General features: G+C 70.8%; 105 protein-coding genes and 1 tRNA gene (1 of these 106 only partly in view). 40 read left to right on the top strand and 66 right to left on the bottom strand.

Annotated features, from left to right (window positions below; all coding sequences use genetic code 11):
• A protein-coding gene (locus D0Y53_RS03855) for a hypothetical protein (RefSeq protein WP_117201889.1) crosses the window boundary here: on the bottom strand, positions 1-416 show its 5' portion. 58 nt of this gene lie to the left of the window's left edge; only the first 416 of its 474 coding nucleotides appear in the window; it begins with the start codon at positions 414-416; its stop codon lies off the left edge, out of view.
• A gap of 190 nt (positions 417-606) precedes the next feature.
• On the bottom strand, positions 607-1,038 hold the full coding sequence (locus D0Y53_RS03850; protein ID WP_117201888.1) for a hypothetical protein: 432 nt from the start codon (positions 1,036-1,038) through the stop codon (positions 607-609).
• A gap of 239 nt (positions 1,039-1,277) precedes the next feature.
• Here D0Y53_RS03850 and D0Y53_RS03845 point away from each other — a divergent pair, with 239 nt between their 5' ends.
• Complete coding sequence (locus D0Y53_RS03845; protein ID WP_117201887.1) at positions 1,278-1,679, top strand: nuclear transport factor 2 family protein; 402 nt, start codon at positions 1,278-1,280, stop codon at positions 1,677-1,679.
• Between the two features lie 9 nt (positions 1,680-1,688).
• Here the strand turns inward: D0Y53_RS03845 and D0Y53_RS03840 are convergent, their stop codons facing one another.
• From D0Y53_RS03840 to recC, 5 genes are all read right to left on the bottom strand, one after another.
• Positions 1,689-2,237 carry a YdeI/OmpD-associated family protein gene (locus D0Y53_RS03840; RefSeq protein ID WP_117201886.1) on the bottom strand — a complete coding sequence of 183 codons (549 nt, stop codon included), beginning with the start codon at positions 2,235-2,237 and terminating at the stop codon, positions 1,689-1,691.
• 29 nt (positions 2,238-2,266) lie between these two features.
• A complete protein-coding gene (locus D0Y53_RS03835) occupies positions 2,267-3,976 on the bottom strand; it encodes a deoxycytidylate deaminase (protein ID WP_117202057.1) in 1,710 nt (569 codons plus the stop codon).
• Between the two features lie 217 nt (positions 3,977-4,193).
• Positions 4,194-6,038 carry an exodeoxyribonuclease V subunit alpha gene (recD, locus tag D0Y53_RS03830; RefSeq protein WP_117201885.1) on the bottom strand — a complete coding sequence of 615 codons (1,845 nt, stop codon included), beginning with the start codon at positions 6,036-6,038 and terminating at the stop codon, positions 4,194-4,196.
• Positions 6,035-9,826: a UvrD-helicase domain-containing protein gene (locus tag D0Y53_RS03825; protein WP_117201884.1), complete on the bottom strand. Its 3,792-nt coding sequence runs from the start codon at positions 9,824-9,826 to the stop codon at positions 6,035-6,037. The genes recD and D0Y53_RS03825 overlap by 4 nt, the downstream gene beginning before the upstream one ends.
• Positions 9,823-13,266: an exodeoxyribonuclease V subunit gamma gene (gene recC, locus D0Y53_RS03820; protein ID WP_117201883.1), complete on the bottom strand. Its 3,444-nt coding sequence runs from the start codon at positions 13,264-13,266 to the stop codon at positions 9,823-9,825. Before recC ends, D0Y53_RS03825 begins: the two co-directional genes overlap by 4 nt.
• A 164-nt stretch (positions 13,267-13,430) precedes the next feature.
• Here recC and D0Y53_RS03815 point away from each other — a divergent pair, with 164 nt between their 5' ends.
• The 6 genes from D0Y53_RS03815 (at position 13,431) to D0Y53_RS03790 (ending at position 17,748) form a co-directional block, all read left to right on the top strand.
• The gene (locus D0Y53_RS03815; protein WP_117201882.1) at positions 13,431-14,216 is read left to right on the top strand and encodes an ABC transporter ATP-binding protein; all 786 of its coding nucleotides are present in this window, start codon (positions 13,431-13,433) and stop codon (positions 14,214-14,216) included.
• Entirely contained in the window at positions 14,216-14,968 is a 753-nt protein-coding gene (locus tag D0Y53_RS03810) for an MlaE family lipid ABC transporter permease subunit (RefSeq protein ID WP_117201881.1), read from the top strand. Before D0Y53_RS03815 ends, D0Y53_RS03810 begins: the two co-directional genes overlap by 1 nt.
• A gap of 63 nt (positions 14,969-15,031) precedes the next feature.
• On the top strand, positions 15,032-15,553 hold the full coding sequence (mlaD, locus tag D0Y53_RS03805; protein WP_117201880.1) for an outer membrane lipid asymmetry maintenance protein MlaD: 522 nt from the start codon (positions 15,032-15,034) through the stop codon (positions 15,551-15,553).
• A gap of 56 nt (positions 15,554-15,609) precedes the next feature.
• Positions 15,610-16,257: an MlaC/ttg2D family ABC transporter substrate-binding protein gene (locus tag D0Y53_RS03800; protein WP_233511649.1), complete on the top strand. Its 648-nt coding sequence runs from the start codon at positions 15,610-15,612 to the stop codon at positions 16,255-16,257.
• The gene (locus D0Y53_RS03795) at positions 16,244-16,534 is read left to right on the top strand and encodes an STAS domain-containing protein (RefSeq protein WP_117201878.1); all 291 of its coding nucleotides are present in this window, start codon (positions 16,244-16,246) and stop codon (positions 16,532-16,534) included. The genes D0Y53_RS03800 and D0Y53_RS03795 overlap by 14 nt, the downstream gene beginning before the upstream one ends.
• 56 nt (positions 16,535-16,590) lie before the next feature.
• Positions 16,591-17,748: an MlaA family lipoprotein gene (locus D0Y53_RS03790; protein WP_233511635.1), complete on the top strand. Its 1,158-nt coding sequence runs from the start codon at positions 16,591-16,593 to the stop codon at positions 17,746-17,748.
• Between the two features lie 882 nt (positions 17,749-18,630).
• On the opposite strand, the gene D0Y53_RS03785 is transcribed toward D0Y53_RS03790, so the two are convergent.
• The gene (locus D0Y53_RS03785) at positions 18,631-19,986 is read right to left on the bottom strand and encodes a DNA recombination protein RmuC (RefSeq protein WP_117202054.1); all 1,356 of its coding nucleotides are present in this window, start codon (positions 19,984-19,986) and stop codon (positions 18,631-18,633) included.
• 127 nt (positions 19,987-20,113) lie between these two features.
• Between D0Y53_RS03785 and D0Y53_RS03780 the strand changes: the two genes are divergently transcribed.
• Positions 20,114-20,434: a hypothetical protein gene (locus D0Y53_RS03780; protein ID WP_233511634.1), complete on the top strand. Its 321-nt coding sequence runs from the start codon at positions 20,114-20,116 to the stop codon at positions 20,432-20,434.
• On the opposite strand, the gene D0Y53_RS03775 is transcribed toward D0Y53_RS03780, so the two are convergent.
• Positions 20,398-21,582, bottom strand: coding sequence for a class I SAM-dependent rRNA methyltransferase (locus tag D0Y53_RS03775; RefSeq protein WP_117201877.1), 1,185 nt, complete (start codon positions 21,580-21,582; stop codon positions 20,398-20,400). The two genes, D0Y53_RS03780 and D0Y53_RS03775, sit on opposite strands and share 37 nt — an antisense overlap.
• A 208-nt stretch (positions 21,583-21,790) precedes the next feature.
• On the opposite strand from D0Y53_RS03775, the gene D0Y53_RS03770 reads away from it, so the two are divergent.
• Together D0Y53_RS03770 and D0Y53_RS03765 are read left to right on the top strand one after the other, a co-directional pair.
• Positions 21,791-22,783 (top strand): TerC family protein, encoded by a 993-nt coding sequence (locus D0Y53_RS03770; protein ID WP_117201876.1) that lies wholly within the window; start codon positions 21,791-21,793, stop codon positions 22,781-22,783.
• 84 nt (positions 22,784-22,867) lie between these two features.
• Positions 22,868-23,662, top strand: a complete 795-nt coding sequence (locus D0Y53_RS03765; protein ID WP_117201875.1) for a rhomboid family intramembrane serine protease — start codon at positions 22,868-22,870, stop codon at positions 23,660-23,662.
• A 109-nt stretch (positions 23,663-23,771) separates the two neighbouring features.
• On the opposite strand, the gene D0Y53_RS03760 is transcribed toward D0Y53_RS03765, so the two are convergent.
• Entirely contained in the window at positions 23,772-26,144 is a 2,373-nt protein-coding gene (locus tag D0Y53_RS03760; protein ID WP_233511633.1) for a TonB-dependent receptor, read from the bottom strand.
• A gap of 242 nt (positions 26,145-26,386) precedes the next feature.
• On the opposite strand from D0Y53_RS03760, the gene D0Y53_RS03755 reads away from it, so the two are divergent.
• A complete protein-coding gene (locus tag D0Y53_RS03755) occupies positions 26,387-28,066 on the top strand; it encodes a M28 family peptidase (protein WP_158550565.1) in 1,680 nt (559 codons plus the stop codon).
• Between the two features lie 189 nt (positions 28,067-28,255).
• Here the strand turns inward: D0Y53_RS03755 and D0Y53_RS03750 are convergent, their stop codons facing one another.
• Positions 28,256-28,732 (bottom strand): Lrp/AsnC family transcriptional regulator, encoded by a 477-nt coding sequence (locus D0Y53_RS03750; RefSeq protein WP_117201873.1) that lies wholly within the window; start codon positions 28,730-28,732, stop codon positions 28,256-28,258.
• 122 nt (positions 28,733-28,854) lie between these two features.
• On the opposite strand from D0Y53_RS03750, the gene phhA reads away from it, so the two are divergent.
• Both phhA and D0Y53_RS03740 read left to right on the top strand, forming a co-directional pair.
• On the top strand, positions 28,855-29,742 hold the full coding sequence (gene phhA, locus D0Y53_RS03745) for a phenylalanine 4-monooxygenase (protein ID WP_117201872.1): 888 nt from the start codon (positions 28,855-28,857) through the stop codon (positions 29,740-29,742).
• A 159-nt stretch (positions 29,743-29,901) separates the two neighbouring features.
• Positions 29,902-30,942 carry a class 1 fructose-bisphosphatase gene (locus tag D0Y53_RS03740; protein WP_117201871.1) on the top strand — a complete coding sequence of 347 codons (1,041 nt, stop codon included), beginning with the start codon at positions 29,902-29,904 and terminating at the stop codon, positions 30,940-30,942.
• Between the two features lie 943 nt (positions 30,943-31,885).
• Here the strand turns inward: D0Y53_RS03740 and D0Y53_RS03735 are convergent.
• The gene (locus D0Y53_RS03735; protein WP_117201870.1) at positions 31,886-32,326 is read right to left on the bottom strand and encodes a response regulator; all 441 of its coding nucleotides are present in this window, start codon (positions 32,324-32,326) and stop codon (positions 31,886-31,888) included.
• Positions 32,323-33,408 (bottom strand): sensor histidine kinase, encoded by a 1,086-nt coding sequence (locus tag D0Y53_RS03730; protein ID WP_158550564.1) that lies wholly within the window; start codon positions 33,406-33,408, stop codon positions 32,323-32,325. Before D0Y53_RS03730 ends, D0Y53_RS03735 begins: the two co-directional genes overlap by 4 nt.
• A 137-nt stretch (positions 33,409-33,545) precedes the next feature.
• On the opposite strand from D0Y53_RS03730, the gene D0Y53_RS03725 reads away from it, so the two are divergent.
• Positions 33,546-35,387, top strand: a complete 1,842-nt coding sequence (locus D0Y53_RS03725) for an SLC13 family permease (protein ID WP_233511632.1) — start codon at positions 33,546-33,548, stop codon at positions 35,385-35,387.
• A 114-nt stretch (positions 35,388-35,501) separates the two neighbouring features.
• Here D0Y53_RS03725 and D0Y53_RS03720 read toward each other — a convergent pair whose 3' ends face one another.
• Positions 35,502-36,620: a PA0069 family radical SAM protein gene (locus D0Y53_RS03720; RefSeq protein ID WP_117201868.1), complete on the bottom strand. Its 1,119-nt coding sequence runs from the start codon at positions 36,618-36,620 to the stop codon at positions 35,502-35,504.
• A 54-nt stretch (positions 36,621-36,674) separates the two neighbouring features.
• On the opposite strand from D0Y53_RS03720, the gene cls reads away from it, so the two are divergent.
• The 3 genes from cls (at position 36,675) to D0Y53_RS03705 (ending at position 39,271) form a co-directional block, all read left to right on the top strand.
• Positions 36,675-38,120, top strand: coding sequence for a cardiolipin synthase (cls, locus tag D0Y53_RS03715; protein WP_117201867.1), 1,446 nt, complete (start codon positions 36,675-36,677; stop codon positions 38,118-38,120).
• Positions 38,121-38,231: 111 nt separating this feature from the next.
• Positions 38,232-38,504 carry a hypothetical protein gene (locus tag D0Y53_RS03710; RefSeq protein ID WP_117201866.1) on the top strand — a complete coding sequence of 91 codons (273 nt, stop codon included), beginning with the start codon at positions 38,232-38,234 and terminating at the stop codon, positions 38,502-38,504.
• Positions 38,505-38,521: 17 nt separating this feature from the next.
• The gene (locus tag D0Y53_RS03705; RefSeq protein WP_117201865.1) at positions 38,522-39,271 is read left to right on the top strand and encodes a pyridoxine 5'-phosphate synthase; all 750 of its coding nucleotides are present in this window, start codon (positions 38,522-38,524) and stop codon (positions 39,269-39,271) included.
• 1,164 nt (positions 39,272-40,435) lie between these two features.
• Here the strand turns inward: D0Y53_RS03705 and D0Y53_RS03700 are convergent.
• The 10 genes from D0Y53_RS03700 to dnaA form a co-directional block, all read right to left on the bottom strand.
• Entirely contained in the window at positions 40,436-40,849 is a 414-nt protein-coding gene (locus tag D0Y53_RS03700) for an ExbD/TolR family protein (protein WP_117201864.1), read from the bottom strand.
• A 13-nt stretch (positions 40,850-40,862) separates the two neighbouring features.
• Positions 40,863-41,288 carry an ExbD/TolR family protein gene (locus D0Y53_RS03695; RefSeq protein ID WP_117201863.1) on the bottom strand — a complete coding sequence of 142 codons (426 nt, stop codon included), beginning with the start codon at positions 41,286-41,288 and terminating at the stop codon, positions 40,863-40,865.
• Positions 41,289-41,326: 38 nt separating this feature from the next.
• Entirely contained in the window at positions 41,327-42,100 is a 774-nt protein-coding gene (locus D0Y53_RS03690; protein ID WP_117201862.1) for a MotA/TolQ/ExbB proton channel family protein, read from the bottom strand.
• 90 nt (positions 42,101-42,190) lie between these two features.
• Entirely contained in the window at positions 42,191-42,865 is a 675-nt protein-coding gene (locus D0Y53_RS13180) for an energy transducer TonB (protein WP_117201861.1), read from the bottom strand.
• Positions 42,866-42,998: 133 nt separating this feature from the next.
• Positions 42,999-44,138, bottom strand: coding sequence for a tetratricopeptide repeat protein (locus D0Y53_RS03680; RefSeq protein ID WP_117201860.1), 1,140 nt, complete (start codon positions 44,136-44,138; stop codon positions 42,999-43,001).
• 127 nt (positions 44,139-44,265) lie between these two features.
• Positions 44,266-45,075, bottom strand: a complete 810-nt coding sequence (locus D0Y53_RS03675) for a M48 family metallopeptidase (protein ID WP_117202050.1) — start codon at positions 45,073-45,075, stop codon at positions 44,266-44,268.
• 90 nt (positions 45,076-45,165) lie between these two features.
• Entirely contained in the window at positions 45,166-47,628 is a 2,463-nt protein-coding gene (gyrB, locus tag D0Y53_RS03670; protein ID WP_117201859.1) for a DNA topoisomerase (ATP-hydrolyzing) subunit B, read from the bottom strand.
• A gap of 108 nt (positions 47,629-47,736) precedes the next feature.
• Entirely contained in the window at positions 47,737-48,840 is a 1,104-nt protein-coding gene (gene recF, locus D0Y53_RS03665) for a DNA replication/repair protein RecF (protein ID WP_117201858.1), read from the bottom strand.
• 151 nt (positions 48,841-48,991) lie between these two features.
• Positions 48,992-50,092, bottom strand: a complete 1,101-nt coding sequence (dnaN, locus tag D0Y53_RS03660; RefSeq protein WP_117201857.1) for a DNA polymerase III subunit beta — start codon at positions 50,090-50,092, stop codon at positions 48,992-48,994.
• 296 nt (positions 50,093-50,388) lie between these two features.
• Entirely contained in the window at positions 50,389-51,732 is a 1,344-nt protein-coding gene (gene dnaA, locus D0Y53_RS03655; protein WP_117201856.1) for a chromosomal replication initiator protein DnaA, read from the bottom strand.
• Positions 51,733-51,964: 232 nt separating this feature from the next.
• On the opposite strand from dnaA, the gene rpmH reads away from it, so the two are divergent.
• The 5 genes from rpmH to D0Y53_RS13175 all read left to right on the top strand — a co-directional run bounded on the left by rpmH (position 51,965) and on the right by D0Y53_RS13175 (position 56,843).
• Entirely contained in the window at positions 51,965-52,105 is a 141-nt protein-coding gene (gene rpmH, locus D0Y53_RS03650) for a 50S ribosomal protein L34 (protein WP_024868391.1), read from the top strand.
• 118 nt (positions 52,106-52,223) lie between these two features.
• Positions 52,224-52,622 (top strand): ribonuclease P protein component, encoded by a 399-nt coding sequence (rnpA, locus tag D0Y53_RS03645; RefSeq protein ID WP_233511630.1) that lies wholly within the window; start codon positions 52,224-52,226, stop codon positions 52,620-52,622.
• 37 nt (positions 52,623-52,659) lie between these two features.
• On the top strand, positions 52,660-54,381 hold the full coding sequence (yidC, locus tag D0Y53_RS03640; protein ID WP_117201855.1) for a membrane protein insertase YidC: 1,722 nt from the start codon (positions 52,660-52,662) through the stop codon (positions 54,379-54,381).
• A 17-nt stretch (positions 54,382-54,398) separates the two neighbouring features.
• On the top strand, positions 54,399-55,739 hold the full coding sequence (gene mnmE / locus D0Y53_RS03635) for a tRNA uridine-5-carboxymethylaminomethyl(34) synthesis GTPase MnmE (protein WP_117202047.1): 1,341 nt from the start codon (positions 54,399-54,401) through the stop codon (positions 55,737-55,739).
• 102 nt (positions 55,740-55,841) lie between these two features.
• Positions 55,842-56,843, top strand: coding sequence for an energy transducer TonB (locus D0Y53_RS13175; protein WP_117201854.1), 1,002 nt, complete (start codon positions 55,842-55,844; stop codon positions 56,841-56,843).
• 946 nt (positions 56,844-57,789) lie between these two features.
• On the opposite strand, the gene D0Y53_RS03625 is transcribed toward D0Y53_RS13175, so the two are convergent.
• The 7 genes from D0Y53_RS03625 to D0Y53_RS03595 form a co-directional block, all read right to left on the bottom strand.
• Positions 57,790-58,959: an ABC transporter permease gene (locus D0Y53_RS03625; protein WP_117201853.1), complete on the bottom strand. Its 1,170-nt coding sequence runs from the start codon at positions 58,957-58,959 to the stop codon at positions 57,790-57,792.
• The gene (locus D0Y53_RS03620; RefSeq protein ID WP_117201852.1) at positions 58,956-59,711 is read right to left on the bottom strand and encodes an ABC transporter ATP-binding protein; all 756 of its coding nucleotides are present in this window, start codon (positions 59,709-59,711) and stop codon (positions 58,956-58,958) included. The genes D0Y53_RS03625 and D0Y53_RS03620 overlap by 4 nt, the downstream gene beginning before the upstream one ends.
• A 34-nt stretch (positions 59,712-59,745) precedes the next feature.
• Entirely contained in the window at positions 59,746-61,305 is a 1,560-nt protein-coding gene (locus D0Y53_RS03615; protein ID WP_117201851.1) for an alpha/beta hydrolase, read from the bottom strand.
• A 69-nt stretch (positions 61,306-61,374) separates the two neighbouring features.
• Positions 61,375-61,560, bottom strand: a complete 186-nt coding sequence (locus D0Y53_RS03610; RefSeq protein ID WP_117201850.1) for an MFS transporter — start codon at positions 61,558-61,560, stop codon at positions 61,375-61,377.
• A gap of 32 nt (positions 61,561-61,592) precedes the next feature.
• Complete coding sequence (locus D0Y53_RS03605) at positions 61,593-61,787, bottom strand: helix-turn-helix transcriptional regulator (protein ID WP_117201849.1); 195 nt, start codon at positions 61,785-61,787, stop codon at positions 61,593-61,595.
• 3 nt (positions 61,788-61,790) lie between these two features.
• Positions 61,791-62,363: a hypothetical protein gene (locus D0Y53_RS03600; RefSeq protein ID WP_117201848.1), complete on the bottom strand. Its 573-nt coding sequence runs from the start codon at positions 62,361-62,363 to the stop codon at positions 61,791-61,793.
• Positions 62,364-62,465: 102 nt separating this feature from the next.
• A complete protein-coding gene (locus tag D0Y53_RS03595) occupies positions 62,466-63,221 on the bottom strand; it encodes an FAD-binding oxidoreductase (RefSeq protein ID WP_267896045.1) in 756 nt (251 codons plus the stop codon).
• A gap of 89 nt (positions 63,222-63,310) precedes the next feature.
• Between D0Y53_RS03595 and D0Y53_RS03590 the strand changes: the two genes are divergently transcribed.
• From D0Y53_RS03590 to D0Y53_RS03580, 3 genes are read left to right on the top strand one after another with little or no spacing between them, the layout of a single operon-like run.
• Positions 63,311-64,312: an ABC transporter ATP-binding protein gene (locus D0Y53_RS03590; protein WP_117201847.1), complete on the top strand. Its 1,002-nt coding sequence runs from the start codon at positions 63,311-63,313 to the stop codon at positions 64,310-64,312.
• Positions 64,309-65,115 (top strand): ABC transporter permease, encoded by an 807-nt coding sequence (locus tag D0Y53_RS03585; RefSeq protein WP_117201846.1) that lies wholly within the window; start codon positions 64,309-64,311, stop codon positions 65,113-65,115. The genes D0Y53_RS03590 and D0Y53_RS03585 overlap by 4 nt, the downstream gene beginning before the upstream one ends.
• A 56-nt stretch (positions 65,116-65,171) precedes the next feature.
• Entirely contained in the window at positions 65,172-65,648 is a 477-nt protein-coding gene (locus D0Y53_RS03580; RefSeq protein ID WP_117201845.1) for a hypothetical protein, read from the top strand.
• Between the two features lie 65 nt (positions 65,649-65,713).
• Here the strand turns inward: D0Y53_RS03580 and D0Y53_RS03575 are convergent, their stop codons facing one another.
• Entirely contained in the window at positions 65,714-66,526 is an 813-nt protein-coding gene (locus D0Y53_RS03575; RefSeq protein ID WP_117201844.1) for a TatD family hydrolase, read from the bottom strand.
• Positions 66,527-66,743: 217 nt separating this feature from the next.
• On the opposite strand from D0Y53_RS03575, the gene hrpB reads away from it, so the two are divergent.
• Together hrpB and D0Y53_RS03565 are read left to right on the top strand one after the other, a co-directional pair.
• Entirely contained in the window at positions 66,744-69,347 is a 2,604-nt protein-coding gene (gene hrpB / locus D0Y53_RS03570) for an ATP-dependent helicase HrpB (RefSeq protein WP_233511629.1), read from the top strand.
• A gap of 103 nt (positions 69,348-69,450) precedes the next feature.
• Positions 69,451-69,831 carry a hypothetical protein gene (locus D0Y53_RS03565; RefSeq protein ID WP_117201842.1) on the top strand — a complete coding sequence of 127 codons (381 nt, stop codon included), beginning with the start codon at positions 69,451-69,453 and terminating at the stop codon, positions 69,829-69,831.
• Positions 69,832-69,844: 13 nt separating this feature from the next.
• Here D0Y53_RS03565 and D0Y53_RS03560 read toward each other — a convergent pair whose 3' ends face one another.
• The 3 genes from D0Y53_RS03560 to D0Y53_RS03550 form a co-directional block, all read right to left on the bottom strand.
• Positions 69,845-70,921 carry a hybrid sensor histidine kinase/response regulator gene (locus D0Y53_RS03560; RefSeq protein WP_233511628.1) on the bottom strand — a complete coding sequence of 359 codons (1,077 nt, stop codon included), beginning with the start codon at positions 70,919-70,921 and terminating at the stop codon, positions 69,845-69,847.
• A gap of 134 nt (positions 70,922-71,055) precedes the next feature.
• Entirely contained in the window at positions 71,056-71,589 is a 534-nt protein-coding gene (locus tag D0Y53_RS03555) for a pseudouridine synthase (RefSeq protein WP_117201840.1), read from the bottom strand.
• Positions 71,589-72,476 (bottom strand): LysR substrate-binding domain-containing protein, encoded by an 888-nt coding sequence (locus tag D0Y53_RS03550; RefSeq protein ID WP_117201839.1) that lies wholly within the window; start codon positions 72,474-72,476, stop codon positions 71,589-71,591. The genes D0Y53_RS03555 and D0Y53_RS03550 overlap by 1 nt, the downstream gene beginning before the upstream one ends.
• 116 nt (positions 72,477-72,592) lie before the next feature.
• On the opposite strand from D0Y53_RS03550, the gene D0Y53_RS03545 reads away from it, so the two are divergent.
• Entirely contained in the window at positions 72,593-72,814 is a 222-nt protein-coding gene (locus D0Y53_RS03545; RefSeq protein WP_117201838.1) for a hypothetical protein, read from the top strand.
• A gap of 109 nt (positions 72,815-72,923) precedes the next feature.
• On the top strand, positions 72,924-73,100 hold the full coding sequence (locus D0Y53_RS12825; protein ID WP_158550563.1) for a hypothetical protein: 177 nt from the start codon (positions 72,924-72,926) through the stop codon (positions 73,098-73,100).
• Here the strand turns inward: D0Y53_RS12825 and D0Y53_RS03540 are convergent.
• The 8 genes from D0Y53_RS03540 to D0Y53_RS03505 form a co-directional block, all read right to left on the bottom strand.
• The gene (locus D0Y53_RS03540) at positions 73,075-75,300 is read right to left on the bottom strand and encodes an NADP-dependent isocitrate dehydrogenase (protein WP_117201837.1); all 2,226 of its coding nucleotides are present in this window, start codon (positions 75,298-75,300) and stop codon (positions 73,075-73,077) included. The two genes, D0Y53_RS12825 and D0Y53_RS03540, sit on opposite strands and share 26 nt — an antisense overlap.
• A gap of 1,109 nt (positions 75,301-76,409) precedes the next feature.
• Positions 76,410-76,904: a hypothetical protein gene (locus D0Y53_RS03535; protein ID WP_117201836.1), complete on the bottom strand. Its 495-nt coding sequence runs from the start codon at positions 76,902-76,904 to the stop codon at positions 76,410-76,412.
• Positions 76,905-76,945: 41 nt separating this feature from the next.
• On the bottom strand, positions 76,946-77,323 hold the full coding sequence (locus tag D0Y53_RS03530; protein WP_117201835.1) for a LysM peptidoglycan-binding domain-containing protein: 378 nt from the start codon (positions 77,321-77,323) through the stop codon (positions 76,946-76,948).
• Positions 77,324-77,415: 92 nt separating this feature from the next.
• Positions 77,416-78,234 carry an NADPH-dependent 7-cyano-7-deazaguanine reductase QueF gene (gene queF, locus D0Y53_RS03525; RefSeq protein WP_117201834.1) on the bottom strand — a complete coding sequence of 273 codons (819 nt, stop codon included), beginning with the start codon at positions 78,232-78,234 and terminating at the stop codon, positions 77,416-77,418.
• 28 nt (positions 78,235-78,262) lie between these two features.
• On the bottom strand, positions 78,263-79,453 hold the full coding sequence (zapE, locus tag D0Y53_RS03520; protein WP_117201833.1) for a cell division protein ZapE: 1,191 nt from the start codon (positions 79,451-79,453) through the stop codon (positions 78,263-78,265).
• The gene (locus D0Y53_RS03515; protein ID WP_117201832.1) at positions 79,446-80,141 is read right to left on the bottom strand and encodes an alpha/beta hydrolase; all 696 of its coding nucleotides are present in this window, start codon (positions 80,139-80,141) and stop codon (positions 79,446-79,448) included. Before D0Y53_RS03515 ends, zapE begins: the two co-directional genes overlap by 8 nt.
• A 225-nt stretch (positions 80,142-80,366) precedes the next feature.
• Complete coding sequence (locus D0Y53_RS03510) at positions 80,367-80,882, bottom strand: c-type cytochrome (protein WP_117201831.1); 516 nt, start codon at positions 80,880-80,882, stop codon at positions 80,367-80,369.
• Positions 80,883-80,957: 75 nt separating this feature from the next.
• A tRNA-Arg gene (locus D0Y53_RS03505) sits at positions 80,958-81,034 on the bottom strand.
• Between the two features lie 109 nt (positions 81,035-81,143).
• Here D0Y53_RS03505 and ubiA point away from each other — a divergent pair.
• Complete coding sequence (gene ubiA, locus D0Y53_RS03500; RefSeq protein ID WP_117201830.1) at positions 81,144-82,055, top strand: 4-hydroxybenzoate octaprenyltransferase; 912 nt, start codon at positions 81,144-81,146, stop codon at positions 82,053-82,055.
• Positions 82,052-83,488, top strand: a complete 1,437-nt coding sequence (locus D0Y53_RS03495; RefSeq protein ID WP_233511627.1) for a short-chain fatty acid transporter — start codon at positions 82,052-82,054, stop codon at positions 83,486-83,488. Before ubiA ends, D0Y53_RS03495 begins: the two co-directional genes overlap by 4 nt.
• 15 nt (positions 83,489-83,503) lie before the next feature.
• Here the strand turns inward: D0Y53_RS03495 and D0Y53_RS03490 are convergent, their stop codons facing one another.
• Both D0Y53_RS03490 and D0Y53_RS03485 read right to left on the bottom strand, forming a co-directional pair.
• The gene (locus D0Y53_RS03490) at positions 83,504-84,052 is read right to left on the bottom strand and encodes an HdeD family acid-resistance protein (RefSeq protein WP_117201829.1); all 549 of its coding nucleotides are present in this window, start codon (positions 84,050-84,052) and stop codon (positions 83,504-83,506) included.
• A gap of 231 nt (positions 84,053-84,283) precedes the next feature.
• Positions 84,284-85,015 carry a ComF family protein gene (locus D0Y53_RS03485; RefSeq protein ID WP_117201828.1) on the bottom strand — a complete coding sequence of 244 codons (732 nt, stop codon included), beginning with the start codon at positions 85,013-85,015 and terminating at the stop codon, positions 84,284-84,286.
• Positions 85,016-85,064: 49 nt separating this feature from the next.
• Between D0Y53_RS03485 and bioB the strand changes: the two genes are divergently transcribed.
• The 5 genes from bioB to bioC are packed head-to-tail and all read left to right on the top strand — an operon-like array spanning position 85,065 to position 90,086.
• Positions 85,065-86,159 (top strand): biotin synthase BioB, encoded by a 1,095-nt coding sequence (bioB, locus tag D0Y53_RS03480; protein ID WP_117201827.1) that lies wholly within the window; start codon positions 85,065-85,067, stop codon positions 86,157-86,159.
• A gap of 3 nt (positions 86,160-86,162) precedes the next feature.
• Entirely contained in the window at positions 86,163-87,389 is a 1,227-nt protein-coding gene (gene bioF, locus D0Y53_RS03475) for an 8-amino-7-oxononanoate synthase (RefSeq protein ID WP_117201826.1), read from the top strand.
• Complete coding sequence (locus D0Y53_RS03470) at positions 87,386-88,405, top strand: multidrug resistance efflux transporter family protein (protein ID WP_117201825.1); 1,020 nt, start codon at positions 87,386-87,388, stop codon at positions 88,403-88,405. Before bioF ends, D0Y53_RS03470 begins: the two co-directional genes overlap by 4 nt.
• An 8-nt stretch (positions 88,406-88,413) precedes the next feature.
• A complete protein-coding gene (gene bioH, locus D0Y53_RS03465; protein ID WP_117202043.1) occupies positions 88,414-89,178 on the top strand; it encodes a pimeloyl-ACP methyl ester esterase BioH in 765 nt (254 codons plus the stop codon).
• A complete protein-coding gene (gene bioC / locus D0Y53_RS03460; protein ID WP_117201824.1) occupies positions 89,175-90,086 on the top strand; it encodes a malonyl-ACP O-methyltransferase BioC in 912 nt (303 codons plus the stop codon). Before bioH ends, bioC begins: the two co-directional genes overlap by 4 nt.
• Positions 90,087-90,104: 18 nt before the next feature.
• Here the strand turns inward: bioC and D0Y53_RS03455 are convergent, their stop codons facing one another.
• From D0Y53_RS03455 to D0Y53_RS03445, 3 genes are all read right to left on the bottom strand, one after another.
• On the bottom strand, positions 90,105-91,613 hold the full coding sequence (locus D0Y53_RS03455) for an ArnT family glycosyltransferase (protein ID WP_117201823.1): 1,509 nt from the start codon (positions 91,611-91,613) through the stop codon (positions 90,105-90,107).
• Positions 91,614-91,709: 96 nt separating this feature from the next.
• Positions 91,710-92,249 carry a cytochrome b gene (locus D0Y53_RS03450; protein WP_117201822.1) on the bottom strand — a complete coding sequence of 180 codons (540 nt, stop codon included), beginning with the start codon at positions 92,247-92,249 and terminating at the stop codon, positions 91,710-91,712.
• A 124-nt stretch (positions 92,250-92,373) separates the two neighbouring features.
• Entirely contained in the window at positions 92,374-93,354 is a 981-nt protein-coding gene (locus tag D0Y53_RS03445; RefSeq protein WP_117201821.1) for a pyridoxal-phosphate dependent enzyme, read from the bottom strand.
• Between the two features lie 209 nt (positions 93,355-93,563).
• Here D0Y53_RS03445 and D0Y53_RS03440 point away from each other — a divergent pair, with 209 nt between their 5' ends.
• From D0Y53_RS03440 to D0Y53_RS03430, 3 genes are all read left to right on the top strand, one after another.
• Positions 93,564-94,076, top strand: a complete 513-nt coding sequence (locus D0Y53_RS03440; protein WP_199491996.1) for a hypothetical protein — start codon at positions 93,564-93,566, stop codon at positions 94,074-94,076.
• Between the two features lie 1,365 nt (positions 94,077-95,441).
• Positions 95,442-97,331, top strand: a complete 1,890-nt coding sequence (gene mnmG / locus D0Y53_RS03435) for a tRNA uridine-5-carboxymethylaminomethyl(34) synthesis enzyme MnmG (RefSeq protein ID WP_117201820.1) — start codon at positions 95,442-95,444, stop codon at positions 97,329-97,331.
• A 137-nt stretch (positions 97,332-97,468) separates the two neighbouring features.
• The gene (locus D0Y53_RS03430) at positions 97,469-98,746 is read left to right on the top strand and encodes a sialidase family protein (RefSeq protein WP_117201819.1); all 1,278 of its coding nucleotides are present in this window, start codon (positions 97,469-97,471) and stop codon (positions 98,744-98,746) included.
• A gap of 47 nt (positions 98,747-98,793) precedes the next feature.
• On the opposite strand, the gene D0Y53_RS03425 is transcribed toward D0Y53_RS03430, so the two are convergent.
• The 5 genes from D0Y53_RS03425 to D0Y53_RS12555 form a co-directional block, all read right to left on the bottom strand.
• Positions 98,794-99,279: a carboxymuconolactone decarboxylase family protein gene (locus tag D0Y53_RS03425; protein ID WP_117202042.1), complete on the bottom strand. Its 486-nt coding sequence runs from the start codon at positions 99,277-99,279 to the stop codon at positions 98,794-98,796.
• A gap of 179 nt (positions 99,280-99,458) precedes the next feature.
• Entirely contained in the window at positions 99,459-99,689 is a 231-nt protein-coding gene (locus tag D0Y53_RS03420) for a hexameric tyrosine-coordinated heme protein (protein WP_117201818.1), read from the bottom strand.
• Between the two features lie 267 nt (positions 99,690-99,956).
• Positions 99,957-100,352 (bottom strand): DUF4260 domain-containing protein, encoded by a 396-nt coding sequence (locus D0Y53_RS03415; protein ID WP_233511626.1) that lies wholly within the window; start codon positions 100,350-100,352, stop codon positions 99,957-99,959.
• Between the two features lie 179 nt (positions 100,353-100,531).
• Positions 100,532-100,912 carry a VOC family protein gene (locus D0Y53_RS03410; protein ID WP_117201816.1) on the bottom strand — a complete coding sequence of 127 codons (381 nt, stop codon included), beginning with the start codon at positions 100,910-100,912 and terminating at the stop codon, positions 100,532-100,534.
• A gap of 137 nt (positions 100,913-101,049) precedes the next feature.
• Positions 101,050-101,439 (bottom strand): Rap1a/Tai family immunity protein, encoded by a 390-nt coding sequence (locus D0Y53_RS12555; protein ID WP_147318997.1) that lies wholly within the window; start codon positions 101,437-101,439, stop codon positions 101,050-101,052.
• Positions 101,440-101,623: 184 nt separating this feature from the next.
• Between D0Y53_RS12555 and D0Y53_RS13170 the strand changes: the two genes are divergently transcribed.
• Complete coding sequence (locus tag D0Y53_RS13170) at positions 101,624-102,166, top strand: transposase (RefSeq protein ID WP_267896047.1); 543 nt, start codon at positions 101,624-101,626, stop codon at positions 102,164-102,166.
• Between the two features lie 399 nt (positions 102,167-102,565).
• Here D0Y53_RS13170 and D0Y53_RS12550 read toward each other — a convergent pair whose 3' ends face one another.
• The 13 genes from D0Y53_RS12550 to D0Y53_RS13005 form a co-directional block, all read right to left on the bottom strand.
• On the bottom strand, positions 102,566-102,949 hold the full coding sequence (locus D0Y53_RS12550) for a hypothetical protein (protein WP_147318996.1): 384 nt from the start codon (positions 102,947-102,949) through the stop codon (positions 102,566-102,568).
• A gap of 60 nt (positions 102,950-103,009) precedes the next feature.
• Positions 103,010-103,471 (bottom strand): DUF4304 domain-containing protein, encoded by a 462-nt coding sequence (locus D0Y53_RS13240; protein ID WP_425477028.1) that lies wholly within the window; start codon positions 103,469-103,471, stop codon positions 103,010-103,012.
• Between the two features lie 91 nt (positions 103,472-103,562).
• Entirely contained in the window at positions 103,563-103,829 is a 267-nt protein-coding gene (locus tag D0Y53_RS12545) for a hypothetical protein (protein ID WP_147318995.1), read from the bottom strand.
• 65 nt (positions 103,830-103,894) lie between these two features.
• Entirely contained in the window at positions 103,895-104,275 is a 381-nt protein-coding gene (locus tag D0Y53_RS12540) for a hypothetical protein (protein ID WP_147318994.1), read from the bottom strand.
• A gap of 79 nt (positions 104,276-104,354) precedes the next feature.
• Complete coding sequence (locus D0Y53_RS12535) at positions 104,355-104,630, bottom strand: hypothetical protein (RefSeq protein ID WP_147318993.1); 276 nt, start codon at positions 104,628-104,630, stop codon at positions 104,355-104,357.
• A 410-nt stretch (positions 104,631-105,040) separates the two neighbouring features.
• Positions 105,041-105,445 (bottom strand): hypothetical protein, encoded by a 405-nt coding sequence (locus D0Y53_RS12530; RefSeq protein WP_147318992.1) that lies wholly within the window; start codon positions 105,443-105,445, stop codon positions 105,041-105,043.
• Between the two features lie 69 nt (positions 105,446-105,514).
• A complete protein-coding gene (locus D0Y53_RS12525; RefSeq protein ID WP_147318991.1) occupies positions 105,515-105,880 on the bottom strand; it encodes a hypothetical protein in 366 nt (121 codons plus the stop codon).
• Between the two features lie 81 nt (positions 105,881-105,961).
• Positions 105,962-106,357: a hypothetical protein gene (locus D0Y53_RS12520; RefSeq protein WP_147318990.1), complete on the bottom strand. Its 396-nt coding sequence runs from the start codon at positions 106,355-106,357 to the stop codon at positions 105,962-105,964.
• Between the two features lie 815 nt (positions 106,358-107,172).
• A complete protein-coding gene (locus D0Y53_RS03395) occupies positions 107,173-107,574 on the bottom strand; it encodes a hypothetical protein (protein ID WP_147318989.1) in 402 nt (133 codons plus the stop codon).
• Between the two features lie 32 nt (positions 107,575-107,606).
• Positions 107,607-108,026: a hypothetical protein gene (locus D0Y53_RS03390; protein WP_117201812.1), complete on the bottom strand. Its 420-nt coding sequence runs from the start codon at positions 108,024-108,026 to the stop codon at positions 107,607-107,609.
• Positions 108,027-108,399: 373 nt separating this feature from the next.
• On the bottom strand, positions 108,400-108,852 hold the full coding sequence (locus D0Y53_RS12515) for a hypothetical protein (RefSeq protein WP_147318988.1): 453 nt from the start codon (positions 108,850-108,852) through the stop codon (positions 108,400-108,402).
• Between the two features lie 122 nt (positions 108,853-108,974).
• The gene (locus D0Y53_RS12510) at positions 108,975-109,667 is read right to left on the bottom strand and encodes a hypothetical protein (RefSeq protein ID WP_147318987.1); all 693 of its coding nucleotides are present in this window, start codon (positions 109,665-109,667) and stop codon (positions 108,975-108,977) included.
• Between the two features lie 451 nt (positions 109,668-110,118).
• Complete coding sequence (locus D0Y53_RS13005; RefSeq protein ID WP_147318986.1) at positions 110,119-110,322, bottom strand: hypothetical protein; 204 nt, start codon at positions 110,320-110,322, stop codon at positions 110,119-110,121.
• Positions 110,323-110,670: the final 348 nt, after the last annotated feature.

Raw genomic sequence — 110,670 nt, 5'->3', positions numbered from 1 at the left:
CAGGCGTGCGCCACCGCCGGCCGTGCCTGCTGCCAGTGCAGCCGCGAGCCGAACCGCGCCGCCGCTTCCCAGTCGCCCTGCAGCTGCGACTCCACCGCCTCCAGCGGCTGCCCGCGGTGCGCGGCCCAGGTGTCCAGGCCGTAGCGGTAGGCGGGCTTGTAGTCGTGCCAGTCGTGGCCGGCGACGTAGTACGGCATGGTGCGGAAGATCTGCTGGAAATGGCCCAGGTCGCGGCGCGGATCCGCCGCTTCCGAAGCGCGGTTGCCGGCCACCGCCCCCAGCACGCCACCCACCGCCGTACCCACGGCCAGCCCGGCCGCGCCCGCCAGCACCGCACCGAGCGCGGCGCCCACGCTGCCGCCCAGCAGCGCGGCGCTGCCGGCGCCGAGGACGTGGTTCTTCTTGAGCGTGCTCATGGCGGACTCCTGCAGGCAGCGTGACGACGCTACGGACGCCCGCGTGCAGTGCCGGTGAATCCGCGACCGGGCGCGCGAAGGTCGCCATGCCGCACCCGCGTGGCGCCGCGCCGGTGCAACCGTCGCCGTGCACCGCCGGCGCCGCTGTCGGCCATATCCGGGCCGCGCGCCGGGGCGCCGCACCCGCGGCTCAGCGATAGGCGCGATCGGCGTCCCCCGGCAATGCGCGCTGCAGGCGGTGCCAGCCGTCGCGCACCGCGTCGCGGGCCTCGGCCCAGGCCAGGCGCGAACGTGCGCGGGCGTGCGCCCAGTCGCGCTCCAGCTGCGCCTCGACATCCTCGAAGCGCTGCCCGCGGTACTGGCCGTAGGTGTCGTAGCCGTACTGGTAGGCCGGCTGGTAGTCGCTCCAGTCGCGGCCGCTGGAGTAGTACGGCTGGCTGCGGTAGTTGGCCTGGAAGTACTGGCTGTAGTCGTTGGGGCCGATCGCGGCCGCCGCGGCCTCGCCGGCGACCGTGCCGACCACCGTGCCCGGCTCGGCGACCGAGCCGACCACCGCGCCCGTCACCGCGACGGCGTCCGCGCCGACGCCCTCGCCAGTGTCGTGGCCCTGCTTGTTGCTCATGGTGCTGCTCTCCTGGTCTGGTGTCGCCGGCGCGCGCACTGCGCATGCGCCGGCGCTGTCATCGTCGCCACGCACGGGTATCGCGAGAGTGAAATGCGCCCGCGTTCAGCCCTCACGCATGGACAACAACCGTTCCGCGTGCGCGCGCGCCGCGGGACCTCGCGATGCGGCCATCCGCTTCATCGCGCGGCAACGCCGCGCGTGGATGATCGGACGCCCCGCCCGCACGGAGCCCCGCCATGCCCACGTCCGCACGCCATACCGAAATCGAGCGCCTCGAGCGCGCCTTCTGGCAGTCGATGGTGGACCGCGACCCGTCGGTGGCCACCGGCATGATCACCGAGCCCGCGCTGATGGTCAGCGGCCACGGCCCGATGACTTTCGACCGCGCCGGCTACACCCGCATGGCCAACGACGAGCAGCACCGCCTGCTGGACTACACGCTGTCCGACATGGACGTGCTGTTCCCGACCGAGAACGTCGCCATCGCCACCTACCGCGCCCACCAGAAGGTGGCGATGGACGGCCAGCCGCTGGAGTTCGACTCGATCGACTCCTCGACCTGGGTGAAGGTGGGCAACGCGTGGCAGTGCGCCGCGCACACCGAGAGCGAGGCCAAGCCGATGCCGGCGCGGCCGTAAGCGCGCGGCTTACGCCGCCGCCTGCGGCGCGCCGAAGCCCTTGCCGTAGATCCCGGAACGGTCGAAGCAGCACGCGCGGCGCTGGCCCGACGCGAGCTTGTCGATGGCCACCGCCAGGCGCTTGCCGCGCGTCTGCGCCTGCTTGCCCGACGTGATCCAGGCGATCCAGTCGCGCCGCGCCCGCGGCGTGATGTCGGCCCAGGTCGCCCCGGCGGCCGGATCGGCCGCAAGCGCCTGGCGCAGGTCGGCGGGCACCTTGGGTTCGGGTTCCTGCCCGACCGGCGCGATCGTAAGCGTCACGCTGTCGCCGACTGCGGCGCCGGCCGCCTCGCGCAGGGCCCTGGGCACCTTGAGCCAGTGACTGGCCTGGCCATCGGGTTCCAGCGTGGCTTGGAAGGGATGACCGTTGAGGGTGCCTTCGACGCTCGTCATGGAGCGCGTCGGCAGCTTGGTGCTGGCGCTTGCGGGCAGCACGAGGAAGGTCCAGGTCGCGCTTTTGGGACTCGCCGGGCGCGACAGGTTTGCCTTGAAGCGGATCTTGTCGGCGGTCTTGGTCATGGCGACACCTGTTCGACATCCCCCAAAGCTCACAAAAGAGTAGGTGCCGGATCGTCTGCGAGTCGGGCCATATATTCGTCTTTAATAGGCAGCATGGGTTCATAAAGCCGATGATAGGCATTCCCAACGGCGCCACTGAAGAGTCGCAAGATTGGTCTATTTTCTTCTGGACCCGATTTGAGGACGTGAGTCGTTGATATTCCCGGGTAGGGGTCAACGTAGACAATCTCCCTAATGCCCAGCTGAAAAGCTTTTTTGGAGCACAGTTCACAGGGGCTAGCAGTGGTATAGAGAAAGCCCCCCTCAATCCCGCTGTTGCCATACTTTGCTAATTGAAGAAAAGCATTTTCCTCTGCATGCAGTGACCTTGTGTGAACCTGATTCTCCTTGTCTGTAACAGTGTTATATGCATCCTTGAAGCAAAAGGGGCAAGGCAAGCCAAGCGCTGTCTTTAAGGGCCCTGCGTGTTCGAACTTCTTGGACAAATGTCTCCGAAACTCAACATTGGTGGTCTCGTATTCACTGAAAGCCAAAGCATCGTGACTGTTTAGCAGGGTTCCAACATCCCTTAGCAGGCAAGGTACCTGACCTTTAGGTACATCATTCCAACCGACTGCCTTGATCGACGAGTGCGCATCAGAGACTGCTGCTCCAACCTGCCGGGAAATGCATCCGCTATTGAGTTTTGCGACAAATGCGAGCTGCATGCAACGTTCATCGGGAGTCGGAGTAACCAAACCCGGCCGAAGCATTAGAGCAACGTAACGAACAATCTGCCGATACAGAATCAACCGCGTCCTAGCGAACGCGTCCGGCTTACCGGGATTCCTGAAGAATAGGTCAGCTTTTTGGATGCATTCCTGCAAGTTCTGAGAGACAAAATTTCCATAATTGCCGAGCGATTTCTTGGAGTATTCGCGCACGTCTAGAGCGTCAACATCCCGCTTTGGAATACTCAAATTAGCTAACCTGGCTTTGCGGTCTTCGTCATCCGATGTCACCGCGATTGCAAAAAAAGCGGCGAATTGGTCCCGCAGATATACGAGTTCCAGAGGGTTTCTAACCGCATCAATCACTACTCTAGTGCTCTTTGTGCCGTTTGCGCGATCCCACAATCCCGCGGCTTTGACAATTCGCTTAACTCTTGTAATAAGAGCGAAGACTTTTGACGGATTGACGACCGAAGATATCGCCGATCCGCTCAGTCGAATATTGTCTCCCAACGTTTGAAATAGAGGCGCATATTTGTTCCCGAGGGCGGCTCTAATTCTATCTGCAGAGTCCTTAAGGGGTTTTTCATAAAACTGCCAAGCTAAAACCGATCCTGCCCGGTCATGTTTCACAGACAGCTGTTCAAATGCAGGGAAGGTGGGTTCTGCGTGAAGCAGTTGGTATTCGCTTTTGATTGCTGCAATGCTAGCTTCAAGTTTTTGCTTCTTGAAAAAATCTTCAATTTGACCCCATTCTTCAAGGATCAAAAAGCTAAAAATCACAGTGGAAACGGAAATTGCCTTGAACGGTACCCACTGCGCGCGCAGGAAGTTATGACAAATATTAAACTTCCTTAGTTCTGCGCCTGCTAGTCCGTCCGTGGAAACGGGCAGGTCTGAAATTGACCGAGTCATCGCCTCGGCCGTGGTACTGCAGCCGCTCCCGGTGCGGCCGGTCAGGGCCACCACCAAAAAATCAAGCCGCTCTGCATAGACTTCTTCTATGCCTAAAGTAAGGTCGCGTCCCATGCTCGCCCCCCGTGATCCTCGCGCGAATTTATCACGCCCTTGACAAGCGCATACGCGTGTGTGACCGGATCGCCGTGCCGCAGTCACCCTTTCCCAATCACGTCACAATCAAATAGCCCGCGACTGGTGCGGGCTCTTGGGTCACGCGATAACGCCTTGAATTGCTTTAGTCACCGTTAGTGACCTAGCAGAGATCAAACCTCCGACACGAGGATTTTCAATCCCCGTCGAGAACAACATGGGATTCGCCCAACCGCCACCCCAACCCCGACCACCGGCTCGCGTGCCGCCCCAGCGCGGCGGCGATGACCTCCGCGCTCCCCGCCACATGCAGCTCGCGCCGCGCGCGGGTGATCGCGGTGTAGACCAGCTCGCGCGAGAGCACGCGGCTGTCGTGCGCGGGCAGCAGCAGCCAGACCTCGTCGAACTCCGAGCCCTGGGCCTTGTGCACGGTCATGGCGAAGGCGCTGTCGTGCGCGGGCAGCGCGGCGGGGTGGAAGGCGCGCGGGGCGTCGGGCGTGTCGCCGGGGAACCAGGCCATGACGCTGCCGTCGGCGTCGCGGAAGCAGATGCCGATGTCGCCGTTGAACAGGCGGTGGCGGTAGCTGTTTTCGGTGATCAGCAGCAGGCGGCCGTGGAAATGCGGGCTGGCGGCCGGGCCGTAGCCGGCGCCGCGGCGCGGGCCGTGGCTGCCGCTCTGGGCGAGCAGGGTTTCGATGCGGGCGTTGAGGGTGCGCGCGCCCTGCGGGCCGTCGCGCACGGCGGTGAGCAGGCGCAGGTGCGCGGCCAGCGCCAGCGCCTGCGCCGGGCTGTCGGCAGCGGCCAGCGCGCGCCAGTGCGCGAGCAGGCGCTCGCGGTGGGGCTGCGGGCCGCGACCCTGCAAGGGGTCGGCCAGCCCCGGGTGGAAGTGGACGCTGGAGAGCGTGCCGCCGCGCAGCAGCGCCAGTGCCGCGGCGCTGTCGCCGTCGCGCACGGCGGCGGCGAGCGGCGCGAGCTGCAGCGCGTCGTGCTGGCGCCAGCCGCGTTGCAGGTGGACGCGGCGGCCGGGGAAGGCGTCCGCGCCCGCGGCGCGGAGGATGCCGCTGAGGACGTCGCCGGCTTCCACCGAGGGCAGCTGGTCGGGGTCGCCGAGCAGCACCAGGCGCGCGCCGTCGGGCACGGCTTCGACCAGCTTGGCCATCAGCGGCAGGTCGATCATCGAGGCTTCGTCGACCACCACCACGTCGTGCGGCAGCGGGTTGTCGGCGTCGTGGCGGAAGCGCGGGCTGTCGGGGATGGTGCCGAGCAGGCGGTGCAGGGTGGTGCCGGTGGTGGGCAGGGCGCCGACGAGGGTCGCGTCGATGCCTTGCGCGGGCAGCGCTTGCAGGGCGTTGCGCACGCTTTCGGCCATGCGCTCGGCGGCGCGGCCGGTGGGCGCGGCCAGCGCGATGCGCGGCGCGGCGCGTCCGGCCTGGCGCGCCTGCGCGGCCAGCAGGACCAGCAGGCGCGCGATGGTGGTGGTCTTGCCGGTGCCCGGGCCGCCGGTGACGAGCAGCAGCGCATGGCGCAGGGCGAGGGCGGCCGCGGCGGCCTGGCGGTCCTCGCCGTCCGCGGCCTGCGGGAACAGTCGGGCGGTCAGTGGAGCGAGCGCGTCGCTGCCGGCGGCCGCGGGCGGGTGCGCGCCGATGCGCCGCAGGCCGGCGGCGAGGCGGCGCTCGTACTCACGGTAGCGGCGCAGGTACAGCAGGCCGGGCGCGCCTTCCCACACCAGCGGGCGGCCGGCGTCGGAGGTTTCCGCGGCGTCGCCGGGCGTGGCGACCCAGCGCGAGGCGGCGAGTTGCCGTTGCCAGGCGTCGGCGGCGGGCCAGGGCAGGTCGCGGGGGTTGTCGACGAGCCCCTGCGGCGACGCCGGATCGAAGCCGGCGTGGCCCTGGGCAACGGCGAGCGAGGCCAGCGCGGCGGCGGCGAGCACGGCATCGGGCGTGTCGGGGTCGAGCCGGCGCAGGCTTTGCGCCAGCGCGTGATCGAGCGTGCGCAAGGCGCCGGCGTGCCACAGGGCGTCGAGCAGCGGCGTGGCGGTCATGCCGGTGCCTCCGCGCGCTTCCGCATGCCGGCGTCGCGATCGCGCGGCCGGGGGCCGGGTTCGCCGGCGAACAACGCGTCGAGGGCATGGATCAGCTCCGGCGCGAAGCGCTGCGCATGCACACCGGGCGCGGGCGCGGCGGCGTGCAGGTCCAGCCCGCGGCAGAACAGGTAGCGGATGCCGCCGAAATCGCGGGCGTAGTCGTAGCCGCCGCCGGCGCCGGCGTCGCCCAGGCGGAAGCGCAGCCAGCGGTGCAACGCGAGGGTGTAGATCAGCGCCTGCAGGTCGTACTCGCTGTGCGCCATCGCCTCGTCCAGCGCGGCGGCGTCGTAGCGCGGCAGGCGGTTGGACTTGTAGTCGAGCACGTACCACTTGCCGGCGTGCACGTAAGTGAGGTCGATCAGGCCGGTCATCAGCCCTTCCAGCCGCTGCCGCAGGCCGAAGCCGCGGCGCTCGCGCAGCACGCCGTGCGCGTGCAGCAGTTGCAGCAGGGCGTCGACGCGGGTGGGCTGCAGGGCGAACTGGAATTCGATTTCGGGGCGGCGCGCATCGGGAGGCAGCTCGCACAACCGCACGCCTTCCGGCAGCGCGACGCGCAGGGTGTGGCCGACCAGCTGCGTGACCAGGGCGCTGCCGGCGTCGAGCACGTCGGCGGCGTAGCCTTCCGCGCGCAGCGCGGCGGCGATGGTGCGGGCTTCGCCGGCCGGCGCGTCCTCGCCCGGTTGCCAACCGCGCCAGGCGGCGAAATCGGCGTGCTCCAGCGCGGCGTGCAGGGCGACGCCGAAGCGCGGGCCAGCAAAGCGCGGGTCGAAGGCGGCGTCGGTCGCCGCGGCAGCGGAGATGTCGCGGACGTCGTCGGCCGCACCATCGTCGGGCGCGGCCAGTTCGTCGCGGCCGCCGGGTGCGGGCAGCGTGGCGGCCGCGGACGGATCGTCGCCGGCCTCGGCGCTGGACAGCTGGGTAAAGCTGTAGACCCACCAGTCGTGCGCCAGCGCGCGCGCGGCGACGCGCGCCGGCGGCACCGCGGCGTCGGACTCGGGCGGCAGCCGCGGCAGGTCGGCGGGCGGCGCGACGGCGTCGAGGACGATGCCCGGCACCGCGGCGAGCGCGTCGCGGTCGCGCAGCAGCGGCGCCAGCGCCGCCTTGTCGTGGTTGAAGAACGGGCCGCTGGCGATCCACAGCGCGTGCCGGGCGCGGGTCATGCCCACGTACAGCAGGCGCGCGTCTTCGGCATGCTGCTCGATCTTCCACGCTGCTTTCGCGTTTTCCCATTCCGCTTCGGGCAGGGGGATGTTCCAGTGCAGGCGGCGCACATTGGCTTCGTGGTGGGCCACGCAATGCCGGCCCGGCGTCGGCTCGTTGCGGCCGATGCCGGCGAACGGCAGGAACACCAGCGGATATTCCAGGCCCTTGCTCTTGTGCAGGGTGACGATCTGCACGCGGCGCGCGTCGGATTCCAGGCGCAGCAGCTGGGTTTCGTCGTCGGGATCGGCCTGCGCGATGCGCCGGCCCAGCCAGTCGACCAGGCCGTGCAGGCCCAACGCCTGCGCCTGCGCTACCTGCAGCGCCTCGGCCAGCTGCAGGTAGTTGCTGACCCGGCGCTCGCCGTCGACCAGGCCGAGCAGGCGCGGCGCGTGCGCGGCGCACAGCTCGCCGACCAGCGCCAGCGGACCGCCGCGCAGCAGGCGTTCACGCCAGGCCAGCGCCTTGCGCTGCCACTCGCGGTGCGCCTCGCCGCCCGACAGGTCGCCGGGTCGGTCCAGCGCGTCGATGGCGGCGGCATCCTCGCCGACCAGCACGGTGGCCAGCGCCGCGCGCAGGCGGCCGTCGTCGCCGCCTTGCAGCAGGGCCAGCAGCAGCGTGTGCAGTTCGCGCGCCTCGCCGGTGGCGAACAGGCTCAGCTTGCCGGCCGCGACTGCGGGGATGCCGACCTCGGCCAGCGCCTGCTGGATGCGGGATGCCTCGTGATGCGTGCGCACCAGTACCGCGATGTCGCCCGGCTGCACCGGGGCGCCGTCGAGGCGGGCGCGGCCGTCGCGCGCCGCGCGCAGCACGCCGTGGATCGCGGCCACGCAGGCGGTGGTGGCGAGCGCGCGCGACTCGTCGGCGCTCCAGGGCTTGGCGTGGCCCTTCGCATCCCGCTGGTTCGGTGCCGGCGCCTGCCACAGCGTGAGCGCGGGCGCCGGCGCGCCGTCGCGCAGGAAGTCCGCATCGCTGCGCTTGCCGCCGGCGACCACCGGATGGAACTCGATGCGCGGATCCACGAACGCGGCCTCGCCGGCCTGCGCGTACAGCGCTTCGATGGCGGCCAGCAGCGACGGCCGCGAACGGAAGTTGTGCGACAGCGCCGGCGCGTGCGCCGCAAGGCGGCCCGCGGCGAGATAGGCGTGCACGTCGCCGCCGCGGAAGCCGTAGATCGCCTGCTTGGGGTCGCCGATCAGGGCGAGAAAGCGCGTTCGCGAGCCATCGGTGCGTGCGCTTTCCAGCGCCGGTGGGCTGGGCCCCTCGGCCGGTCCGTCAGGATCGCTGCCATGCTGCGGCGCCGCCGCTCCGAACACGCGATCGAAGATCTTCCACTGGCGCGCGTCGGTGTCCTGGAACTCGTCGACCAGGGCGGCCGCGTACTGCTTGCGCAGGCCGCGCGCGAGCGCATCGCCGCGCGGGCCGTCGAGCGCGTCGGCGACGCCGTCGATCAGGTCGTCGTAGGTCTGCACCCGGCGCTGGCGCTTGAGCGCGGCCAGGCGCACGCGGGCGTCGTCGCGGATGCGGTGCAGCAGAGCCACGCGGCGGCGGGCCTGGTACGCCTGCACGGCATCGTCGGCCGCGCACCAGGCCGCGAACGCTTCGAACAGCGGCGACGAGGGCACCTGGTCGCGCTTGTCGTCGTGGCAGAAGGTTTGCAGGCGCACGGGGTGCAGCTTGTCCAGGTGGAGCTTGTCGCCCCGCGGCCAGTGGCGGGCCTCGCACCCCGCCTGCAACTCCGCGAAAGCCTTGTCGAAACTGGGGCGCCTGACCCGGCCGCCATGCAGGATCTTGCGGTCGAACGCCTGCGCGATCAGGGCCTGTGCGTCGGCGGCGTGGACGTCGATCGCGGCAATCAGCTTGTCGGCGGCAGCCGAGAGCGCGGGCGCCGGGTCCGCCGGCAGCGGCGCGTCCGGCGGCAGCAGCCGCGGCTCGTGCAGCAGCGCGCGCAGGTCGTCGGCCAGCGCGGCCGGGCCGGTCTTCCACAGCGCGGCGAGGTCGTCGGCGCCGGCCGCGTCGCGGCCGTGCGCGCGCCACAGGTCGGCGGCCAGTTCCGCGCGCAGGTCGCGGTCGTTGGCCAGCAGGGTCGGCGGGTCGAATCCCTGCCCGCTCTCCAGCGCGTGCTCGCGCAGCACGCGCGCGCAGAAGCCGTGGATGGTGAAGATCGCGGCGAGGTCGACTTCCAGCGCGGCCTGCCGCAGCCGGCGCCGCAACGCAGCCTCGCTTTCGCCGCTGCGGGCGCGGTGCGCGTGCAGGATCGCGCGCGTCAGCGCGACCTCGGCGCTGTCGTCGTCGCTCGCCGGCGCATCGACCAGCTCCAGCGCCAGCAGCAGGCGCTCGCGGATGCGCTTGCGCAATTCCTGCGTGGCCGCCTCGGTGAAGGTCACGGCGAGCACCTGGCCCACGCGCAGGCCGCGCTCGACCACCAGCCGCACGACCAGCGTGGCCAGGGTGAAGGTCTTGCCGGTGCCGGCGGAGGCTTCGATCAGGCGCACGCCGTCCAGCGGCAGCTCCAGGTAAGGATCGCGAACGGGCGCGGCGTTCATGCGGCGTCCTCCGCGGCGTCGGCTGCGGGCGGCGCGAGGCCGTCGGGCGCGGTGGCGGGCTGGCCGTGCAGCACCGTGCCGTAGACGGCGAATGCGATCGCGGCGAAGGCCTGCAGCGAGGCGGCATCGGCGAACGGATCGCGGCCGCGCAGCGCCAGCCGCAGCGCGTCGCCGTCGCCCTCGGCCCAGCTGCGCGCACTGCCGCGCCAGCGCGCGGCGGCGGCGCGCGCACCGCGCACGGGGTCGTCGGCCTGGAACAGTTCCCACGCGCTGTACGGCGCGAACGCCAGCGGCCGGCGCAGGCCGTCGGCACGCAGCGCCAGCAGCGCGCGCAATGCGTCGATCGCGGCGTCGGGCGCCAGGAGAGGGCGCGGATACGGACCGATGCCGAGATCCTTGTCGTCGTGGAATTCGACCAGCGGCCTCGCCGCATCCGCCGCGCTGGCCAGCAGCCAGTCCAGCCCATGCCGGATCGCCGACGGCCCGTTGCGCTCGCCGAAGCGCAGCCGCGCGAGGCCCTGCGGCCAGGCGTCGGCGAGGCGGCCGTGCAGGCGCAGCCCGTCGATCTCCACTTCCAGCGGCAACGACTGCGACGGCGCGGCGCCGCGCCACTGCGCGAACCGCTGCGCATACGGCTGCACCTCGGCCAGCACGTCCGCCAGCGCGCGTCGGCCCAGCGGGCCGGACGGCAGCAGGCCGCGTGCGCGCAGCGCGGGATGCAGCGCGGCCGCGTCGTCACCGGCGAGCAGCGCGTCGAACACCGCGCGCTGCAGCTGGTGGCGTTCCAGGCCACGGCCGGGCGCCTGCAGCGGCTCGACGTCTTCGCCCGCCGCGTCCAGCTGCGGCAGGCGCAGGCCCAGGCGCTGGCGCAGGAACTGCTCGGCCGGCGCCAGCAGGAAGCGGCGCAAGGCGTCGAGCGACAGTTCGGTTTCGGCCGCGGGCGGCGGCGCCAGCGCCGCGGTCGCGTCCATCCACGGCGCCAGCGGCGTGCGCGCGCCCGACAGCCGGCCCGCGGCCGGATGCCAGTGCTGGCGGTAGCTGAACTGGCGCGGATCCTCGCTGCCGAACGCGGCCGGCGCGAACGGCTGCAGCGGATGCCGCAGCACCAGCGCCTCGGCGATCGCCGCTTTGTGCTCCGCCCGCTGCGGATCCTCGGCCGCGACGTGGTAGTCCGCCGCCGCCGCGAGCAGTTCCGCCACCACCGCCGAGGGTTCGCGCGCGCTGCCGTCGCGCGGGTCGGCGCCGAGCCAGCTGACGTAGAACACGTCCTGCGCGGCGCCGAACAGCTGCAAGAACAGGTAGCGGTCGTCGTCGCGGGTGGAGCGGTCGCCGGGGCGGCGGCGGTCGGTGCCCAATTCCGCGGTCAGGCGGTTGAGGCCGGCGGCGGGATCGCGACGCGGGAAGTCGCCGTCGTTCATGCCCAGCAGGCAGATGGCGCGGAACGGCAGCAGCCGCAGCGGCACCATGCGCGCGAAGCTGACGCCGCCGGTGAGCAGCGGCGCGCGGGTGTCGGCCGCGCCCAGCGCCGCGGCGAAGTGCGCGCGCACGACTTCGCCCGGCACCGGCGTATCGAACCCCGCACGCGCCGCATCGGCCGCGAAAGCATCGATCAGCGCGCGCAGCCGGTCGAGCGCGCGCTCCGCGTGTTTCGTCGCCGGCGGCCGCGGCAGCAGCGCGTCGAGCAGGCCGAGCAGGCGTTCGCGCCAGCGCGCCGGCGGCAGCGCCTCGCCCAGCGCGCGCTGGGAGCGGGCCAGCACGCGCAGCAAGCGCAGCAGCACGTCGAGCGCGTCCAGCGCGCTGCCTTCCAGCTCCGGCCACGGCGCGACGTGCTGCGCGGTGCCGGCGATTTCGGCGGCGTCGCCGCTGGCGTGGCCGAGCAGCAGCCGGTCCAGCGCGAACTGCCAGGTGTAGGCGTCGTCCTCCGGCGCGCCCCGGCGCGCGCGGTGCGCGGCATCCAGGCCCCAACGCGCGCCGGCCGCGTGCAGCCAGCCGTGCAGGCGCTCGAAGGCAGCGGCGTCCAGGCCCGCCGCTTCCGCCAGCGGCGGACTGGCGAGCAGGTCCAGGGTTTCCTCCAGCCCGAAGCGCGATACCGGCAACGCCAGCAGGCGCAGGAACGCGGCGGCCAGCGGTTCGCCGGCCAGCGGACTGGCGTCGGCCACCGCCCAGGGGATGGTCGGTCCGGAGGCGCCCTCGCCGCGGCCGTGGCCGCCGAACACCGCGTCCAGGTACGGCACGTAGGGATCGATGTCCGGCGCCAGCACCGCGATCTCGCGCGGCTGCAGCGACGGGTCGAAACGGTCGTCTTCCAGCAGGGCGCGCAGGCGGTCGTGCAGCACCTGCAGCTCGCGCAGGCGGGTGTGGCAGGCATGGAACTGCAGGCTGGGGTCGTTGCCGTCGACTTCGCCGCGCGGCGCGCCGGACGGCTGCGCACGGCGGTGGAACAGGTCGGCCTGCAGCCGGTGCAGCAGGCTGTCGCGCAGGCCGCCGGCGGCGAGCGCCGCGCCGGTCGCGGCCTCGGGATCGGCGTAGGCGGGAATGTCGCCGGCGGGATGCACGACCTCGTAGCTGCCCAGCAGGGCCATGAAGTCGCGCCCAGCCGCGCCCCAGTCGCGCAGCAGCGGGTTTTCGGCGGCGGCGGCGCCGGCCGGATCGTCGCCGGCAGCGACGCCCGCGCGCAGGCGCGCGCCCGGCGACTGCAGGTCGCCCCAGTATTCCTGCGTCGGCGTGGGCAGGTAGAAATGCAGCGTGCCGGCGCGGGCCTGGGTGGCCAGCACCCGCAGCACGTCGGGCGAGACGTTGAGGGTGGCGAACACGAACAGCCGCGGCGGCAGCCCGACCGGCACCGCGCCGGCGGGATCGTCGAAGCGCGCGAGATAGTCCTGGATGCGGCGCGCGCGGTGGTCGCGGCCGGCGGCGACGGCGCGCCACAGGATCGCCTGCGGGTCGTCGGGGTCGGCGCCGGCTTCCCAGCGCAGCAGCCAGTCGCGGCGCCAGGCCTGGTACTTGCCGAACACACCGGCTAGTTCGCCGGCCAGCGTCCAGGGCTTCAGCGGGTCCGCGCCGTCGAGGTAGGCGGCCAGTTGCGCCAGCGCCGGGCGCGCGCGCAGCGCCGGATCCCGCAGTGCGGCGTACAGGCGCCAGTGCAGGCTGTCGGCGTCGAGTTCCTCGCCCGCCGGATCCGCACCCGGGGCGGGATTGGCGGCCAGCGCGCGGGCGACGAATTCGCCGGGGGGGAGGAACTCGAGATTGGCGGCGATGCCGTGGCGCGCGGCCAGGGTGGCCTGCAACCAACGCCGCATCGCCGCCTGCGGGATCACGATGGTGTCGGGCGCCAGCAGCGGCCGCCCCGGCACCGGCGTGCGCAGGGTTTCGGCCAGCAGCCCGGCCAGCACGTCCAATGCATTGGAGTGGTAGAGGCGGAAGTCCGGCGGCGCAGGCATCGCGTCATCTTGCCGCAGCGCGGTCGCAGCCGCTGGGATTGCGCTGCGGCCGCCGCACGCGCCGGCGCGGCGAAGCTGCGACAATGGCGGCCGCACTCGGTTGCCATTCAGGCGCCGGCCGCCAAGCTGCGCCGCTTCCGCCCCCCCGTATCGCCCGCTTCCCCATGACTGCCGTCGCCCCCATCGTCCAGCTTGCCGGCCTGCGCCTGGACCGCGGCGGCCGCACCGTGCTCGAGGGCATCGACCTGGTCGTGCCGCGCGGCAGCATCACCGCGGTGCTGGGGCCCTCGGGCAGCGGCAAGTCGACGCTGCTGGCGGCGCTGACCGGCGAGCTGGCGCCGGCCGCGGGCACGGTCGAGGTCCTCGGCGCGCCGCTGCCGCGCTCCCAGCGCGCGCTGCTGGAGCGGCGCAAGGGCATCGGCGTGTTGCTGCAGGGCAACGGCCTGCTCACCGATCTCACCGCGGCCGAGAACATCGCGCTGCCGTTGCGCGCGCACACGCGCCTGCCGCCGCCGGTGATCCGCCGGCTGGTGGGGATGAAACTGCACGCGGTCGGCCTGCGCACCGCCGCCGACCTGTATCCGCGCGAGCTCTCCGGCGGCATGGCCCGGCGCGTGGCGCTGGCGCGCGCGCTGGCGCTGGACCCGCCGCTGATGCTCTACGACGAGCCGCTGACCGGGCTGGACCCGATCGCCGCGGGCGTGATCATGAGCCTGATCGCGCGGCTCAACGCCAGCCTCGGGCTGACCAGCCTGATCGTCAGCCACCACGTGCGCGAAACCCTGCCGGTGGCCGACCGCGCGCTGGTGATCGCCAACGGCCGCATCGTCTTCAGCGGCACCCCGGACGCGTTGCAGGCCTCGCCCGACCCGCTGCTGCGGCAGTTCCTGCGCGGCGAGCCGGACGGGCCGATCGCGTTCGACGCGGCGGCGCGGACGGAGGCGGCCTGATGCCTTTCGTCGCCGCCACCCGCTCGCTCGGCCGCGCCGGCCTGTTCTCGCTGTCGGTGCTGCGCGCCTCGCGCCCGACCCGTGATTTCTTCGCCGAACTGGTGCGCGAGATCTACAAGATCGGCGCGCGCTCGCTGCCGATCATCGCCGTCGGCGGCGCCTTCGTCGGCCTGTCGGTGACGCTGCTGGGCTACCGCGCGCTGGAGACCTACGGCGCCGCCAACCAGATCAGCGCGCTGGTGGGCCTGGGCCTGTACCGCGAGCTGGCGCCGGTGCTGACCGCGCTGCTGTTCGTCGGCCGCGCCGGCTCCTCGATCGCCGCCGAGCTGGGGCTGATGCGCGCCACCGACCAGATCACCGCGCTCGGGCTGATGGCGATCGACCCGGTGGCCAAGGCGGTGGCGCCGCGCTTCTGGGCAGCGCTGCTGTGCGTGCCGCTGCTGACCGCGTTCTTCTGCTCGCTGGCGATCAGCGCCAGCTACTTCGAAGCGGTGCACGTGATCGGAATCGAGGCCGGCGCGTTCTGGCAGGTGCTCAGGGACGCGGTCGATTTCCGCGACGACTTCCTGGTCGCCTTCGTCAAGGCGGCGGTGTTCGGCGGCACCGCGGCGCTGGTCGCAGCCTATGTCGGCTACCACGCCGAGCCGACCATCGAGGGCACCTCGGTGGCGACCACGCGCGCGGTGGTCAACGCCTCGCTACTGGTGCTGATGTTCAATTTCGTGCTGTCGGCCTTCCTGTTCCAGGGTTGACCCGAAGGGTCGAGTTGATCGCGGCTTGCGCCGCTCCTACGCAATGGCTTTCGAGGTGCTTTCATGAGCGTTCGCGGTCCCCGTCTCGAATTCGCGGTCGGCGCCTTCCTGCTGCTGGCGCTGGCCTCGCTGCTGGTGCTAGCGCTGGCCTCGACCAACGGCCGCTTCGGCTTCGGCCAGGCGACCTATCCGCTGACCGCGCGCTTTACCAACCTCGGCCAGCTGCGGCCGCAGGCGCCGGTCAAGATCGGCGGCGTCACCATCGGCAATGTGGCCGACATTCAGCTGGATCCGGTCAAATTGGACGCGGTCGTGACCCTGGCCATCGATGCCCGTTACCGGGACCTGCCCGCCGACACCGCGGCCGGCATCCTCACCGGCGGCCTGCTCGGCGAGAGCTACGTCGGACTGCAGCCCGGCGGCGACGTGGAAACCCTGAAACCCGGCGAGGAAATCGCATTCACCACGCCGGCGGTCGACCTGATCCAGCTGGTCGGCAAGTACATGTTCGGCGGCGGCCAGGCCGCGGCCGAGGCCGGCGGCGACGCCGCCGGCAGCACCGCCAATCCGCCCCCCACGGAATGATCCTTATGTCCAACGACCACTGCTTCTCCGTTCCCGTCCGCACGCGCCTGCGCGGCGTGCGCGCCACGCTGCCGCTGGCGCTGGCCGCGGCGCTGCTGGTCGCCGCGCCCGCCGCCGTGCTGGCGCAGCCGCCGGCGGCCACCGCGCCCGCGGCCGCCTCGCCCAGCAAGCTGGTGCTGGACAACAGCACCCGCATCCTGGCGACGCTGGAGCAGCGCCGCGCCGAGTTCGCCGGCAACCGCGCCGCGCTGGAGCGCTTCGTCTCGACCGAGTTCAACAGCATCTTCGACCGCGACTACGCCGCGCGCCAGGTGCTCGGCCGCCACGCCCGCGGCGCGTCGGACGCCGACGTCCAGCTGTTCGCCGACGCCCTGGCCGACAACCTGATGCGCCGCTACGGATCCTCGCTGCTGGACTTCAACACCCGGCTGCGGGTGCGGATCAAGTCCGAGACCGCGTTGCCGCGCGGGCTCGGGGTGAAAGTGGCCAGCGAGCTGCTGCGCAGCGGCGGCGAGCCGATTCCGGTCGACTACCTGATGCGCCGCTCCGGCGGCAACTGGAAGGTGTTCGACGTGATGGTGGAGGGGGTGTCGTTCGTGCAGACCTTCCGCCAGCAGTTCGACAACGCGCTCACCCACAAGTCCATCCGCCAGGTCGCGGCGGACCTGCGCAGCGGCAAGGTGCAGGCCGATGCCGGGCGCTGAGGCGGCCACGGTCGAGCGCAGCGGCGCAACGCTGCGTTTCGCCGGGGCGCTGCTGCGCGCGGACGTCGCCGCGCTGTGGCGGCACGCGCTGCCGCAGTTGCCCGGCGTCAGCGGCTTCGATCTGGGCGCCGTCGCGCGCGTGGACAGCGCCGGGGTGGCGCTGCTGGCCGAACTCGCCGCCCGCGCCGACGGCGCGATCGCCGTCGTCGGCAGTCCCGCCGGGCTGGACGAACTGCGCGCCGCGTACCGGCTGACGCCGGCGCTGGCGTTCGCCTGAGCGGCGCCGGGGCCGCGTCGCCGCCGGGCAAGGATTAAACTGCCGCCCCCATGCGCATGCCGATCCCCGTTGCGGTGCTGTTGCTGTCGCTGATGCTGGCGTGCATGCCGGCGCGGGCGCAGGACGCGCCGACCGTGCAGCCCGCCGAGGTCGCGACCTGTCCCGTGGTCGCGGCTCAGTCCGCCGATGCCGCGGCTGCCTGCTCCGACACCGCAGACGCCGCCGCGAGCGGGCCGCCGGAGGCGACGCCGGCGCCGGTCGCGCCCCTCGCCGCCAGCCCCGCCGCGGCACCGGTCGAGCCGGTCGAGCCGGTCGAGCCGGTCGAGCCGGTCGAACCTGTCGAGTCCGCCGAGTCCGCCGCAGCTAGCGCGACGGCAGAGGCCGCAGCTCCCGCGGAGCCGCCCGCGGCCGACACGCCGACCCAGGCCGAACTCGATTACGCCGCGCTGTACGGCGACCAGCACTACGATCCGGTCGCCGATCCGGCGCTGCCGGCGCCGGTCGAACTGCCCGCCAGCTACGACCCGTGGGAAGGGCTCAACCGCAAGGTGCACCGCTTCAACAATGCGGTCGACCGCAGCGTGGCCAAGCCGCTGGCCAACGCCTACGTGGCGGTGGTGCCGCGGCCGCTGCGGCTGGGCGTGGGCAATTTCTTCGGCAACCTCGGCCAGCCGGTCAGCGCGCTCAACGCGCTGCTGCAGGGCAAGCCGAAACAGGCGGCGCAGGCGTTGGGGCGGTTCGTGCTCAACGCCACGCTAGGCATCGGCGGCCTGTTCGATCCCGCCTCCGACGCGAACCTGCCCTATCACAGCGAGGATTTTGGCCAGACCCTGGGTACCTGGGGCTGGCAGCGCTCGCGCTACGTCGAGCTGCCGCTGTTCGGCCCGCGCACGCTGCGCGACGTGTTCGGCCTGGCCGGCGACGCGCCGCTGGCGCCGATCCGGCGGATCGAGAACGATCCGACCCGGGTGTTCCTGCAGGGCCTGCAGCTGGTCGACGTGCGCACCCAGCTGTTCGCGGTCGACCGCATGCGCGAGGGCGCCACCGACGATTACGCGCTGGTGCGCGATGCCTGGCTGCAGCGGCGCAAGTACCAGATCTCCGGCGACCGGCAGCAGCACGACGACGAGCTACCCGACTACCTGCGCGACGACACCACCAACCCCAGCGTCCCCGCCGACGCGATGCCGGTGATGCCCAACAACGGCTACTAGGCGCGCAAACCCGAAGCCGGAACGTGGCCGCACCGGAAGGCGCCGCCACCGGGCGAGCGGGCGGTTTTACGCCTTCCTACGATCTCCTGTCTTCAAGTCGGGGCGCAGACCATCCATGGCCTGATCTTCAAGTCATGGCCTGCACTTGGGAGATCGGCTTCGGAAGGACTCGCCGCCCGGCGGGCTGGGGGTGCTGCGCCCTCCTGACGACCTCCTGTCTTCAAGTCGGGCCGCGGGCTATGCCTGGCCTGACGTCGCGTTATGGCCTGCAATCGGGAGATCGGCTTCGGAGGGAGTCGCCGCCCGGCGGGCTGGGGGTGCTGCGCCCTCCTGACGACCTCCTGTCTTTAAGTCGGGTCGTGGACCCTCCATGGTCCACTCTCCGCACCCCCAGCCCGCCGGGCGGCGACTGCGCGAGATTGGAGTCCGTCGCTTCGGGCTGGTTTTCTCTACAAACGCCGACTCACTGGGCAGAAGCCGGTGGCCCGGCCTGTGCGGGACCGTCGGCGGCATGGGTCCGGCGCATTGCGCCGGACGGGTGGACCAGGGATGGTCCACCCCGGTCTTGCCGCCTGCGCAGGAGTGCGCAGGCGAGCAAGCCGCCGAGGAGCCTACAGGGACGTATTCACGGCGTGTCCCGTACAGGTCGGGCCACCGGCTTCCCCCACGGAAGCTTCCGCGCTTGAAGGAAAGTCTTCAGGCACCCCTGCACAGGCTGGGCTACCGACTTCCCTCGCAGGGATTCCCGCAACAGCGACACAAGCCGCGAACGCTGCAGGAGCGGGTGGCGACGACGGACTCCCGGCGCATCCCTCGCAGCTTGTGCGCTCCTACGGTCGGAACACCGATAGGCGACAGTGCCTCGCCGGGGGTGGGCCGCGTCTACGAATCGGCACCGAGCAGCTTGGCGGCTTCCTCGCCGGGCAGCGACTCGACCTCGCGCAGCTGGCGCTGGATCGCGCGCGTGCGCACACCGGTCTGCTCGATCTTGTTGCTGGCTTCCTGCAGCTTCTTGTGCACCCCGTCGAGCACCTCGCCGAACTTGCCGAACTCGGTCTTGACCGCGCCCAGCGTGCGCCAGACTTCGCTGGAGCGCTGCTCGATGGCGAGCGTGCGAAAGCCCATCTGGAAGCTGGTCATCAGCGCCAGCAACGTGGTCGGGCCGGCGACGGCGATGCGGCGGTCGCGCTGCAGCGCCTCCACCAGCCCGGGGCGGCGCAGCACTTCCGCGTACAGGCCTTCGGTGGGCAGGAACAGGATCGCGAACTCGGTGGTGTGCGGCGCGGCCACGTACTTGTCGCAGATGCGCTGGGCTTCCAGCCGCACCCGCCGCTCCAGCGCCTCGCCGGCGGCGCGGGCCGCGTCCTGGTCGGCGTTCTCCTGCGCGTCGAGCAGGCGCTCGTAGTCCTCGCGCGGGAACTTGGCGTCGATCGGCAGCCACACCGGAGCGTCGCCATTGGAGCCGGGGAAGCGCACCGCGAACTCGACCCGCTCGCTGCTGCCGGGGACCGTCGCGACATTGGCGGCGTACTGGTCGGGCGCGAACACCTGCTCCAGCAGGCCCGCCAGTTGCACCTCGCCGAACACGCCGCGCGACTTGACGTTGGTCAACACCCGCTTGAGGTCGCCGACGCCGGTCGCCAGCTGCCGCATCTCGCCGAGACCGCGCTGCACGTGCTCCAGGCGTTCGGACACCAGCCGGAAGGATTCGCCCAGCCGCGTCTCCAGGGTGGACTGCAGCTTCTCGTCGACGGTGGCGCGCATCTGCTCCAGCCTGGCCTCGTTGCCGGCCTGCAGCTCGCGCAGCGACTGCTCCAGGGTCGCGCGCATCTCGCCGATGCGCTGCTCGTTGCGCTGGGTAAGCTCCTGCAAGCGCTGGCCGAGCGCTTCGGCAAAGCGCTGCTGCGCCTGCGCGCCTTCTTCCCGCGCCTTGCGCGCGTCCTCGCCCAGCGCCTCGCGCAGCACGTCCAGGCGCTGGTCGGTGCGTGCAGTGAAGTCGTTCAGGCGCAGGCCGAAACCCTCGATCCGCTGCTGCTGCTGCGCCGCGAGGCTGTCGAGCTGCTGGCGCAGCTCGCCGCGGCCCTCGCGCTGCTCCGCGCGCAGGGCCTGCTCCAGTTGCGCGCCCAGCTGCTGGCCCAGGCGCGGATCGGGCTTGCGCAGCAGCAGCGCCAGCAGCAGCACGAGCGCGGCCGCGACCGCGGCCAGCAGCACGCCGAGAAGCAGGGTAGTGACAGGCATGCGGCCAGTGTAGCGGCGCCGGTCGCAGGCGGTGCGACCGGCCCCCGCGGCCACGCCGACCCGCGGTCCGCGGCGCACGGCGCGGTCCATCATCCGGCGCACACCGGCTGCCGCCTAGGATCGGGGCATGGACCGCATGCAGGCCCTGACGCTGCCGCCGTTCCGCCCCTATGCCAACCTGAGCGGGCATTCCGGCGTGGCCGCCTTCAGCCTGCTGCCGGGGGCGATCGCGGTGCGCTTCGTCGACGGCGCGGTCCATCTGTACGACCACGACTGCCCCGGCCCCGGCCACGTCGCGCGGATGCAGGCGCTGGCGCGCGCCGGCCGCGGGCTGGACCGCTACATCCGCCGCCGCGTCGGCCGGCGCTTCAGCGCCCGCCTGGCACCGGCGGACGCGGATGCGACGCGGCCTCAGTCGAGAGCGCGGCAGAACACCGCCTTGAGGTAGCGCGACTCGGGCACCTGCGCCAGCCACGGGTGGTCGGCCCCGGCGCCGGCCACCTTGAGCACCTGCAGCGTGCGCCCGGCGTAGAACGCGGCGCGGCGCAGCATGTCGAGGAACTGCTCCTCGCTGACCAGGCCGGTGCAGGAGAACGTCGCGAACAAGCCGCCGGGGCGCAGCACGCCCAGCGCCAGCTTGTTCATGTCCAGGTATTTCTTCAGCGCCGGGATCACCTGCTCGCGGTCGCGGGTCATCTTGGCCGGATCCAGCACCACCACGTCGAAGCGCTCGCCGTTGGCCGCGGCGTCGCGCAGCCACGGGAACAGGTCGGCCTGCACGAAGCGCGGCTTGACGCCGCTGCGGAACGGCGCGTTGAGGTGCGCGTTCTCCCGGGCGATGTCGAGCACCGCGGGATCGATGTCGATGCCGATCACTTCGCTGGCGCCGCGCACGGCAGCGTACACCGCGAAGCCGCCGGTGTTGCAGCACAAATCCAGCACGCGCTTGCCCGCGCAGCGCTGCGACAGCCACTGGCGGTTCTCGCGCTGGTCGGCGAAAAAGCCGGTCTTGTGCGCGCCGGCCGGGTCGGCGCGGAAGCGGATGCCGTATTCGCTGATGGTGGCCGGCGCGGTGCCCAGGGTGTCCTTGTAGTCGAAGCTTTCCTGTTTCTGCACGTGCTCGTCGGCGAAGCTGTGGAAGCGGCAGCCCGGGAACAGCGTGCGCAGCGCATCGAAGATCCATTCGCGGTGGCGCCACGCGCCGGCGCTGAAGAAGCCGACCACCAGCAGGTCGTCGTAGCGGTCGACCACCAGCCCGCTGATGCCGTCGCCCTCGCTGTGGAACACGCGCCAGGCGTTGCTCGCCTCGTCCAGCTGCAGGACTTCGCGGCGCAGGCGCACCGCTTCGGCGAGCTTGCGCAGGAACCAGGACGCGTCCACCGCCACGTCGGGATCGTTTTCCAGCATCCGCAGCGCGATCCGCGAATGGCCGTTGTAGAAGCCGCGGCCGACGAACACGCCGTCGACGCCGACCACCTCCACCAGGCTGCCGGGCTTGGGCCGCTGCGCGGGTTTTTCCACCAGGCGCTGGAAAATCCACGGGTGGGTGGAGTTCCAGGCGTTCCTGAGGCGGACGACGGGCAGCGGCTCGGCCATGGCGGCGATCACACGGTTGTCACGGAAAACCGGTATTGTCGCCCAGGAAGGGGAGTAACTCCGTACACGGTCGTCGTCATGACGGGCTCAGGCCCCGGCGCCGTGGCAGGCCAGCGGCCTGTGGGTGAGACCTTCGCCGAACGGCGAAGCGTGCTCCTTCCCTGCCTCCTGCAGAGACACGTCCGCCGCTCGCATCCCTGGAGCCGGCATGCAGACGATCGCTTCCCCCTTCCTGTGGCTGGTCTTCGGCGGCGTGGTGCTCGCCGCGCTGGCGATCGACCTGGTGCTGATGCGGCACGGGGGGCCGCACAAGGTCACGTTCCGGGAAGCCGCCTGGTGGAGCCTGGGCTGGGTGGCGCTGGCGCTGGCGTTCAACGCCTGGCTGTGGTGGCAGACCGGGCAGCAGTTCGGGGCCGCGGCCGGGCAGCGCATCGGCATGGAGTTCCTGACCGGCTACCTGGTGGAAAAAGCGCTGGCGATCGACAACATCTTCGTGTTCCTGATGCTGTTCGGCTACTTCGCGGTGCCCGAGGCGCAGCGCCAGCGGGTGCTGGTGATCGGCATCCTCGGCGCCATCGTGCTGCGCGCGATCCTGATCTTCATCGGCGCGGCGCTGCTGGCCCGGTTCCACTGGATCCTGTATCTGTTCGGCGCCTTCCTGCTGCTGACCGGGGTGAAGATGTGGCGCGCGGCGGGCGCGCCGCCGGATCTGGAGCGCAATCCGGTGCTGCGCTGGGTGACCGCGCGGCTGCCGTTCCTGCGCCGCTATTACGGCAGCGCGCTGTGGATCGGCCGCGGCGCGCGGCGCAAGTTCACGCCGCTGTTCATCGTGCTGGTGATGATCGCGGTCACCGACGTGATCTTCGCGGTGGATTCGATCCCGGCGATCTTCGCCATCACCGCCGACCCGTTCATCGTGCTGACCTCCAACGTGTTCGCGGTGCTGGGGCTGCGCGCGATGTTCTTCCTGCTGCAGGGCATGGCCGACCGTTTCCACCTGCTGCCTTACGGGCTGGCGCTGGTGCTGGCCTTCATCGGCGCGAAGATGCTGCTGGCCGATCTCTACAAGTTGCCGGTCCTGCTGTCGCTGGCGGTGGTGGCGGGGATCGTCGGCAGCACGATCGCGCTGAGCCTGCTGCGGCCGGCCCGCACGCCGGTCCCGGCGCGGCGGCCCGCGCGTCCGCCGCCCGCCCGCCGCTGAGCCTGCAGCCGCCCGTGCGCACCGGCTGCCCGCGCCTGCCCCGGCCGGGCTTGCATCGGCGCGATCCGCCGCCATCCTCGTGGCATGCAGTTGCCCGCCCCCGCCCCCGCGCCGGATCCGCAGGCGCAGCGCGCGCACGACCGTCGCCGGCTGCGGCGCGCGCTCAGCGCCAGCCTGGCGTTCGTGTTGCTGCTGCTGCTGGCGTTCGGCGCGCAGCAGACGCTGGACTGGCGTGCGCTGGCGATCGCGCCGCAGTCGCCGCACGGCCTGCTCGGGCTGCTGACCGCGCCGCTGCTGCACGGCTCGCCCGGGCACCTCGCCGCCAACGCGGTCGCGCTGCTGCTGCTGGGCACCCTGGCCGGCACCGTCTACCCGCGGGCGACGCTGCGCGCGCTGCCGCTGCTGTGGCTGGGCTCGGGGCTGGGCGCCTGGCTGCTGGGCGCCGTCGGCAGCCACCATCTGGGCGCCAGCGGCCTGAGCCACGGCCTGCTGTTCCTGGTGTTCGCGCTCGGCCTGCTGCGCCGCGACCGCGCCGCGGTCGCCGCGGCGATGATCGCCTTCATGTTCTACGGCGGGATGCTGCTGACGGTGCTGCCGCGCGAGCCGGGCGTGTCCTGGCAGGCGCACCTGGGCGGCGCCGTCGCGGGGCTGCTGGCGGCCTGGCTGCTGCGGCGCAGCGATCCGCTGCCGCCGCGCCAGCGCTACAGCTGGGAACTCGAGGAAGAGCGCGCCGCACAGACCGCCGCCGCGGCCACGGCCGAGCGCGACCAGTTCGAACCGGCGTCGCCGGCGGACGTGCCGGTGCTGTGGCAACGCCCGCAGCGCGAACGCGGCGGCACGGTGCTGCCGTTCCCGCCGCGCCGCGGCGACACGCCCTGAACCGCAGGCCCTGAACGGCACGCCCTGAGCGGCAGGCCCCGAACACCCGGCCCCTGAACACCAGGGCGCCCGGCCTGTGCCGGGCGCCGCCGGGCCGCTGTCGCGGGACTCAGAACTTGGCGCTGAACTGCAGGCCCCAGGTACGCGGCTCGTTGAGCATGCCGGTGAGGTTGTTGAAATCGATGCCCGACACCGCCGTCATCTCGTCGGTGATGTTGCGGCCGAACAGCGCGACCTCGTAATCGCCGTCGGCCCAGTTGTAGCCCAGGCGCAGGCCGCCTTCGGTCGAGGGCTGGCTGCGGAAGGAGACCGAATCGTAGAGGAAGAAGCTGGCCTCGCTGCGGTAGGCCCAGTCGGTGTAGGCGAACAGCTCGCCGTCGCCCAGCGGGATGCCGTAGCGCGCGGTGAAGTTGTAGACGTGCCTGGGCGCCTGCGGCAGCGGATTGCCGTCGATCAGCACGGTGCCCGGGCGGGCGCTGCTCTCCGGGTCGCGCACGCCGCAGAAGCTGAAGCCCACGTCGAGCGCGCACGGGAACACCGACAGGTCGGGATCGTCGATCTCGGTGTCGTTGTAGCTGGCGCCCAGGGTCACCAGCAGGTTCGGCGTCAGGTAGGCCTCCAGGTCGAGCTCCGCGCCCTGGCCGACGACCTTGTCGGCGTTGACCAGGCGCGCGACGTTGGCGTCGCCGCCGACCGCGGTCAGCTGCTGGTCGTCGACCGTGTAGCGGAACAGCGCGAAGCCGATCCGCATGCGGTTGTCCCACAGCTGCGACTTGATCCCGGCTTCCCACGACAGCACGGTTTCGGTCTGGCCGACGGTGACCAGTTCGTCCGCCGGCAGCGCGGCGTTGGCGAACATCAGCCGGCCCTGCACGCTGGGGGCGCGGAAGCCCTTGGCCACGCGCGCGTAGACGTTGGTGGCGTCGCTGAGCTTGTAGATCGCGCTCAGGTCCCAGCTGACGTCGTCGTCGCTGGGGCTGACCGCGATCGGTGCGATCGGGCCGGACCCGAACGGCCCCTGCACGCGCTCGGCGACGAAGTCCTTCTCGTCCTTGGTGTAGCGCAGGCCGCCGCGCAGGCTCAGGCGCTCGCTGAGGTCGTAGTCGCCGGAGGCGAACACCGCCCACGCGGTGTTGTCCTGGTGCTGTTTGGCGTAGCCGTTCTGCGCGCCGCCGAAGCCGTCGTAGGAGAAGCTGTCGATGTCGATCTTCTCGTCGAACCAGAACAGGCCCGCCTGCCAGTCGAAGCGACCCCATTCGTTGGATTCCAGGCGGAACTCCTGGCTCAGCTGGCGGTGCGAGGGCAGGCCGTCGGCGGATTCGGCCGGGAACAGCGCCTCGCCCGGCTCGTTGGGCGGGAACTGGTCGTAGATCGAGCCGCCGTCGATGTCGCCGCGGCTGTAGTAGTCGGTGACGCTCTCGTAGCCGGTGATCGAATGCAGTGTGGTGCGACCCAGGTCCCAGCGCATGCGCAGGCTGCCGCCGACCTGGCGCAGGGTCTGCTCGTTGCCGGCGTCGATGCTGACCTTGTCGCGCTCGATGCCGTCGGCGATGTCGTTGGAGCCGGGGCGGATGGCGCCGGCGCGGAACACGCGCGCGGTGCCGTCGAGCCTGCGCATGTGCACGTTGGCCAGCGCCTCGAACGTGTCCGACGGGCTGAACAGGAACTGCAGCCGCGCGGCGGTGTCGCGATAGCCCTCGAGGTCGTCGCCGGGGCCGTTGTTGACGTTGTCGACCCAGTCGTCGCGGCGCTGGTGCAGCAGCGAGACGCGCGCCGAGACCGTCGACGACAGCGCGCCGGTCAGCGCGCCCTCGACGTTGGCGGTGCCGTAGCTGCCGTAGGAAACGCGGCCGTAGCCGCCGAATTCCTGCTGCGGCCGCGCCGAGGAGAAGCGGATCACGCCGGCCGGCGAGTTGCGCCCGAACAGGGTGCCCTGCGGGCCGCGGTACATCTCGACGCTGTCCATGTCGAACATCGGAAAGCCCTTGAGGATCGGGTTTTCCTGCACCACGTCGTCGTACACCAGCGATACCGGCTGCGAGGCGTTGAGGTCGAAGTCGGAATTACCGAGGCCGCGCACGTAGAAGCGCGGGAACGAGCGCCCGTAGGAGGACTCGATGTTGAGGCTGGGCAGGCGCCCGGACAGCAGGCGGATGTCGTCGCCGCCGGAGGTCAGCACCTGCAGCTTCTCGCCGTCGACGGTGGTGATCGCCATCGGCACGTCCTGGATGTCCTGCACCCGGCGCTCGGCGGTGACCCGCACCGCGCCGAGCGTGACCGGCTCGGCCGCGGCGGGCTGCTGGCTTGTCGCCTGCGGGCTTTCCGCCTGCGGGTTTTCCGCCGGTTGGGGCTCGGCCTGCTGCGCCGGCGGCGCCGCGGCGGCGGCTGGCGCGGCGTCGGACTGTGCGAATGCGGTGCAAGGCAGCAACGCGGCGATGGCAAGGGCCAGCAACCGCGGCGACGGTCGACGGATCATGGTCATGGGTTCCCCGAGAGTTGGCGCAGGCGCGCCCCCGCCCGTGATGGTGCTACAGCGCAGCCGCTGCGGCAATGCGCGGGTGGCGAATGCCCCGGCATCCGACGCGCAGGGCGCGCGCGGCGGAATCGCAGCGGAACGTGCGCACGCAGGCCCTGGCAGGCGATGCGCGGGCGGGAAGTCCGCCGCGAGCCTGGCCGCGGACGGCGGCCGCTGTGCTAGCGTCGCCGCCACTTCCGGAGTCGCCCATGTCCTGCAAGCCGGTCTGCCGTCGCGCGTTCTTCCTGCTGGCGCCGTTGCTGCTGGCGGCGGCGGCCTGCGACCGCAGCCCGGCGCCGGCCGCGGCGCAGGCGGCCGCGCCCGCCGCCGCCGAGCGGATCCGTGCCGACGTCGCCGCCCTGGCCGACGACCGCATGCAGGGACGGCGCTTCGGCACGCCCGGGTTCGAGCGCGCCGCCGAGCACGTCGCCGCACGCATGCGCGCCGCCGGCCTGGCGCCGGCGGGCGATGCCGGCAGCTATTTCCAGCGGGTGCCGCTGCTGGCCGCCACCCGCGTGGCGCAGGGCGCGCGGCTGGAAGTGCTGCGGCGCGACCGCCGCATCGTGCTGCGCTTCGGCAAGCAGTACCTGCCGGCGCCGGCGTTCGACGGCGACGCGCGCAGCGTGCAGGCGCCGGCGCTGTTCGTCGGCCAGGGCATCGCCGCGCCGGCCCTGGGGCACGACGATTTCGCCGGACTCGACCTGCACGGCAAGATCGCGGTGCTGTTCGCCGGCGCGCCGGAGACCTTCCCCGAGGACCAGCGCGCGCTGCACGCCGAGCGCGCGGAGAAGCTGCGCGCGCTGGTGGCGCGCGGCGCGGTCGGCGCGGTGTTCCTGGACCGCGCCGAGGACGAGGCGCGGACGCCGTGGGCGCGCCAGGCGGCGGCGTGGGCGCAGCCGCAGTGGCGCCTGCGCGACGCCGATGGCAGCGCGCTGGAGGATTTCCCGCAGTTGCGGGTGATCGCCACCGTCAGCGCGGCGGCCGCCGACCTGCTGCTGGACGGCAGCGGCCACACCGCCGCGGCGCTGGCCGCCGCCGCACGCAGCGGCCAGGCACCGCGGTTCCCGCTGCCGGCACCGCTGGCGCTGGCCGCGCGCAGCGAGGTCACGTCCGTGGACAGCCGCAACGTGGTCGGCGCGCGGCCCGGCACCGATCCGCGGCGGGCGCAGGAAGCGGTGGTGCTGAGCGCGCATCTGGACCACCTGGGCAGCCTGCCGGCGCCGGGCGGCGACGGCATCTTCAACGGCGCGCTCGACAACGCGCTCGGGGTCGCGATCGCGCTGGAAGCCGCGCGCGCGGCGCCCGCGTCCGCCCGCACCCTGGTGCTGCTGGCCAGCACTGCCGAGGAGCCGGGCCTGCTGGGCGCGCGCTGGCACGCGCGGCACCCGTACCGGCGCCCGGTGGCCGCGATCAACCTGGACATGCCGATGCTGCTGGCGCCGACCCGCGACGCGGTCGCGATCGGCGCCGGCTACTCCAGCCTGCAGGCCACGCTGGCGCGGGTGGCGGGCCGGCTGCGGATGCCGCTGTCGCCCGATCCGTTCCCCGAGGAGACGATGTTCACCCGCAGCGACCAGTACGCCTTCGTCCGCGCCGGCGTCCCGGCGCTGTACCTGGACGGCGGCACCCTGGCAGCCGCAAGCAGCGCCGGCCGGCCCGCCGACGCGCGCACCGCGCCGCTGCTGGCGCAACGCGAGTTCCTGCGCCGCTGCTACCACCGGCCCTGCGACGACCTGCACCAGCCGATCCAGTACGCCGACGCCGCGCGCCTGGCGCAACTGGCGGCGGGGCTGTGGACGGCGGTCGGCAACGCCGCGCAGGCGCCGCGCTGGACCCCCAGCAACGCCTTCGGCGAGCGCTTCGGCAGCGACCCGGACGCCGCGCCCTGAGCCGGCGCCGCGGCGCGCAGCGCAGACGCTTGCACGTGGCCGCGCGCCGCCAACACCGGCATTGCGTGCGCGCGGCGGCGAAGCGGCGTGCCGGCGCGTGCGCCCCGCCCGCAGCGCGCACGTGCCGCAGACGGCGGCTCGCGTCGCCTGTCCTTGCGCTGCGCGCTGCGGGCGACGGCGCAGCCGCGCCTACGCGTCCGGCAGCGGCGGCCCGTGCAGCACCTTGACCGTGCGCAGCACGAAACTGGAATTGACGTCGGCGACGCCGGCCTGGTTGAGCAGGCGGTCGAGCAGGAAACGCGAGAAGTGCTCCAGATCGCGCACCGCGACCTGCAACAGATAGTCCATGTCCCCGGTCAGCGCGTGGCAGGCGACCACCTCGTCCCAGGCGTTGACGAAGCGGGCGAAGGCGGCGACCGTGGCGGTGTCGTGCTGCCGCAGTTGCACCCGCACGAAGGCCTGCAGGCCCAGGCCCAGCCGCTCCGGGTCGATCTCGGCACGGTAGCCGGCGATCACCCCGTCGCGCTCCAGCCGCTGCACCCGGCGCAGGCAGGCCGAGGCCGACAGGTGCACGCGCTCGGCCAGCTCGGCGTTGGTCAGGCGGGCGTTGCGCTGGAGTTCGGCAAGCAGCAACAAATCGGTGCGGTCCAGCGTCGATCCGGCCATTTCACCCGTCCTGCATTGACTGGACGCAATAATATTGCACTGCCGCCGCCGTATGGCGCAATTACGCAAGCCTGTTGCGTCCGCCGCCAGTTACAGTCTGGGCATCTGCCAGGAGGGGCCGCATGAGCCAGCCGCGCCGCGTCGAGAACCTGCATACCGACAAGGGCAAGGTCCCGATCTACGCCACCGGCGTGGTCGCGCAGCCGTGGGCCGACTATGGTGCCGGCGACCATGCGGTCTGGCGCGAACTCTACGAGCGCCAGCGCCGGCTGCTGGTCGGCCGCGCCTGCGACGCCTTCCTCGCCGCGCAGGACGCGATGGGGATGACGCCGGAGCGGATCCCGAAGTTCGCCGAGCTCAACCCGCTGCTGCGCGCGGCCACCGGCTGGGAACTGGTCGGGGTCGAGGGGCTGCTGCCGGAACTGGATTTCTTCGAGCACCTCGCCCACCGCCGCTTCCCGGTGACCTGGTGGATCCGCCGTCCCGACCAGGTCGACTACATCGAGGAGCCGGACCTGTTCCACGACCTGTTCGGGCACGTGCCGCTGCTGATGGATCCGATGTTCGCCGACTACATGCAGGCCTACGGCCGCGGCGGGGTCAAGGCGCACGCGATCGGCGCCGACGCGCTGGTCAACCTGACCCGGCTGTACTGGTACACGGTGGAGTTCGGCCTGATCCGCCAGGCCGACGGCCTGCGCATCTACGGCAGCGGCATCGTCTCCTCCAGCGGCGAGTCGATCCACAGTCTGGAATCGCCCGCGCCCAACCGCATCGGCTTCGACATGGAGCGGATCATGCGCACCCGCTACCGCATCGACAGCTACCAGAAGACCTACTTCGTGATCGACAGCTTCGAGCAGCTGATGGAGGCCACGCGCCCGGACTTCACCCCGCTGTACGCGCGCCTGGCCACGCAGGACTCGTACCCGGCCGGCGCCGTGCTCGCCGGCGACCGGGTGCTGCAGCGCGGCAGCGGCGCGGGCTGGGCCAGCGACGGCGACGTGTAGCGGGCAGGCGGATGCGACGCGCCCGCTCGGCAGGTATGCGGCCGGGCGAGCGCCCGCATCCGGACGTTCCGGCGCGCATGACGCGTTGCGGCCCGCGGCCGCCTGCATTTCCCCGCGCCACGGGCGACAATGGCGGCCCCGTCGCCACCTGCCCTCGCCATGTCCCCAGCCACCTCCGATCCGATCTCGCTGACCCGCTTCCTGATCGAGGAAAAACGCGCCGGCCGGATCAACCCGGAGCTGCGGCTGCTGATCGAGGTCGTGGCTCGTGCCTGCAAGCGCATTTCCGTGGCCGTCGGCAAGGGCGCGCTGGGCGGCGTGCTCGGCGACGCCGGCAGCCCCGGCGCGGCCAGCATCAACATCCAGGGCGAGGCGCAGAAAAAGCTCGATGTGCTCAGCAACGAGATCCTGCTGGAAGCCAACGCCTGGGGCGGCCACCTCGCCGCGCTGGCGTCGGAGGAGATGGACCACAGCCAGCCGATCCCGGACGTGCATCCGCGCGGCAACTACCTGTTGCTGTTCGATCCGCTGGACGGTTCGTCCAACATCGACGTCAACGTCTCGGTCGGCACCATCTTTTCGGTGCTGCGCTGCCCGGAGGGCGTGACCACGCCGGCTGACGAGCACTTCCTGCAGCCCGGCACCGCGCAGGTCGCCGCCGGCTACTGCGTGTACGGCCCGCAGACCACGCTGGTGCTGACCGTCGGCCACGGGACCCACGCCTTCACCCTGGACCGCGAGGTCGGCAGCTTCATGCTGACCGTGCGCGACATGCGCATCCCGGAGGACACCCGGGAATTCGCCGTCAACGCCTCCAACCAGCGCTTCTGGGAGCCGCCGATGCAGGCCTACGTCGGCGATCTGCTGGCCGGCAAGGACGGCCCGCGCGGCAAGGACTTCAACATGCGCTGGATCGCCTCGATGGTGGCCGACGTGCACCGCATCCTCACCCGCGGCGGCATCTTCAGCTATCCGCTGGACAGCAAGTGCGCGTCCAAGGGCGGCAAGCTGCGCCTGATGTACGAGGCCAACCCGATGAGCTTCCTGGTCGAGCAGGCCGGCGGCGCCGCCAGCACCGGCCGCCAGCGCCTGCTGGAGGTGCAACCCACCGGCTTGCACCAGCGGGTGCCGGTGTTCCTGGGCTCGAAGCGGGAAGTCGAAGTGGCGGTCCGCTATCACCTGGCGCACGCGGTGGCCTAGGACCGGCCCCCCGGCGCACCGCAAACAGCCCGTGCCATACCGGGCGCGGAATCACCCGCTGGGAAGCCGGTGACCCGACCCGTGCGGGGCACACCGGGAATCCATGTTTCCAACGCGGAAGCTTCTGCGAGGGAAGCCGGCAGCCCGACCCTCGCAGGACACGCCGCGAATACACGCTTCAAGTGCGGAAGCTTTGCGGGGGAAGCCACCGGCTCGACCCCTTGCAGGACGCCCGCGAATACACGCTTCAAGTGCGGAAGTCTTTGCGGGGGAAGCCGGTGGCCCGACCTGTACGGGACGCGCGGTGATACACCCCTCAAGCGCGGAAACCTCTGCGGGGGAAGCCGGTGGCCCGGCCTGTGCGGGACACGCCGTGAATACGTCCCTGTAGGCTCCTCGGCGGCATCCATGCCGCCGACGGTCCCGCACAGGCCGGGCCACCGGCTTCTGCACAGTGAGTCGGCGCTTGTAGAAAAAGCCACCCGAAGCGACAGACTCCACGCTCGCCAAGTCGCCGCCCGGCGGGCTGGGGGTGCGGAGAGTGGACCATGGATGGTCCACGACCCGACTTAAAGACAGGAGGTCGTCAGGAGGGCGCAGCACCCCCAGCCCGCCGGGCGGCGACTCCGTCCGAAGCCGATCTCCCAAGATCAGGCCATGAATGGTCTGCGGTCCGACTTGAAGACAGGACGTCGTCAGGAGGGCGCAGCACCGCCGGCCTGCCGGGCGGCGACTCTTTCCATGACTTGCAGTCAGGCCAGGCATACCCCGCGACTCGACTCGAAGACACGAGGTCCCCAGGAGCACGCAGCACCCCCGGCCCGTCGGCGGCCACTCCGTCCGAAGCCGGGAATGTCCGAACAACCCGGCTTTTTATTCGCCATTCCCGTGAAAGCAGGGTGCGCGCATCGCACCACCTCGCGACGCAATGCGCTGGCGATCGTTACGTGCCGTCGCGCGGGTGGTTGAGCACCAGCCAGTACAACCCCACCTGCTGCACCGCCCACACGAAGCGCTCGAAATCGACCGGCTTCTGGATATAGCTGTTGACCCCCAGCGCGTAGCTGGCCTCCACGTCGAACGGCTCGGCGCTGGTGGTCAGCACCACCACCGGCAGGCTGCGGGTCTTTTCGTTTTCGCGGATCGCCTGCAGCACCTCGCGGCCGTCGACCTTGGGCAGGTTGAGGTCCAGCAGCACGATCGACGGCAGCTCGTCCGGGTTGCGGCCAGCATAGGCGCCGCGCGCGAACAGGTAGTCCAGCGCCTCGGCGCCGTCGCGCGTCACCACCAGACCGTTGGCGACCTTGGCTTCGCGGAAGGCGATCCGGGTCAGCTCGACGTCGTCGGGATTGTCCTCGACCAGCAGGATGTCCTTGTGGCTCATGCAGGCGACTCGTCGGTGGCGGGGGCGGCGGGCAGTTCGAAGTGGAAGGTGCTGCCGGCGCCGGGGTCGGACTCGGCCCACAGGCGGCCGCCGTGACGCTCGACCACGCGCCGGGCGATCGCCAGGCCGATGCCGTGGCCGCTGCCCTGCTCGGATCCGTGCAGGCGCTGGAACGGCTCGAACAGCTTGTCGGCGTAGCGCATGTCGAAGCCGCAGCCGTGGTCGCGCACCGCGACCCGCAGGGTGTCGCCGACGCGTTCGCCGTCGACCTCGATCCGGACCTGCTCGCAGGCGCCGGAGAAGCGCCAGGCATTGCGCAGCAGCTGCGTCAGCAGCATCCGCAACTGGCGCTCGTCGCCGTGCGCGAACAGGCCCGGCGCGACCGTGAGCGCAACCGCGCGCCCGGACTCGGCGTCCTGCAGGTCGGCCACCGCCAGCTCCGCCAGCAGGCTCAGGTCGACCACCGCCGGCACCAGCGCGGCGCGCTCCACGCGCGAGAGGTCCAGCAGCGCCTCGATCAGCCCGCCCATGCGCGCAGCGGCGGCGCGGATACGCTGCAGGTGGTCGCGGCCGTCGGCGTCCAGCGCCGTGGCCTGGCGCTGCAGCAGCGCGGAAAACGTCTCGACCGCCCGCAGCGGCGCGCGCAGGTCGTGGGAAATGCCGTAGGCGAACACCTCCTGCTGCCGCAGCAGGGCCTGCTCGCGGGCTTCGGCGGCGGCCAGCGCCTGTCGCAGCGCCGGTTCGGCGGCGGGCGCGGCAGCACCCGGCGGCTCGGCCGCGCCATATAGCCGCAGCGCCAGCACGCACGGCACGCCGGCGGCATCGCGCACCAGCGTCGCCGCCAGCGTCAGCGCGGCGCCGTCGGCGCGCGCGCGGACACGCGGTGCGGTCGCCGGCACCGCGGTCCCGGCGGCCACGGCCGCCAGGTATGCATGCAGCGCGGCCGCAGCGTCGGGATCGAAGACCTGCGCCGCCGGCTGCCCGTGCAGCGCCTGCGGCTCGACCCCGAACCGCTGCGCCAGCGCCGGCTCCAGCTGCAGCCAGCGCTGCTGCAGGTCGAGGATCGCGGTGCCCAAGGCCACGTCCGGCGCCGCCGGGGGATCCGGCGCGCGCTCCGGGACGGGAGGGCGGGGGGCGGGCATGGCGCGGGCTGCGTGCGACACCCGTGCAGTATGCCCCGGGTGGCGCGGGCGGAGGGTGCACGGCAGGTGAAAGCGCGATGCCGCACAATGCCGGCGATGCGCGTGCCGAGGCCCCGATGGCCTATCCACAGATCCTGTTCCTGCTGATCCTCGCCGGGGGCCTGTACCTGTTCGTCAGCGAACGGCTGCGGGTCGACGTGACCGCGATGCTGCTGCTGCTGGCGCTGGTGCTTACCGGCCTGCTCGACCCGGAGCAGGCGCTGTCGGGCTTCGCCAGCGAGCCGGCGATCATCGTCGCGGCGGTATTCGTGCTTTCCGGCGCCCTCGCCGCGACCGGCATCACCGAGCGCATCGGCCAGTGGATCGGGCGCGCCGCCGGCCGCAGCGAGGCGCGCGCGATCGCGGTGGTGATGCCGGCGGTGGCGGCGCTGGCGGCGTTCACCCACCACGTGATGGTGACCGCGATGATGCTGCCGATCCTGCTGCGCTACGCGCGCGAGCGGCGGCTGCCGGCCTCGCGGCTGCTGATGCCGATGTCGCTGGCGGCCTCGCTCGGCACCACCCTGACCCTGGTCAGCGCGCCGGCGTTCCTGCTCGCCAGCGACCTGCTGCAACGCAGCGGCAGCCCCGGCCTGGGGATCTTCTCCATCACCCCGATCGGCGTGACCCTGGTGGCGGTCGGGATCGTCTACATGCAGCTGGCGCGCTGGCTGCTGCCGCGGCGCAGCGGCGCCCACGGCGAGGAGGACTACCTGCGCCTGGAGCGCTACCACACCGAATTGCTGGTGGTGGAAGGCTCGCGCTGGTCGACGCGGCCGCTGGCGGAACTGCAGAAGGCGCTCGGCGCCCGGTTCCACCTGCACGGCTGGCTGCGCGACGGCCGCCGCCGCGACGATCTCGGCCCCGCCAGCCCGCTGCTGGCCGGCGACGTGCTGCTGGTGCAGGCCGCAGCCGACGAGCTGATGTCGCTGCACGACGATCCGGGCCTGGACCTCAACGCGATCTCGCGCTACGGCGGCAAGCTCGGCGACGGCAACCAGCTGCAGCTGGTGCAGGCGGTGGTGGCGCCGGGCTCGGAGTTTCTCGGCCGCTCGATCCGCGAGCTGGACTTCTCGCGCCAGTTCGACGCGGTGATCGTCGGCCTGTGGCGGCGCGAGGGCGACCTCGCGCAGCGCCTGTCCGACGCTCGCCTGCGCGAGGGCGACGTGCTGGTGCTGTGGGGGCAGCCGGCGCACTTCAGCGACCTGGCTGCGCACCACGGCTTCCTGATGCTGGTGCCGTTCGCCGGCGAGGCCAAGCACCGGCCGCGCGCGCCGCTGGCGCTGGTCATCCTCGGCCTGACCATCCTCGCGGCCGCCAGCGACTGGCTGCCGGCGGCGCTGGCGTTCCTGCTGGGCGCGGTGGCGATGGTCGTCAGCCGCTGCGTCGACATCGGCCGCGCCTACCGCGAGATCGACGTGCGCATCTTCGTGATGATCGCCGGGGTGATCCCGCTCGGGATCGCGATGGAGCAGACCGGTACCGCCGACCTGCTGGCGCGGGGGCTGCTGCGGGTGGTGGCCGACTGGCCCACGCTGGGGGTGCTGCTGGTGCTGTTTTCCGCCGCCGCGCTGCTGACCCAGATCCTGTCGGACTCGGCGACCACGGTGCTGCTGGGGCCGATCGCGGTGTCGCTGGCGGCCTCGCTCGGACTGCCGCCGACGCCGTTCGTGGTGGTCACCGCGCTGGGCGCGGTGGTCGCCTTCCTGACCCCGATCGGCCACCACGGCAACCTGCTGATCCTGGGGCCGGGGCAATACCGCTTCGGCGATTTCCTGCGCATCGGCCTGCCGCTGACCGTGCTGATCGCGCTGGTCAGTGCGTGGCTGGCGCAGTGGCTGTGGCTGGGCGGCGCGCTGCTGCCGGCGTTCGCCGGTTAGGGCCGGGAGCCGCCGCAAACCGCAGCCGCAAGTGTCGGGCGCCGTGCGCGGCCGTCGGCCGGGGCGCGGCTTTGCCCGGCGCACCGGCGCCGGTGGCCATCGGCACGCCGCAGCTCAGAACAGGCTGCCCTGCGGCGAGGGCGGCCGCGGCGCCGTGAACTGCGACCCGTCCAGCGGCGGCAGCCGCCCGTAGCCCAAGCGCGTGTGCGCGCGGGCGAAGCGCTGCGCCAGCAGCTGCGCGAACGGCCCTTCGCCGCGCATGCGCGTGCCGAAGGCGCTGTCGTAATCCTTGCCGCCGCGCATCTGCTGCAGCAGGCTCATCACGTGCGCCGCGCGCTCGGGATAGTGCAGCTGCAGCCATTCGCGCCAGATCTGCTTGAGTTCGTGCGGCAGGCGCAGCAGCACGTAGCCGGCGGCGCGCGCGCCGTGCGCGTGCGCGGCCTCGAGGATGCGCTCGAGCTCGCCGTCGGTAAGCCCCGGCACCACCGGCGCCACCATCACCCCGACCGGCACGCCGGCATCGGCCAGCGCCCGCATCGCGCGCAGCTTGCCGTGGGGCGCGGTCGCGCGCGGCTCCATCGCCGCCGCCAGGCGGTTGTCGAGGGTGGTGATGGAAAACTGCACCGTGACCAGGCGCGCCCGTGCCATCGGCACCAGCAGGTCCAGGTCGCGCGTGACCAGCGCGCTCTTGGTGATCAGGCTGACCGGATGCCGGCACTGCGCCAGCACTTCCAGCAGCTGCCGGGTGATGCGGTAACGGCGTTCGATCGGCTGGTAGGCATCGGTGTTGATGCCCAGCGCGATCGGCGCCGGCACGTAGCCGGGCCGGGCGAGCTCGTGACGCAGGCGCTCGGCGGCGTTGGTCTTGGCGTACAGCCGGGTCTCGAAGTCGAGCCCCGGGGACAGGTCGAGGTAGGCGTGCGAGGGCCGCGCGAAGCAGTAGACGCAGCCGTGCTCGCAGCCGCGGTAGGGATTGACCGACTGGCCGAAGCCGACGTCGGGCGAGTCGTTGCGGCTGACGATGCGGCGCGCGCGCTCCTCGGTGACCTGCGTGCGCGGCGGCGGCGAGAGCGTGGCGCTGCCGTCGTCGGCGGCATGCTCGTAGACCGATCCCCAACCGTCGTCCTCGCCCTGGACGACGGTCCGGGCGAAGCGGCCCGCCACGGGCGACGCCGCGCCGCGGCCCTTGATCGGGGCCTGCAGGCGGCGCGCGTCGACGGGTGCATCTGACATCGGTACAGCCTACGCTTGGCCGGTCGCAGTGCCCGCGACGTCGCTGAATCGCGCATGCCCGACCTCCTGCACGACTTCTGGCAGTGGCTGCTGGCGGTACCGCACCTGGGCCTGTACCTGAGCGTCGGCTGGGTCGTCTACCTGATCCTCCTCGGCGGCTGGATCGTGTTGCAGGAGCGCGCGCCGGCGGCGACCCTGAGCTGGCTGCTGGGCCTGGCCGCCCTGCCCTATCTTGGCTTCCTGGTCTACCTGGTGTTCGGGCCGCAGCGGATCCGGCGCCACCGATTGCGGCGCTCGCGCGCGCGGGTCGCGCTGCCGGCGACCGCAACCGCCGGTGCCGGCGGCGAGGCGGCCGAGCTCGCGCGCCTGGGCCAGGCCACCACCGGCCTGCCGATCACCTCCGCGAGCGCGGTGCAGCTGCTGGTCGACGGCGCCGCCACCTACGACGCGCTGCTGCAGGCGGTGGCGCAGGCGCGCGAGCACGTCCATCTGGAGTACTACATCTACGCCGCCGACCGCAGCGGCACCGCGTTGCGCGACGCCCTGGTCGAGCGCGCCCGCGCCGGGGTCGCGGTGCGGGTGCTGCTGGACGCGGTCGGTTCGGCCGCTTGTCCGCGGCGTTTCTTCGCGCCGTTGCTGGCGGCGGGCGGCGAGCTGGCGTGGTTCCATCCGATGCGTTTCGGCCGCATCTGGCGCCGCACCTGGCTCAATCTGCGCTCGCACCGCAAGATCGTGGTGATCGACGGCCGCGTCGGCTTCACCGGCGGCATCAACATCACCGACGAGCAGAACGAGCGCCTGCGCGCCGACGCCTACCGCGACCTGCACCTGCGCCTGGAGGGCGACGCGGTGCGTTCGCTGCAGGTGCTGTTCGTGGAGGACTGGGCCTACGCCACCGGCCAGCGCGACTTCATCGCCGCGGTCGCGCGGGCGATGCCGCCGCCGTGCCCCGGGCCGATCGCCGCGCAGATCCTGAGTTCGGGGCCGGATTCGCCGTGGGAGGCCATCCACCGCCTGCACGTGGGCGCGATCCACGCCGCAACCCGGCGGGTATGGCTGGTGACGCCGTACTTCGTGCCCGACGAGGCGGCGATGATGGCGCTGACCTCGGCCGCGCTCGCCGGCTTGGACGTGCGCGTGCTGGTGCCCCGGCGCAGCGACTCGCGGCTGGTGACCTGGGCGGCGCGTTCCTACTTCGACGACCTGCTCGCCGCCGGCGCGCGGATCTACGAATACGGACCACGCATGCTGCACACCAAGGCGCTGCTGGTGGACGAGGAGCTGGCGATCGTCGGCAGCGCCAATTTCGATCCGCGCAGCTTCCGGCTCAATTTCGAGGTTTGCGTGCTGCTGCGCGATACCGAGTTCGCCGCGGCGCTGGCGCGGCTGATCGAGGGCGAGTTCGCGTCGGCGCCGCGAGTCCGCGGCGACCGCCCGCGGCCGCTGTGGACGGTACGCCTGCCCGAGGCGCTGGCGCGGCTGCTGTCGCCGCTGCTGTAGCCGCATTGCGCACGCGCAGACGCAGTTGCGGCCTGCCCGGCAACCGCCGCGCGGTGGCGTCCGCGGCGCGCGGATCGCGTTAGACTGCCGCCCTCACGAGGAGTCGCCGCGATGCCCTGGGTCTTCCTGCTGCTGGCACTGGCCGCGATGGCGGTCGCCTTCCAGACCACCTCGCTGGCGCTGGCGGCGCTGTGCCTGCTGGCCGCCCTGGGGTTGCTGCTGGCCTTCGCCCTGGGCCTGCTGGCGCGCCGCGTCGGCAGCCGCAGCCGCGACCAAGCGCTGCTGCTGGATCCGCAGGAATTGCGCCGTCTGCGCGAGCAGGCCGAAGCCCGCCGCGCCGCGGCCGCGGCGGACACGCCGCCGGGCTCCGGCGAGCGCCCCTGAGCGCGCGCACGCCGCGGATGACGGTCCTCAGCGTCAACGTCAACAAGATCGCGGTGCTGCGCAACGCGCGCGGCGGGCGCACCCCGGACGTCGTGCGTGCGGCGACCGTGTGCCTGGACGCGGGCGCCCACGGCATCACCGTGCACCCGCGGCCCGATGCCCGCCACATCCGCGCCGACGACGTGCTGGCGCTGGCCGCGCTGTGCCGTGGGCGCGGGGTCGAGTTCAACCTCGAAGGCAATCCGTTCGCGCCGCCGCGGCCGGGCTATCCCGGCTTCCACGCCCTGTGCGCGCAGGCGCGGCCGGCGCAGGCGACGCTGGTGCCCGATGCCGACAGCCAGCTCACCTCCGACCACGGCTTCGACTTCGCCCGCGACAGCGCGCGCCTGCGCCCGCACGTCGCCGCACTGCGGCAGCTCGGCTGCCGGGTCAGCCTGTTCGTGGACGCCGGCGGCGATGTCGGCGCGGCCGCCGGCGTCGGCGCGGACCGGATCGAGCTGTACACCGGCCCCTACGCCGCCGCTTACGCCGCGGGGGCAGCGGAAACCGCGCTTGCCGCCTGCACCGACAGCGCACGTCGCGCGGCCGCCGCAGGGCTCGGGGTCAACGCCGGACACGACCTCAGCCAGGACAACCTCGCTGCCTTCCTGTCCGCCGTGCCCGGCGTGCTCGAGGTCTCGATCGGCCACGCGTTGATCGACGAGGCGCTGTACGCGGGCCTGGACGCGACCGTGCGCGGCTACCTGCGGCTGCTGGCCGCGACCTGACTCTCTGTCGCGGACCAGCCATCCATTCCCGGGAACTGGACTCGGAAAGAGGCGCCGCCGGGTCGGCTACGTCCTGTCTTCGGGTGGGCTAAGTCCTGTCTTCAAGTCGGGCGCAGGCTATCCAGGATCTGCACTCCACGAAATCGGCTTCGGACGGAGTCGCGGCCCGGCAGGCTGGGCGCTGCACCTTCCCGACGACGTCCTGTCATTGAAGTTGGGCGCAGCTCATCTTTGGCCTGATCTCGAGTCATGGCCTGGCTTCGGGAGATCGGCTTCGGAGGGAGTCGCCGCCCGGTGGGCTGGGGCTGCTGCACCTTCCTGACGACCTCCTGTCTTAAAGCCGGGGCGCAAGCCATCCCTGACCTGACATGCCGTCACGCCTGCAATCGGCAGATCGGCTTCGGAGGGAGTCGCCGCCCGGCGAGCTGGGGGTGCTGCGCCCTCCTGACGACCTCCTGTCCTCAAGTCGGGGCATGGCCTGACCTCGGGAGATCGGCTTCGGACGGAGTCGCCGCCCGGCGGGCTGGGGGTGCTGCGCCCTCCTGACGACCTCCTGTCTTTAAGTCGGGTCGTGGGCCATCCATGGCCCACTCTTCGCACCCCCAGCCCGCCGGGCGGCGACTGCGCGAGATTGGAGTCCGTCGCTTCGGGCTGGTTTCTCTACAAGCGCCGACTCACTTGCCAGAAGCCGGTGGCCCGGCCTGTGCGGGACCGTCGGCGGCATGGATGCCGCCGAGGAGCCTACAGGGACGTATTCACGGCGTGTCCCGCACAGGCCGGGCCACCGGCTTCCCTCCGCGGGGGTTCCCGCGCTGGGAGAGAACTCTGACCGTCCCACACGGGATGCGATGTCCGCGTAGTTGTCGAGGGCAAATGGATGCCAGGGGAGATCGTGGTTGGAGGAATTCCGCTGCCGGCCGCAGGGGCGAAGCGATGCGTTCGCGGAGTACCGCTTCGCGCACCGCCGAGCGCCTGGGGGCTGCGCCGCAGGGCCGCGCCCGCGCAGCGAGGATTCACGGCGTGTCCCGCACAGGTCGGGCCGCAGCTTCCTCGGCACAATCCGTACCCGGGAGTGGGACCAAAAAAACGCCGCCCTGGAAGGGGCGGCGCAATGAAGGTAGGTAAGCGTCGCGGCGCGCGGGCGCGCCGGTGGAGCGTGTGGCGTTACTTCTTGACGAAGCCGATCTTCTGCATCTGCGCGTTGCGCGCAGCTGCCAGGACCTTGGCCAGGATGCCGTAGTCGGCATCCTCGTCGGTATCGATCTGCAGCGTCGGCTGGTTGTTGGGGTCGCGTTCGACCTCGGCCTCCATCATGTTCTGCAGGGCCGTAACCGGCGCCGGGCTGTCGTTCCAGTACACCTGCCCGGCGGCATCGATGCGCAGGTCGATCGGCTCCGGCGGATTCTTCTGTTCCGGCGGCGGCGTCAGCGACCGCTGCGGCAGGTCGATGTCGATCGGGTACGACGGCGTCGGCGCAGTCACCATGAAGATGATGAGCAGCACCAACAGCACGTCGGCCAGCGGGATGATGTTCATGTCCACCAGCAGTCCTTCGCCGGTGCTGTTGCTGATATCCATGTCTGGACTCCGGTCAGTGGCGCTTGTCGCGCTCGGAGACGAACCCGACCTTGCGGATGCCCTGGGCCTGGGCGGTGTTGACCACCTGCGCGATCGACCGATACTTGGTGGTCGCGTCGCCGCGGATGTTGACCGCGGGCTGCGGGGTCTTCTGCGCCTCGACCGAGAGCTGGCTCTCGAGCATGGCGGGGGTCACCGGCTGGTCGTTCCAGAACAGCTGGCCACCGGCGGTCACGGTAACCGTGACCGGCGGCGCCGGCGGCACCTTGTCGTCCCTCTGCTCCAGGGTGGCCTTGGGCAGCTCGACCACGACCTTGTGGGTCATCAGCGGTGCGGTCACCATGAAGATGATGAGCAGCACCAGCAACACGTCGATCAACGGCACGACGTTGATGGCCGAGGTTTCCTTGATGTCGCCTGCGTTAATGCTGAATGCCATGTCGGGACTCCGTCAGTCGCCTCGCTGTGCGGTCCGTCTCAGGCCTTGTGCGCCGTTTCGCCCACCCGTGCACCGGTGGCGAAGAAGTCGTGCAGGTCGTGTGCGAAGGTGTCGAACTGATTGTAGGTGACGCGGTTCTGGCGCACGAAGAAGTTGTACGCGAGCACCGCCGGGATCGCCGTGAACAGGCCGAGCGCGGTCATGATCAGCGCCTCGCCGACCGGGCCGGCGACCGCGTCGATCGACGCCTGGCCGGTGGCGCCGATGCGGATCAGGGCGCTGTAGATGCCCCACACCGTACCCAGCAGACCGACGAACGGGGCGGTCGAACCGACCGTCGCCAGCACCGTCAGGCCCGATTCCAGGCGCATCGACTCGCGGGTCACGCCCTGGCGCAGGGCGCGGTCGACGAACTCGGAGCGGTTCAGCGACTCGACCAGGCGCGAGCCTTCCTGGCGGTGGTGGTGGGCGGCGGCCTGGGCGGCGTCGAGCGCGATCTTGGAGAACGGCTCGGTCTTGCGCTGCTCTTCCATGTAGCGGATCGCGTCCTGCGCGTTGGTGGTTTCCCAGAACGTGCTGATGACGCGGTCCGCGTTGCGGCGCAGGCTGATGTTCTTGAACGCGTTGATCACGATCCAGTAGACCGACATGGCCGACATGATCAACAGCGTGATCAGCACGACCCAGGACACCGCATAGGCGCCGGGGTTGTTGATCATTTCCGTGAGCAGATGGTCCACGCCCATCTGCGTCAGGGCGGAAGCGGCGTTGCCTCCGGTCGCAGCGGCGGCTTGAGTGGTTTCCTGCAGCATGACGCTTACCTTTGGATGTTGTGGTTTGGGGGTATTAGGGCCTTGGCGGCCACGATCACTGAATCAAGCAAAACGCAGTAAAACAGGGTGTTAGCGAGGCATCATGAAATTGACATCGACCGTAGCTTCACCACCCACTTTCTGGCCTCTCCGCATACCCGGATTGACCTTCCAGCGCTTGACGCCCGCGACTGCAGCACGATCCAGATCACGGTTGCCGCTACTCTTGTAGACGCTTGCGGACGTCACATTACCTTGGGCATCGAACGAGATCTTCACGACGACCAAGCCCTCAACGCCCCTCCGCTGCGCCTCGCGCGGATACTGGATTGGATACTGCGACCGCGTACTCGCATCGACAGTACCGCCTGCGATGTCCGGGGTGGCGGCCGGCGGCGCCGGCGGGGCCGGCGGCGGCGCCTGGATGTCCATCGCCGTGGGCTCGTCGAACACCACCGGCGGCTCTTCCGGCGGCGGCGGGATCGGCGAAGGCTGCGGCGGCGCCAGCTGCTTGATCTCCTGCGGCTTGGGCGGTTCCGGCGGCGGCGGCGGCGGCGGCGGCGGCGGCGGCGGCGGCTCGATGATCACCACCCGGGTCACGTCCTCGTCCTGCTTGTCCTGCCCCGGAGGCGCGACCGGCGCCAGCAGCAGCAGCAACGCCGCCGCATGGACCGCGATCACAAAGGAGAGGCCGGTGATGCGGGGCCAATTCAGGCCACCATCGCGATCGTCGTGCTTGTCGCTCGTCGGCAAGGGTTGCGTCATGCGGGGGGAACTCGGGTGTGGCCGGGCGCCACGGCGCCACGGGAAAAATTGAGCCGCGGCCGTTTCCGGCCGCGGGAATTTCCAAGCTTATACCAATCTGCCGAACGGATACCAATGCCCCGTTCGCAGAAAATCACTTCCCTGCAGGGCCCAGCAGGCGCTTGGCGGCTGCCGTGTCCTTGACGCCCTTGTCGAGCGCCTGCTGCGCGGCGGCCCTGGCTTCGGCGGCGTGGCCGGCCTCCGCCTGGATCTTGGCCAGGTTCAACGCCGCTTCGCCGTCGGCCGCCATCGGTGCCGCCCGCTTGTACATCTCGATCGCGGTCGGCAGGTTGTCGGCGTAGTACGCCCTTTGCCCGAGCACCATGTAGTCCCGGGCCAGATCCGGCCCGGGCTTGATCACGCCCTTGGCTATGCCGTCCTCGATCACCGCCCGTGCCTGCGCGTCCTTGTCGGCATTGATGTAGCTCACGTACAGCGCGCGGTACTCGTTGGCTTCGGTCAGCTGGCCCTTGGCCAGCGCGGAGGCGAGCAGCGCCACGGCCTTGTCCGGCTGGTTGGACTGCTGGTAGGCGGCGACCGCGTTCACCCGCAGGGTCCGGTCGTCCGGGTGCGCCGCCAGCAGCCGGCCATAGAGCTCGCCGGCGTCGGCGTAGCGCTCCAGCGCCATCAGGATGCCGCCGCGCAGGCTCTGCGCCTCGAGCTTGTCGGACTTGGTCTCGGCGAGGAAGCGGTCCAGGGTCTGCAGCGCCTGCGCGTTCTGCCCGAGCCCGTACTGCGTCACCGCCAGGTTGAACATCACCGTGTAGTGGTTGTTGTTGTCGAGGCCATCGGCAGCGAGCGCCTTGCCGAAATAGACCGCGGCGGCAGCATCGTCACCGGCGGCGGCGGCGGCGCTGCCCGCGAGCTGGTAGGCGAACGCCTGCTCGTAGGCATTGGCGTCGGCGCCGGCGGCAATCGCATCAGCCTTGGCGATGACACCGGCGTAGTCCTGTGCCTCGTACTTCTCCTGCGCGTCCTGCAACGCCTTGAGGGTGTGTTTGGTCGCCTTCGCCTCGGGCTCTTGTCGGGTCGCCTGCGGGTATTGCGCCGCGACCGGCTCGGTTGCCTTGGCCTCCTGCGCGGCCTTGGCGCGCGCGGCGTCGCGTTTCTGCCGCAAGCTCTGCTGGCCGACGCCGTATTCCTGGGCCCAGGCCGGCGCAAGCATGGCCAGCGACAGCAGGGCGGCGCCCAGAACCGCGAACAGCGGCGTGGATCGGGGGGAATGGGTGTTCATGCAAGCACCTCGTCGTTCATGTTCCGTCGGCCACGGCTTCGCATGACCGGATTGCAGCCGGACACGCTAGCAGAAAACACCGGCGCCCCGCAGCCCGTCGCACGGGGGATGTGACGGCGGTCGGATTTTATCCGCTGCAAGCCGGACGCTTGCCGGCTGTCCGCGCCTGCGCATAGGTGGCGGCCAGGCCGGCGGCGCGGGCGCGCAATTCCCCGATCCGACTCTGCGGATCCGGGTGCGTGGACAGCCATTGCGGCGGCCGGCTGCCGCCGGCGGCGAGCATGTTCTGCCACAGTGCGACCGCTGCCTGCGGGTCGAAGCCCGCCTGCGCCATCAGTTGCTGGCCGACGACATCGGCTTCGGATTCCTGCGCGCGCGAGCCGGGCAGCAGGAATCCGGTCTGCGCCAGGAGGCTGCCGCCCTGCACCGCGGCGTTGGCGGCGCCGCTGCCGTAGCGCGAGCCCAGCAACGCGCCGACGATCTGCAACGCACCGGAGGCGCCGGCCTGGCGGGTGATGCGCTCGTCGTGGTGGCGCGAGACGACGTGGCCGATCTCGTGCGCGATCACCGCCGCCAGCTGGTCCTGGTTGCGGGCGACCTTGAAGATCCCGGTGTAGATGCCGACCTTGCCGCCCGGCAATGCGAATGCGTTGGGATCATCGTCGGCGAACACCGCGACCTCCCAGCCGCCCTGCCGCCACGGCTGCGGCAGGACCGCCACCAGGTCGTCGACCACGCAGCGCACGTAAGCCAGCTGTCGCGGGTCCTGGCTCAGCGGTTTCTGCTGCTTCTGCTCGGCGAAGGCGCGGGTCCCGAGCAGGTTGAGCTCCTGCTGCGACACCGCGCCGACGTATTGCGTGCGCCCGGTCGGCGAGACGGTCGTGGCGCAGGCCGCCGCCAGCGCGGCGATCGCGAGGGACAGCAGCAAGGACTTCATGGGCGGCTCCATTCAGCGAAGGCTGCCGTTGTAACGGCGCAATCCTGAAGGTCGCGTCAACCCGCGCACAAGGGGCGCCGTCCGCGCCCGCTACACGTCGAGGTTGGCGACCTTGAGCGCGTTGTCCTCGATGAACTCGCGCCGCGGCTCGACCACGTCGCCCATCAGGGTGCCGAAGATCTGGTCGGCGGCGACCGCGTCCTCGATCCGCACCCGCAGCAGGCGCCGGGTGTCCGGATTGACCGTGGTCTCCCACAGCTGCTCCGGATTCATCTCGCCCAGGCCCTTGAAACGCTGGATCTGGCGGCCCTTCTTGGCTTCCTCCAGCAGCCACGCCTGCGCCTGGGCGAAATCGGCCACCGCCTGAGTGCGGTTGCCGCGCACGATCTGCGCACCCTCGCGCACCAGCCCGTGCAGCAGCAGCGCGGCCTCGCGCAGCGCACGCAGTTCGCCGCTCTCGAACACCGCCAGCGGCAGCACCTGCAGCAGCTCCTCGCCCATGTGCCGGCGCTTGACCAGCAAGGCGGCCTGGTGCGTCGCGGTGGCCGGCTGCAGGGCCAGCGCATAGCGCGGCTTGCCCGCGCCGACGCGATTCAGGCGCGCTTCCAGCGCATCCAGCTCGTGGCGCTCGTCGATGTTCTGCACCAGGTGCGCGGCGTCCAGCGGGGTGAAGTCGATCAGCGCCGCGAGTACGTTGGGGTCGTAGCGGTGGGCGTTGCGTGCGATCGCCTCGCGCGCGGCGGCGTAAGCCAACAACAGCTTCTCCAGCGCCGCGCCGGTGATCGGCGGCTCGCCGGCGGCGGGGACCAGCGCCGCGCCCTCCACCGCGTTGCTGGCGAGGTAGGCGTCCAGCGCCGCGTCGTCCTTCAGGTACAGCTCGGTCTTGCCCTGCTTGACCTTGTACAGCGGCGGCAGGCCGATGTAGATGTGGCCGCGCTCGATCAGTTCCGGCATCTGCCGGTAGAAGAACGTCAGCAGCAGGGTGCGGATGTGGGCGCCGTCGACGTCGGCGTCGGTCATGATGATGATGCGGTGGTAACGCAGCTTGTCCGGGTTGTACTCGTCGCGGCCGATGCCGGTGCCCAGCGCGGTGATCAGCGTGCCGACCTGTTCGGACGACAGCATGCGGTCGAAGCGCGCGCGCTCGACATTGAGGATCTTGCCGCGCAACGGCAGCACCGCCTGGTTCTTGCGATTGCGGCCCTGCTTGGCCGAGCCGCCGGCCGAGTCGCCCTCGACGATGAACAGCTCGCTCAGCGCCGGATCCTTCTCCTGGCAGTCGGCGAGCTTGCCGGGCAGGCCGGCGATGTCCAGCGCGCCCTTGCGCCGGGTCAGGTCGCGGGCCTTGCGCGCGGCTTCGCGCGCGCGCGCGGCGTCGACGATCTTGCCGGCGATGGCCTTGGCCTCGACCGGGTGCTCCTGCAGGAATTCCTCCAGGCGCGCGCCGAAGGTGCTTTCGACCACCGGCCTGACGTCGGAGCTGACCAGCTTTTCCTTGGTCTGGCTGGAGAAGCTCGGATCCGGCACCTTGACCGACAGCACCGCGATCAGGCCTTCGCGCATGTCGTCGCCGGACAGGTTGACCTTGGCCTGCCTGGCGATTCCGTTCTGCTCGATGTAGTTGCTCAGCGTGCGCGTCAGCGCCGCGCGGAATCCCTGCAGGTGGGTGCCGCCGTCCTTCTGCGGGATGTTGTTGGTGAAGCAGAACATCGTCTCCTGATAGGAGTCGGTCCACTGCAGGGCGACGTCCACGACGATGCCGTTCTGCTCGCCGGTCACCGAGATCACGTTCGGGTGCAGCGGCGTCTTCAGTTGCGCCAGGTGCTCGACGAAGGAGCGGATGCCGCCCTGGTAGTGGAACACGTCGCGCTTGCCCTCGCCGCGTTCGTCGTTCAGGGCGATGCCGACGCCGGAATTGAGGAACGACAGCTCGCGCAGGCGGCGGGCCAGGATCTCGTAGCGGAATTCGACGTCGCTGAAGATGTCGGCCGCCGGTCGGAAACGCAGCAGGGTGCCGCGCTTTGTGGACGCCTCGAGTTGCTGCAGCGGGTACAGCGGTTCGCCCAGCGCGTATTCCTGGCGGTAGTGGAAGCCGTCGCGCCAGATGTCGAGCCACAGGTGCTCGCTCAGCGCGTTGACCACCGACACGCCGACGCCGTGCAGGCCGCCGGACACCTTGTAGCTGTTGTCGTCGAATTTTCCGCCGGCGTGCAGCACGGTCATGATGACCTCGGCCGCGGACACGCCCTCTTCCTTGTGGATGTCCACCGGGATGCCGCGGCCGTTGTCGGACACCGAGACCGAACCATCCTCGTGCAGCGTCACCGCGACCTCGTCGGCGTGGCCGGCAAGGGCTTCGTCGATCGAGTTGTCGACGACCTCGAACACCATGTGGTGCAGGCCGGTGCCGTCGTGCACGTCGCCGATGTACATGCCCGGACGCTTGCGCACGGCCTCCAGCCCGCGCAGGACGGTGATCTTGCTGGAATCGTAGGTTTGCGAGTCCGCTGGCGACGGGGTCGCGGTGGTGGCCGTTTCGTGTGGTTGCGACATGCGGTGACAGGCTCCCGTGACGCGGTCGGCAAAAGCCGGCGGCGCATCGAAGACACATTAGCTATGGATGCGTGAAGTATAGCAATCCGGGCCTGGGCCGCTGCGGTTTCAGGGTGCGGCCGCGGCCGGCCCTTCCGCCAGGATCCGGCCTTGTTCCACGTGGAACACCTGCGGGACGAGGTCCCGCGCCAGTCCCGCCGGAGGCTCGGTTCCGGTGATCAAGACCTGCGCGCCGTAACCGTGCAGGCGCTGCAGCACCAGCGCCTGATGGGCCCGGTCCAGTTCCGAGGCCAGGTCGTCCAGTGCCACCACCGGCCACTCGCCGCGCACCGCGGCCTGGTGCTCGGCCTGGGCCAGCAAGACGGCCAGTGCCGTCAGCTTGGCCTGCCCGCGCGACAGGGCTTCGCGGCCGGGGATCGTCGCGTGGTCGATGCGCCAGTCGGCGCGGTGCGGTCCCACGGAGGTGAACCCGGCGGCGAGGTCGCGTTCGCGCGCCAGCAGCAGGGCGTCGGCCAGCGGCAACTCCTCCCGCCGCCAGCCGGGCAGGAAACGCAGCTGCGAACCGCCCGCTCCAGGCAGCAGGGCCTGGGTGGTCGCGGCCAGATAGGGCTGCAATTGCTCCAGGTAGCGCTCGCGGTAGCGGGTCAGGACGGTCCCGGCCTGGTCGAGCTCGCGCTCCCAGGCCTCGAGCTGGCCGTCGCCGCGGCGTGTCTTGAGCAGGCTGTTGCGCTGCTTCAGGGCGCGGACATAGCGACGCCACAGCGGCAGGAAAGCCGGTTCCACGTGGAACAACCCCCAATTCAGGAACCGCCGGCGCGGCTCGGCCGATCCCATCACCAAGGCATGGCTGCCGGGCTCGAAGGTGACCACCGCCAGTGCGGCGCACAGATCCCCGAGCTGGGCCAGTGGGGTGCCGTCCAGACGTCCTTCCCAGGATTGGCCGGTGTGCCGCAAGCCGGCGCGACGGCTGCGACCGGAGACGCTCTCCCGCCACTCGACGAAAACCGCCACCGACTCGGCCCCGGCACGGACCAAGCCATCGCGCACCCGTCCGCGGAAGCTGCGGCCGTAGGCCATCAGGTGCAGGGCTTCCAACACGCTGGTCTTGCCGCTGCCGTTGGCGCCCAGGAGCAGGTTGAGGCCCGGAGCCGGAGCCAGGCTCGCGCTGTCGAAACAGCGCAAACCGCTGAATTCGAGCCGGGTTACCCGCATGCCGCCTCCCATCGACCGGGCGATCGGCAACAAACGAAACGCCCGGAGGGGACCGGGCGTTCGCGTTTCACGTGGAACCGCCGGGAGAGAGCCAGAGCCTCCGGCTGGTGCTGGCAGCCTGGATCCGGCAACCGGCGACGGCGCATCGGGCTCAGAGCCGCAGCGGCATCACCACGTGCCGGCATTTTTCGCTGCCGGCCTCGCGCACCAGCGCCGAGGAATTGGCATCGCGCAGCTGCAGAACCACGTGCTCTTCGCGCAGCGCCGAGAGGGCGTCGAGCAGGTAGTTGACGTTGAAGCCGATCGCCAGCGCATCGACCTTGGTCTCGGCTTCGACCTCTTCCTGCGCCTCTTCCTGTTCCGGATTGTGGGCGCTGATCTTCAGTTGCCCGGGCGAGACTTCGACCCGGACGCCGCGGTACTTCTCGTTGGACAGGATCGCGGCGCGCTGCAGGGCCGCGCGCAGGACCTCGCGATCGATCCGCACCTCGCGGTCGGCACCGATCGGGATCACCGCCTCGTAGTCGGGGAAGCGGCCGTCGATCAGCTTGCTGGTGAAGGTGACATCGTCGCGCTTGACCCGGATGTGGCTGCGGCCGACTTCCAGCTCCAGCTCGCGGTCGCCGCCCTCGAGCAGCCGCTGCAGCTCGGTCACGCCCTTGCGCGGCACGATGATCTGGCGCTTGGCGCTGGCCCCGGGCTCCAGTGCGGCCTCGCACAGGGCCAGCCGGTGGCCGTCGGTGGCCACGCAGCGCAGGGCCTGGTCGCGCAGGTCGAACAACAGGCCGTTGAGGTAATAGCGCACGTCCTGCTGTGCCATGGCGAAGGCGGTGCGCTCGATCAGTTCCTTCAGCGCGGCCTCGGGCACCTTGACCCGTTCAGTGGCCTCGACCTCGTCCACCGACGGGAAATCGTTGGCCGGCAGGCTGGTCAGGGTAAAGCGGCTGCGCCCGGCCTGCACCGTCACCTTGTCGCCGGACTGGGTCACGGTGACGTTGCTGCCGTCCGGCAAGGCCCGCACGATCTCGAACAACTTGCGCGCGGGGATCGTGGTTTCACCGTCCTGGCTGCCGTCGACCGCCTGGCGGGCGACCATCTCCACTTCCAGGTCGGTCCCGGTCAGCGACAGCTGGCCGTCGCGGACCTGCACCAGCAGGTTGGCCAGCACCGGCAGCGTCTGCCGGCGCTCGACGACGTTGACGACCTGCGCCAACGGTTTCAGGAAGACTTCGCGTTGCAGGCTGAAGCGCATGCGGACCCCTTGTCCCTGCTGTTTCGTTGCCCGGTGCCCAGGCTTCGAATGGATGGATAAATCAAAAGCGTGGTGGTGCTGGTGTCGTGAAATTCCGGTGATAACAAACTTAACGCGTTGAATTCATTCAGTTTTACTGCCGCTCCTGGCTGTGGGCAAGCGCTGCCGACCGGGGCGGACAAATTGTGGATAACGCGGGCCGTGCTCGTCGACGCGCAGGTTGTGCACAGCTTGTCCCCGGCTGGTCCACCCCTTTGTCGTCCACCGGACCCGCGGCTTGCCGGGTCCGGTCGCGGTCATTCGCTGAGCTTGCGGATCAGCTTGTCCCAGTCCTCGCGCAGCTTGCCGTCGGTCTCCTGCAGGTGCTTGATCTGGCGGCAGGCGTGCAGCACGGTCGTGTGGTCGCGGCCGGCGAACGCGTCGCCGATCTCCGGCAGCGAATGCTCGGTCAGCTCCTTGGCCAGCGCCATCGCCACCTGGCGCGGCCGGGCCAGCGAACGCGTCCGCCGCTTCGACAACAAGTCCTTGATCTGCAGTCCGTAGTAGTCTGCCACGACCTTCTGGATGTTGGCGATGCCGATCGCCTGCTGCTGCGCGCGCAGCAGGTCGCGCAGGGTTTCCTGGGCGAACTCGGCGGTGATCGCGCGGCCGGTGAAGTTGGCCCGCGCCGCCAGCGTGTTGAGCGCGCCCTCCAGGTCGCGGACGTTGGAGCGCATCTTCTTGGCGAGCAGGAACGCCACGTCCTCCGGGATCACCGTGCCGCGCTCGCGCGCCTTGGACAGCACGATCTGCGCGCGGGTCTCGAAGTCCGGCGGATCGATCGCCACCGACAGGCCCCAGCCCAGGCGCGACTTCAGCCGCGGCTCCAGGCCTTCGACCTCGCGCGGATAACGGTCGCAGGTGAGGATGATCTGCTGCTTGCCGTCGAACAGCGCATTGAAGGTGTGGAAGAACTCCTCCTGGGTGCGGTCCTTGCCGGCGAAAAATTGAATGTCGTCGATCAGCAGCGCGTCGATGCCCTGGAACTGGCGCTTGAACGCCTCCATGCCGCCGCTGGTCTTGTCGTACAGCGCCTTGGTGAAGGCGCTCATGAACTGCTCCGAGCGCAGGTACATCACCTTCATGCCCGGGCGGTTGGCGCGCATGGCGTTGCCGGCCGCGAACATCAGGTGGGTCTTGCCCAGGCCGGTGCCGCCGTACAGCAGCAGGGGATTGTGGGCACGGTCGCCGGGCTGCTGCGCGGCCTGCCAGGCGGCGGCGCGGCCGAGCTGGTTGCTGCGGCCCTCGACGAAGTTGTCGAAGGTGTAATGGCTGTCGAGGTGGCCCTGGAAGGGCGCGGCCGGCAGCGGGCGCGCGGCGGCGACGGCGGCCGGCGCGGGGACGGGCGCGGGGACGGGCGCGGCGCGGCGCAGCGAGCCGATTTCCAGGCTGACCTCGGGGCTGCCGGCGAAGTGCGCCAGCAGTTCGCGGATCCGCACCAGGTAGCGGTCGCGCACCTCGGCCATGACGAAGGCGTTGGGGGCGTACAGCACGTAGGCGTCGTCGCGCATCCCGGCCTGCAGGGGCTTGAGCCAGGTGTGCACGTCCTCGGCCGGGAATTCGGCTTCGAGACGTTCGAGGCAACGGGGCCAGGCATCCATGGGATCGACTGCTACCAAAAGGCTGGCCGCGCGACGCGGGCGGCGTCGCCATGCGGAAAAAACAACGGGATGCAGCAGACTACCACCGCACCCCGGGACACGCACCCGCGGCGCCGGCCACGTCCGTGCAACCAGGCGTTCGCGACCGCAGGCGGGTGCCGCGGTTGACCCGACAAGCCGCGGCCGGCTATGATTTCAAGTCTTTTCCGTCGCTTCACCGCACGAGTCCGTCATGGCCACCAAGCGCACCTACCAGCCCAGCAACCTCAAGCGCAAGCGCGACCACGGCTTCCGGGCCCGCATGAAGACCGCCGACGGCCGCAAGGTCCTCGCCCGTCGCCGTGCCAAGGGTCGCAAGCGCCTCTGCGCCTGATCGCCGCGCCGATGGCTGCGGCCGGCCGGCGCGGCCGCCGTTGTCCGTGACCACGCCGCTTTCTCCCTCGTCCCCACTGCCGCGCAGCCCCCGCACGGGTTTTCCGCGCACGGCACGGGTGCGCGCGCGCACCGAGTTCGACCGCGTGTTCGCCCAGGGCCGCCGCATCGCCTCTCCGCAACTGGCACTGCACTGGCTGCGTGACGGCCAGCTGCCGCGGCTCGGACTCGCGGTCTCGCGCAAGGTCGACCCCACCGCGGTCGGCCGCAACCGCATCAAGCGCAGCCTGCGCGAACAGTTCCGGCAGTCGCGTGCCGCGCTGGCGCCCGGCGCCTATGTCGTGGTCGCGCGCGCGCCGGCGACGCAGACGTCGAACCGCGAACTGCGGGCGGTCTTCGACGCCTTGCTGCAGCGCGCCGGCGCGTTGCCGCCACCGGAGACGCCCGGCACAATGCCCGCTCCCGATTCCCGGGACCGGCCTTCTTCCCCTTCGCTGCCGCGCCCAGGCACCGGCTGAGCCCGCCTGCCCGGTACCGCGCCATGACCCTGCCTGCATGAACCAGACCCGCACTTTCCTGATTTTCGCCTGGCTGGCGGTGGCGACCCTGTTGTTCCTCGCCTGGACCCAGGAACGCGCCGCGCCGCCGCCCGCGACGCCCGGCACCACCGCCCCGGTCGCGGTAGTCGACAGCGGCGACAGCACCGTGCCCGCGATCGCCAGCGCCCCGCTGCCGCAAACGCCGACCGCCCGCATGACGGCCGCGCCTGCCGCGGCGGCGACCGAGAGCGCCCAGCAGGCGCCGGCGATCACCGTCGTCACCGACGTGCTGCAGGTCCGGCTCGACGGCGGCGCGATCCGCCAGGCCGACCTGCCGGGCTATCCGCAGACCACCGCGCCCGGCAGCGCGCCGATGCGGCTGTTCGCCGAGGATCCGGCGCATTTCTTCCAGGCGCAGAGCGGCTGGGTCAGCAGCAGCGGACCGGCGCCCAGCCACGAGGCCGGCTTCATCCCGGTGCTGGCGGCGCGCACGCTGCGCCTGGCCGCCGGAGCCGACACCCTCGAGGTGCCGTTCCTGTGGCAGGGACCGGACGGCGTCAGCATTCGCCGCAGCTATGTCTTCACCCGCGGCGACTACGCGGTGCAGGTACGCGACGAGGTCGTCAACGCCGGCAGCCGGCCGTGGCAGGGGCACATTTACCGGCAGCTGCTGCGGGTGCCGCCGGTGGTCAAGACCGGATTCACCCGGCCCGAGTCCTACAGCTTCCACGGCGCCGCCTGGTTCACCCCGCAGGACAAGTTCGAGAAGCGCAAGTTCGCCGACTACCTCGAGGACGGCCCGCTGGACAAGCAGGTCACCGGCGGCTGGATCGCGATGCTGCAGCACCATTTCTTCGCCGCCTGGATCCCCGGCGCCGAGGACGCCAGCGTGTTCTCGCTGGCCGCCCCGCGCGGCGCCGGCGAGCGCCAGCTGGCGCTGATCCGCGAGCTCGGCCCCGGGGTCGCGGTGGCGCCGGGCGCGCGCGCCGTCACCAGCGCGCGGTTGTGGGTCGGCCCCAAGCTGGTCAAGCGGATCGAGGCCCAGCAGGTCCCGGGGCTGGAGCGCGCGGTCGACTTCAGCAGCTACTCGGTGATGGCCTGGCTGGCCGGCCTGCTGTTCGCGGTGCTGGCGTTCCTGCACGGCATCTTCGGCAACTGGGGCTGGGCGATCGTCGGCCTGGTGCTGGTGATCAAGCTGCTGATGTATCCGTTGTCGGCGGCGCAGTACAAGTCGGCGGCGAAGATGCGCCGGTTCCAGCCGCGCATCGAACAGCTCAAGGAGCGCTACGGCGACGACAAGCAGAAGTTCCAGCTGGCGATGATGGAGCTGTACAAGAAGGAGAAGATCAACCCGGTCGGCGGCTGCCTGCCGGTGCTGGTGCAGATGCCGGTGTTCCTGGCCCTGTACTGGACGCTGCTGGAGTCGGTGGAGCTGCGCCAGGCGCCGTGGATCGGCTGGATCCACAACCTGACCGCGCCCGATCCCTATTTCATCCTGCCGGCGATCAACATCGCGGTGATGTGGGCCACGCAGAAGCTGACCCCGACCCCGATTGCCGACCCGATGCAGCGCAAGATGATGCAGTACATGCCGGTGGCGATGGGCGTGATGTTCGCGTTCTTCCCCGCGGGCCTGGTGCTGTACTGGGTCACCAACGGCAGCCTCGGCCTGCTGCAGCAGTGGTGGATGCTGCGCAAGTACGGCGAAGCGCCGGCCAAGCCTGCCAAGGCGGGCTGACCCCGCGGGAGTCGCGCATCGACGCCGCCGACACCATCGCCGCGATCGCGACCGCCGCGGGCGCGGCGGGCGTGGGCATCGTGCGCCTGTCCGGGCCGCGCAGCGCGGCCATCGCCCGCGCGCTGTGCGGGCGCGACCTGCGGCCGCGGCACGCCAGCCACGTGCGCCTGCGCGACGCCGCCGGCGCGGCGATCGACGACGGCATCGCGCTGTACTTCGCCGCGCCGGCGAGCTTCACCGGCGAGGACGTGGTCGAGCTGCAGGCGCACGGCAGTCCGGTGCTCCTGCAGCAGCTGCTGGCGCGCTGCTGCGCGCTGGGCGCGCGGCTGGCGCGGCCGGGGGAGTTCAGCGAGCGCGCGTTCCGCAACGGCAAGCTCGACCTGGCCCAGGCCGAGGCGATCGCCGACCTGATCGCCGCCGGCGACACCCGTGCCGCGCGCGCGGCGCGGCGCGCGCTGGACGGCGAGTTCTCGCGCCGGGTCGAGGCGCTGGCCGCGCGCCTGCTGGCGCTGCGGGTGCAGGTGGAGGCGGCGATCGACTTCGCCGACGAGCCGCTGGAGACGCTCGGGCTGGATGCCGTCGCCGCCACGCTCGAGGCGCTGGACCGCGACCTGGATGCGCTGCTGGCCGCCGCCGAACGCGGCCGCAAGCTGCGCGACGGCCTGCACGCGGTGATCGTCGGCCCGCCCAACGCCGGCAAGAGCTCGCTGCTCAACATGCTGGCCGGCAGCGAGCGCGCCATCGTCACCGCCATCGCCGGCACCACCCGCGACCTGCTGACCGAGACCATCCGCAGCGACGGGATCGAACTGACCCTGGTCGACACCGCCGGCCTGCGCGACGGCGGCGACGCGATCGAGCGCGAGGGCATGCGCCGCGCGCGCGCCGAGCTGCAGCGCGCGGACCTGGCGTTGGCGGTGCTGGACGCACGCGATCCGGAAGCCGGTCGCGCCGCGGTCGCCGCGGCGGTCGCGGGGGTGCCGCGGTGCCTGTGGCTGCACAACAAGGCCGACCTGTTGCCCGCGCCGGTACCGGCGGACACCGACGCCGCGCTGTGGCTGTCGGCGCGCACCGGCGCCGGGCTGGACGCGCTCCGCGCGCGCCTGCGGGCGCTGGTGCTGGGTCCCGGCGCCGAGGCCGGCGAGGGCGCCTTCAGCGCGCGCGCGCGACAGGTCGAGGCGCTGCGCCGCGCCGGCGCGGACCTGCAGGCGGCCCGCGGCGCGCTCGCCGACCAGGCCCTGGACCTTGCCGCCGAGGCGCTGCGCTGCGGTCACGATGCGCTCGGCGAGATCACCGGCCGGGTTGTGCCGGAGGCGCTCCTGGGTCACATTTTCTCCACCTTCTGCATCGGCAAGTAGCCGGGCGCCGCCGTTCAGGCGGGCCGGGGGAGTTGACAAATGGCCCGCGCTGTCGCGTCCTAGGCGCACGTGCGGCCACGCACAGCCAGGGGAGCGTTTCCGATGTTCGTTGCGACAGCCTTGCAGGCACGACCGGCGCGGTTCCGGTTCGTCGCCGTCCTCGCGGTGCTCTGCGCCTTCGCAGGGTGCAAGAAAGACCAGACCGCCACGCCGGAAACCGGCCCCGCCACCACGGCCACCGAGGGGGTGGTGGCGCCTGCGGTCTCCGACAAGGTCAGCGCGATGAGCGTGGACCAGCTGCGCGAGGCGGCCGGCACTGCGCTGCGCGAGCAGCGCCTGTATGCGCCGGCGGGCAACAGCGCGATGGAGTACTACCTCGCGCTGCGCGACAAGCAGCCCAACGATCCGGCCGTGTCCAGCGCGCTCACCGACCTGATGCCGTACGCGCTGATCGCCACCGAGCAGAGCATCGGCCGCGACGATTTCAGCGAGGCGCAGCGGCTGTACGCGCTGATGGAGAAGACCGACGCCAAGGCGCCGGCACTGCCGCGCCTGAAGCAGGCGATCGCCGACGGCCAGGCGTCGCTGGCCCAGCGCGCGCAGCAGGAACAACTGCAGAGCGAGGAGGAAGCCAAGCGCCGGGCCGAGCTGGAGAAGCAGCGCGCCGCCGACCAGCAGAAGGCGCAGCAGGAAGCGGCGCAGCGGCTGGCCGCGCAGCAGGCTGCCGACCAGCGCGCCGCAGCCGAGCGCGAGGCCGCCGAACGCGCCGCCCAGGCCCAGCGCGCGGCGCAGCAAGCCGCACCGCCGCCGGCTGCCGCGGCCCCGGCGCCGGCCGCGCCGCGGGTGTCCAACACGCTGCGGCCGATCAGCACCCCGGCGCCGAGTTATCCGCGCGAAGCGCAGCGCCGCGGCCGTTCCGGCGAGGTCGAGGTGGAGTTCACCGTCGGTACCGACGGCACCGTGACCTCGGCGCGGGTGGTGCGGGCCTCGCCGCCGCGGATCTTCGATCGCGAGGCGCTGTCGGCGGTGAACCGCTGGCGCTTCCAGCCGGTCGGGTCGGCGGTGACCACGCGCCGCACGATCCAGTTCAAGCCGGCGGAATAGGCGCCGCGCACGACGGCCGCAACGGCCGGATCGCAAAAAGCCCGGCACGCAGCCGGGCTTTTTGCTGGTTCTTTTCCCTAGTGCGGGGATCTCTGCGAGGGAACCCGGCGGCCGGGTTGTTGCAGGACGCGCCGCGAATACATGCTTCAAGCGCGGAAGCTGCCGCGGGGAAGCCGGCGGCCCGGCCTGCGTGGACACACCGTGAATCCATCCCGCAAGTGCGGAAACATCTGTAGGGGAAGCCGCCGTGAATACGTCCCTGTAGGCTCCTCGGCGGCATCCATGCCGCCGACGGTCCCGCACAGGCCGGGCCACCGGCTTCCAGGCAAGTAAGTTGGCGCCTGCAGAAAAAACCGGCCGAAGCGGTGACCTCCAATCTCGCCAAGTCGCCGGCCGGCGGGTTGGGGGTGCGGAGAGTGGGCCATGGATGGCCCACGACCCGACTTAAAGACAGGAGGTTGTCAGGAGGGCGCAGCACCCCCAGCCCGCCGGGCGGCGACTCCCTCCGAAGCCGATCTCACAAGAGCAGGCCACGACTCGAAGTCAGGCCAAGCCACAGCCTGCGCCCCGGTTGGAAGACAGAACATCGTCAGGAGGGCGCAACACTCCAGCCCGCCGGGCGGCGACTCCGTCCGAAGCCGATCTCACAAGAGCAGGCCACGACTCGAAGTCAGGCCAGGCCACAGCCTGCGCCCCGACTGGAAGACAGGACATCGTCAGGAAGGCGCAGCACCCTCCAGCCGCTGGGCGGCGACTTTGTCCGAAGCCGATCTCACGAGGCCATGTCATGGATGGCCTGCGCCCTGGCTTGGGGACAGGACGTCGTGAGGCGCAGTACCCCTACCTGCCGGGCGGTGAAGCCGATTCGGCCGGGAGTGCCAAGAAGCCCGTCTCCCGGGATGGGAGAAGAACCTTCTTGCTGTCGCGGACCGGTCGCCGCCCGGCCTCAGGCCGAGACTGCCAGCTTTTCCTGGTGGTAGCGGCGGATCGCGGCATACCACAGCGCCGCGGCCAAGCCGAGGCCCGCGGCCAGGTAGACCAGCCACTGTTGCGGCGCGATCGCCTCCTCGCGGATCACCTTGAGCAGCATCTGGTTCTGCGCCAGGAACGGCACCGCGAACATCCACAGCTGGTTCTTCACCGGACTGACCATCAGCACCACGGTCGGGACGATCGGCAGCAGGATCAGGATGCCGGTGTAGCTCTGCGCTTCCTTCACCGACTTGGCGCCGGCGGCGATGAAGGTCAGCAGGCTGCCGCCGAGGAACACCATCGGCAGCAGCACCAGCAGCATCACCGCCATTTCCCGGCCACCCATCGCCAGCTGCTTGGCGATCCCCGGCGCGAACGCCGCGCCGACGCGGAATGCCAGCAGCGTCAGCACCAGCGCGACCACGCCGACGCTGCACGCCGCGGCGATCTTGCCGCTGACGATCGCGCCGCGCCGTGCCGGCGTCGCCAGCAGCGGTTCCAGCGACTGCCGCTCGCGTTCGCCGGCGGTGGTGTCGAGCACCAGCTGCAGGCTGCCGATGAACGCGCCGAGGATCAGCAGGTACGGTAGCAGCATCGCCGCGAGCGTCGCGCCACGGGCCTCGGGCGTCGACAGGTCCTTGCGCGAAACCGTCAACGGCGCGGCGACGCCGGGATTGACGCCGCGCGCGAGCAGGCGCAGCGCCCCCACCTGCTGGCTGTACAGGCCGAGCACCGTTTCCAGCCGCTTGGCCGGGATCTCGGCGTCCTGGCGGGTGGAGTCGTGCACGATCTCCACCAGCGCCGGCGTGCCTTCGCGCCAATGGCTGGCGTAGTCGTCGCCGATCCGCAGGTAGACGTCCTCGTCCTGCGCGCGGATCGCCGCGTCCGGGTCGGCCACCTGCTTGTGTGTGATGCCCTGGCCGGCCAGCCAGGCCACCAGATTGGGCGCGTGCTCGGCGCCGACGATCGCGATCGCCAGCGGCTTTTCCATCTGCTCCTTGGCCTTGCTCTCGCCGATCGTGGCCATGCCCAGGAACAGCAGCGGCCCCAGCAGCGGCCCCAGCAGCAGGGTCAGCGCCAACGTGCGGCGGTCGCGCAGCAGCTCGCGCAGTTCCTTTTTCCAGACGATCCACAGCGCCTTCATGCGTGCAGCCCCTCTTCCGATCCGATCAGGCGGACGAAGGCGTCCTCCAGGTTGTCCTGCCCGGTCTGTGCGCGCAGCGCGTCGGCGCTGCCCTGCGCGACCACGCGCCCGTGCGCGATCACCACGATGCGGTCGCACAGCGCGGCGACCTCCTGCATGATGTGGCTGGAGAAGATCACGCAGCGGCCCTCGCCGCGCAGGCGCCGCAGGAAATCGCGCAGCCCGCGGGTGGTCATCACGTCCAGGCCGTTGGTCGGCTCGTCGAGGATCACGTTGCGCGGGTCGTGCACCAGCGCGCGCGCGATTGCGGTCTTGGTGCGCTGGCCCTGGCTGAAGCCCTCGGTCTGGCGGTCGAGGAAGTCGTCCATCTGCAGCGCGGCGGCAAGCGTCGCGGTCCGCTCGGCGATCAACGCCGGCGCCATGCCGTGCAGCTCGCCGAAGTAGCGGATGTTCTCGCGCGCGGTCAGGCGCTTGTACACGCCGCGGGCGTCGGGGAGCACGCCGAGCGCGCGGCGCGCGGCTTCCGCATTGGCCGCCACGTCCTTGCCGTCGACCAGCACGCGCCCGCTCTCGGGCTGCATCAGCGTGTACAGCATCCGCAAGGTGGTGGTCTTGCCGGCGCCGTTGGGGCCGAGCAAGCCGGTGATCTCGCCGTCGCGGGCCTCGAAGCCGACGTCGTCGACGGCGACCACGCGGGTCTTGTCCTTGCCGCGGCCGGGGAAGGTCTTGTGCAGGTGTTCTGCAACGATCATGTGCGTGGTCCTCTTGCGTGGGTGCGCACGGTGCTCACGGCTCCCAACCGTTGAACGAGGTGAAGGGCGGCACGTAGCCGAGCGTGTCCAGGCACTTGCCGTCGAGCGCCTTCGCGTCGGCGGTCTGCAGGAACTGCGCGAACAGCTTGGGCATGCAGCCGGCGCCGATCACGTTGTGGCCCTGGCCGCGCAGCACGAACAGGCGGCCGCGGGGCAGGGTCTTCAGCACCTCCTCGCCGTAGCGCGGGGGCGTCACCGGGTCGAATTCGCCGGCCAGCAGCAGCGCCGGCACGTCGCTGCGCAGCGGCTGGTGGAAGTCGGCGGGCATCGCGCCTTGCGGCCACAGCGCGCACTGCGCGCCGATGAACTCGGAGAACTGGTTGCCGAGCAGGGTGCCGTCCAGCGCCGGGTCGACCGCCAGGCCCGCGGCGTCCTCGCTGCACACCACCGACAGCTGCATGCCCATCGCCAGCTGCCCGGCGACGCTGTCGCCGAGCATGCGCGTCAGCGCCATGAGGCCGTCGTAGCGGCCGGCGGCGGCCTCGTGCAGCTGCAGCGGCAGCAGCGACGACACCAGCGGCATGTAGGCGTACAGCCGCATCAGACCGGCGACGGCGTCGGCGGTCAGCGGCTCCTCCTTCGATTCGCCGGTGGCCGAATCGCGGTAGCGCACCCGCGGCGGGTCGCGGCGCAGCGTCGTCATCAGCGCATCGAGCTGGTCGCGCGGATGACCGACGGCGGCGACGCACTGCGGCGACTGCTCGCAGCGGCCGAATTGCAGGTCGAGCGCATGTTCGAGGTTGGTGGCGAAGTCGTTGCCCAGGATCAGCGTGTTCGGTACGACCGAATCCAGCACCAGCGTGCGGGTGGCGGCGGGGTGGCGCATGGCGTACTGCTGCGCCACGCGGGTGCCGTAGGAGACGCCGAGCAGGTTCAGCTGCGGCACGCCCAGCGCCTTGCGCAGTTCGTCGAGGTCGCGCACGGCATCGGTGGTGGTGTAGAAGCGCAGATCCGCCGACTTCGACAGTTCGTCGCGGCAGCGCGCGGTCGCGTCGCGGACCGCTTCGGGGCTGGCGTCGAACGGCAGATCCTTGCCCGCCTCGCACTGCAGCGGGTTCGACTGCCCGGTGCCGCGCTGGTCGACGAGCACGACGTTGCGGTGCCTGAGTACCTCGCGGAACGCCGGCGCCACCTGCGGATAGACCTCGGTCGCCGCCTGGCCGGGACCGCCGGCGAGCAGGAACACCGGATCCGGGGCGACTTCGGCGCCCTCGCCCGGCGCGATCCAGGCGATATTGAGCTTGATGCGGCGGCCGTCGGGACGCGCTGGATCCTCGGCGACCTCATAGCTGCCGCACTGCGCTTCCACGTTCGCCGGCCCGAACTGCGGCGAAAGCGTGCACGGCGTGAACGCGATGCGGCCGTACAGGCGCGGCGGCGCGACGGCGGCGCGTGTCGCCGGCGCCGGCTTCGCGGCATCGGCCGCTTCGGCCTGCGTCTGCGCCGGGGGACTCGGGTGCTCGCGCCAGTAGCGGTAGCCCAACAGGCCGGCCGCGATCGCGATCGCGAGGATGAACCTGACTTTGCGGGACATCGGCAAGAGTCCTTGCGGGAGCGGGAACGTCGGTGGAAGGGAAGCGGGGAGCGCCTTGCGTTGCCGCGCTCAGCGGCCGCCGCGGCCGCGCAGCAGCCACGCGACGCCGAGGCCGATGAAGGCGAAGCCGACGCCGGTGAACGCAGGCTGGTGCCCGAGCCAGGCCACGGCGAGGAAGGCGACGCCGCTGCCGAGGTAGCCGAGGCCCGCGGCGCGCGGCTCCTTGCCGGCGGGCTTGCACGGGCCGGAACGCATTTTCGGGGCGGTCGGAACAGGCATCGTCGGCCTCACGCGTCGGGAATGAAGATCGCTTCGATCGGTTCGCCGAACAGCCGCGCCAGGCGGAACGCCAGCGGCAGGCTCGGGTCGTACTTGCCGGTCTCGATCGCGTTGACGGTCTGGCGCGACACGTCCAGGCGCTCGGCCAGTTCGCCCTGCGACCAGCCGAAGCGTTCGCGCAGCTCGCGGATGCGGCTGTCCATCGCTCAGCGGTACCGGCGCGCGACCACGGTCTTGACCAGCCCGTAGGCCAGGCAGACGAACGGGAACACCCAGAACATCGCCGGCCCCGCGGGAATGTCGATGACCTTCGCCATCTGCAGGAAGCCGCCGGCGAGATACAGCATGGACACGAGCGCGGTCGCCAGGCTCACCGACTCGAGCTCGATCTGCCGCTGCAGCTCGTCGGCGTCGCGGATGAAGCGCATCACCGCGCGCACGACCAGGGCGACCGGCGGCACGGGCAGCAGGGCGACGATCGCCCGCAGCATCGGCTCCTCGACCCGCTTGAGCAGCCACAGCGAGGCGAACAGGCCGAGCACGTAGGCGGCCATGGCCGGGGTGAACTCGCGCAGGTAGCGGCGGCGCAGGCTGGGGGTCGAGGCCTCGCAGCCGTCGGGGAGCCGCCAGCGCAGAAAGGCGGCGAACAGCAGGCCGAAGCCGGTGCCATACAGGATCCCCGCCAGGAACGGCGGCACGGTCCACAGGTGGGCCGCGGCGAGCGTGCCCAGGACGACCACCAGGGAGGCGCCGAGCAGGGCAGGGGCTTTGAGGGTCATGGCGGAAACGCTGTCAAGGAAACTTGACAGAAGTCTAGGGGCGCTCCGGCCAGACTGTCAAGCGTCCTTTACAGACATCCAGAGCCGTCCAGTGGATCGGCTCTACTTGCTGCTGACGTACTTCTCGCGGCGGATCTGCGCCACCCCCAGCCCGTCCGCCTTCAGTGCCTCGAAGCAGGCGTCGACCATGTTCGGGTTGCCGCACAGGTAGGCGATGTCGGTCGCCGGATTGGGCGCGAACTCGGGCAGCACCTGCTGCACGTAGCCGCGGCGCGCGTCGGCGTGCGGCGCTTCCGGCAGCTCGCGCGAAAAACACGGTACGAAGCGGAAGTGGCGCGGATGGCGCTCGGCGAAGGCGCGGAATTCGGCGCCGTACAGCAGTTCGGCCGGATTGCGCGCGCCGAACAGCAGCACCACCTCGACCCCGCGCTGCGCGATCAGCGCCTGCAGCTGCGGCAGCATCGCCCGGTACGGGGTGACGCCGGTGCCGGTGCCGATCAGCAGGTAGCGCGCATTGCGGTCGGCGGGCACCAGGCAGAAGCGGCCGTAAGGCCCGCTGGCGTCGATCCGGCCGCCGATCTCCAGGCCTTCGAACAACGCGGTCGCCGCGCCGCCGGCGACGTAGCTGACCGCGAGCTCGACCATCGCGTCCGCGCCGCGCGCCGGGTCGTGGATCGTCGCCAGCGAATACGAACGCCGGGTGGCGGTGCCGTCGGCGTAGTGGAAGTGCACCTGCAGGAACTGGCCGGGGATGAACGCCAGCGGCTGGCCGTCGTCGCGGGCGAAGGTCAGGTGGGCCACGCTCGGCGCCAGCATGCGGCGCGAGACGAGCTTCAGCGGGAAATGGGTGATGGCCAAGGCGTCGCGGCAGGGCGGCGGCCGAAGCGCGGCCGCGGGCCGCCTATACTACCGGCTTCGCCGCGTCCGCCGCGGCCACGAGTATCCGCATGGCTTCCGATTCCGCTGCCCCCGCGACCTCCGGCGCGGCCAGCGCCGCGCCGCCGGCGCTGTCGATCCGCGACCTGCGCAAGACCTACGACACCGGCGTGCAGGCGCTCAAGGGCGTGTCGCTGGAGGTCGCGCCCGGCGACTTCTACGCCCTGCTCGGCCCCAACGGCGCCGGCAAGTCGACCCTGATCGGCATCGTCAGCTCGCTGGTCAACAAGAGCTCCGGCGAGGTGCGCGTGTTCGGCGTCGACATCGCCCGCGAGCGCGGCGCGGCGATGCGCCTACTGGGGCTGGTGCCGCAGGAGCTGAACTTCAACATGTTCGAGAAGCCGCGCGACATCCTGGTCAACTACGCCGGCTTCTACGGCATCCCGCGGCGCGAGGCGCTGGCGCGCGCGGACGAGGAACTCGCGCGCGCGCACCTGTCGGACAAGGCCGACAGCATGTCGCGCACGCTCTCCGGCGGCATGAAGCGGCGGCTGATGATCGCCCGGGCGATGATGACCCGGCCGCGGCTGCTGATCCTGGACGAGCCCACCGCCGGCGTGGACATCGAGATCCGCCGCGGCATGTGGCGCACGCTGCGCGCGATCAACGCCGCCGGCACCACCATCATCCTCACCACGCACTACCTGGAGGAAGCCGAGAACCTGTGCCGCAACCTGGCGATCATCGACCACGGCACGATCGTCGAGCACGGGCCGATGCGCGAGCTGCTGGCCAAGCTCGACGTCGAGGGCTTCCTGTTCGACGTCGACGCGCCGTTGCCGGCGACGCTGCCGCGGATCGAGGGCGCGGCGCTGGTCGCGCGCGATCCCCACACCCTGGAGCTGGAGATGCCGCGGGCGATGGACCTCAACCGCGTGTTCGCGGCGCTGGACGCGGCCGCGATCCGGGTGCATTCGATGCGCACCAAGTCCAATCGCCTGGAGGAGCTGTTCGTGCGCCTGACCGGCGACGGCGCCACCGCGGCGGCCGCGTCCGGGGAGCGCGCGGCATGAACGCCGCAACCTCCGCCGCCGCGACGTCCGGCAACGCCCGCCGCAACTGGATCGCGCTGGGCACCATCGCCCGCCGCGAGGTGATGCGGATCCTGCGCATCTGGAGCCAGACGCTGGTGCCGCCGGCGATCACCATGACCCTGTACTTCCTGATCTTCGGCGGCCTGATCGGTTCGCGCATCGGCCGCATGGACGGGATCGGCTACATGGATTTCATCGTCCCCGGGCTGGTGATGATGAGCGTGATCCAGAACAGCTACGGCAACATCTCCTCCAGCTTCTTCGGCGCCAAGTTCGGCCGCCACGTCGAGGAACTGCTGGTCAGCCCGATGCCCGACTGGGTGATCCTGGGCGGCTACGTCGCCGGCGCGGTGCTGCGCGGGCTGATGGTGGGCGTGATCGTGCTGGCGATCGCGATGCTGTTCACCACCGTGCGCATCCCGCATCCGCTGGTGACCGTCACCACCGTCCTGCTCGGCGCGACGATCTTCTCGCTGGCCGGCTTCATCAACGCGGTGTTCGCCAAGAAGTTCGACGACGTCGCGATCGTGCCGGTGTTCATCCTGACCCCGCTGACCTACCTGGGCGGCGTGTTCTATTCGATCAAGCTGCTGCCCGGCTGGGCCGAGGCGGCGACCCACGCCAACCCGATCTTCTACATGGTCAACGCGTTCCGCTACGGCCTGCTGGACGTCAGCGACGTGCCGCTGGGGGTGGCCTACGCGCTGATGCTGGGCTTCGTCGCCGTGCTCACCGCGCTCAGCCTCTGGCTGCTCCGCCGCGGGGTCGGCCTGCGCAGCTGAGCGGCGCGCCGGTGGCGTATAACGCGCTCGTCGCCACCTTGCCCGGGAGCGTACCGATGCGCGGTTGCCGCTTCGCGCTTGTCCTCGCCATCCTCGCCGCCGCGGGCTGCGGCTCGCGCGGCGGCGATCCGGCGCCGCCGGCGCCGCTTGCGTCCGTGCCGGCGGCGGAGCACGGCAAGCTCGGCACCGACCAGGTCGGCGTCCTCAGCCCGGTGGCCGCGTTCGAGGGCGGCGGCGCGGACTGGCGGATCGAGATCCGTGCCGACGGCGGCCTGCGCCATGGCGTGCGCCTGCAGCGCGGCGCCACCGGCGACCCCGGCAGCGCGCGCTATCGCCCGGCCGCGGGCACGGCGGCGCCCGGGGAGCACCGGCTCGAGGGCACGCTCTACACCGCGAGCGGCGATCGCGCCATGCGCATCGAGCTGCAGCGCGGCGAGTGCCGCGATGCGGCGGCGCACACATGGCCCTGGCGGGTGCGGGTCGAGGTCGACGGCCTGCCGTCCCTGCACGGCTGCGGCGAGCTGGCGCAGTAGCGGGAACGGCGTCGGATGCAGGGAATACGCCGACCTGCGGATTCGGCCGTGGCGCCGGCGGCGCCTCAGCCCGGCGTCGGCAGCCGGAAAAACGCGCGCGCGGTGGCGGTGGTGTGCGCGGCGGCGGTGGCGACGTCCTCGCCGCGGTCGCGGGCGAGTTCCTCGACGATGTGCGCCAGGTACATCGGCTCGTTGCGCCGGTGCGCGGGTTGCGGTCGCACCGTGCGCGGCAGCAGGTACGGCGCATCGGTCTCGATCATCAGGCGGCCGGCCGGGATGCTGCGCACCAGTGCGCGCAGGTGCAGCCCGCGGCGTTCGTCGCACAGCCAGCCGGTGATGCCGATGTGCCAGTCGCGGTCGAGGTAGGCGAACAGTTCCTCGCGGCTGCCGGTGAAGCAGTGCACCACGGCCGCGCCGAGGCGGCCGTCGAATTCGTGCAGGATCGCGATGAAGTCGGCATGCGCGTCGCGCTGGTGCAGGAACAGCGGCTTGGGATTGCCGGCCGCGGCCAGGTCGGCGGCGATCTGCAGCTGGCGCTCGAACGCGCGGCGCTGCGCCGGCCGCGGCGCGAAGTCGCGGAAGTAGTCCAGCCCGCATTCGCCGACCGCGACCACCTGCGGATGCGCGTGCAGCGCGCGCAGGTCGGCGTCGCATTCGGCGGTGTACTCGGTCGCATGGTGCGGATGCACGCCGGCAGTGGCATAGAGCACGCCCGGGTGCGCCTGCGCCAGTGCCAGCGCCCTGGGCGAATGCTCGCGGCTGGCGCCGGTGACGATCAGCTGCGCGACCCCGGCCTCGCGCGCACGCTGCAGCACCGCGTCGCGATCGGGGTCGAAGCTGTCGTGGGTCAGGTTGGCGCCGATGTCGATCAGTTGCATGGGGCGATTGTACGGGGCGTGGAATGGGCCCCTGCGGGAATGCGCCAAGACAACAGCGCGCTGTCCGGCAATCGTGGCGTGAACGAGGCGGCGCCGGTCGGGGAATCGCATGGTTCTCCTGGCACGCCATTGCCTTCGAGCCGAGTCGCAGGCCATCCGCGCCGCGCTCCGCACTCCCGCCACGGTGCCCGCGACCGGGACCCCATATCCTTGGCGGGTGCGCTCCCCGACATTGCCCATCGCCGACCTGCTGCCGTCCATCCGCGCCAGCCTCGCCGCGCACCCGCGGCTGGTGCTGGAAGCGCCGCCGGGCGCCGGCAAGACCACGCAGGTGCCGCCGGCGCTGCTGGATGCGCCCTGGCTCGGCGGTCGCAGGATCGTGATGCTGGAGCCGCGCCGGGTCGCCGCGCGCGCCGCGGCCGGTTTCATGGCGCAGCAGCGCGGCGAAGCGGTGGGGGACACGGTCGGCTACCGCATCCGCTTCGAGCGCAAGGTCTCCGCACACACCCGGATCGAAGTCGTCACCGAGGGCATCCTGACGCGGATGCTGCAGGACGATCCGATGCTGGAGGGCATCGGCGCGCTGCTGTTCGACGAGTTCCACGAGCGCCACCTCGCCGCCGACCTCGGCCTGGCGCTGGCGCTGGACGTGCAGGCGTCGCTGCGCGCGGACCTGCGGATCGTGCTGATGTCGGCGACCCTGGACGGCGCGCGCCTGGCGCAGTTCCTCGACGCGCCGCGGCTGTCCAGCGCCGGGCGCAGCTTTCCGGTCGCGGTGGCGCACTTCCCCGCGCGCCGCGACGAGGCGCTGCAGCACCAGGTCCGGCGCGCGGTCGCGCACGCGCTCGCCGCGCATCCGGGCGACGTGCTGGTGTTCCTGCCCGGGCAACGCGAAATCGCGCGCACGCAGGCGTTGCTGGAAAGTCAGGCGGCTGCGGCGGGGGCAGCGCAATCGCAAGCGCGCCAGGGCGGGCGCGCGCCCGCGTCGGCACAGGCGCCTCCGTCCGCGCCGCTGCCGCCCGATGCCGGCCGGATCGAAGTCCTCGCCCTGCACGGCGAACTGCCGGTGGAGCGGCAGGCCTACGTGCTGCAGCCGGCGGCCGATGGCCGTCGCCGCGTGATCCTGGCGACCAACGTCGCCGAGTCCAGCGTCACCCTGCCCGGCGTGCGCGTGGTGGTGGACAGCGGGCTGGCGCGCGAGCCGCGTTTCGACCCCAACTCCGGGTTCTCGCGGCTGGAGGTGGTCGCCATCGCGCAGGCCTCGGCCGAGCAGCGCGCGGGCCGCGCCGGCCGTCTCGCCGCGGGCTGGGCCTACCGGTTGTGGCCGCCGTCGCAGCGGCTGGAGCCGCAGCGGCGCGCGGAGATCACGCAGGTCGACCTGTCCGGACTGGCGCTGGAACTGGCCGCCTGGGGCACGGCCGAGCTGCGCTTCGTCGAGCCGCCGCCGCCGGGCGCGCTGGCCGCCGGGCGCGACCTGCTGCGGCAACTGGGCGCGCTCGACGGCGAGGCGCCCACGCCGCTGGGCCGGCGCATGCTCGCGCTCGGCACCCATCCGCGGATCGCCGCGCTGCTGCTGGCGCCGCGCACGGATGCGGCGCGCGCGCTGGCCTGCGACCTGGCCGCGCTGCTGGAGGCGCGCGATCCGTTGCGCGGCGGCAGCCACGGCGATGCGTTGGCCACGCGCTGGCAGGCGTTGGCCGCGTTCCGCGCCGGCCGCGTCGATGCCGATGCCTCGCGCGCGGCGCTGGCCGCACTCGACACCGCGGCCGGACAGTGGCGGCGGCGCCTGCGCCTGGACGCGCCGCCGCCGCGCGCGGCCGCGCCGCACCAGCTCGGCGACTTGCTGCTGCATGCCTTCCCCGACCGGATCGGCTATCGCCACGCCGACGACCCCACCCGCTACCAGCTCGCCAACGGCCGCATGGCGCGGCTGTTCGACGACAGCGCCTTGCGCGGCGAGCCATGGCTGGTGGCCAGCGAACTGCGCTTCGAAGCCCGCGACGCACTGGTGCTGCGCGCCGCGCCACTGGACGAGACGCAGCTGCGGCGCGCGTTCCCGCAGCGCTTCAGCGAGGCCGACCACGTGCGCTGGGACCCGCAGCGGCGCGCACTGGTGGCGCAGCGCGAGCGCCGCTACGAGCGCATCGTGCTGGACGCGCGGCCGGCCGGGCGGGTCGACCCGGCGCAGGCGGCGCAGGCGCTGGTCGAGGCGGTGCGCACGCTGGGGCTGGAGGCGCTGCCCTGGAGCGAAAGCCTGCAGCAATGGCGCGCGCGGGTGGCATCGCTGCGGCACTGGCTGCCGGAGCAGGCGAGCGCACTGCCGGACCTGACCGATGCGGCGCTGCTGGCCGGCCTCGACAGCTGGCTGCGGCCCGCCTTCGCCGGCAAGACGCGGCTGGACGCGCTGACCCAGGACGAGTTCGCCGACGCCCTGCACGGCTTGCTGGACTGGACCGGGCGCCAGCGCCTCGAGCAGGCGGCGCCGGCGCGGATCCTCGTGCCCTCGGGCCTGCAGCGGCGCATCGACTATGCGCTCGAGCCCGACGGCACGCCGCGCTCGCCGGTGCTGGCGGTCAAGCTGCAGGAGCTGTTCGGCCTGGCCGAGACCCCGCGCATCGCCGACGGCCGGGTGCCGCTGACCCTGCATCTGCTGTCGCCGGCCGGCCGGCCGCTGCAGGTAACCCAGGACCTGCGCGGATTCTGGGAGCGCACCTGGCCGGAGGTGCGCAAGGAAATGAAGGGCCGCTATCCCCGGCATCCGTGGCCGGAAGACCCCTGGAACGCCCCCGCCACCCACCGCGCCAAGCCGCGCGGCCACTGACGCGGCCGGCGGGCGCACTGCAGTGCCCGCAGCCGCAGCGCTCACGTGTCATCGACGCCGGCCTGCCGACACTGGCGCTCTTCGCGCAGCCAGGATTCCGACGATGAACCACACCCTTGCCACTCTGCCCGGACGCGCGCGGCTGCTGGCCACCCAGGTCGGGAGCGGGATCCGCGATGCGGTTCCCGACAACGCGCTCAAGTGGGTCCAGACCGGCGCCGCGCTCGGCGTGCTGCGCAGCGGCAGCCGCCGCGCGACCCGGTTCGTGCGCCGGCATCCGCTGACGGTGGTGGCCGCGGCCGCGGCTGCCGGCGCCGGCCTGCTCTGGTACGCGGCGCAGCGCCGGGCCCGGCAGGCCGAGGAAGCCGGCGGCGCCCCCCTCGAGGGCGAGGCGACGCGGGTCGAGGCCCGGCGTGCCGACGGCACCCGCAGCGCCCGCAAGCGGACTGCCCCGCGGCGCGGCAAGACGGCGGCCGGCAGCTGACGCCGGGGTTGGTTCAGTCCGCGACGGCGGAGTCCGCGGCCACCGGCAGTTCGACCACGAAGCGCGCCCCGCCGCCTTCGCGGTCCTCGTACCAGAGATTGGCCCCGTAGTCGGCGAGGATGTGCTTGGCCAGCGACAGCCCCAGGCCGCTGGACAGGCCGTCCGCCGGGTCCTCCTCGCTCAGGCGCACGAACGGCTTGAACAACTGCTGCTGGCGCAGCGCCGGGATGCCGGGGCCGCGATCCTCTACCAGCAGCTGCCAGAACCCCGGCGCGCCGCTGCGTACCGACAATTCGATCTCGCTGCCGGGCGCGTACTTCATGGCATTGCTGACCAGGTTCTCGACCACCTGGCGCAGCACCAGGCCGTCGATCGCAACCCGGCTCGGGGTTGCGGGCGCCTGTATCCGCATGCGCTGGCCGCGGCTTTCCAGTTGCGGTTCGTAGCGCTGCAGCAGCCAGTCCAGCACCTCCTGCAGGCGGGTGCAGGCGTTGCGGCTGCGGCGCGGCGCGGCGCTGCGGGCCTGGGTCTCCAGGTAGCGGCGGATGTAGCCCAGGGCGTCGGCGGCGCTGTCGTGGATGATCTCCAGGTAACGCGACACGCGTTCGGGCCGGCAGCCGCCGCTGCGCAGCACGTCGCTGGCGAACAGCACGCTGCCGAGCGGGTTCTTGAGGTCGTGCGCGACCAGGTTGACCAGTTCCTGGCGCTGGCGGGCGACGCGCTCCAGGCGGTCGCGGGCGAGCTTGAGGCCGACGTGCGCGGCGACCCGCGCCAGCAGTTCTTCGGGGATGAACGGCTTGGTGACGTAGTCGACCGCGCCGGCGTCGAAGGCGCGCAGCAGCATGCCCCGGTCCTGCGCGGCGGTGAGGAAAATCGTCGGCGGCGCGTCCAGCCCCGGCGTCCGGCGCAGCTGCGCCAGCAGATCGAAGCCGTCCATGCCCGGCATCATCATGTCCAGCAGCAGCAGGTCCGGAACCTGCGCCGTCGCCAGCGCCAGCGCTTCCTCGCCGTTGCCCGCGGTGGTGACGTCGTAGCCGTGGCGCGAGAGCAGCGTGCTGACCGCGCGCAGGTTGGCCGGCTGGTCGTCCACGACCAGGATCCTGCCGGATGTCGTCGCCGGTATGGACATGCGCTGTCGTCGTCTCCGAAGCGCGGCGCACCGTCCGTGGCGGGCGCAGCGATGCGCTGAAGGTAGCAGAATCGGCGCGGCGGATCGGCGGCGGCCTACAGCGCTTGCCAGGCGCCGGGCGCGAGCGCGCCGAGCCGGTGCGCGCCGATCGCCACCCGCACCAGCCGCAGCGTCGGCAGCCCGACCGCGGCGGTCATCCGCCGCACCTGGCGGTTGCGGCCTTCGCGGAGCGTCAGTTCCAGCCAGGCGTCGGGTACGGTCTTGCGGTAGCGCACCGGCGGGTCGCGCGGCCACAGCGCGGGCGCGGCGATGCGGCGGGCCCGCGCCGGCCGGGTCGGCCCGTCCTTCAGCGCCACCCCGTCGCGCAGTGCCGCCAGCTGCGCCGCGTCCGGCACGCCTTCCACCTGCACCCAGTAGGTCTTGGGCCGCTTGTGGCGCGGATCGGTGAGCCGGTGCGCGAGCGCACCGTCGTCGGTCAGCAGCAGCAGGCCTTCGGAGTCGTAGTCCAGACGGCCGGCCGGATACACCCCCGGCGGCAGGCCGAACGCGGCCAGCGTGCGCCGCGGCGTCGCGCTGCGGTCGGTGAACTGGCACAGCACGCCGTAGGGTTTGTTGAAGGCGATCAGCATCAGCCGGTCGCCGCGTCGTCGCGTGCCTGCGCGTGCAACCAGTCGCGGAAGGCCAGTAGCCCGCGATGGTCGGCCGAGCGCGGCGGATACACCAGGTAATGCGCGAAGTCGCTGGGCAGGCGCTGCTCGCTGAGCACCACCAGCTGCCCGGCTTCGACCAGCGAGCGCGAACGCACCATGCGCGCGAGCGCGACGCCCATGCCGGCGACCGCGGCGCGGTGCAGCGATTCCAGGTCGTCGAAGCTGGCGACGTAGCGCGCCGGCGCGTGGCCGCCGTGGCGCGCGAACCAGACCTCCCAGTGCGTGGCGTCGCTTTCGCCCAGCAGCGGCCACTGGTGCAGCGTGGCCGCGGTCGGCATGCCGTGGCGCGCGAGCAATGCCGGACTCGCGACCGGCGCCAGGGACTCGTCGAGCAGGTGCTCGGCGGTGACGCCGGGCCAGCGGCCCGGCCCCATGCGCAGCGCCGCATCCACGCCCGGATCGCGATCGAAATCCACCAGCCGTTCCGACGACAGCAGGCTGAGCTGCAATTGCGGATGCGCGGCGAGGAAGCCGCCGAGCCGCGGCACCAGCCACCCCGAGGCCAGCGACGGCAGCACGCTGATGGTCAGCACGTCGTCGCGCCGCGCGGTCGCCGGACGCACCGCCTCGGCCAGCGCGTCGAGATGCGGGCCGATGCGCGCCAGCAGCCGCTCGCCGTCCGCGGTGAGCCGGACCCCGCGCGGACCACGGTCGAACAGGCGCCGCCCCAGACGCTCCTCGAGGCCACGGATCTGATGGCTCAGGGCGCTGACCGTGAGGTGCTGCGCCGCCGCCGCACGCGTGAGGTTGCTGCTGCGGGCAGCCGCGGCAAAACCGCTCAGGGCATGCAGGGGCAGACGGTTCATCTTGAATCCGATTCAAGCCAGCATTGCAGGAATGTCGCTTTTCCAGCGGGAATCATGCGCCCAGGCTTGTCCTCACTTCAACAGGGCACCCCACGCCCACGAGGAGGAAAACCGCCATGAACCGCATCTTCAAGGAATTGCTGTCGCTGCACGGCTACCCGCTGCCGTTCGAATCCAGCGAAACCGTGGCCGAGCGCAAGGCCGCCGACGCGGCCGCCTTCGGCCCCCGCTACGGCAACCGCGCCGCGGCTGCCCGCCTGTTCGGAAGCACCGGGGCCGGGAGCGCGCGCCCCGCGGACCCCGTCGCCCCCGGCTGCGCCCTGGGCGCCTGCGGCTGAACGGATCCGGGCCGGCAACACTGTGTTGCCGGCCCGCACCTGCCGGTACCTGCGCCGCACCCCCATTCATGGGGCAGGTCCATTCCGACCTGCCCCCAAGGAGGCCGCCATGAAGCAATTCCTCGCGTCCGTGCTGCTGCACGGCTACCCGCTGCCGTTCGAGTCCATCGAGGGCGTGCTGGCCAAGACCGGCGCGCAGCCCGCCCCACGCCGGCAACGGCCGGCGGGCCGGACCCGCCGGGCCGCCGCCGTCGGCAGGGCTACAGCGCGCCCAGCGCGGCGTTGAAGGTCGCGCTGGGGCGCATCGCCGCGGCCATCCGCTCGCGGTCGGGGCGGTAGTAGCCGCCGATGTCCACTGCCTGACCCTGCACCGCGATCAGCTCGCCGACGATCGCCTGTTCGTTGTCGGCGAGCGCCTGGGCCAGGGGCGCGAAGCGCGCCTGCAGCGCCGCGTCCGCGGTCTGCGCCGCCAGTGCCTGCGCCCAGTACAGCGCCAGGTAGAAGTGACTGCCGCGGTTGTCGATCCCGCCGAGCTTGCGGCTCGGCGACTTGTCGGTGTCGAGGAACTTGGCGTTGGCCGCGTCCAGGGTGTCGGCCAGCACCTTCGCGCGCGCGTGGCCGGTGCTGTCGGCCAGGTGCTCCAGCGAGGCCGCCAGCGCCAGGAACTCGCCCAGCGAATCCCAGCGCAGGTAGTTCTCGGCCAGGAACTGCTGCACGTGCTTGGGCGCCGAGCCGCCGGCGCCGGTCTCGAACAGGCCACCGCCGGCCATCAGCGGCACGATCGACAGCATCTTGGCGCTGGTGCCCAGCTCCATGATCGGGAACAGGTCGGTGAGGTAGTCGCGCAGCACGTTGCCGGTGACCGAGATCGTGTCGAGCGCGCGCCGCGCGCGCGCCAGGGTCATGCGCATGGCCTCCTGCGGCGGCAGGATGCGGATGTCCAGGCCCTTGGTGTCGTGCTCGCCCAGGTAGCGCTCGACCTTGGCGATCACCTGCGCGTCGTGCGCGCGCGCCGGGTCCAGCCAGAACACCGCTGGCGTGCGCGACAGCCGCGCGCGGGTCACTGCCAGCTTGACCCAGTCGCGGATCGGCGCGTCCTTGGTCTGGCACATGCGCCAGATGTCGCCGGCTTCCACCGCGTGCTCCATCAGCGCGTTGCCGGCCTGGTCGAGCACGCGCACGCGGCCGGCGGCCGGGATCCGGAAGGTCTTGTCGTGGCTGCCGTATTCCTCGGCCTGCTGCGCCATCAGGCCGACATTGGGCACGCTGCCCATGATCGCCGGGTCGAACGCGCCGTGCGCCTTGCAATCCTCGATCACCACCTGGTAGATGCCGGCGTAGCAGCGGTCCGGGATCACCGCCTTGGTGTCCTGCTGCTGGCCGGCCGCGTTCCACATCCGGCCCGAGTCGCGGATCATCGCCGGCATCGAGGCGTCGACGATCACGTCGCTGGGCACGTGCAGGTTGGTGATGCCCTTGTCGGAGTCGACCATCGCCAGCGCCGGGCGCTGCGCGTACAGCGCGGCGATGTCGGCCCGGATCTGCGCGGCGGTGTCGGCCGGCAGCGCCGGCAGCCGCGCGTACAGGTCGCCGATGCCGTTGTCCGGATCGAAGCCGGCCGCCTCCAGCGCCGCGGCGTGCTTGTCCAGCACCGGCGCGTAGAACGCGCGCACCGCAGTGCCGAAGATGATCGGGTCGGAGACCTTCATCATCGTCGCCTTCAGGTGCAGCGAGAACAGCACCTCCTGGCGCCGGGCGTCGGCGATCTGCGCGTCGAGGAACGCCGCCAGTGCGCGCACGCTCATCACCGAGGCGTCGAGCAACTCGCCGGCCTGCACCGCGAGGCCGGTGCGCAGCATGTGCCGGCGGCCGTCCTGGCCGAGCAGTTCGATCGCCACGCTGCCGGCCTGCGCCACCAGCACCGACTGCTCGCTGCCGTAGAAGTCGCCGGCGTCCATGTGCGCGACATGGGTCCTGGAGTCGGCGCGCCAGGCGCCCATCCGGTGCGGGTGCTTGCGTGCGTAATTCTTCACCGACAGCGGCGCGCGGCGGTCGGAGTTGCCCTCGCGCAGCACCGGGTTGACCGCGCTGCCCTTGACCTTGTCGTAGCGCGCCTTGACCGCGCTGTCCTGCTCGCTGCGCGGCTCCTCCGGATAGTCGGGCAGCGGGTAGCCCTGGCGCTGCAGTTCCGCGATCGCGGCCTTGAGCTGCGGCAGCGAGGCGCTGATGTTGGGCAGCTTGATGATGTTGGCCGCCGGCGTGGTCGCCAGCCGGCCGAGCTCGGCGAGGTCGTCGCCGACCCGCTGCGCGTCGCTCAGCGCGTCGGGGAACTGCGCCAGGATCCGCGCCGCCAGCGAGATGTCGCGCGGCTCCACCGCGATCCCGGCGGCACCGGCGAAGGCCTGCACGATCGGCAACAGCGACTGCGTGGCCAGCAGCGGGGCTTCGTCGGTCAGGGTGTAGAGGATCTTCGGGGCGTCGGACATCGTCGGCTCGTGGCTGGGCGGGGATGGGGGAGCAGCGGATCGCGCGGGCGCGCAGGGCCGCCGCACGGGCGTGCCGCCTGCGGCGCGGGCGTGCGTCCATTGTCGCGGTTCGCGGCGGTTCCGGCAAAAGTCCGGCGGCAGCGGAGCGCGACCTGGGTGCGGTTTCGCACCTGCGCCGCGGTTGTGCTGCAGGCTATTCCGGCACCTGTGGGACAAGAGCTCTGGATCGGCTTCGGCAGGAGTCGCCACCCGGCGGGCTGGGGTGTTGCGCCCTCCTGACGACGTGCTGCCTTTAAGCCGGGGCGCAAGCCCCATTGATGGCCTGACCTGGGGAGATCGGCTTCGGCAGGAGTCGCCGCCCGGCGGGCTGGGGTGCTGCGCCCTCCTGACGACGTGCTGTCTTTAAGTCGGGGCGCAAGCGCCATTGATGGCCTGACCTGGGGAGATCGGCTTCGGCAGGAGTCGCCGCCCGGCGGGCTGGGGGTGCTGCGCCCTCCTGACGACCTCCTGTCTTTAAGTCGGGTCGTGGACCATCCTGGTCCACTCTCCGCACCCCCAGCCCGCCGGACGGCGACTGCACGAGCTTGGAGGTTCGTCGCTTCGGCTGGTTGTTCCCACGCACGCCGACTCACTTGCCAGAAGCCGGTGGCCCGGCCTGTGCGGGACCGTCGGCGGCATGGATGCCGCCGAGGAGCCTACAGGGACGTATTCACGGCGTGTCCCGCACAGGCCGGGCCGCCGGCTTCCACCACGGAAGCTTCCGCGCTTGAAGGAAAGTCTTTACCGCGTGTCCCGCAAGCCGGGAGCCGCCGGCTTTCACGCCGACGCGGACGAGGGCAGCCGAGTCATGGCGCGACGCGACGGGGATCGAAAGCGGAAATCGCGCTTGCTGCCTTGGCAAGAGCATCGACCGTGGACATGGCCCTGGGCTGCCATGCGGCACGGTTTCCCGACACGCGGGGTGGGGAGCGCAAAAGTCGGTGCCGCTGGCCGGTAGCGCACTGTTTCCGGCACGCGGGGTGAGGGATCGTTGCGGATGGTCGAACAAAAGGCGCGGCCGTGGCCGCGCCTTTTCGGGAACGTTCCGGTCCCGGGCGCAGGGGCGCCGCCTACTTGACCTCGAACTCGCGGCTCTGCAGCACCATGCCGCCGGAGGAGATCTCCAGCATGTAGTTGCCGGCCGGCCAGCCGTCGGGCTTGCTGAAGCTGAAGTCGGTGACCTGCGGCCCGGCCGCGACCGACAGGTTCTGGCTGTCCACCGGCTGCTTGTCGGGGCCGAAGCTCAGGCTTGCGGTGAGCTCGCCGGCGCTGCCGCCGTCGGTGGCGACCGAGGCGTGGATGGTGTCGGTTTTGGCGAAGCTGGTCATCGGCGCGGCGACGCGGTTGTCGGGGCCGACGGCGTTGCCCAGGTCGACGGTGGTGACGCTGAGCGCCGCCGGCGCGGGCATCGGAGCCGGTTCCATCGGCGCCGGCGCGGCGGGTGCGGGTTCGTTGGCCGGGGGCGGGGCCATCGCGGTGTCGTCGGCCGGTTTCTTGCAGCCGGCCAGCGCCAGGCTGGCGCACAGCGCGGCCGCGATCGCGGAAGTCGGGAAAGGACGGGTCATGGGGGTTCTCCGCTGGGGGAAGGGAATCCGGGGGAAGGGAATCAGTCGATCGCCGGGAGCTTGAGCACCTGCCCGGGGTGGATCAGGTCGGGGTCGTCGAGCTGGTCGCGATTGGCGTCGAAGATCGCGTGCCAGCGGCTGGCCTTGCCGTAGTGGTGCTGGGCGATCGCCGACAGGGTGTCGCCCTTGCGCACGGTATAGGTCTGCATGCCGGCCGCGGGGCCGCCGGCGGGGACGGTGTCGGCGTCGCTGCGGACGTTGGAGAAGTCGGGCGTGCCGGGGCCGCCGCCGCCACCGCGGCCGCCGGGGACGGTGTCGGCGTGGCTGCGGACGTTGGAGAAATCCGGCTTGTCGCCGCCGGCGTGCTTGCTCGGCCGCAACGACAGGGCGTCGGGATCTTTCGGGTTCTGCGGGGACATGGGGGCCTCCTGCGCCGTTCTTGGCGCGCGCAGGCTCCCACGGCCCGTGTTAACGAGGGATCGCGCCGGCGTGAAGCCCGCTCACGCGGTCGTCATTGCCGCGGGTCGCGCGCGGGCGCGGGCAGTGTCTGCCCGGGCGTGGCGCGCCAGGGATTGATGTCCAGGCCGCCGCGGCGGGTGTAGCGCGCCTCCACCGACAGCGATTGCGGCCGGCAGCGCGCCAGCAGGTCGACGAAGATGCGTTCCACGCATTGCTCGTGGAATTCGGCGTGGTCGCGGAAGGACACCAGGTAGCGCAGCAGGCCGTCGCGCCCGATCCGCGGACCGCGGTAGGCGATGCGCACGCTGGCCCAGTCCGGCTGGCCGGTCACCGGGCAATTGGACTTGAGCAGGTCCGAGCGCAGGGTTTCCTCGACCACGGCGTCCGCCGCGGCCACCAGGTAGTCGCGGTTCGGCGGGCCGTAGTCGTCGATGTCGAGGTCCAGCGTGTCGAGCAGGACGCCCGCATCGGCCTCGGCGTCGAGCGGCGGCAGCCCGGCGCGCACGGCGACCGGGCCGCCGGCCGCCTGCGACAGGTCGGCGGCGATCCGCGCGCGCACCGCCGCGGCATCGTCGAAACGCGTCGCGTTGAACGCGTTGAGGTAGAGCTTGAGCGACTTGGATTCGATCAGCCGCGGCGTGTCCGCCGGCACGGTGAGCGTCAGCGTGGCGACCTGCGGCTTGCCGCGCGGGTCCAGCCACGACAGCTCGTAGGCGTGCCAGCGGTCGACGCCGATGAACGGCAACGCGGCGCCGTCCGCCAGGCCGAGCTGCGCGCGGCCCTGCGCGCGCGGGATCGGGTACAGCAAGGCGGGGTCGTAGGCGCGCGGATAGGCGACGGCGCGGCCCAGCGGCAGCTCGGGCATGGTCATGGCGCGATGGTAGCGTGCGCGGCGGTGTTCAACCGCGGTGTTCCTGCGCCAGATACTGCGCCGAGCGCATCTCGATCAGGCGCGAGGCGGTGCGTTCGAAGGCGCCGGCCAGGCGCTCGCCGGCATACAGCTGCGGCGGCGGCGCGGCGGCGCTGCACACCAGGTTGACGTGGCGGTCATAGAGCTCGTCGATTAGGGTGACGAAACGGCGCGCGGCATCGTCGCTGCGCGCGTCCAGCACCGGGATCCCGCCCAGCAGCACGGTGTGGAACTCGCGCGCGATCTCGATGTAGTCGGCGGCCGCGCGCGGGCCTTCGCACAGCGCCGCGAAGTCGAACCAGACCATGCCGTCGCCGCGCGCACGCACCGGGAGCTTGCGGCCGTCGAGCTCGATGCTGCGCGGGCGGCCGTCGGGCGCCAGGCTGTCGCCGCCGAGCTCGCGCCAGCGCGCCTGCAGCCAGGCGTCCGATTGCGCGTCCAGCGGCTGCCGGTACACCGGCGAGCGGGTCAGCGCGCGCAGCCGGTAGTCCTGCGGGCTGTCCAGATGCAGCACCGCGCAGTGGCGCTGCAGCAGCGCGATCGCCGGCAGGAAGCGCGCCCGCTGCAGGCCGTCGTGGTAGAGCTGCGCGGGTGGCGTGTTGGAGCTGGTCACCAGCACCACGCCCTCGGCGAACAGCCGCTCCAGCAGCCGCCCGAGCAGCATCGCGTCGCCGATGTCGCTGACGAAGAACTCGTCCAGTACCAGCACCCGCAGCTGCGCGCGCCATTCCCGCGCGATCGCCCGCAGCGGATCGCGCTCCCCGGCGTGCGCGCGCAGGCGCTCGTGCACGGTGCGCATGAAGCGGTGGAAGTGGGTGCGGCGCTTGCCGTGGCCGGCGCCGCGGCGCGCGGGCGCCGCAGCCAGGCCTTCGGCCTTGACCTCCGGGAACGGCAGGCTGTCGTGGAACAGGTCGATCAGGAAGGTCTTGCCGCGGCCGACCCCGCCCCACAGGTACAGGCCGCGCGGCGCCGGGGTGCCGGCGTTGCCGCGCAACCAGCGCGCGAGCACGCCGCCGCGCGCCGGGGCCAGCAGCGCGGCGTGGATGCGGTCGAGCTCGCGCAGGGCGGCGTGCTGCGCCGGATCGTCCTGCCAATCGCCGCGGGCGACGCCGGCGGCATACCGCTGCCAGGGCCCCGCGGGCGCGCCCGGGGCCGGCAATACCGCTGCGGCTTCACTCATGCGCGGGCGGGGGCGTAGAGGCCGCGGGCGCGGGGTCGGGCAGGTACGGGCGCACGCCGTGCTTGATCGCGCCGCGCAGGTCCATCAGCTTGCGGTGGAAGAAATGACCGGTGTCGGGCATGCGCACCAGGTCCGGCGGCGCCGGCAGCCGCTCGACCCAGGCGAACACCGCCTGCGGGTCGACGATCTCGTCGGCCTCGCCCTGCACCACCAGCCACGGGCAGGCCGGCGGCACGATCGCGGCGAAATCCCAGCTGCGCCCGACCGGCGGCGCGATCGAGACCAGCCCCGCCGGCTGCAGTTCCGCCGCCAGCCGCAGCGACACGTAGGCGCCGAAGCTGAAGCCGGCCAGCCACAGCGCTGCGTCCGGGCGTCGCCCGCGCGCCCAGGCGACCACCGCGCGCAGGTCGTCGCTCTCGCCGTCGCCGTGGTCGAAGCTGCCGGCGGAGGCGCCGACGCCGCGGAAGTTGAAGCGCACCGTGTCCAGGCCGAGTTCGCGCAGCGCGCGCGCGGCCATGGTCACGACCTTGTTGTGCATGCTGCCGCCTTCGGTCGGCAGCGGGTGGCAGAGCACCGCCAGTGCCGGCAGCCGCGGCGCCTCGCCGGGGTCGACCGCGACCTCGAGCGCGCCGGCGGGGCCGTCGAGCAGCAGGGTCGTGGATGTCTGCGGGAACGCGGGGCTGGCCACGGCGCCATGATACCGGGGTGCGGGCGCGGGGCCCGCCGCGCGCGGACAGCGGCGGACGGGGCGCGCGGGCGGCGTCGGTCCGGCGGGGCCGCCGGGATCGTTCTGACCTGCGGCGCGGGTCTGCGGGGCGGGCCGCGCCGGAGCCTCCACCGCGGGCGGCGGCGCTGCGCCGCGGCCCGGTTGCGGCGGGCCGGACACGCGGTGCGCGCGCCCGGCGGCAACGCCTTACTTGAGGTTGTCCAGCATCCAGTCGACGGCGGCGATCACCTGGGCGTCGGTCAGGCCCGGATTGCCGCCGCGGGCCGGCATCACCCCGGTGCTGCCGGTGAAGCCGTCGATCGCGTGCTTGTGCAGCACGTCCTTGCCTTGCGGCAGGCGCGTGGCCCAGTGCGCCTGGTCCAGGGTCGGCGCGCCGCCGGCGCCGGACGTGTGGCAACCGGTGCACAGGTTGTTGAAGATCACGCTGCCGTCCAGGGTGCCGCCGTAGGCGGCCTGCGACGACGCCGACGCCGTCGCCGCGGCGGCCGCCGCCGCCTGCGCCGCGGCACCGGTGGCGCCGGCATAGACCGCGCCCACCGGTGCGATCCGCGCCTCGGTGCGCTGCGCCGCCTGCGGCGCGACTTCCGGCGGCACCAGGGTGTGCAGGTAGCGCGAGAGCAGGATCAGTCCCAGCGCGACCAGCACCAGGAAGCCGAGCACCAGCGAGAATTTCTTCAGGAAGTCCAAATCGTAGTTGCGCACGATCCCCCCATCAGTTGCGGCCGGGCCGCTGCAAGTCAAAACGAGATCCGGCGAGCAAAGCCGACGGCGGAACAGTGGCGCGCCCGGAGGGATTCGAACCCCCGACCAATGGCTTCGGAAGCCACTACTCTATCCGGCTGAGCTACGGGCGCGGGGCCGTTCCGCGACGGTCGAGCCGGTCGCGGGGCCGGTATTCTCGCACGATTGCCCGAAGCCGCGCGAACGCCGCCAGCGCCGGCCGCACTTGGTAGGCTGACAAGGATGAGTTACGAGCGCGACTACGTCCCGATCCCGCCGCCGCTGCCGGTCTGGCGCGTGCGCCTGGGGCTGTACTGGCGGCTGCTGCGCGGCGACCGCCCGATCGGCTGGCTGCTGCTGCTGTGGCCGACCTGGTGGGCGCTGTGGCTGGCCGCCGGCGGGGTGCCGCCGCTGTGGCCGTTGCTGGTGTTCAGCGCCGGGGTGTGGCTGACGCGCTCGGCCGGCTGCGCGATCAACGACTACGCCGACCGCTGGCTGGATCCGCAGGTCGCGCGCACCCGCGAGCGGCCGCTGGCCACCGGCGCGGTGTCCGCGCGCGAGGCGCTGGCGCTGTTCGCGGTGCTGATGCTGGCGGCGTTCGCGCTGGTGCTGACGCTCAACCGCCTGACCGTCGCCCTGAGCGTGGTCGGGGCGCTGCTGGCGATCAGCTATCCCTACCTCAAGCGCTACACCTACCTGCCGCAGGTGTACCTGGGCATGGCCTTCGGCTGGGGCATCCCGATGGCGTTCGCCGCGATCCAGGGCAAGGTGCCGGCGATCGCCTGGCTGCTGTACGTGGCCAACATCTTCTGGGCCACCGCCTACGACACCTGGTACGCGATGGTCGACCGCGACGACGACATCCGCATGGGCGCCAAGTCCACCGCGATCCTGTTCGGCGAGCTGGACCTGGTGGCGCAGGGCGTGCTGTACGCGCTGGTGTTCGCGACCCTGGCGCTGGTGGGCCGGCAGGCGCAGCTGGGCGCGTACTACTGGGCCGGGCTCGGCGTGGCCGCGCTGCTGGTGGCGTACCAGTTCGCGATCGCGCGGCATCGCCAGCGCGAGGCCTGTTTCCGCGCGTTCCTGCACAACCACTGGGTCGGCGCGGCGATCTTCGCCGGGTTCGCACTGGCGCTGTGGCGGCCGACGGCGTGAGCGCGGCCGCCGGCGACCCCGCCACCGACCGCCTGCCGGCGCGGCTGGCGCTGCGCAGCGCCGCGTTCGCCGAGCGCTGGTTCCCGGACGCCTACGTGTTCGCGGTGCTGGGCGTGGTGGTGGTCGCGGCCGCGGCGCTGGCCTGCGGCGCCACCCCGCGCGCCACTGCGGAGGCCTTCGGCGGCGGCTACTGGAGCCTGATCCCGTTCACCATGCAGATGGCATTCGTGGTGATCGGCGGCTACGTGGTCGCCACCGCGCCGGTGGTGGCGCGCGGGATCGCGCGGTTGGCGCAGTGGCCGCGCAGCGGCCGCGGCGCGATCGCCTTCGTCGCCCTGGCGAGCATGCTCAGTTCGCTGCTGAGCTGGGGCTTCTCGCTGGTGTTCGCCGGGCTGCTGGTGCGCGCGCTGGCGCAGCGCGCGGACCTGCGCATGGACTACCGCGCCGCCGGCGCGGCCGCGTACCTGGGGCTGGGCGCGGTGTGGGCGCTGGGCCTGAGTTCCTCGGCCGCGCAGCTGCAGGCCAATCCGGCGAGCATGCCGCCGGGCCTGCTGCCGATCACCGGCGTGCTGCCGTTCACGCAGACGATCTTCCTGTGGCAGTCGATCGTGCTGACCGCGGTGCTGATCGCGGTGTCGCTGGCGGTGGCGTATGTCACCGCGCCGCAAGGCGACGCGGTGCGGACCGCGGACGCATTCGCGGAAGCCGCGGCGGCACGGCCGCCGTCGCTGCCGCCGCGCACGCGGCCGGGCGAATGGCTGGAATACAGCCCGCTGCTGACCGTCGCGCTGTCGCTGCTGGCCTTCGGCTGGCTGTACGTCGAGTTCGCCGGCAAGCCGGCGGTGTCGGCGATCGCCAACCTCAACACCTACAACTTCCTGTTCCTGTCGCTGGGCCTGCTGCTGCACTGGCGGCCGCGCAGTTTCCTGGACGCGGTCGCGCGCGCGGTGCCGTCCACCGCCGGGGTGCTGATCCAGTTCCCGCTGTACGGCGGCATCGCCCTGATCCTCACCGGCGTGCCCGGTGCCGACGGGGAAACCCTGGCGCACCGGCTGTCGCTGCTGTTCGCGCAGCTGGCCTCGCACGACACCTTCGCCGTGGTGATGGGCAGCTATTCGGCGGTGCTGGGATTCTTCGTGCCCTCCGGTGGCGGCAAGTGGATCGTGGAGGCGCCGTACGTGATGCAGGCGGCCAACGAGCTGCAGTTCCACCTGGGCTGGGCGGTGCAGGTCTACAACGCCGCCGAGGCGCTGCCCAACCTGATCAACCCGTTCTGGATGCTGCCGCTGCTGGGCGTGCTCGGCCTGCGCGCGCGCGACATCGTCGGCTTCACCTTCGTGCAGCTGCTGGTGCACATCCCGCTGGTGCTGGGCCTGCTGTGGCTGCTGGGGCTGACCCTGGACTACGTGCCGCCGCTGCTGCCGGCGGCATGATGCGGGACCAGCGGCCTAGGGGCGCTGCAGTTTGCGCAGGTGCAGCCCCAGCCACACCTGCAGCATCCCGTAGACCAGGGCGCCGGCGCCGAGCCAGAGCGCCAGCGCCATCAGGCCCTGGCTCGGGAACAGCATGAACAGCACCCCGAGCGCGAGCGCGAGCACGCCGCTGATCACCAGCAGCCATTCGTCCTGCAGCACCTCGCGCAGGCGGATGGCGTGGTAGATGCGGAACACGCCGGCCACCAGCAGCCACGCGGACAGGACAATGAGCAGGGCATCGGCGACGACCGCAGGGAAGAACACCGCGGCCAGGCCGAACAGCAGCGACGCGAGCGCGTACGCCGCCAGCCAGGCCTTCGACACCGGCATGTCGCGGGCGAACAGCGCGCTCAGCGCGACCGCGCCCTCGGCCAGGGCCATCACCCCCATGGCCCAGGCCAGCGCCCAGATGGTGGGACCCGGACGCAGGATCGCGACCAGCCCGAAAGCGATGGCGATGAGACCGAAACCCAGGAACACCCACCAACTGCGACCAAGATGCAGGGCGACACGACTGCTCATCGGAACCTCCGCAGGACCTACGGGTGGACAGACGGGCGAGGCAGGGGAGTGCGGGATCGGAATACCCCGCGCCCGCCCAGCTTGTCAACCGCCGGGCGCCCGCGCCGGCAAGACGACAACGCCGTGGCGTGAGCGCGTCGATTCCGCGCGGGCACCGCGTCGGGGATTGCCGCGGCCACACGGCGCCGCGCTCCCGCCCTCGCCCGCGGGCAGGCGGCACGCCGCGCAGGCCTAGGGCACCCGTGCGCAGACCCAGGCGTCGACCCGCGCCACCCCGGCGCGGCGCAGCGCCGCGGCGGCCGCGTGCAGGGTGGCGCCGGTGGTCATCACGTCGTCCACCAGCGCCACGTGCGCGGGCCGCGTAACCGCGGCGGGCACGGCGAACGCGTCGCGCAGGTTGCGTCGGCGCGCGGCCGCATGGAGTTCGGATTGCGGCGCGGTGGCGCGGGTGCGCCGCAGCAGCTCGGCGCGCAGCGGCAGGGCGAAGGCGCGCGCCAGCGGCCGCGCCAGTTCCAGCGCCTGGTCGTAGCCGCGCCGGCGCAGGCGCGTGCGGTGCAGCGGCACCGGCACCAGCGCCTGCGGCCGCGGCGCGGTGGCGCAGGCCGCGGCCAGCAGCTGCGCCAGCACCCGGCCGGCGGCCAGGTCCTGGTGGAACTTGAAACGCGGCAGCCAGCGGTCCAGCGGCGGCGCGTACAGGCAGGCCGAGCGCACCAGCGCCAGCGGCGGCGGGCGCCGCAGGCAACGGCCGCAGACCGCGCTGCCGTCGCTGCCCGGCAGCGGCAACGCGCAGCGCGCGCAGGCCTGGCGGTTCCAGGGCAGGGCGGCGCGGCAGGCCGGGCACAGGGCGCCGCCGCCGGCGCGCTCGCCGCAGGCCAGGCAGTGCATCGGCCACAGCACGGCCCCGAGCCGCCGCCAGCGCCCGTCAACCGGCGGCAGCCCGAATTGGTTGACAGGCCCGGACATGCTTTCCAGACTGCCGGTTCCGCGCCGCCGTCGCCGTCAGGAAATGCCCATGTCCGCTGTAGGATCCGCTGCCCTCCGCCCCCCCGTCGCGCCGTCGCCGGCGCGCCACGACTGGACCCGCGAGGAGGTGCTGGCGCTGCTGGACCTGCCGTTCACCGAGCTGGTGTTCCGCGCGGCCGCGGTGCACCGCGAGCATTTCGATCCGACCGAAGTCCAGATCAGCACCCTGCTGTCGGTCAAGACCGGCGGCTGCCCCGAGGATTGCGCCTACTGCCCGCAGTCCTCGCGCTACCACACCGAGGTGGACGCGACCAAGCTGATGAGTACCGAGGACGTCGTCGCCCGCGCCCGCCAGGCGCGCGACGCCGGCGCCTCGCGCTTCTGCATGGGTGCGGCCTGGCGCTCGCCCAAGGACCGCGACATCCCCAAGGTCGCGGCGATGATCCGCGAGGTGAAGGCGCTGGGCCTGGAAACCTGCGCCACCCTCGGCATGCTCACCGACACCCAGGCGCAGGCGCTGAAGGCGGCCGGCCTGGACTACTACAACCACAACATCGACACCGCGCCCGAGTATTACGGCGAGATCATCCACACCCGCACCTTCCAGGATCGGCTGGACACCCTGGAACACGTGCGCGACGCCGGCCTGAAGACCTGCTGCGGCGGCATCGTCGGCATGGGCGAGACCCGCGAGCAGCGCGCCGGCTTCCTGCAGGCGCTGGCGACCTTGCCGGCGCATCCGGATTCGGTGCCGATCAACCGCCTGGTGCCGGTGGCCGGTACGCTGCTGGCCGATACGCCGGAGCTGGATCCGTTCGAGTTCGTGCGCACGATCGCGGTCGCGCGGATCCTGATGCCGCGTTCGATGGTGCGGCTGTCGGCCGGGCGCGAGAGCATGAGCGACGAGCTGCAGGCGCTGTGCTTCACCGCCGGCGCCAACTCGATCTTCTACGGCGACAAGCTGCTGACCACCGGCAACCCCGACACCGAGCACGATCGCCGGCTGTTCGAGCGCCTCGGGCTGCAGCCGATGCACGTCCAGGTCGGGGCGCCGGCGACCGATCCCGGCTGCGGCGAGGATTGCCAGTGCGTCGCCACCGCCCACGCCGCGATCACCGGCGCCGCGACCCACGCCGCGGCCTGAGCCATGGCGCGCCCGGACCTGCACCAGCGTGTCGCCGCCGCGCGCGCGCAGCGCGAGGCGCGCGGGCGCACGCGCACGCGGCGCAGCGTCAGCCGCCGCGACGGCACCGGCTGCGAGGTCGACGGCCGCTGGCTGCTGGATTTCTGCGGCAACGACTACCTCGGCCTGGCGCAGCATTTCGCCGTGGTCGACGCGCTGCAGGACACCGCCGCGCGCGACGGCGCCGGCGGCGTCGCCTCGCACCTGGTCTGCGGCCACCACGCCGCGCACGACGCGCTGGAGAAGGAAGTCGCCGACTGGCTCGGCACCCCGCGCGCGCTGCTGTTCGGCAGCGGCTTCATGGCCAACCTGGCGGTGCTGCAGGCGCTGCTCGGCGACGGCGACGCCTGCGTCCAGGACCGGCTCAACCACGCCAGCCTGATCGACGCCGCGCGCCTGGCCGGCTGCCGCCTGCGCCGCTATCCACATGCCGATGCCGAAGGCGCGATCCGGCAGCTGCGCAGCCTGCCCGAGGGCGCGGCGATCTTGGCCACCGACGGCGTCTTCAGCATGGACGGCGACGTCGCGCCGCTGCGGCAGCTGGCGCTGGTGGCGCGCGCGCAACGCGCACTGCTGTACGTGGACGACGCCCACGGCGTCGGCGTGCTCGGGCCCGAGGGCCGCGGCAGCGTCGCGGCGGCGAAACTCGGCGTCGCCCAGGTGCCGCTGCAGCTGGCGACCCTGGGCAAGGCGCTGGGCAGCTACGGCGCGGTGGTCGCCGGCGACGCCGACCTGATCCAGCACCTGGCCGAGACCGCGCGTCCCTACCTCTACACCACCGCGTTGCCGCCGGCGCTGGCCGCCGCGGCGCTGGCGGCGGTGAAGCTGGCGCGCAAGGACCAGTGGCGGCGCGACAAGCTGCAGGCCACGATCGCGCACTTCCGCGCCGGCGCCGTGCAGCGCGGGTTGTCGCTGCTGCCGTCCGACAGCGCGATCCAGCCGCTGCAAGTGGGCGACGACCGCGTCGCCAGCGCGATGGCGGCGGCGCTGGAGGACCGCGGTTTCTGGGTCGCCGCGATCCGCCCGCCGAGCGTGCCCGAAGGCGGTGCGCGCTTGCGCATCACCCTGGGCGCCGGACACGAGCGGCTGCAGGTCGACGCCCTGCTGGAGGCGCTGGAGCGCGCCCGCGACCAGGTCGCCGGTCACCGCGACGGCACCACCGTCGTTACGCCGGCCGCGGCACGGGCATGAGCGCGGCACCGCACGACGCCCGCCGCGCGCTGGCGGCGATCGCGCTTGCGCTGCTGTCGGCGCTGTTCTTCACCCAGACCTACGTGCTCAACCGCGCGATCGCCAGCGACGGCGGCCACTGGGCCTGGACCGCGTCGCTGCGCTACCTGATCACCCTGCCGCTGCTGCTGCCGCTGATGCCCTGGCAGGGCGGCATCGCCCCGGTGTGGCGGGCGCTGCGTGCGCACCCCGGAGCCTGGCTGCGCTGCAGCGCGATCGGTTTCGTCGGCTTCTACGTGTTGCTGGCCTACGCCGCCGACAGCGGGCCGGCGTGGCTGGTGGCCGGCAGTTTCCAGTTCACCGTGATCGCGGGGATGCTGTGCGCGCCGTTCGTGCACCGCCACGCGCCGCCCGGCGACCCGCGCCGGCGCATCCCGCGCGCGGCGTTCGCGATCGGCGCGCTGATCTTCGCCGGCGTGCTGCTGCTGCAGCTGGGACATGCGCAAGGGCGGATGGACGGCGCGGCCTGGATCGCGCTGGGCTGCGTACTGGGGGCAGCGCTGCTGTATCCGCTCGGCAACCGCCTGCTGCTGCGGCACCTGGAACGCAGCGGCGAGGACCTCAACGCCACCCAGCGCGTGTTCGGCATGACGCTGGCCAGCCAGCCGCTGTGGTGGCTGATCGCCGGCTACGGCTGGACCCAGGCCGGGGCGCCGGCCTGGCCGCAGGTGCTGCTCGCCGGCGCGGTCGCGCTCAGTGCCGGGGTGATCGCCACGATCCTGTTCTTCCAGGCCACCGGCATGGTCCGCGACAATCCGGCCGCGCTCGGCGCGGCCGAGGCGATGCAGGCGGCGGAACTGCTGTTCGCGACCGCGCTCGGGGTGTGGTGGCTGGGCGAGGCGTGGCCGCACGGGATCGCGCTGTGGGGCGCGGCGCTGGTGGTGGCCGGGATCGCCGCTTTCGCCTGGATGGTGGCGCGGCCGCCGGCGGGCCGGGCGCCGGACCCGCGCGCGCTGCGCACGGATCGCGGCGCATGAGCGGCCGCCTGTACGTGGAAGTCGTCGGCCGCGGCCCGCCGCTGGTGCTGCTGCACGGCTGGGCGATGCACGGCGGCGTGTTCGCGCCGCTGCTCGCGCGCTTGCGCGCGCGCCACACCGTGCACGTGGTCGACCTGCCCGGCCATGGCCGCAGCCGCGATTGCGCGGTGCCGCTGCAGTTGCAGCCTTGCGTGGCGGCGATCGCCGCCACGGTCCCGGTCGCGCCGTGGTGCGGCTGGTCGCTGGGCGGCCTGTTCGCGCTGCACGCCGCCAGCACCCTGCCGCAGCGGGTGCCGGCGCTGGCGCTGCTGTGCGCCAGTCCGCGTTTCGTGCGCGGCGCGGACTGGCGCTACGGCGTGTCGGCGGAGATCTTCGGCGACTTCGCCGCCGGCCTGCGCGCGGACTACCGCGCCACCCTGGAGCGTTTCGTCGCGCTGGAAGCCTTCGGCGCCGAGCACGCGCGCGAGGCGATCCGCGCGCTGCGCGAGGAGTTGTTCGCGCAGGGCGCGCCGAGCGCGGCGGTACTCGCCGACGGCCTGGCGCTGCTGCAGACCGCCGACTTGCGCCCCGCGCTGCCGCAGCTGCGGGTGCCGAGCCTGTGGCTGGCCGGGCGCCGCGACCGCCTGGTGGATGCGCGCGCCATGGCCGCCGCCGCGGCGCTGACGCCCGGCGCCGCGTGGCACGTGTTCGAGCACGCCGGCCACGCCCCGTTCCTGACCCACGCCGACGCGCTCGCTGCGCGCCTGGCGGCTTTCCTGGATACCCCCGCATGAACGAGTTGTTCGACACCCGCCAGGTCCGCCGCGCGTTCTCGCGCGCCGCGCCCGGCTACGATGCCGCGGCCGCGCTGCAGCGCCGGGTCGAGGCGCACCTGCTGGATTCGCTGGAACACCACGTCAAACGCACCGGCGCGGATGCGCCGCCGCCGCAGCGCGTGCTCGACCTGGGCAGCGGCCCCGGCCGCGCCGCCGCGGCGCTGCGCGAGCGCTGGCCCAAGGCGGAGGTGCTGGCGTTCGACCTGGCGCTGCCGATGCTGCAGCAGGCGCGGCGGCAGGCCGGCTGGCATCCGCTGCGGCGCGGGATCGTGCGGGTGTGCGCCGACGCGCGCGCGCTGCCGCTGGCCGACAACAGCCTCGACGTGCTGTTCACCAATCTGTGCGTGCAGTGGGTGGCGGACCTGCCGGCGGTGCTGACCGGCTTCCGCCGCGCGCTGCGTCCCGGCGGCGTGCTGCTGCTGTCGACCTTCGGCCCGGACACCCTGATCGAACTGCGCGAGGCGTTCGCCGAGGCCGACGCCCAGGCCCCGCACGTCAGTCCGTTCGCGGCGATGACCCAGGTCGGCGACGCGCTGCTGCTGGGCGGCTTCCGCGATCCGGTGCTCGACCGCGAGGTCAGCGTCAGCCGCTACCGCGACCTGCCGGCGCTGATGCGCGAGCTGCGCGCGCTCGGCGCCACCAATGCGCTGCGCGAGCGGCGACGCACGCTCACCGGCAAGGCCCGCTTCGCGCGCGCGGCGGAGGCCTACGCACGCGCGTACGGCGGCGCCGACGGCCTGCCCGCGACCTGGGAAACCATCACCGCGATCGCCTGGGCGCCGGAGGCCGGCGCGCCGATCCGCGAACGCGGCGGCGCCGAGATCGCCAGCTTCCCCGCCGGCCGCATCCCGATCCGCAAACGCTGACGCGGCCGCGGTCCGGCTCTAGGGCACGTCCCGGTGTTCGAGCCGGCGCACCCGGAACAGCACGCGGCCCTGGTACGGCGTGCCCTGCGGCAGGGCGTCGTAACCCAGCGCCTGCAGCCGCGCCCGCACCGCCGGGTAGTTGCCCTGCTTGGTGAACCACAGCGCGTGCGGGTCGTAGTCGTCGGCGAGCTCGTCGGCCAGGTCCTCGTCGTATTCGGGATTGAAGCGCGGCTGGGCCAGCGGCCGCAGCGACAGCTTCTCCACGTCCACGCCCAGCTGCAGGTACAGGCCGTAGCGCGCCATGTCGTCGACGATGTTGATCTGGCTGACGCGGCCGGGCGCACGCGCGGCGATCGCGGCCTGCCAGGCGGCGCCGTCCTTGTGCGTCGGCCACAGCGCGGTCGCCAGTTCCAGCGCCAGCAGCAGTGCCGCCCACGCCAGCAGCCAGCGCCAGCGCGGCAGGCCGCGGCCTTCGCCCTGGCGCTGGCGCGCGGCCAGCAGCGCCAGCGGCACGAACAGCGGCAGCAGGTACAGCGGCAACCGCGAGCGCGACACGCAGAACACCAGCAGCGGCAGCAGCAGCCACAGCGCCAGCAGCAGCCCGGCGCGATCGTCGGCGCGGCCGGCGCGGGTGCGCCAGGTGCGCAGGCGCGCCGGCAGGGCCCGCGCCCAGCGCCACAGCGCCGGGGTCCACGGCAGCGTGCCCAGCAGCAGGGTCGGCGCGTAGATCGCCAGCCAGCCGTACCACTGGCCGTGGCGGTTGAAATGGTTGCTGGCGATGCGATCCACCACCTCGGCGCCGAGGAAGTAATCCAGCAGCCCCGGGTTGCGCAGCACCACCGCCAGGTACCACGGCAGCGCGATCGCCGCAAACAGCAGCGGACCCCACCATTGCAGCACCCGCGCGCGCCGCTGCCCGGACGCGTCGGTGGCCGGGGTCAGCAGCTCGAAAGCGGCCACCGCCAGCAGCGGCAGCAGCCCCGGCGGACCCTTGGTCAAAAACGCCAGCGCGAAGCCGGCCCACAGCAGCGCCAGCCAGCGCCGCGCCTGCTGCGGCGCGCCGAAGCGCGCCTCGACGAACCCGTACAGCGCCAGCGCCTCGCAGGCCGCGAGCAGGTAGTCGGTGGTGATCAGCTGCGCGGCGCCGAACGGCAGCAGCATGGTCGCGAAGATCGCCGCCGCCTGGCGCTCGCTGCCCGGCGCCAGCCGCCGCGCCAGGCGCCACACCAGCCACGTGCACAGCAGGTACGACAGCGCCGCCGGCAGTCGCGCCGCCCACGGGTTGCGGCCGAACGTCGCCACCGAGGCCGCGATCGCCCAGTAGGTCAGCGGCGGCTTGGTCCAGTGTCCGACTTCCTCGCTGCGGTGCGGCTCCAGCCAGTTGCCGCTGTCGAGCATGTGCAGCGCGACGTTGGTGTAGCGGCCCTCGTCCGGGTCCCAGATGCCGCGCTGGCCGAGCAGCGCCAGCGCCAGCACCAGCGCCAGGGCGGCGAGCCAGACATCGGGGGAACGCAGCAGTCGGGGCATGCGCGGGCTCGGTTCGCGGGGACCGCGGATTCTAGCCGAGCCCGTGCGCGGCACCGTTGCCGCCGGACGCTGCGGTCGCGACGGCGCCGCTGCGGCCTACAGCATCCGCCGCAGGGTGTCGTCGCGCCGCCACCAGTGGTGGTACAGCGCGGCCACGATGTGCAGGCCGATCACCCAGTAGAACGCCTCGCCGATGCTGCCGTGCAGGTCCTCGAGCCGATGCGCCAGATCCTTGTCCGGCGCCAGCAGCGCCGGCAGCGCGAAGTCGGTGAACGGCAGATACAGCGGCTTGTCGTCGGTCCACGCGGTCGCCAGCCCCAGCAGCGGCATCGCCAGCAGGAACGCGTACAGCGCCAGGTGCAGCAGCCGCGACAGCCCGGCTTGCCAGCCCGGCAGCGGCGGCGTGATCGGCGGGGTCGCGCCGCCGGCGCGCAGCGCCAGCCGCCACCACAGCAGCAGCCAGATCGCCAGTCCGGTCCAGTAGTGCCCCTGCATCATCGCCGCGCGTTCGCCGCTGCCGCGCGGGAACAGGTTGCGCTGCTCGATCAGCACATAGGCCACGGCCACCAGCACCGCAGTCAGCCAGTGCAGCCGGCGCAGGCCGGGGCGGTATCGCGGCAGAACGGACACGCTCATGGGGCACCTCGTCGGCAAGCGGAAAGGGGGGCGGGCAGCGTCGCCGCGACGACAGTAACGCCTGCGCGCGGCGGTGTGTCTTGAGCCAGGTCAACTGCGACCTCGGGACCCGGGCGCCGCCGGCTCACGTCGCTGCGGACGCGAACCATTGCGCTGCCGCGGCCGGATCGACGTTGCCGCCCGACAGCAGCACCCCGACCCGGCGCCCGGCGAAGCGCTCGCGCTGCTGCAGCACCGCCGCCAGCGCGATCGCCGAGGACGGTTCCACCAGCAGCTTCAGCCGCGTCCACAGCAAGCGCAGCGCGGCGACGGTGTCGGCGTCCTCGACCACCGCGACCTGCGCGCCGTGCGCGTGCAGCAGCTCGAAATCCGGCGCGCCGAGGGTGCCGCGCAGGCCGTCGCAGAGGGTGTCGGGGACGAATTCGGTGACGCGGCGGCCGGCGGCCAGCGACGCTGCGGTGTCGGCCGCGCCGCGCGGCTCGGCCAGCAGCAGTTCGCAGGCCGGCGCCAGCGCCGCCAGCACCAGCGCGCAGCCCGACGCCAGGCCGCCGCCGCCGACCGGCACCACCAGCGCGTCAAGCGCGGGTGCGGCCGCCAGTAGTTCCAGCGCCGCGGTGCCCTGGCCGGCGATCACCCGCGGATCGGTATAGGGATGCACCAGGGTCGCGCCGGTGTCGCGCTGCACCTGCGCCGCGGCGGCCTCGCGCGCGGCGATGGTCGGCGCGCAGCGGTGCACGCGGGCGCCGTAGCCGGCGATCGCCGCCAGCTTGGCCGCGACCGCGCCTTCGGGCACCACCACGTGGCAGGCGATGTCGCGGGTGCGCGCCGCCAGCGCCAGCGCGCCGCCGTGGTTGCCGGAGGAATGGGTGACCACGCCGCGCGCGGCGACGTCCTGCGGCAGCGACCACACCGCATTGCAGGCGCCGCGGAACTTGAACGCGCCGCTGCGCTGCAGCGGTTCGCACTTGAAGTGCAGCTCGCAGCCGGCCAGCGCGTCGAGCGTGCGCGAGCGCAGCACCGGGGTCACGTGCGCATGCGGGGCGATGCGCGCGGCGGCGGCGAGCACGTCGGTGAAGGTCGGCAGCGCCAGCGAGGTTCCGTCCATCCTGCGATCCTAGCGCGTCGACGGCCGCTGCCGGCGCGACCGCAGCCACGGCACCGGCGGCGGCCCTGCCGCGAGGGCGGTGCCGTCGCGCGCAGGGCGCACGGCCGCTGCGCGTGGCAGTATCGGCCCGCGGTCGCTCCGCCGGCCGGGTTAAGCACGGATTCAATGCCGGCGGCCGATGCTGGCCGCATCGAGACAGGGGCGCGACCATGATCCGCAAGCTGCTGCTTCCCGCGTTCGCCGCCGCGCTGCTGGCCGGCTGCGTGACCGGTTACCAGTACCGGGGCGGCGCCGGCGACTACTACTACGGTCAGCCGAGCACGCAGTACCGCTACTACGGTGCCCCTTACGGCTACTACGGCTATCCCGGCTGGAGCGGCAGCTTCGGCTACGGCTATTACCCGTACGGCTATTACGGCGGTTACTACCCCTACTACTACGGTTATCCGTACCGGCCGCCGGTGCGCCCGCGTCCGGATGGCGACCACGATCATTCGGGCGACGGCGATCGGCCGCGGCCGCCGTGGCGCGATCTCGACAGGCTCCGCGAGCGCCGGCCGCAGACCCGGGATGCGGAACCCGCGTCGCCGCGTCGGATCACGACGCCTGCCCCCAGTTCCGCTCCGGCCCCCACGACCGCGCCGCGGCGTGGCTCGACCCTGGAGCAAAGAATCCGGCGCAGCAGTCAGGAGCGCGACCGGCGTCGCATTACGACCCCCTGAACGGCCTTGCGCTGCCCGGCGCCGGCCTGCAAGCTAGCGCCCGCCATTGACCGGTTGCGTCGCATTGCGACCCAAACGGCGTCCGTTCCATGTCGATGCCCGGCGGGGAATTCCGGATCCCCCCTGTTCCGCTCCCCGCCGGGTGTCGGCGCCATGGCGCGCGCACTGCACTTTCGTCTGCCCCGACAGGCGGACACGAATGTTCTTCTCTCATTCCGGCTTCGGACGCAGTCGGTGCCCGGGAGGATTGAGGGGGTACTGCGCCTGCGGACGACCTCCAGTCTGGTTGTAGGGCATCCCTGCCCTGGTGAGATCGGCTTCGGAAAGAGGCGCCGCCCGGCGAGCTGGGTGTTGCGCCCTCCCGGCGACGTCCCTGTCTTCAAGTCGGGCGCGGGCCACGCATGCCCTAACGGGCCGTCACGTCTGCAGTCGGGAGATCGGCTTCGGAGGGAGTCGCCGCCCGGCGGGCTGGGGGTGCTGCGCCCTCCTGACGACCTCCTGTCTTTAAGTCGGGTCGTGGGCCATCCATGGCCCACTCTCCGCACCCCCAGCCCGCCGGCCGGCGACTTGGCGAGATTGAAGATCGTCGCTTCGGCGGCTCTTTTTACAGACGCCGACTCACTTGCCGGAAGCCGGTGGCCCGGCCTGTGCGGGACCGTCGGCGGCATGGGTCCGGCGCACTGCGCCGGACGGGTGGGCCAGGGATGGCCCACCCCGGTCTTGCCGCCTGCGCAGGAGTGCGCAGGCGAGCAAGCCGCCGAGGAGCCTACAGGGATGTATTCACGGCGTGTCCCGCACAGGCCGGGCCGCCGGCTTCCCCCCGCAGATGCCTCCGCACCTGAAGCATGTATTCGCTGCGCGTCCTGCAAGGGTGGGCCACCGGCTTCCCTCCGCCGAGGTACCCGCGCTTGAGGGTTGTATTCACCGCGCGTCCTGCACAGGTCGGGCCGCCGGCTTCCCCGCAAAACTTCCGCGCTCGGGGGATGGCTTCACGGCGGGCCCTACACAGGCCGGGCCGCCGGCTTCCGCTGCGGAATCACTTGGCACTCGGGAGACGAGGAATGCGCCGACAGGCTTCGGGGCGGATTCATAAAAAAGGGGTCGGATGTCCCCCGACATCCGACCCCTCGGCTTCCCCGACGCACGCGTGGCCAGCCCCGTTCCAATCCGGCCAGCGCCTCTGACGCCTGCCACGCCGGGTGCAGGAAGGACAATGCAGGAAGCATGCCAATCGCCGGCCGGCGCGCCGCGCGATAATGCGGACCGGCGCTTCCCGGCGCCGCATTCGCCGGCCCCTCCGCCGTTCCGCCCGCCGCAGCGATGCGGCCGGCCCGTCCCCGAGCCCCCAGTCCACCCGCAGCGCGCATGAGCGAATCCTTCTACCGTTACGAGGTGATCGTGGTCGGCGGCGGCCACGCCGGTACCGAGGCCGCACTGGCGGCCGCGCGCAGCGGCGCGCGCACGCTGCTGCTCACGCACAACGTCGAGACCGTCGGTGCGATGAGCTGCAATCCGGCGATCGGCGGCATCGGCAAGGGCCACCTGGTGCGCGAGATCGACGCCCTCGGCGGGATCATGGCGCGCGCGGCCGATGCCGCCGGGATCCAGTGGCGCCGGCTCAACGCCTCCAAGGGTCCGGCGGTGCGCGCCACCCGCTGCCAGGCCGATCGCGCGCTGTACCGCAGCTTCATCCGCCGCGCGGTGGAAGCGCAGCCCAACCTCACCGTGTTCCAGGCCGCGGTCGACGACCTGATCATCGAAGGCGACCGCGTCCGCGGCGCGATCACCCACACCGGCCTGCGCTTCGTCGCCCCGGCGGTGGTGCTGACCGCCGGCACCTTCCTCGCCGGCAAGATCCACGTCGGCCAGACCCAGTACGCCGCCGGGCGCATGGGCGACCCGCCGGCGACCACGCTCGCCGCGAAACTGCGCGAGCGCCCGTTCGTGGTCGACCGGCTCAAGACCGGCACCCCGCCGCGGATCGACGGCCGCACTCTCGACTATTCGGTGCTGGAGCTGCAGCCCGGCGACGACCCGCGCCCGGTGTTCTCGTTCCTGGGCTCGCGCGCCGACCACCCGCGCCAGGTGCCGTGCTGGATCGCCCATACCAGCGAGCGCACCCACGCCATCATCCGCGGCGCGTTGCACCGCTCGCCGCTGTACTCCGGCCAGATCGAAGGCATCGGCCCGCGCTATTGCCCCTCGATCGAGGACAAGGTGGTGCGTTTCGCCGACAAGGCCTCGCACCAGGTGTTCGTCGAGCCCGAAGGCCTGGACGTGACCGAGATCTATCCCAACGGCATCTCCACCTCGCTGCCGTTCGACGTGCAGCTGGCGCTGGTGCGGTCGATCCGCGGTTTCGAGCGCGCGCACATCACCCGCCCCGGCTATGCCATCGAGTACGATTTCTTCGACCCGCGCGGGCTCAAGGCCTCGCTGGAAACCAAGAGCGTCGCCGGCCTGTTCTTCGCCGGCCAGATCAACGGCACCACCGGCTACGAGGAAGCCGCCGCGCAGGGGCTGATCGCCGGGCTCAACGCCGCGCGCTGCGTGCGCGAGCGCGAGCCGTGGTCGCCGCGCCGCGACCAGGCCTACATCGGCGTGCTGATCGACGACCTGATCACCCAGGGCACCAGCGAGCCCTACCGCATGTTCACCTCGCGCGCCGAATACCGGCTGCAGCTGCGCGAGGACAACGCCGACCTGCGCCTGACCGGCATCGGCCGCGAGCTTGGCCTGGTCGACGACGCGCGCTTCGCCGCGTTCGCGCGCAAGCGCGAGGCGATCGCCCGAGAGACCGCGCGCCTGGGGGCGCTGTGGGCCTCGCCGGCCAACGGCCTCGGCGCCGAAGTCGCGCGCGTGCTCGGCTTGCCGCTGTCGCGCGAGACCAGCGCGCTGGACCTGCTCAAGCGCCCGCAGCTGGACTACGCGACGCTGCTGTCGCTGCCGTCGCTGGCGCCGGCAGTCGCCGCCCCGGAAGTCGCCGAGCAGGTCGAGATCGAAGCCAAGTATTCCGGCTACCTGGAGCGCCAGCGCACGGAGATCGCGCGCCAGCAGCGGCACGAGGCCAGCGTCATCCCGGATGGATTCGATTACGCGCAGGTGCACGGCCTGTCGGCCGAGGCGCGGCAGAAACTGCAGCGCGTGCGCCCCGAAACCGTCGGCCAGGCGCAGCGCATTCCCGGCATGACCCCGGCCGCGATCTCGCTGCTGCTGGTGCACCTGGCGCGCGAGCAGCGCAGCCGCGTGGCCTGAGCGCGACCGCGCACGCAATCCCGCGCCGCCACGGAGTGGCCCGCCGGCGACGACGCGACCGGCGAGGTTGTCGCATGCGCCGACCCTCGCGGCCGGCGCCGCTCCTACAATGGACGCACCGCACCCCGGAGCCCGCCATGACGATCGCAAAGTCCGTGCCCCTGGCGCTGCTGGCGCTGGCGCTGGCGCTGGCGGCCTGTAGCCGCGAGCCGGCGTCCGCGACGACGCCCGCGCCGGTGGATCCGGCCCGGCCCTATGCGGTCCACAACTGGCCGTTGCCTTCCGCCGCCGGCTCGGCCCAGCCCGACCTGGCGTCGACCGCCGACGGCCGCGTGCTGCTCAGCTGGATCAGCAGCCTGCCCGGGCGCCGCAACGCGCTGCAGTTCGTGGCCATGGCCGAGGACGGCCACTGGCAGAGCGCGGCGCGCACCATCGTGGTCGGCAATTCGCTGATGGCCAACTGGGCCAACGTCCCGCACATCGCCGCCACCGCCGACGGCGCGCTGTGGGTGCAGTTCATGCAGCAGCGCGGCGCGGGTCACGCCGGCGATGTCGCGCTCAGCCGCTCCACCAACGGCGGTTTCAACTGGAGTGCGCCGGTGCTGGTGAACGACGACGGCGTGGAAGCCGAACACGGATTCGCCGCGCTGTGGCCGGCGGCGCGCGACCGCATCGGCGTGGCCTGGCTCGACGGCCGCGACGCTGTCGCCGGCGACGTGCACCACGGCGCCATGGCCCACGGTGCCGGCCGCACCGCACTGCGCGCCGCGGTGTTCGGCCCGGACCTGCAGCGCAGCGGCGAGGCGGTGCTGGACCCCAGGACCTGCGACTGCTGCCAGAGCGAGATCGCGGTCAGCGCACGCGGCCCGCTGCTGGCCTACCGCGGCCGCAGCGACGCGGAAGTGCGCGACATCCTCGTGCTGCGCCACGACGGCCAGGCCTGGGGCCAGCCGGTGCCGGTGCACGCCGACGGCTGGACGATGACGGGCTGCCCGGTCAACGGTCCGGCGATCGCCGCCGACGGCGACCGCGTCGTCGTCGCCTGGTACACCGAAGCCGGCGACCGGCCGCGGGTGCAGGCCGCGCGCAGCGCCGATGCCGGCGGCTCGTTCGCCGCGCCGGTGGTGCTGGAACAGGGCGAAGCCGTGCAGGGCCGGGTCGCGGTCGCGCTCGACCCGCAGCAGGCCTGGCTGCTGTGGATCCGCGAGGACGCGCGCGGGCAGTCGCTGTGGCTGTCGCGGCGCACGCCGGACCTCATGCGCGAGCTGCAGCGGCTCGAAGTGGCGACGCTGCAGGGCCGCGGCCGCGCCACCGGCTACCCGCAGATCGCGCTGCGCAACGGCAGCGCGCACATCGTCTGGACCGACATCGTCGACGGCACCCCGCGGCTGCGCGGCGCGGTGGTCGGCCCGTAAACCCAAACCGCGTCGCGGGTGCGGCCTGCCTCGCCTCGCGCCGGCGATCAGGTCGCAGGCGCGGGTGCGGTCGCGGGTGCGGCGGCTTGATAGCTGCCCACTTCGGGGCGGAAGGCGATCGCCAGCCGGTTCCAGCCGTTGATCGCAATCACCGCCAGGCTCAGGTCCACCAGTTCCGAATCGCTGAACTGCGCGCGCGCCTGGTCGTAGACGGCGTCGGCGACGTCCTTGTGCGCGGCCACCAGGGTCAGGGCCTCGGTCCAGGCCAGCGCCGCGCGCTCGCGCGCGCTGTAGCACGGCGCCTCGCGCCAGGCGTCCAGCAGGTACAGGCGCTGCTCGCTCTCGCCGGCCGCACGCGCGTCCTTGGAATGCATGTCCAGGCAATACGCGCAGCCGTTGAGCTGCGAGGCGCGCATCTTGACCAGCTCCAGCAGCGAGGCTTCCAGCCCGCAGGCGTGGGTGTGCGCCTCCAGCCCGAGCATCGCCTGGAACGCGCCCGGCGAGGCTTCCCGATAACGGATTCTCGACGACATGTTGTCTCCCTTGTGCCGCTGCGAGGCGACCGGATCCGGCCATGCATTGCGGACGCGTGGCCGTGCCTGCAGCGCGGGCCGGCGCGCGATCACGGCGGCGCGCGGCGCCGCCACGCCGGGCCGCGGTCGCCGCCGCGATGCGCGACGGCGGTCAGGCCAGTGCGGGCGGCGGTCGCGGCTCAGCCGCGCCAGTAGTTGTTGGCGGCCGCCACCGTCTGGAAGTTGAGCGCGATCACCTGCGAGGCTGCGGTCAGCCCGTCCGCGGAGTCCGCGTACTCGGGCCGCAGCTTCTTCAGCGTCGCCACGTCGGGCTGGGTGTACTTCACGCCGCGGCGGCTGAGCGTGATCGCGAGTTCGAAACCCTCTTGCGGCGTGGCGGTCAGCAGCGATGGGAGCCAGGTGTCGGTCATGGTCGAAGCCTCGGGTTGGAAGGAAGGAGTGCGGCACGGAGCAGGCGCGCCCGCGCAGCCGGCGGACGGATGCGGCGGGGCCTGGCGTGTGCGTGCGCACGATTCTACTCACGCTGCCCGCGCCCGTCCGTGCCGGTGTTCCCCGCCAGCTCGGCGCGCGCTGCGCCTTCGTGCCCGAGTGGCCGCGACTTCGCCGCCGCCCGCGACGCCCGACCTGGCCGGCATGGCAGCCGCCGCCCCTTTTTTCTGCGCGGGCTGTCGCCCGAGCTAGGCGGCGTCGCGCTGCGGCGCCGGCTTGCGCGCATTGTCAGGCGCCAGCCGCACCCGGCCGATCGGCCCCAGGTGAGTAAATCCGAACCCCTCGGGATACTTGAGGCCGTAGCCGAGCATGCGGTCGAACCCGACATGCGCGGACCAGATGAGACCGCTGGCCAAAGCGGTCGGGGAGTCCAAAAAGACGCCGCTGGCCAGAACCATCAGCGGGCCCAGATAGGAGTGCGCCAGGTTGTAGGCGAGGGCGCCAAGCCGCGGCCCGGCCAGGTAACCGAAGAAGGACAGATCCGGAGCGAGAAAGAACAACACGAACATGCTCCACCCGGCGCCGAACCTGTCATACGCCAGGAGGCTGATGCCCAGGACGATGGCTGCCTCCAGACGCAGCACGAGCCTTACCCCGCCGGTTGTTGCTCCGCTCACTGAAAAGCCCTCGTCTCGTCTGCGATCGAATCAATCCGAGCCGCGAAGCGGCTCCGGCTCTCGAACGAATCTTTGAAGCCCCGTTTCGCTGCCCCAGGCGCCGCGTAGCGGTTTCGGCTGGAATGAAGGTCGGACCGGGCAAGCACCTACTGGCCCGCGGGCGGTTCCCAGAGCTCGATCTTGTTGCCGTCAGGGTCAAGGACCCAGCCAAACTTGCCTTGCTCCGAGGTGTCCGTCTTGTCTACGACTTTGCAGCCTTCCGCACGCAGCACCGACAGCAGGGCTTCAAGGTCGGCGACCCGGAAGTTGATCATGAAGGATGCGGAGCTTGGCTCCATGTAGCTCGTGTCTTGAGCGAACGGGCTCCAGATAGTCATGCCGGGCTCGCTGTCGGCGCCACCCCACTTGAATATGGCGCCACCCCAGTCTGTTACGTCCAGGCCGAGATGATCGCGATACCAGGCGCCGAGAGCTTGCGGGTCTGCCGATTTGAAAAAAATTCCGCCGATGCCTGTTACACGCTTCATGGATTCATTCCGTGCTGCCTGGAGCGATTGCGGATGCGGGCCGAAATTTCCATGGGCGAGTTCCTTCCCGCGCGGCCTGGTACCGCGCCGCGAAGCGGCGCCGGCTCGAATGCACGGCTAGCGCCCATGCGCGGGGTTTACGGCCTTGCAGCACAGGGATATGCATTCATCAAGGCAGGCGTTGCTAGCAAGGCGGCGTCTTGGCTGGCAAGCTGAGGGTTGCGCCGGAGGAAGTCGACCGTGACCGTGGCCAAATCCCGGATCCTTACACCCGCGGCCGGATAGCAAATGTGCGGCGCGAAACCGTCGCCTTGGGCAACCAGCACTGATGTGGTGATGCCTTGCAGGGTACCGAGGCAATAGCCAGTTTTTATGGCTTGAACTGGATACAGATCGTCGGTCCCCGCCTGGTCGGAGGCGACAACCGACTCGCAGCCCGCCAGGAGGTCGGCTCCGATGAGATTCTGCGCCTGGCCGGGCGCGGGAAGGAAGCAGCAGATTGCGAGTAGTCCGATTGCGAGTCGCATTGGCCTCACCTGTGGGCGCTAACGCCTTGTGTCTCGAGTAATCCCTACTGTGGGTGCCAAGAGCCCGGCGTGCGCGCCCGATAACGCCTCGGTGTCAGCACCACCGTAACTCAGCGGGGCCGCACACCGGATCTCGTGCCCTGCGCCCGGTCAGTTGATCGAGATTTCCCCCGAACCGACAAGCGTGGGCCCCGGGCGCGATGCTCTCGACCGGTCAACTGTAGCGGAGAACGGGGATGGCGGCAGTGGGGATCGATGTGGGCAAGGCAGGCCTGGATCTGGTGGCGGACGGCCAGCCGGGTGTCGTGCGGTTCGGGCGCGCGAGCTGGACGCCATCGATCGGACGCTGCGCGCACAGATCCAACTGCACGCCACGCCGTCGCTGCGTTCGAGCAAGGGGCTGAGTCCGGTGTTCCAGGCGACGGCGCTGGCGCTGTTGCCGGAGCTGGGATACCTGGATCGAAGGCAGATCGGCAAGCCGGTCGGCGTTGCCCCCAGGAATCGCGACAGCGGACAAGGCCAGGGCAAGCGCAGCATCCGTGGTGGTCGTGCGCCGGTGCGCGTGGCGCTCCACATGGCCACGCTGTCGGCCGTACGTTGGGATCCGACGATGCGCGACCGGCAACTGCGCGCCCGCGGGAAGCTGGGCAAGGTGGCGCTCGTCGCATGCATGCGCAGGCTGCTAGGAATCGTCAACGCCAGGCGCCGTGAAGCGGCGTCGGCTTGAATGAATTGTTAGGTCTGCGCCCCTAAGCGAGCCCTGCGGTTCAACTTTATGAGCCAGAATGAACTTAGGAGAACAGAGGTGATTGCTACGTACATGGGCGCATGCAAATTAAGCGTCCAAAGAACTAGCCAAATGCCAATCGAAGTCGTTTGCCATGCCTGGGCAAGATAGATCTTGCGTAATGCGTGATCTGGAACTGGAAAGTACGGCTTGAAGAGTCCGTTGCGTAGTGCATCTGGCTTGAGCCATGCCAACAGGGCTAAGACAATCCCAATGATGGTCAGAAGTGGGCCAAGCCATAGGATCAAGGTCTCGAGTGCCTTCATATGCAGACCTAACGCCTGAATTAAGCCGCGCCGCGAAGCGGCGACGGTTTGAATGAACTGTTAGGGCCCAGCCTCACTCTGTGACCGTCATTTCTACAGTCACCGGGTACGCACCGCCCCAGCGGCTGGTTGAAGGCGGTGGTGGGAGCACGGTAGACCCGAATTTGTCCGCGAAGCAACGAGAGACGGTTGTAGCAGGGTTTACCGCAACAGAAAAAATGTGCCCCGATGCGTTGGCATAGCCGACCAATATGAACTTCCCGAGCTTGCCAATGGACGCTGAGCCAGGCGGCACACACGCAACCATGGCCGCTTGGATGGCGGGGGCCAAGGATGCGTCATAGATCTTGCCCTCGGGAGTGGCGATTGCCTCATTCCCTTGAGCAACCCGAGCGGAAAAGTCGGCAGCGCTCGCAGAGCAAGAAAAAATGGCGAGTATGGCGACGATCTTTCTCATGGGGCCCTAACGCCTGAATTAAGCCGACCCACGCGTAACGGCTTCGGCTTGAATGAACTGTTAGGGCCCCCTAGCACTGAGCCAACCGAGCCCATGGCCTGTGATCATATCAACGGCTGTGGAGACGGACGCAGAGGTCCTGGAGAGGTCATCCGAAATAGGCCACCACTTGTCAGGGATGCCAAAGAGCATCCCGACGAAAGGAAGGCTAGCGAGTCTGGGGAAGCGAGGGGGAATGAGTGCGCCAATACGAGTCCGCCGCTCAAACTGGCAGTCGTACTCTTTCGCATGATCAGGACGCACTCCAAGCCTATCGCCCTCGGTGAAGATCCCAAGGTTGACAGTGAATGTGCCTTCCAAGGAGCGCCGTCCAAGTTGGAAGCTGACGATTTGGCTGGAGCGGCCGTCGCTTAAGAGGCGCCGAAACGTGCGGCTCCCATCAAAACGGAATCCGTGGGCTGCGAGTGCTGGTATTGCTACGTCCCGAAGAGCCGTGTCAAAGGCAGAAGCTCGAGAAGACATGGTGTGGGCCATAACGCCTGAATTAAGCCGAGCCGCGCAGCGGCTTCGGCTTGAATGAATTGTTAGGCAGCAGACAGGAGCTTTGCACGACCTAACTCCGTAAAGATTTGCTGGGCTGGCTTTGAGCAGTCAGCCGCAGAAAAACTCTTGGCCCAAACGACGCCGAAAATACAGCCGAGATTACTTGCGCGGCATCCGAGGGGCTGCGGAAAGTGGGAACTTTAGCCGTGATCTTGGCAATTTGACCGTTAAACTCGTCGGCAGGCGCGCCCTCAGCGATAAGGCTGTAAGGATCCCAGGCGCGTATGACACAGCCGATGATCTCAACTGCTTTTTCGTATTCGCGACGATCTTTCACTGCTGCCTAACGCCTGAATTAAGCCGAGCCGCGAAGCGGCTTCGGCTTGAATGAATTGTTAGGGCTCATTGCCAATAGCTGTGGCGGCGTTTGAGTAAACCTGGCCAATTCGTGTCCTTGAAAGTGCCGGTGAGCCCGCGCTTGCTGATGGTGCCTTGAAACTGTGTGGCAGGGCAATCACTGTCAGCTTGCGGTGGTAGTGAGAATGAAACGGTTGAGACATCTACAGTAGCGGGTACAAGGGACGGCGCTCCGGGCGAACCCTCTGCGCACTGCACTAGAGCGAAATAACCGCTGTCGCTATAAACAATGGTGATCTCAACGCCGACAACATCACCAGCCTCAGCAATGTACTCGAAGCCGGAATAAGTTCCGGTAATCTTGGGCTCTGACGCAGCCGCCGAACTAGCTAAAGCAAAGGCTGCAATTGCGATGATGGTTTTCATGAGCCCTAACGCCTGAATTAAGCCGAGCCGCGAAGCGGCTTCGGCTTGAATGAATTGTTAGGCTGCGCGCCGAGGTGCATCATTTGCCACTCCTGAGTTGCTGTAGGCTGCGCTGTGCGGCCTTGTAACAGAGCCAGCTAATGAGCAGGGCAAAGGCTGAGAAGCCTAGCGATAGAACAAAGTAGTTGGCATGACCGATTACGTTGCCGCCGCGATCATAGACGGGAAGAACGCTGAGACCATGGCGATAAAGGATGTAGAACGGAAAGGCAATTGACCCAACCAGGAACACAAGCGAGACGGCTCGTTGAACGAGCAGAAGGGCAATCCAAGGGCTGCGGTTAGCGGTTTCCATCTTTGAATTACCTTAGTGCCGATCGAGCAGCCTAACGCCTGAATTAAGCCGAGCCGCGTAGCGGCTTCGGCTTGAATGAATGGTTATGCAGCAGCCTAGAACCGGCGAAGCCAGGGCGCAACAGGGATTTGTTTGCAGGCCAATCGGGAGCTGGCCCTCAGTAGGATTTACCGAGGAGATCAGGCGCCGTCGCTCTTGCCAGCCGAAGTCCAGGCGCCGCCCATCACCGGGCGCGAACCAGCCGAAGGCGATGCGGCGCAACAAGGACCAGCCGAAGCGACTTGCTGTGGCGACGCCAGTCCAATCCCCGATGTAGCAGCCGACGCGATGCCGCTACAACACAAGACAACCTGCGCGCATAACGCCTGAATTAAGCCGAGCCGCGTAGCGGCTTCGGCTTGAATGAACTGTTAGCTGCCAGCCAGCTTGCTAAGGCAGCGAGCTTTTGCGGAAGCCAGATCTGGATCTATCACCGACTCTAAAGCCTTGCGACGTGCCGAACGCTCCCGAGTGCGGGCAGCGGGATTGTCCGTGAAATCTGCGCCGAGGAACTCCACCCCAAAGCAAGCGGGACGATCAGCTTGAGCCCGAAGAAATACAGCCGGGGCACGGGTTACATAGCGGGACGAAAGCTCGGCTAGTTCTTCCAGCTGCTCGCCGGGCAGCGTGCTATCGGCCTTGGCCAAGATCTCTCGTAGTGCTGCCATATCTGCGGTTCTTGCTCGCGCCACCAAGCTAGGGAAGTGCGAAGACTCGCCGGCCGTCGCTGCCGCGCAGAACGCAATGGAAAGCAGGGTGATGATGAAGGCTCTCATGGCAGCTAACGCCTGAATTAAGCCGAGCCGCGCAGCGGCTTCGGCTTGAATGAATTGTTAGAGGGCAGCCTACAGCCCATCATGCGCGATGAACATGGCGCCGATGAACCACGACCATATAACCCCGGCCAAAGTGAGCAAATGCACCACAGAGAGCCATTTGCTCCGTAGGGCCAGAACAGAAGGCACTAGCAATAGCAGAGGTACGGCCGAAGCTAGGGTATGCAGCCACTGGATAGCATCCGAAGCAGGCGGCCTTGTCCAGAACGACGCCAGAAACGCAGTGACGTACACGACTGCAGCAAACAAGCCAGGAGAGCCGGCGAGGAGTTTGTGGCCTTGGTGTGCACCGAATAGTAGGAACGGCACAGGCAGCAGAAGAAGCGCCAGCCCCAGGGCAAACTCCTCTAGTCCGGAAATTGTATCGAGATCCATGGAAGTATCTCTGCCCCCTAACGCCTGAGTTAAGCCGAGCCGCGAAGCGGCTTCGGCTTGAATGAACTGTTAGGCCGCGCCCTAGAGGTTTGCGAGCCCATGCTTGCTTATTAAAGGCGCAAGCCAGAATAGAACGGCCCACGCCATGAAGCCTGCAAAGAGTCCAATGAATGCGAGTTTGAACCAATAGGTGCGCGGAAGTAGAACATGCAACTCGCTGTCGGTGCGCTCAACCTCTGGTTCGAAGCCAAGCTTTGCACACATATCCCACACGATGGGTAGCCAAAGCAGATAAGGGATGGCTTTGAGTGCAACTAGGCCGCTGCGTTGCTGAAGGAGATAGATGCCTGCCGTGACGGTGGCCCAGCCCGCGAGTTTGAAGAACTGGATCGCCGCTACCTCGGAGAATGGAGGACGATCCTTGCGCGGCAAGCGTTCGAACAGCTTCCATTTTTCCGGCGGGATACGAATCTTCATTAGCGGCCTAACACCTGAATTAAGCCGACCCGCGAAGCGGGTTCGGCTTGAATGAATTGTTAGCGCCCAGCCTGCGCCGAGTGAGAAGAGCGGACACGAGTGCCGATAACCCTCCGACTACACCAGCGGCTGCCGGCGGTGCGGATATCGTGCCATCCACTCGCGCGAGGACAAACGCTGCGGCAAACGCGGCAACGAAGCCCAAGCACAAGCCCAGTGCAGCGGCGGCGGGCAGTGATAAGCGATGGTGGCTGTGTACCCAGCCGAATGCAGCGCCGACCGCTAAGGCAGGGCCGGCCGCCACCACGTAAGCCGAGACAAGGCTAAGGAACGCGAGCATGGCTACATACGGCGAAAGCCAAGCGTCAAGAGAGGAGGTGCTGGCCGCAGAGGTGCTCATAAGCAAGTAGGCACCGCCCACGGCCCAAACGAGAAGCGGACTAACCAACGCAAATGTGAGGGCGCTTTCCACAACCTTCCGATTGTTTGTCATGGGCGCTAACGCCTGAATTAAGCCGAGCCGCGCAGCGGCTTCGGCTTGAATGAACTGTTAGACCGCAAAACGAGGAAGCGCATGGACAAGCCAACCTGGGTATTCAACGAGGCGCAACGTGACGCCGTGTGTCGTGGAGAACTATGCCCGGCGTGTCTGAGCGAGAACGTGATCGTATGTGGCGCGGCCCCGTCAATGACCGAAATGAACGTCGCGTTTGACTGCGGCTCCTGCGGCGAACAGTGGGAAGGGTACTAGGCATGTTGCGGTCTAACGCCTGAATTAAGCCGAGCCGCGTAGCGGCTTCGGCTTGAATGAATTGTTAGACGCCACCCGTTGTCTCTACGGCCTGCTTGGGCTGAGTGCCGGTGCGGTAGTCCATTGCTCCGACTAGCCCTTGGACAAAAATGTAAACAAATACCACTGAGACCAGAATGCCAATGGGTAGGCCGGCGAAGAGCATGAAAAGGGCTTTATGAAGAATGAAGTACGCCAGCATGACTGCCGCACAAGCGCGGCTCTTCTTGTAGATGCCAAAGGCCAAACCAAAGACCAGCACGACGTCAAAGATGTCCAACAATTTGACTCCATACACCCAGCCCATCAGGCCGCTGAGCGTGAGGAGGTTGACCAAAATGGCCGCGACCCATGCGTTTCGGATGCTCCGGGCAGCCTTGTGAATGTCAGGCTGATCGACAATTGCTGGTGCTGTTTCTTGAGTCACGACTTCCCCCTGTGTGGCGTCTAACGCCTGAATTAAGCCGAGCCGCGAAGCGGCTTCGGCTTGAATGAATTGTTAGGACCCAACCAGCGTCTTGCCCCAAGGTGCGTGAGAATGGCAACGGCGATGCCACTGGGGATGGCATACCCCATCACTCCGCGATCCAGCAGACCGATGAGTGCTCCGCCGATGGCACCGGCGATGACAGCCGAGCCCCATGTTGCGCGATTCGACCGCCAGAAGTAGAAGTAGACGAATGGGGCGATCAGCAGGGCTGGAATTGCGCCTGCAAGAAAAGCCACGGCGAACACCCCCGCCGCGGTCCCGGCTGGTGAGAGAGCAATCGTCAAACCACCGGCGCCCAAGCCAAATATCAGAGCCAGGGCGCCGGCAACGGCGAGCAAGGCCACCAGCGCGACCAGTGCAATCTTCAACAGTTGCCGGATCACTTCCATTGGGCCCTAACGCCTGAATTAAGCCGAGCCGCGTAGCGGCTTCGGCTTGAATGAATTGTTAGGCAGCAGGCAAGAGCTTTGCATGACCTAACTCCGTGAATATTTGCGCGGCTGGGCGCGAGCAGTCGGCCGCAGAGAAGGCCTCCGGCCCAAAGGAATCAGAGAATACAACTGAGATTGCTCGCGCCGCATCCGAAGGGCTGCGAAAGCTTGGAACCCTAGCCGTGATCCTGGCTATTTGGTCGTCAAGCTCGTCCGCTGGCGCACCCCCAGCAATAAGGCTGTAAGGATCCCAGGCGCGGATTACGCCACCGATGATCTCAACTGCTTTCTCGTAATCGTGACGGTCTTTCACTGCTGCCTAACGCCTGAATTAAGCCGAGCCGCGCAGCGGCTTCGGCTTGAATGAATTGTTAGGCATCTGTGGCCGGATCAGTTTGGCTACCGCCAAGGTGGCTACAACAGGAGCCACAAGCTCCGGTATCCACGAGAGAAGCATAGAGCCAATTGGGGAAAACTCACCCTGGAAAAGCACAAGGCGATTGATCCAAACCCATGTGGGCACTAGAGCTAATGCGAGATAGACCCAGAGCGGCAAGGGCCGAAGACGTAAAAGAAGGTATCCGGCCGGCAGCCAAAGAACGACGTGAATGGGGAATTCGACGACTGTAACGCCGAGCAATAGCTTGGTGCCGCCAAAACCGTTATGTGCGAGCCATGCAGAAATGGGAAAATGCAAAGCAAAGAAGGAAATGCAGAAGACGATTAGAGAAAACTGCAATAGACCGATCACCAAGGCACTAATGCTCGAGAACATCACTCGCATTGCACTCTCCCCTGATGCCTAACGCTCAAGTTAAGCCGAATTGCAGCGCGTAGCCGACAACAGGGCAAGCTCTTTCTGCCATGTTGTTGGCGTAGCGATGCAATTTCGGCTTGAACGCATTGTTAGGCCTCTAAGCCGAGGATAAGAATTCGGTTGAGCCCGAGGGCTGGCACTTTGTTGTCGATGTAGGTTGCGAGGTCGTTGCCCCCGACCATCCGACCCTCCACAAACTCCGGGTCTTCTTGGGAGTTGAGCGACATCGAGTGAAGGACAAAACCAGCTTGCTCCCCAAATAGCTGTTTGTAGCTCCGCTCCATAAGATCCGTGGCATGGTCCTTATTGGCCGGGTTGTACAGGCCCAGTCGTTGCAGCAGTGAATCGTGAAAGCCAAACACATAGCCAGCTGCACGCTTGTTTGTCATAACGGAGCCGAACGCTTCTTTTGCGCTCGAATACTTGGGTAGCAGCTGAATTGAGAGCAACTTGCCTGCGGTGGAAAGAAAGAACGCCTCACCTTGTCGCTTGGTGCTGGCGGCGCGCGGGGTGACAGGCTTTGAAACTGGTTTGGCTGCTGGGGTAATTGGCCGATCGCCGAGCATGCGGCCAAATACTTCCCGCATCTCTGGCAGGAGTGTCTTATTGCGCTTCTTTTCTTCTTGGGCGGTGAACAGTGCACCCAAACCTAGAAGCACGGCGGCAAGTCCGACTCCGCCAATGGCGGCACCAGTGATGGAGAAGGTGCGCTCCATAAGCTCACCGCCCACGAAGCCCCCGACGATCGTGGCGAGGACGATAACAGCGATAAAGATTTTCATGGGGCCCCCTTGATGCCTCCGTAGAGGCCTAACGCCTGAATTAAGCCGAGCCGCGTAGCGGCTTCGGCTTGAATGAATTGTTAGGGGGCAATTTGCGAGCCATCAGTCGGTACCTCGTCGTGGACGATGACGTCCTGAAGCCATTGAAACTTTCTAGTAAGGTAGGAATAGATCGGGTACCCGGCCACACCCAATATGAGACCGATAAGAACGCCGCCTACTGGTCCAAGTATTAGGAGGTAGCCAGAGCTCCCGATTGAGCCCTCCATTGAGCTGATCAAGGCGTTGATTGGCACCATGACCAAGCTGCCGCAAAAGCAGCCAAGAGTCATCAGCTTCACGAACGAGCCGAATTTAAGACGGATCGCGAGATTCTTCATTTGCCCCCTAACGCTTGAATTAAGCCGAGCCGCGCAGCGGCTTCGGCTTGAATGAACTGTTAGGCACCCAGCTACTGAACACAGAGATGCTTGGGCGCGCAAATCTCGAAGCGATAGGTGCGCTGAAAGACTGACTCAAAACCCACGTACGGCATGGTTTGACCAACCAGCGCGGTGCGCATGCGCTCGCCAAAATCAGGCGCGAACTGGCATTCACCAAGATCAGCGCGGAGTACTTCTCCGCCCGGCAGCAAAGTGACGGAGAAGTAGCACATGGAACCACTAGGCAATTTCATGTTCCAAAGCAGCTCTTCAGCTCTTGTCGCTAGCGCTGAACCATACTGAACCTCCAGAGACCTTTGTCTTTCCATGAACGCTGAGTCTTGCGCCCATTTCTCCGCATAGTTGAATGGCGGTTGTGCAGGCGCTACACCGACAGCTATGTCACTGGATTGCGGCTGCGTGGCACAACCACTCAGGAGAGCTGCCGTTAGAAGTACGAGTCGCGATTTGGTCATATGGGTGCCTAACGCCTGAATTAAGCCGAGCCGCGCAGCGGCTTCGGCTTGAATGAATTGTTATGCGCTGACCAAGTGGCGAGGCGACGCAACACCACGAAACTA

Source organism: Cognatiluteimonas weifangensis, assembly GCF_003416885.1.
GTDB lineage: Bacteria > Pseudomonadota > Gammaproteobacteria > Xanthomonadales > Xanthomonadaceae > Cognatiluteimonas > Cognatiluteimonas weifangensis.
Note: the sequence above shows the minus strand (reverse complement) of the source record. Positions and strands in the feature narration are given on the sequence as shown.

Coding starts and splice junctions, on each gene's coding strand:
- D0Y53_RS03850 (WP_117201888.1), bottom strand. CDS start 1,038: ATGAGCAACAAGCAGGGCCACGACACTGGCGAGGGCGTCGGCGCGGAC.
- D0Y53_RS03845 (WP_117201887.1), top strand. CDS start 1,278: ATGCCCACGTCCGCACGCCATACCGAAATCGAGCGCCTCGAGCGCGCC.
- D0Y53_RS03840 (WP_117201886.1), bottom strand. CDS start 2,237: ATGACCAAGACCGCCGACAAGATCCGCTTCAAGGCAAACCTGTCGCGC.
- D0Y53_RS03835 (WP_117202057.1), bottom strand. CDS start 3,976: ATGGGACGCGACCTTACTTTAGGCATAGAAGAAGTCTATGCAGAGCGG.
- recD (WP_117201885.1), bottom strand. CDS start 6,038: ATGACCGCCACGCCGCTGCTCGACGCCCTGTGGCACGCCGGCGCCTTG.
- D0Y53_RS03825 (WP_117201884.1), bottom strand. CDS start 9,826: ATGAACGCCGCGCCCGTTCGCGATCCTTACCTGGAGCTGCCGCTGGAC.
- recC (WP_117201883.1), bottom strand. CDS start 13,266: ATGCCTGCGCCGCCGGACTTCCGCCTCTACCACTCCAATGCATTGGAC.
- D0Y53_RS03815 (WP_117201882.1), top strand. CDS start 13,431: ATGACTGCCGTCGCCCCCATCGTCCAGCTTGCCGGCCTGCGCCTGGAC.
- D0Y53_RS03810 (WP_117201881.1), top strand. CDS start 14,216: ATGCCTTTCGTCGCCGCCACCCGCTCGCTCGGCCGCGCCGGCCTGTTC.
- mlaD (WP_117201880.1), top strand. CDS start 15,032: ATGAGCGTTCGCGGTCCCCGTCTCGAATTCGCGGTCGGCGCCTTCCTG.
- D0Y53_RS03795 (WP_117201878.1), top strand. CDS start 16,244: ATGCCGGGCGCTGAGGCGGCCACGGTCGAGCGCAGCGGCGCAACGCTG.
- D0Y53_RS03790 (WP_233511635.1), top strand. CDS start 16,591: ATGCCGATCCCCGTTGCGGTGCTGTTGCTGTCGCTGATGCTGGCGTGC.
- D0Y53_RS03785 (WP_117202054.1), bottom strand. CDS start 19,986: ATGCCTGTCACTACCCTGCTTCTCGGCGTGCTGCTGGCCGCGGTCGCG.
- D0Y53_RS03780 (WP_233511634.1), top strand. CDS start 20,114: ATGGACCGCATGCAGGCCCTGACGCTGCCGCCGTTCCGCCCCTATGCC.
- D0Y53_RS03775 (WP_117201877.1), bottom strand. CDS start 21,582: ATGGCCGAGCCGCTGCCCGTCGTCCGCCTCAGGAACGCCTGGAACTCC.
- D0Y53_RS03770 (WP_117201876.1), top strand. CDS start 21,791: ATGCAGACGATCGCTTCCCCCTTCCTGTGGCTGGTCTTCGGCGGCGTG.
- D0Y53_RS03765 (WP_117201875.1), top strand. CDS start 22,868: ATGCAGTTGCCCGCCCCCGCCCCCGCGCCGGATCCGCAGGCGCAGCGC.
- D0Y53_RS03760 (WP_233511633.1), bottom strand. CDS start 26,144: ATGACCATGATCCGTCGACCGTCGCCGCGGTTGCTGGCCCTTGCCATC.
- D0Y53_RS03755 (WP_158550565.1), top strand. CDS start 26,387: ATGTCCTGCAAGCCGGTCTGCCGTCGCGCGTTCTTCCTGCTGGCGCCG.
- D0Y53_RS03750 (WP_117201873.1), bottom strand. CDS start 28,732: ATGGCCGGATCGACGCTGGACCGCACCGATTTGTTGCTGCTTGCCGAA.
- phhA (WP_117201872.1), top strand. CDS start 28,855: ATGAGCCAGCCGCGCCGCGTCGAGAACCTGCATACCGACAAGGGCAAG.
- D0Y53_RS03740 (WP_117201871.1), top strand. CDS start 29,902: ATGTCCCCAGCCACCTCCGATCCGATCTCGCTGACCCGCTTCCTGATC.
- D0Y53_RS03735 (WP_117201870.1), bottom strand. CDS start 32,326: ATGAGCCACAAGGACATCCTGCTGGTCGAGGACAATCCCGACGACGTC.
- D0Y53_RS03725 (WP_233511632.1), top strand. CDS start 33,546: ATGCCGCACAATGCCGGCGATGCGCGTGCCGAGGCCCCGATGGCCTAT.
- D0Y53_RS03720 (WP_117201868.1), bottom strand. CDS start 36,620: ATGTCAGATGCACCCGTCGACGCGCGCCGCCTGCAGGCCCCGATCAAG.
- cls (WP_117201867.1), top strand. CDS start 36,675: ATGCCCGACCTCCTGCACGACTTCTGGCAGTGGCTGCTGGCGGTACCG.
- D0Y53_RS03710 (WP_117201866.1), top strand. CDS start 38,232: ATGCCCTGGGTCTTCCTGCTGCTGGCACTGGCCGCGATGGCGGTCGCC.
- D0Y53_RS03705 (WP_117201865.1), top strand. CDS start 38,522: ATGACGGTCCTCAGCGTCAACGTCAACAAGATCGCGGTGCTGCGCAAC.
- D0Y53_RS03700 (WP_117201864.1), bottom strand. CDS start 40,849: ATGGATATCAGCAACAGCACCGGCGAAGGACTGCTGGTGGACATGAAC.
- D0Y53_RS03695 (WP_117201863.1), bottom strand. CDS start 41,288: ATGGCATTCAGCATTAACGCAGGCGACATCAAGGAAACCTCGGCCATC.
- D0Y53_RS03690 (WP_117201862.1), bottom strand. CDS start 42,100: ATGCTGCAGGAAACCACTCAAGCCGCCGCTGCGACCGGAGGCAACGCC.
- D0Y53_RS13180 (WP_117201861.1), bottom strand. CDS start 42,865: ATGACGCAACCCTTGCCGACGAGCGACAAGCACGACGATCGCGATGGT.
- D0Y53_RS03680 (WP_117201860.1), bottom strand. CDS start 44,138: ATGAACACCCATTCCCCCCGATCCACGCCGCTGTTCGCGGTTCTGGGC.
- D0Y53_RS03675 (WP_117202050.1), bottom strand. CDS start 45,075: ATGAAGTCCTTGCTGCTGTCCCTCGCGATCGCCGCGCTGGCGGCGGCC.
- gyrB (WP_117201859.1), bottom strand. CDS start 47,628: ATGTCGCAACCACACGAAACGGCCACCACCGCGACCCCGTCGCCAGCG.
- recF (WP_117201858.1), bottom strand. CDS start 48,840: ATGCGGGTAACCCGGCTCGAATTCAGCGGTTTGCGCTGTTTCGACAGC.
- dnaN (WP_117201857.1), bottom strand. CDS start 50,092: ATGCGCTTCAGCCTGCAACGCGAAGTCTTCCTGAAACCGTTGGCGCAG.
- dnaA (WP_117201856.1), bottom strand. CDS start 51,732: ATGGATGCCTGGCCCCGTTGCCTCGAACGTCTCGAAGCCGAATTCCCG.
- rpmH (WP_024868391.1), top strand. CDS start 51,965: ATGGCCACCAAGCGCACCTACCAGCCCAGCAACCTCAAGCGCAAGCGC.
- yidC (WP_117201855.1), top strand. CDS start 52,660: ATGAACCAGACCCGCACTTTCCTGATTTTCGCCTGGCTGGCGGTGGCG.
- D0Y53_RS13175 (WP_117201854.1), top strand. CDS start 55,842: ATGTTCGTTGCGACAGCCTTGCAGGCACGACCGGCGCGGTTCCGGTTC.
- D0Y53_RS03625 (WP_117201853.1), bottom strand. CDS start 58,959: ATGAAGGCGCTGTGGATCGTCTGGAAAAAGGAACTGCGCGAGCTGCTG.
- D0Y53_RS03620 (WP_117201852.1), bottom strand. CDS start 59,711: ATGATCGTTGCAGAACACCTGCACAAGACCTTCCCCGGCCGCGGCAAG.
- D0Y53_RS03615 (WP_117201851.1), bottom strand. CDS start 61,305: ATGTCCCGCAAAGTCAGGTTCATCCTCGCGATCGCGATCGCGGCCGGC.
- D0Y53_RS03610 (WP_117201850.1), bottom strand. CDS start 61,560: ATGCGTTCCGGCCCGTGCAAGCCCGCCGGCAAGGAGCCGCGCGCCGCG.
- D0Y53_RS03605 (WP_117201849.1), bottom strand. CDS start 61,787: ATGGACAGCCGCATCCGCGAGCTGCGCGAACGCTTCGGCTGGTCGCAG.
- D0Y53_RS03600 (WP_117201848.1), bottom strand. CDS start 62,363: ATGACCCTCAAAGCCCCTGCCCTGCTCGGCGCCTCCCTGGTGGTCGTC.
- D0Y53_RS03590 (WP_117201847.1), top strand. CDS start 63,311: ATGGCTTCCGATTCCGCTGCCCCCGCGACCTCCGGCGCGGCCAGCGCC.
- D0Y53_RS03585 (WP_117201846.1), top strand. CDS start 64,309: ATGAACGCCGCAACCTCCGCCGCCGCGACGTCCGGCAACGCCCGCCGC.
- D0Y53_RS03580 (WP_117201845.1), top strand. CDS start 65,172: ATGCGCGGTTGCCGCTTCGCGCTTGTCCTCGCCATCCTCGCCGCCGCG.
- D0Y53_RS03575 (WP_117201844.1), bottom strand. CDS start 66,526: ATGCAACTGATCGACATCGGCGCCAACCTGACCCACGACAGCTTCGAC.
- D0Y53_RS03565 (WP_117201842.1), top strand. CDS start 69,451: ATGAACCACACCCTTGCCACTCTGCCCGGACGCGCGCGGCTGCTGGCC.
- D0Y53_RS03555 (WP_117201840.1), bottom strand. CDS start 71,589: ATGCTGATCGCCTTCAACAAACCCTACGGCGTGCTGTGCCAGTTCACC.
- D0Y53_RS03550 (WP_117201839.1), bottom strand. CDS start 72,476: ATGAACCGTCTGCCCCTGCATGCCCTGAGCGGTTTTGCCGCGGCTGCC.
- D0Y53_RS03545 (WP_117201838.1), top strand. CDS start 72,593: ATGAACCGCATCTTCAAGGAATTGCTGTCGCTGCACGGCTACCCGCTG.
- D0Y53_RS12825 (WP_158550563.1), top strand. CDS start 72,924: ATGAAGCAATTCCTCGCGTCCGTGCTGCTGCACGGCTACCCGCTGCCG.
- D0Y53_RS03540 (WP_117201837.1), bottom strand. CDS start 75,300: ATGTCCGACGCCCCGAAGATCCTCTACACCCTGACCGACGAAGCCCCG.
- D0Y53_RS03535 (WP_117201836.1), bottom strand. CDS start 76,904: ATGACCCGTCCTTTCCCGACTTCCGCGATCGCGGCCGCGCTGTGCGCC.
- D0Y53_RS03530 (WP_117201835.1), bottom strand. CDS start 77,323: ATGTCCCCGCAGAACCCGAAAGATCCCGACGCCCTGTCGTTGCGGCCG.
- queF (WP_117201834.1), bottom strand. CDS start 78,234: ATGACCATGCCCGAGCTGCCGCTGGGCCGCGCCGTCGCCTATCCGCGC.
- zapE (WP_117201833.1), bottom strand. CDS start 79,453: ATGAGTGAAGCCGCAGCGGTATTGCCGGCCCCGGGCGCGCCCGCGGGG.
- ubiA (WP_117201830.1), top strand. CDS start 81,144: ATGAGTTACGAGCGCGACTACGTCCCGATCCCGCCGCCGCTGCCGGTC.
- D0Y53_RS03490 (WP_117201829.1), bottom strand. CDS start 84,052: ATGAGCAGTCGTGTCGCCCTGCATCTTGGTCGCAGTTGGTGGGTGTTC.
- D0Y53_RS03485 (WP_117201828.1), bottom strand. CDS start 85,015: ATGTCCGGGCCTGTCAACCAATTCGGGCTGCCGCCGGTTGACGGGCGC.
- bioB (WP_117201827.1), top strand. CDS start 85,065: ATGTCCGCTGTAGGATCCGCTGCCCTCCGCCCCCCCGTCGCGCCGTCG.
- bioF (WP_117201826.1), top strand. CDS start 86,163: ATGGCGCGCCCGGACCTGCACCAGCGTGTCGCCGCCGCGCGCGCGCAG.
- D0Y53_RS03470 (WP_117201825.1), top strand. CDS start 87,386: ATGAGCGCGGCACCGCACGACGCCCGCCGCGCGCTGGCGGCGATCGCG.
- bioC (WP_117201824.1), top strand. CDS start 89,175: ATGAACGAGTTGTTCGACACCCGCCAGGTCCGCCGCGCGTTCTCGCGC.
- D0Y53_RS03455 (WP_117201823.1), bottom strand. CDS start 91,613: ATGCCCCGACTGCTGCGTTCCCCCGATGTCTGGCTCGCCGCCCTGGCG.
- D0Y53_RS03450 (WP_117201822.1), bottom strand. CDS start 92,249: ATGAGCGTGTCCGTTCTGCCGCGATACCGCCCCGGCCTGCGCCGGCTG.
- D0Y53_RS03445 (WP_117201821.1), bottom strand. CDS start 93,354: ATGGACGGAACCTCGCTGGCGCTGCCGACCTTCACCGACGTGCTCGCC.
- D0Y53_RS03440 (WP_199491996.1), top strand. CDS start 93,564: ATGATCCGCAAGCTGCTGCTTCCCGCGTTCGCCGCCGCGCTGCTGGCC.
- mnmG (WP_117201820.1), top strand. CDS start 95,442: ATGAGCGAATCCTTCTACCGTTACGAGGTGATCGTGGTCGGCGGCGGC.
- D0Y53_RS03430 (WP_117201819.1), top strand. CDS start 97,469: ATGACGATCGCAAAGTCCGTGCCCCTGGCGCTGCTGGCGCTGGCGCTG.
- D0Y53_RS03425 (WP_117202042.1), bottom strand. CDS start 99,279: ATGTCGTCGAGAATCCGTTATCGGGAAGCCTCGCCGGGCGCGTTCCAG.
- D0Y53_RS03420 (WP_117201818.1), bottom strand. CDS start 99,689: ATGACCGACACCTGGCTCCCATCGCTGCTGACCGCCACGCCGCAAGAG.
- D0Y53_RS03410 (WP_117201816.1), bottom strand. CDS start 100,912: ATGAAGCGTGTAACAGGCATCGGCGGAATTTTTTTCAAATCGGCAGAC.
- D0Y53_RS12555 (WP_147318997.1), bottom strand. CDS start 101,439: ATGCGACTCGCAATCGGACTACTCGCAATCTGCTGCTTCCTTCCCGCG.
- D0Y53_RS12550 (WP_147318996.1), bottom strand. CDS start 102,949: ATGAGAAAGATCGTCGCCATACTCGCCATTTTTTCTTGCTCTGCGAGC.
- D0Y53_RS13240 (WP_425477028.1), bottom strand. CDS start 103,471: ATGTCTTCTCGAGCTTCTGCCTTTGACACGGCTCTTCGGGACGTAGCA.
- D0Y53_RS12540 (WP_147318994.1), bottom strand. CDS start 104,275: ATGAAAACCATCATCGCAATTGCAGCCTTTGCTTTAGCTAGTTCGGCG.
- D0Y53_RS12535 (WP_147318993.1), bottom strand. CDS start 104,630: ATGGAAACCGCTAACCGCAGCCCTTGGATTGCCCTTCTGCTCGTTCAA.
- D0Y53_RS12530 (WP_147318992.1), bottom strand. CDS start 105,445: ATGAGAGCCTTCATCATCACCCTGCTTTCCATTGCGTTCTGCGCGGCA.
- D0Y53_RS12525 (WP_147318991.1), bottom strand. CDS start 105,880: ATGGATCTCGATACAATTTCCGGACTAGAGGAGTTTGCCCTGGGGCTG.
- D0Y53_RS12520 (WP_147318990.1), bottom strand. CDS start 106,357: ATGAAGATTCGTATCCCGCCGGAAAAATGGAAGCTGTTCGAACGCTTG.
- D0Y53_RS03390 (WP_117201812.1), bottom strand. CDS start 108,026: ATGGAAGTGATCCGGCAACTGTTGAAGATTGCACTGGTCGCGCTGGTG.
- D0Y53_RS12515 (WP_147318988.1), bottom strand. CDS start 108,852: ATGCGAGTGATGTTCTCGAGCATTAGTGCCTTGGTGATCGGTCTATTG.
- D0Y53_RS12510 (WP_147318987.1), bottom strand. CDS start 109,667: ATGAAAATCTTTATCGCTGTTATCGTCCTCGCCACGATCGTCGGGGGC.
- D0Y53_RS13005 (WP_147318986.1), bottom strand. CDS start 110,322: ATGTGCTACTTCTCCGTCACTTTGCTGCCGGGCGGAGAAGTACTCCGC.